The 115,343-nt window shown below is 57.0% G+C and carries 100 protein-coding genes, 3 tRNA genes and 2 pseudogenes (2 of these 105 cut by a window edge); 55 read left to right on the top strand and 50 right to left on the bottom strand.

Annotation, left to right across the window (positions count from 1 at the left end; all coding sequences use genetic code 11):
• Positions 1–463: the end of an SMI1/KNR4 family protein gene (locus tag ACQZ5M_RS08705; RefSeq protein ID WP_449079492.1), read on the top strand. The gene continues 989 nt to the left of window position 1, outside the view; only the last 463 of its 1,452 coding nucleotides appear in the window; its start codon lies off the left edge, out of view; the stop codon is at positions 461–463.
• Between the two features lie 255 nt (positions 464–718).
• Here ACQZ5M_RS08705 and ACQZ5M_RS08700 read toward each other — a convergent pair whose 3' ends face one another.
• Positions 719–4,522 carry a vitamin B12-dependent ribonucleotide reductase gene (locus ACQZ5M_RS08700; RefSeq protein ID WP_449079491.1) on the bottom strand — a complete coding sequence of 1,268 codons (3,804 nt, stop codon included), beginning with the start codon at positions 4,520–4,522 and terminating at the stop codon, positions 719–721.
• Positions 4,523–5,298: 776 nt separating this feature from the next.
• On the opposite strand from ACQZ5M_RS08700, the gene soxR reads away from it, so the two are divergent.
• On the top strand, positions 5,299–5,772 hold the full coding sequence (gene soxR, locus ACQZ5M_RS08695) for a redox-sensitive transcriptional activator SoxR (RefSeq protein WP_449079490.1): 474 nt from the start codon (positions 5,299–5,301) through the stop codon (positions 5,770–5,772).
• Positions 5,773–5,856: 84 nt separating this feature from the next.
• Here the strand turns inward: soxR and gpt are convergent, their stop codons facing one another.
• From gpt to purC, 5 genes are all read right to left on the bottom strand, one after another.
• The gene (gene gpt, locus ACQZ5M_RS08690) at positions 5,857–6,354 is read right to left on the bottom strand and encodes a xanthine phosphoribosyltransferase (RefSeq protein ID WP_296021871.1); all 498 of its coding nucleotides are present in this window, start codon (positions 6,352–6,354) and stop codon (positions 5,857–5,859) included.
• Between the two features lie 185 nt (positions 6,355–6,539).
• Entirely contained in the window at positions 6,540–6,944 is a 405-nt protein-coding gene (locus tag ACQZ5M_RS08685; RefSeq protein ID WP_449079489.1) for a hypothetical protein, read from the bottom strand.
• A gap of 66 nt (positions 6,945–7,010) precedes the next feature.
• Complete coding sequence (gene purQ, locus ACQZ5M_RS08680) at positions 7,011–7,682, bottom strand: phosphoribosylformylglycinamidine synthase subunit PurQ (protein WP_449079488.1); 672 nt, start codon at positions 7,680–7,682, stop codon at positions 7,011–7,013.
• A gap of 119 nt (positions 7,683–7,801) precedes the next feature.
• Entirely contained in the window at positions 7,802–8,044 is a 243-nt protein-coding gene (purS, locus tag ACQZ5M_RS08675; protein ID WP_296021878.1) for a phosphoribosylformylglycinamidine synthase subunit PurS, read from the bottom strand.
• 17 nt (positions 8,045–8,061) lie between these two features.
• Positions 8,062–8,826 (bottom strand): phosphoribosylaminoimidazolesuccinocarboxamide synthase, encoded by a 765-nt coding sequence (purC, locus tag ACQZ5M_RS08670; protein ID WP_296021880.1) that lies wholly within the window; start codon positions 8,824–8,826, stop codon positions 8,062–8,064.
• Between the two features lie 248 nt (positions 8,827–9,074).
• On the opposite strand from purC, the gene ACQZ5M_RS08665 reads away from it, so the two are divergent.
• Positions 9,075–9,416 (top strand): DUF1476 domain-containing protein, encoded by a 342-nt coding sequence (locus ACQZ5M_RS08665; protein WP_296039434.1) that lies wholly within the window; start codon positions 9,075–9,077, stop codon positions 9,414–9,416.
• A gap of 123 nt (positions 9,417–9,539) precedes the next feature.
• Here ACQZ5M_RS08665 and ACQZ5M_RS08660 read toward each other — a convergent pair whose 3' ends face one another.
• From ACQZ5M_RS08660 to bcp, 9 genes are all read right to left on the bottom strand, one after another.
• Positions 9,540–10,118 carry an RBBP9/YdeN family alpha/beta hydrolase gene (locus ACQZ5M_RS08660; RefSeq protein ID WP_296021884.1) on the bottom strand — a complete coding sequence of 193 codons (579 nt, stop codon included), beginning with the start codon at positions 10,116–10,118 and terminating at the stop codon, positions 9,540–9,542.
• A 161-nt stretch (positions 10,119–10,279) separates the two neighbouring features.
• The gene (gene purB, locus ACQZ5M_RS08655; protein ID WP_449079487.1) at positions 10,280–11,587 is read right to left on the bottom strand and encodes an adenylosuccinate lyase; all 1,308 of its coding nucleotides are present in this window, start codon (positions 11,585–11,587) and stop codon (positions 10,280–10,282) included.
• Positions 11,588–11,696: 109 nt separating this feature from the next.
• Positions 11,697–12,374: a ribulose-phosphate 3-epimerase gene (rpe, locus tag ACQZ5M_RS08650; RefSeq protein WP_296039436.1), complete on the bottom strand. Its 678-nt coding sequence runs from the start codon at positions 12,372–12,374 to the stop codon at positions 11,697–11,699.
• 153 nt (positions 12,375–12,527) lie between these two features.
• Positions 12,528–13,601 carry a branched-chain amino acid ABC transporter substrate-binding protein gene (locus ACQZ5M_RS08645; protein ID WP_449079486.1) on the bottom strand — a complete coding sequence of 358 codons (1,074 nt, stop codon included), beginning with the start codon at positions 13,599–13,601 and terminating at the stop codon, positions 12,528–12,530.
• A 134-nt stretch (positions 13,602–13,735) separates the two neighbouring features.
• The gene (locus ACQZ5M_RS08640; protein ID WP_449079485.1) at positions 13,736–14,161 is read right to left on the bottom strand and encodes an NUDIX domain-containing protein; all 426 of its coding nucleotides are present in this window, start codon (positions 14,159–14,161) and stop codon (positions 13,736–13,738) included.
• A complete protein-coding gene (locus ACQZ5M_RS08635) occupies positions 14,161–15,663 on the bottom strand; it encodes a DEAD/DEAH box helicase (RefSeq protein ID WP_296098314.1) in 1,503 nt (500 codons plus the stop codon). Before ACQZ5M_RS08635 ends, ACQZ5M_RS08640 begins: the two co-directional genes overlap by 1 nt.
• A gap of 189 nt (positions 15,664–15,852) precedes the next feature.
• The gene (locus ACQZ5M_RS08630; RefSeq protein WP_449079484.1) at positions 15,853–17,115 is read right to left on the bottom strand and encodes a peptidoglycan DD-metalloendopeptidase family protein; all 1,263 of its coding nucleotides are present in this window, start codon (positions 17,113–17,115) and stop codon (positions 15,853–15,855) included.
• Between the two features lie 175 nt (positions 17,116–17,290).
• Positions 17,291–18,112, bottom strand: coding sequence for a ferritin-like domain-containing protein (locus ACQZ5M_RS08625; protein ID WP_449079483.1), 822 nt, complete (start codon positions 18,110–18,112; stop codon positions 17,291–17,293).
• Positions 18,113–18,137: 25 nt separating this feature from the next.
• Positions 18,138–18,605 (bottom strand): thioredoxin-dependent thiol peroxidase, encoded by a 468-nt coding sequence (bcp, locus tag ACQZ5M_RS08620; RefSeq protein WP_296077484.1) that lies wholly within the window; start codon positions 18,603–18,605, stop codon positions 18,138–18,140.
• A 338-nt stretch (positions 18,606–18,943) separates the two neighbouring features.
• On the opposite strand from bcp, the gene ACQZ5M_RS08615 reads away from it, so the two are divergent.
• From ACQZ5M_RS08615 to exoR, 5 genes are all read left to right on the top strand, one after another.
• Complete coding sequence (locus ACQZ5M_RS08615) at positions 18,944–22,345, top strand: YhdP family protein (RefSeq protein ID WP_449079482.1); 3,402 nt, start codon at positions 18,944–18,946, stop codon at positions 22,343–22,345.
• A gap of 106 nt (positions 22,346–22,451) precedes the next feature.
• Entirely contained in the window at positions 22,452–25,379 is a 2,928-nt protein-coding gene (locus ACQZ5M_RS08610; RefSeq protein WP_449079481.1) for a valine--tRNA ligase, read from the top strand.
• Between the two features lie 404 nt (positions 25,380–25,783).
• Positions 25,784–27,019: an OmpP1/FadL family transporter gene (locus ACQZ5M_RS08605; protein ID WP_296106354.1), complete on the top strand. Its 1,236-nt coding sequence runs from the start codon at positions 25,784–25,786 to the stop codon at positions 27,017–27,019.
• A gap of 179 nt (positions 27,020–27,198) precedes the next feature.
• A complete protein-coding gene (locus ACQZ5M_RS08600) occupies positions 27,199–27,504 on the top strand; it encodes a hypothetical protein (protein WP_449079480.1) in 306 nt (101 codons plus the stop codon).
• A 1-nt stretch (position 27,505) separates the two neighbouring features.
• Complete coding sequence (exoR, locus tag ACQZ5M_RS08595) at positions 27,506–28,300, top strand: exopolysaccharide production regulator ExoR (RefSeq protein WP_296021916.1); 795 nt, start codon at positions 27,506–27,508, stop codon at positions 28,298–28,300.
• Between the two features lie 241 nt (positions 28,301–28,541).
• On the opposite strand, the gene xth is transcribed toward exoR, so the two are convergent.
• Both xth and erpA read right to left on the bottom strand, forming a co-directional pair.
• A complete protein-coding gene (xth, locus tag ACQZ5M_RS08590) occupies positions 28,542–29,336 on the bottom strand; it encodes an exodeoxyribonuclease III (protein ID WP_296021918.1) in 795 nt (264 codons plus the stop codon).
• Between the two features lie 80 nt (positions 29,337–29,416).
• A complete protein-coding gene (erpA, locus tag ACQZ5M_RS08585; protein ID WP_449079479.1) occupies positions 29,417–29,746 on the bottom strand; it encodes an iron-sulfur cluster insertion protein ErpA in 330 nt (109 codons plus the stop codon).
• 175 nt (positions 29,747–29,921) lie between these two features.
• Between erpA and ACQZ5M_RS08580 the strand changes: the two genes are divergently transcribed.
• The 12 genes from ACQZ5M_RS08580 to ACQZ5M_RS08525 all read left to right on the top strand — a co-directional run bounded on the left by ACQZ5M_RS08580 (position 29,922) and on the right by ACQZ5M_RS08525 (position 43,833).
• On the top strand, positions 29,922–31,139 hold the full coding sequence (locus tag ACQZ5M_RS08580; RefSeq protein WP_449079478.1) for a deoxyguanosinetriphosphate triphosphohydrolase: 1,218 nt from the start codon (positions 29,922–29,924) through the stop codon (positions 31,137–31,139).
• Positions 31,140–31,202: 63 nt separating this feature from the next.
• Complete coding sequence (gene argS, locus ACQZ5M_RS08575; protein WP_449079477.1) at positions 31,203–32,960, top strand: arginine--tRNA ligase; 1,758 nt, start codon at positions 31,203–31,205, stop codon at positions 32,958–32,960.
• Between the two features lie 67 nt (positions 32,961–33,027).
• Positions 33,028–36,063: an SPOR domain-containing protein gene (locus ACQZ5M_RS08570; protein ID WP_449079476.1), complete on the top strand. Its 3,036-nt coding sequence runs from the start codon at positions 33,028–33,030 to the stop codon at positions 36,061–36,063.
• Positions 36,064–36,167: 104 nt separating this feature from the next.
• Positions 36,168–37,184: a beta-N-acetylhexosaminidase gene (gene nagZ / locus ACQZ5M_RS08565; protein WP_449079475.1), complete on the top strand. Its 1,017-nt coding sequence runs from the start codon at positions 36,168–36,170 to the stop codon at positions 37,182–37,184.
• Positions 37,185–37,230: 46 nt separating this feature from the next.
• Positions 37,231–38,076, top strand: coding sequence for a segregation and condensation protein A (locus ACQZ5M_RS08560; RefSeq protein ID WP_449079474.1), 846 nt, complete (start codon positions 37,231–37,233; stop codon positions 38,074–38,076).
• Positions 38,063–38,797 (top strand): SMC-Scp complex subunit ScpB, encoded by a 735-nt coding sequence (gene scpB, locus ACQZ5M_RS08555; RefSeq protein ID WP_449079473.1) that lies wholly within the window; start codon positions 38,063–38,065, stop codon positions 38,795–38,797. Before ACQZ5M_RS08560 ends, scpB begins: the two co-directional genes overlap by 14 nt.
• A 159-nt stretch (positions 38,798–38,956) precedes the next feature.
• Entirely contained in the window at positions 38,957–39,169 is a 213-nt protein-coding gene (locus tag ACQZ5M_RS08550; RefSeq protein WP_296021926.1) for a twin-arginine translocase TatA/TatE family subunit, read from the top strand.
• A gap of 89 nt (positions 39,170–39,258) precedes the next feature.
• Positions 39,259–40,080 (top strand): Sec-independent protein translocase protein TatB, encoded by an 822-nt coding sequence (tatB, locus tag ACQZ5M_RS08545; RefSeq protein ID WP_449079472.1) that lies wholly within the window; start codon positions 39,259–39,261, stop codon positions 40,078–40,080.
• The gene (tatC, locus tag ACQZ5M_RS08540) at positions 40,077–40,889 is read left to right on the top strand and encodes a twin-arginine translocase subunit TatC (RefSeq protein ID WP_296021930.1); all 813 of its coding nucleotides are present in this window, start codon (positions 40,077–40,079) and stop codon (positions 40,887–40,889) included. The genes tatB and tatC overlap by 4 nt, the downstream gene beginning before the upstream one ends.
• A 96-nt stretch (positions 40,890–40,985) precedes the next feature.
• Complete coding sequence (serS, locus tag ACQZ5M_RS08535; RefSeq protein ID WP_449079471.1) at positions 40,986–42,269, top strand: serine--tRNA ligase; 1,284 nt, start codon at positions 40,986–40,988, stop codon at positions 42,267–42,269.
• A 137-nt stretch (positions 42,270–42,406) separates the two neighbouring features.
• Positions 42,407–43,183, top strand: a complete 777-nt coding sequence (surE, locus tag ACQZ5M_RS08530; RefSeq protein WP_449079470.1) for a 5'/3'-nucleotidase SurE — start codon at positions 42,407–42,409, stop codon at positions 43,181–43,183.
• Complete coding sequence (locus tag ACQZ5M_RS08525) at positions 43,180–43,833, top strand: protein-L-isoaspartate(D-aspartate) O-methyltransferase (protein WP_296098357.1); 654 nt, start codon at positions 43,180–43,182, stop codon at positions 43,831–43,833. Before surE ends, ACQZ5M_RS08525 begins: the two co-directional genes overlap by 4 nt.
• 162 nt (positions 43,834–43,995) lie before the next feature.
• Here the strand turns inward: ACQZ5M_RS08525 and ACQZ5M_RS08520 are convergent, their stop codons facing one another.
• The 7 genes from ACQZ5M_RS08520 to ACQZ5M_RS08490 form a co-directional block, all read right to left on the bottom strand.
• On the bottom strand, positions 43,996–45,648 hold the full coding sequence (locus ACQZ5M_RS08520; RefSeq protein ID WP_449079469.1) for an OFA family MFS transporter: 1,653 nt from the start codon (positions 45,646–45,648) through the stop codon (positions 43,996–43,998).
• A gap of 173 nt (positions 45,649–45,821) precedes the next feature.
• Positions 45,822–46,166: a formate dehydrogenase subunit delta gene (locus ACQZ5M_RS08515; RefSeq protein ID WP_449079468.1), complete on the bottom strand. Its 345-nt coding sequence runs from the start codon at positions 46,164–46,166 to the stop codon at positions 45,822–45,824.
• Positions 46,156–46,980, bottom strand: a complete 825-nt coding sequence (fdhD, locus tag ACQZ5M_RS08510; RefSeq protein ID WP_449079467.1) for a formate dehydrogenase accessory sulfurtransferase FdhD — start codon at positions 46,978–46,980, stop codon at positions 46,156–46,158. Before fdhD ends, ACQZ5M_RS08515 begins: the two co-directional genes overlap by 11 nt.
• A gap of 8 nt (positions 46,981–46,988) precedes the next feature.
• Positions 46,989–49,871 (bottom strand): formate dehydrogenase subunit alpha, encoded by a 2,883-nt coding sequence (gene fdhF, locus ACQZ5M_RS08505; protein WP_296021946.1) that lies wholly within the window; start codon positions 49,869–49,871, stop codon positions 46,989–46,991.
• Positions 49,872–49,875: 4 nt separating this feature from the next.
• Positions 49,876–51,432 (bottom strand): formate dehydrogenase beta subunit, encoded by a 1,557-nt coding sequence (locus tag ACQZ5M_RS08500; RefSeq protein WP_449079466.1) that lies wholly within the window; start codon positions 51,430–51,432, stop codon positions 49,876–49,878.
• On the bottom strand, positions 51,429–51,908 hold the full coding sequence (locus ACQZ5M_RS08495) for a formate dehydrogenase subunit gamma (RefSeq protein WP_449079465.1): 480 nt from the start codon (positions 51,906–51,908) through the stop codon (positions 51,429–51,431). The genes ACQZ5M_RS08500 and ACQZ5M_RS08495 overlap by 4 nt, the downstream gene beginning before the upstream one ends.
• A 136-nt stretch (positions 51,909–52,044) precedes the next feature.
• Positions 52,045–52,980 (bottom strand): LysR family transcriptional regulator, encoded by a 936-nt coding sequence (locus tag ACQZ5M_RS08490; protein WP_296021953.1) that lies wholly within the window; start codon positions 52,978–52,980, stop codon positions 52,045–52,047.
• Between the two features lie 324 nt (positions 52,981–53,304).
• Here ACQZ5M_RS08490 and ACQZ5M_RS08485 point away from each other — a divergent pair, with 324 nt between their 5' ends.
• Positions 53,305–54,903 carry a peptidoglycan DD-metalloendopeptidase family protein gene (locus tag ACQZ5M_RS08485; protein ID WP_449079464.1) on the top strand — a complete coding sequence of 533 codons (1,599 nt, stop codon included), beginning with the start codon at positions 53,305–53,307 and terminating at the stop codon, positions 54,901–54,903.
• A gap of 88 nt (positions 54,904–54,991) precedes the next feature.
• On the opposite strand, the gene mobB is transcribed toward ACQZ5M_RS08485, so the two are convergent.
• From mobB to moaA, 5 genes are all read right to left on the bottom strand, one after another.
• The gene (gene mobB, locus ACQZ5M_RS08480) at positions 54,992–55,513 is read right to left on the bottom strand and encodes a molybdopterin-guanine dinucleotide biosynthesis protein B (protein ID WP_296085485.1); all 522 of its coding nucleotides are present in this window, start codon (positions 55,511–55,513) and stop codon (positions 54,992–54,994) included.
• Complete coding sequence (mobA, locus tag ACQZ5M_RS08475; protein ID WP_449079463.1) at positions 55,510–56,142, bottom strand: molybdenum cofactor guanylyltransferase MobA; 633 nt, start codon at positions 56,140–56,142, stop codon at positions 55,510–55,512. The genes mobB and mobA overlap by 4 nt, the downstream gene beginning before the upstream one ends.
• Complete coding sequence (locus ACQZ5M_RS08470; protein WP_449079462.1) at positions 56,139–57,365, bottom strand: multidrug effflux MFS transporter; 1,227 nt, start codon at positions 57,363–57,365, stop codon at positions 56,139–56,141. Before ACQZ5M_RS08470 ends, mobA begins: the two co-directional genes overlap by 4 nt.
• A complete protein-coding gene (locus tag ACQZ5M_RS08465; RefSeq protein WP_449079461.1) occupies positions 57,362–58,264 on the bottom strand; it encodes a DMT family transporter in 903 nt (300 codons plus the stop codon). Before ACQZ5M_RS08465 ends, ACQZ5M_RS08470 begins: the two co-directional genes overlap by 4 nt.
• 255 nt (positions 58,265–58,519) lie before the next feature.
• Positions 58,520–59,569, bottom strand: coding sequence for a GTP 3',8-cyclase MoaA (moaA, locus tag ACQZ5M_RS08460; RefSeq protein WP_449079460.1), 1,050 nt, complete (start codon positions 59,567–59,569; stop codon positions 58,520–58,522).
• A 133-nt stretch (positions 59,570–59,702) separates the two neighbouring features.
• Here moaA and ACQZ5M_RS08455 point away from each other — a divergent pair, with 133 nt between their 5' ends.
• Positions 59,703–60,230, top strand: a complete 528-nt coding sequence (locus tag ACQZ5M_RS08455) for an AAA family ATPase (RefSeq protein WP_449079459.1) — start codon at positions 59,703–59,705, stop codon at positions 60,228–60,230.
• Between the two features lie 88 nt (positions 60,231–60,318).
• Here the strand turns inward: ACQZ5M_RS08455 and ACQZ5M_RS08450 are convergent, their stop codons facing one another.
• The gene (locus ACQZ5M_RS08450) at positions 60,319–61,308 is read right to left on the bottom strand and encodes a carbon-nitrogen hydrolase family protein (protein WP_449079458.1); all 990 of its coding nucleotides are present in this window, start codon (positions 61,306–61,308) and stop codon (positions 60,319–60,321) included.
• A gap of 177 nt (positions 61,309–61,485) precedes the next feature.
• Positions 61,486–61,698 carry an alpha/beta fold hydrolase gene (locus tag ACQZ5M_RS08445; RefSeq protein WP_449079457.1) on the bottom strand — a complete coding sequence of 71 codons (213 nt, stop codon included), beginning with the start codon at positions 61,696–61,698 and terminating at the stop codon, positions 61,486–61,488.
• Positions 61,699–62,275: 577 nt separating this feature from the next.
• Between ACQZ5M_RS08445 and ACQZ5M_RS08440 the strand changes: the two genes are divergently transcribed.
• The 3 genes from ACQZ5M_RS08440 to ACQZ5M_RS08430 all read left to right on the top strand — a co-directional run bounded on the left by ACQZ5M_RS08440 (position 62,276) and on the right by ACQZ5M_RS08430 (position 65,256).
• Entirely contained in the window at positions 62,276–62,656 is a 381-nt protein-coding gene (locus tag ACQZ5M_RS08440) for a gamma-butyrobetaine hydroxylase-like domain-containing protein (protein WP_449079456.1), read from the top strand.
• 35 nt (positions 62,657–62,691) lie between these two features.
• On the top strand, positions 62,692–64,509 hold the full coding sequence (locus ACQZ5M_RS08435; protein WP_449079455.1) for a monovalent cation:proton antiporter-2 (CPA2) family protein: 1,818 nt from the start codon (positions 62,692–62,694) through the stop codon (positions 64,507–64,509).
• A 138-nt stretch (positions 64,510–64,647) separates the two neighbouring features.
• Positions 64,648–65,256, top strand: a complete 609-nt coding sequence (locus ACQZ5M_RS08430; protein WP_449079454.1) for a pyridoxamine 5'-phosphate oxidase family protein — start codon at positions 64,648–64,650, stop codon at positions 65,254–65,256.
• Between the two features lie 19 nt (positions 65,257–65,275).
• Here the strand turns inward: ACQZ5M_RS08430 and ACQZ5M_RS08425 are convergent, their stop codons facing one another.
• Together ACQZ5M_RS08425 and fumC are read right to left on the bottom strand one after the other, a co-directional pair.
• Positions 65,276–66,346, bottom strand: a complete 1,071-nt coding sequence (locus ACQZ5M_RS08425; protein ID WP_296041539.1) for a GGDEF domain-containing protein — start codon at positions 66,344–66,346, stop codon at positions 65,276–65,278.
• A gap of 262 nt (positions 66,347–66,608) precedes the next feature.
• On the bottom strand, positions 66,609–68,000 hold the full coding sequence (gene fumC / locus ACQZ5M_RS08420; RefSeq protein WP_296021973.1) for a class II fumarate hydratase: 1,392 nt from the start codon (positions 67,998–68,000) through the stop codon (positions 66,609–66,611).
• 419 nt (positions 68,001–68,419) lie between these two features.
• Between fumC and ACQZ5M_RS08415 the strand changes: the two genes are divergently transcribed.
• The 5 genes from ACQZ5M_RS08415 to ACQZ5M_RS08395 all read left to right on the top strand — a co-directional run bounded on the left by ACQZ5M_RS08415 (position 68,420) and on the right by ACQZ5M_RS08395 (position 73,963).
• Entirely contained in the window at positions 68,420–70,306 is a 1,887-nt protein-coding gene (locus ACQZ5M_RS08415) for a L,D-transpeptidase family protein (protein ID WP_449079453.1), read from the top strand.
• A 59-nt stretch (positions 70,307–70,365) separates the two neighbouring features.
• Positions 70,366–71,295 (top strand): glutaminase, encoded by a 930-nt coding sequence (locus ACQZ5M_RS08410; protein WP_296041534.1) that lies wholly within the window; start codon positions 70,366–70,368, stop codon positions 71,293–71,295.
• 68 nt (positions 71,296–71,363) lie between these two features.
• On the top strand, positions 71,364–72,242 hold the full coding sequence (ttcA, locus tag ACQZ5M_RS08405) for a tRNA 2-thiocytidine(32) synthetase TtcA (protein ID WP_449079605.1): 879 nt from the start codon (positions 71,364–71,366) through the stop codon (positions 72,240–72,242).
• A 44-nt stretch (positions 72,243–72,286) separates the two neighbouring features.
• On the top strand, positions 72,287–73,114 hold the full coding sequence (locus ACQZ5M_RS08400) for an inositol monophosphatase family protein (protein WP_296098381.1): 828 nt from the start codon (positions 72,287–72,289) through the stop codon (positions 73,112–73,114).
• Between the two features lie 24 nt (positions 73,115–73,138).
• Entirely contained in the window at positions 73,139–73,963 is an 825-nt protein-coding gene (locus ACQZ5M_RS08395) for an inositol monophosphatase family protein (RefSeq protein ID WP_296085472.1), read from the top strand.
• 72 nt (positions 73,964–74,035) lie between these two features.
• Here ACQZ5M_RS08395 and ACQZ5M_RS08390 read toward each other — a convergent pair whose 3' ends face one another.
• Both ACQZ5M_RS08390 and grxD read right to left on the bottom strand, forming a co-directional pair.
• The gene (locus tag ACQZ5M_RS08390; RefSeq protein ID WP_449079604.1) at positions 74,036–75,244 is read right to left on the bottom strand and encodes a multidrug effflux MFS transporter; all 1,209 of its coding nucleotides are present in this window, start codon (positions 75,242–75,244) and stop codon (positions 74,036–74,038) included.
• 136 nt (positions 75,245–75,380) lie between these two features.
• A complete protein-coding gene (gene grxD, locus ACQZ5M_RS08385) occupies positions 75,381–75,716 on the bottom strand; it encodes a Grx4 family monothiol glutaredoxin (RefSeq protein WP_296021984.1) in 336 nt (111 codons plus the stop codon).
• Positions 75,717–75,903: 187 nt separating this feature from the next.
• Between grxD and ACQZ5M_RS08380 the strand changes: the two are divergent.
• Positions 75,904–76,619 (top strand): annotated as a pseudogene (locus tag ACQZ5M_RS08380) (polysaccharide deacetylase family protein).
• A gap of 15 nt (positions 76,620–76,634) precedes the next feature.
• Here the strand turns inward: ACQZ5M_RS08380 and ACQZ5M_RS08375 are convergent.
• Complete coding sequence (locus ACQZ5M_RS08375; protein WP_449079452.1) at positions 76,635–76,898, bottom strand: hypothetical protein; 264 nt, start codon at positions 76,896–76,898, stop codon at positions 76,635–76,637.
• Between the two features lie 153 nt (positions 76,899–77,051).
• On the opposite strand from ACQZ5M_RS08375, the gene ACQZ5M_RS08370 reads away from it, so the two are divergent.
• Positions 77,052–78,206 carry a hypothetical protein gene (locus ACQZ5M_RS08370; RefSeq protein ID WP_449079451.1) on the top strand — a complete coding sequence of 385 codons (1,155 nt, stop codon included), beginning with the start codon at positions 77,052–77,054 and terminating at the stop codon, positions 78,204–78,206.
• 70 nt (positions 78,207–78,276) lie between these two features.
• Here ACQZ5M_RS08370 and ACQZ5M_RS08365 read toward each other — a convergent pair whose 3' ends face one another.
• The 3 genes from ACQZ5M_RS08365 to ACQZ5M_RS08355 all read right to left on the bottom strand — a co-directional run bounded on the left by ACQZ5M_RS08365 (position 78,277) and on the right by ACQZ5M_RS08355 (position 82,291).
• Entirely contained in the window at positions 78,277–78,510 is a 234-nt protein-coding gene (locus ACQZ5M_RS08365; RefSeq protein WP_003516012.1) for a BolA family protein, read from the bottom strand.
• A 19-nt stretch (positions 78,511–78,529) separates the two neighbouring features.
• On the bottom strand, positions 78,530–80,764 hold the full coding sequence (purL, locus tag ACQZ5M_RS08360) for a phosphoribosylformylglycinamidine synthase subunit PurL (RefSeq protein WP_449079450.1): 2,235 nt from the start codon (positions 80,762–80,764) through the stop codon (positions 78,530–78,532).
• A 114-nt stretch (positions 80,765–80,878) separates the two neighbouring features.
• On the bottom strand, positions 80,879–82,291 hold the full coding sequence (locus ACQZ5M_RS08355) for an aminotransferase-like domain-containing protein (protein WP_296085466.1): 1,413 nt from the start codon (positions 82,289–82,291) through the stop codon (positions 80,879–80,881).
• Between the two features lie 94 nt (positions 82,292–82,385).
• Between ACQZ5M_RS08355 and ACQZ5M_RS08350 the strand changes: the two genes are divergently transcribed.
• The 5 genes from ACQZ5M_RS08350 (at position 82,386) to ACQZ5M_RS08330 (ending at position 84,781) form a co-directional block, all read left to right on the top strand.
• A complete protein-coding gene (locus ACQZ5M_RS08350; protein WP_296085462.1) occupies positions 82,386–82,679 on the top strand; it encodes a DUF1127 domain-containing protein in 294 nt (97 codons plus the stop codon).
• A 224-nt stretch (positions 82,680–82,903) separates the two neighbouring features.
• Positions 82,904–82,978, top strand: a tRNA-Glu gene (locus ACQZ5M_RS08345).
• An 89-nt stretch (positions 82,979–83,067) separates the two neighbouring features.
• Complete coding sequence (locus tag ACQZ5M_RS08340; protein ID WP_449079449.1) at positions 83,068–83,652, top strand: hypothetical protein; 585 nt, start codon at positions 83,068–83,070, stop codon at positions 83,650–83,652.
• Between the two features lie 66 nt (positions 83,653–83,718).
• Entirely contained in the window at positions 83,719–84,162 is a 444-nt protein-coding gene (locus ACQZ5M_RS08335; protein WP_449079448.1) for a VOC family protein, read from the top strand.
• Positions 84,163–84,238: 76 nt separating this feature from the next.
• A complete protein-coding gene (locus ACQZ5M_RS08330) occupies positions 84,239–84,781 on the top strand; it encodes a lipocalin family protein (RefSeq protein WP_449079447.1) in 543 nt (180 codons plus the stop codon).
• Positions 84,782–84,864: 83 nt separating this feature from the next.
• Here ACQZ5M_RS08330 and tyrS read toward each other — a convergent pair whose 3' ends face one another.
• Positions 84,865–86,118, bottom strand: coding sequence for a tyrosine--tRNA ligase (gene tyrS, locus ACQZ5M_RS08325; protein WP_449079446.1), 1,254 nt, complete (start codon positions 86,116–86,118; stop codon positions 84,865–84,867).
• 172 nt (positions 86,119–86,290) lie between these two features.
• Between tyrS and ACQZ5M_RS08320 the strand changes: the two genes are divergently transcribed.
• Positions 86,291–86,836 (top strand): GNAT family N-acetyltransferase, encoded by a 546-nt coding sequence (locus tag ACQZ5M_RS08320; RefSeq protein WP_449079445.1) that lies wholly within the window; start codon positions 86,291–86,293, stop codon positions 86,834–86,836.
• Between the two features lie 100 nt (positions 86,837–86,936).
• On the opposite strand, the gene ACQZ5M_RS08315 is transcribed toward ACQZ5M_RS08320, so the two are convergent.
• Entirely contained in the window at positions 86,937–87,614 is a 678-nt protein-coding gene (locus tag ACQZ5M_RS08315) for an alpha/beta hydrolase (protein WP_062441481.1), read from the bottom strand.
• 210 nt (positions 87,615–87,824) lie between these two features.
• Between ACQZ5M_RS08315 and ACQZ5M_RS08310 the strand changes: the two genes are divergently transcribed.
• From ACQZ5M_RS08310 to sufA, 8 genes are all read left to right on the top strand, one after another.
• The gene (locus ACQZ5M_RS08310; protein WP_449079444.1) at positions 87,825–88,994 is read left to right on the top strand and encodes a cysteine desulfurase family protein; all 1,170 of its coding nucleotides are present in this window, start codon (positions 87,825–87,827) and stop codon (positions 88,992–88,994) included.
• A gap of 201 nt (positions 88,995–89,195) precedes the next feature.
• On the top strand, positions 89,196–90,665 hold the full coding sequence (gene sufB, locus ACQZ5M_RS08305; RefSeq protein ID WP_296022017.1) for a Fe-S cluster assembly protein SufB: 1,470 nt from the start codon (positions 89,196–89,198) through the stop codon (positions 90,663–90,665).
• 14 nt (positions 90,666–90,679) lie between these two features.
• Complete coding sequence (locus ACQZ5M_RS08300) at positions 90,680–90,886, top strand: hypothetical protein (protein WP_449079443.1); 207 nt, start codon at positions 90,680–90,682, stop codon at positions 90,884–90,886.
• An 11-nt stretch (positions 90,887–90,897) separates the two neighbouring features.
• Positions 90,898–91,653: a Fe-S cluster assembly ATPase SufC gene (gene sufC, locus ACQZ5M_RS08295; protein ID WP_449079442.1), complete on the top strand. Its 756-nt coding sequence runs from the start codon at positions 90,898–90,900 to the stop codon at positions 91,651–91,653.
• Between the two features lie 24 nt (positions 91,654–91,677).
• On the top strand, positions 91,678–92,949 hold the full coding sequence (gene sufD / locus ACQZ5M_RS08290) for a Fe-S cluster assembly protein SufD (RefSeq protein ID WP_449079441.1): 1,272 nt from the start codon (positions 91,678–91,680) through the stop codon (positions 92,947–92,949).
• Positions 92,942–94,195 carry a cysteine desulfurase gene (locus ACQZ5M_RS08285; protein ID WP_449079440.1) on the top strand — a complete coding sequence of 418 codons (1,254 nt, stop codon included), beginning with the start codon at positions 92,942–92,944 and terminating at the stop codon, positions 94,193–94,195. The genes sufD and ACQZ5M_RS08285 overlap by 8 nt, the downstream gene beginning before the upstream one ends.
• Positions 94,196–94,217: 22 nt before the next feature.
• Positions 94,218–94,625 (top strand): SUF system Fe-S cluster assembly protein, encoded by a 408-nt coding sequence (locus tag ACQZ5M_RS08280; protein WP_296022030.1) that lies wholly within the window; start codon positions 94,218–94,220, stop codon positions 94,623–94,625.
• 110 nt (positions 94,626–94,735) lie between these two features.
• Positions 94,736–95,125 (top strand): Fe-S cluster assembly scaffold SufA, encoded by a 390-nt coding sequence (sufA, locus tag ACQZ5M_RS08275; protein ID WP_296022032.1) that lies wholly within the window; start codon positions 94,736–94,738, stop codon positions 95,123–95,125.
• 64 nt (positions 95,126–95,189) lie between these two features.
• On the opposite strand, the gene ACQZ5M_RS08270 is transcribed toward sufA, so the two are convergent.
• The 5 genes and pseudogenes from ACQZ5M_RS08270 to ACQZ5M_RS08250 form a co-directional block, all read right to left on the bottom strand.
• Positions 95,190–96,125: an MYG1 family protein gene (locus tag ACQZ5M_RS08270; protein WP_449079438.1), complete on the bottom strand. Its 936-nt coding sequence runs from the start codon at positions 96,123–96,125 to the stop codon at positions 95,190–95,192.
• A gap of 74 nt (positions 96,126–96,199) precedes the next feature.
• Entirely contained in the window at positions 96,200–96,682 is a 483-nt protein-coding gene (greA, locus tag ACQZ5M_RS08265) for a transcription elongation factor GreA (protein ID WP_449079437.1), read from the bottom strand.
• Between the two features lie 125 nt (positions 96,683–96,807).
• A pseudogene (locus ACQZ5M_RS08260) lies at positions 96,808–97,544 on the bottom strand (bile acid:sodium symporter family protein); the annotation flags it as partial.
• Between the two features lie 227 nt (positions 97,545–97,771).
• Positions 97,772–97,848 (bottom strand) — tRNA-Arg (locus ACQZ5M_RS08255).
• A gap of 31 nt (positions 97,849–97,879) precedes the next feature.
• Positions 97,880–98,185: an ETC complex I subunit gene (locus tag ACQZ5M_RS08250; RefSeq protein WP_296022042.1), complete on the bottom strand. Its 306-nt coding sequence runs from the start codon at positions 98,183–98,185 to the stop codon at positions 97,880–97,882.
• Positions 98,186–98,508: 323 nt separating this feature from the next.
• Between ACQZ5M_RS08250 and ACQZ5M_RS08245 the strand changes: the two genes are divergently transcribed.
• A complete protein-coding gene (locus ACQZ5M_RS08245; RefSeq protein WP_296036837.1) occupies positions 98,509–98,652 on the top strand; it encodes a hypothetical protein in 144 nt (47 codons plus the stop codon).
• Between the two features lie 235 nt (positions 98,653–98,887).
• Here the strand turns inward: ACQZ5M_RS08245 and ACQZ5M_RS08240 are convergent.
• Positions 98,888–98,964 (bottom strand) — tRNA-Pro (locus ACQZ5M_RS08240).
• Between the two features lie 263 nt (positions 98,965–99,227).
• Here ACQZ5M_RS08240 and ACQZ5M_RS08235 point away from each other — a divergent pair.
• The 5 genes from ACQZ5M_RS08235 to ACQZ5M_RS08215 all read left to right on the top strand — a co-directional run bounded on the left by ACQZ5M_RS08235 (position 99,228) and on the right by ACQZ5M_RS08215 (position 105,545).
• The gene (locus ACQZ5M_RS08235; RefSeq protein WP_449079436.1) at positions 99,228–100,526 is read left to right on the top strand and encodes an efflux RND transporter periplasmic adaptor subunit; all 1,299 of its coding nucleotides are present in this window, start codon (positions 99,228–99,230) and stop codon (positions 100,524–100,526) included.
• A gap of 14 nt (positions 100,527–100,540) precedes the next feature.
• Entirely contained in the window at positions 100,541–101,263 is a 723-nt protein-coding gene (locus ACQZ5M_RS08230; RefSeq protein ID WP_296098423.1) for an ABC transporter ATP-binding protein, read from the top strand.
• Positions 101,253–102,461, top strand: a complete 1,209-nt coding sequence (locus tag ACQZ5M_RS08225) for an ABC transporter permease (protein ID WP_296022050.1) — start codon at positions 101,253–101,255, stop codon at positions 102,459–102,461. Before ACQZ5M_RS08230 ends, ACQZ5M_RS08225 begins: the two co-directional genes overlap by 11 nt.
• A gap of 227 nt (positions 102,462–102,688) precedes the next feature.
• Positions 102,689–103,462 (top strand): potassium channel family protein, encoded by a 774-nt coding sequence (locus ACQZ5M_RS08220; protein ID WP_449079603.1) that lies wholly within the window; start codon positions 102,689–102,691, stop codon positions 103,460–103,462.
• Between the two features lie 457 nt (positions 103,463–103,919).
• Complete coding sequence (locus tag ACQZ5M_RS08215) at positions 103,920–105,545, top strand: GMC family oxidoreductase (RefSeq protein ID WP_449079435.1); 1,626 nt, start codon at positions 103,920–103,922, stop codon at positions 105,543–105,545.
• Between the two features lie 643 nt (positions 105,546–106,188).
• On the opposite strand, the gene ACQZ5M_RS08210 is transcribed toward ACQZ5M_RS08215, so the two are convergent.
• Complete coding sequence (locus ACQZ5M_RS08210; protein WP_449079434.1) at positions 106,189–107,352, bottom strand: M20 aminoacylase family protein; 1,164 nt, start codon at positions 107,350–107,352, stop codon at positions 106,189–106,191.
• A 242-nt stretch (positions 107,353–107,594) separates the two neighbouring features.
• Here ACQZ5M_RS08210 and ACQZ5M_RS08205 point away from each other — a divergent pair, with 242 nt between their 5' ends.
• The 3 genes from ACQZ5M_RS08205 to ACQZ5M_RS08195 all read left to right on the top strand — a co-directional run bounded on the left by ACQZ5M_RS08205 (position 107,595) and on the right by ACQZ5M_RS08195 (position 111,304).
• Positions 107,595–108,629 carry a D-alanyl-D-alanine carboxypeptidase family protein gene (locus ACQZ5M_RS08205; protein WP_296022173.1) on the top strand — a complete coding sequence of 345 codons (1,035 nt, stop codon included), beginning with the start codon at positions 107,595–107,597 and terminating at the stop codon, positions 108,627–108,629.
• A 116-nt stretch (positions 108,630–108,745) separates the two neighbouring features.
• Positions 108,746–109,870, top strand: a complete 1,125-nt coding sequence (locus tag ACQZ5M_RS08200; RefSeq protein WP_296036823.1) for a CobW family GTP-binding protein — start codon at positions 108,746–108,748, stop codon at positions 109,868–109,870.
• Between the two features lie 159 nt (positions 109,871–110,029).
• On the top strand, positions 110,030–111,304 hold the full coding sequence (locus ACQZ5M_RS08195; protein ID WP_296036819.1) for a GGDEF domain-containing protein: 1,275 nt from the start codon (positions 110,030–110,032) through the stop codon (positions 111,302–111,304).
• A gap of 120 nt (positions 111,305–111,424) precedes the next feature.
• Here the strand turns inward: ACQZ5M_RS08195 and ACQZ5M_RS08190 are convergent, their stop codons facing one another.
• Together ACQZ5M_RS08190 and ACQZ5M_RS08185 are read right to left on the bottom strand one after the other, a co-directional pair.
• On the bottom strand, positions 111,425–113,425 hold the full coding sequence (locus ACQZ5M_RS08190; RefSeq protein WP_296098436.1) for a hypothetical protein: 2,001 nt from the start codon (positions 113,423–113,425) through the stop codon (positions 111,425–111,427).
• Between the two features lie 152 nt (positions 113,426–113,577).
• On the bottom strand, positions 113,578–115,343 hold the 3' portion of the coding sequence (locus tag ACQZ5M_RS08185) for a sensor histidine kinase (protein ID WP_449079433.1). It continues 343 nt past the right edge of the window; 1,766 of the gene's 2,109 nt are visible here — the last part of the coding sequence; the start codon falls outside the window, past its right edge — the gene reads right to left on this strand; it ends in the stop codon at positions 113,578–113,580.

Genomic DNA, 115,343 nt, shown 5'->3' with positions numbered 1-115,343 from the left:
TCTTGAGGGAACGATTAAGGATGTGCGTGTGAATGGCGTCGGCACCTTCGGTTTCGACACAACGTATAAATGGCACCTCAAGAAGAAGGTCGCTCCAGTCTGGGCAGAGTTCAAATGTGAGCTTCACGTCGGTGGTGAAGAGGATGCGCTGACTGCTGAAGTGATAGAATTGATAACGGAAATCCTCAATAAGGCATCCTTCCGAAAAATTTTCGAGGATCACGTCTTTCATATTTACAGAGAACGATATTATCCCGAGTTTGAGGCCATGGATGCGGAGGAAAAGAAGGACTGGATCAAGGACTTTCCGCAGATCAGCTCAAGCCAAGAAATTTGGCCGTTACTTGGGCGAAAGGCATCAATCCAGGTTTATGGAGGAAGGTCGTTTACGATACAGGTCGAGGCCGGATTTGATCCGGAGCATGGACTCAATATTAGAGTTGAGAACTGGAAGATCGTGTAACTCACGTTTTCCGGTGCATTCTGCGACCCGCTTTGCTCTGCTTCCTCTGATCTGCCTTGAGGATTCGAGAGGTACGACCTCCCAAGACATCAAAGGAACAGGCCGTTACGTTCATTCGAGCGTAACGGCCTAAAAAGAAGCGTTAGTTCTGAAGCGAGGTCACGTTTGAATCTCGTGAATAAACGGACGCAACACCAGGGCTTCTCTGGACTTTGGTGCCCCACTTTATGACGTTTAAGTGGGGCAATTCAGTCATCAGCTGCAGCCGCTGGTCGCACCGCACGTGTCGCACTTCTCGCACGTCCCGTTCCGGACCATCGTGAAGTTCTGGCACTCGGAGCACATGTTGCCCGTATAACCTTGAGCGATCGAGCGCATGCGGCGTTCGTTTTCCACCTTCTTGGCGTCGGCCTTGGCAGAGGCTGCATCGGCAGCGGCCTTGTCCGAGAAGAGGGCGGTTGCACTCTGTTCGGTTTCGGTGACTTCTTCTGCAATCTCTTCGGCCAGTTCGCGGGCGCGCTCCTCATAGTCACGCTTGAAGGCGACGACTTCCGAGGTGGCGACTGAGACTGTTGCTTCCAGCTTGCGGGCTGCGTTGCCGGAAATTGCCGTCACATTGGCCGAGGCGCGGGCAGGGGCGGCCGTTGCCGAGCCCTTGATTTCCGCCGAGCCGCGTTCGCTTCCATTGTTGGAGACGAGTGTTGGCTTGTAGCCGCGGGTCAGGCCCTTGGAGACGACATCTGCCTTGCCTTCGGACACGCCGCGACCAAGTGCGGTGTTGGAGAAGTCCGACGTATCGACATGCGCCAGATCGTGGCGGCCGAGATAGGAGATGGCGAGTTCGCGGAACACGTAGTCGAGGATCGAAGTGGCGTTCTTGATCGCGTCATTGCCCGTCACCATGCCGGCAGGCTCGAACTTGGTGAAGGTGAAGGCATCGACATATTCTTCCAGCGGCACGCCATATTGCAGGCCGAGCGACACGGAAATCGCGAAGTTGTTGATGAAGGCGCGCAGTGCCGAGCCTTCCTTGTTCATATCAAGGAAGATTTCGCCAAGACGGCCATCGTCATATTCGCCGGTGCGAAGGAAGATGGTGTGACCACCGATCTTGGCCTTCTGGGTGTAGCCCTTGCGGCGGGTCGGCAGCTTTTCCTGGCTGCGAACGACGCGCTCGATGATGCGCTCGACGATCTTTTCGGTGATGGTGACGGCCTGCGCTGCCTGTGGCTGAGCCAGCAGCTCTTCCATGGCGTCCTCGTCATCCTCATCTTCCACCAGCGAAGCGTTGAGCGGCTGGGAAAGCTTGGAGCCATCGCGGTAAAGGGCGTTGGCCTTGAGCGCCAGCTTCCAGGACAGCATATAGGCTGCGCCGCAATCTTCCACCGTCGCATCGTTCGGCATGTTGATGGTCTTGGAGATCGCGCCTGAGATGAAGGGCTGTGCCGCCGCCATCATGCGGATGTGGGATTCGACCGAGAGATAACGCTTGCCGATCTTGCCGCAGGGATTGGCGCAATCGAAGACCGAGAGATGCTCGTCCTTGAGGAACGGCGCGCCTTCCAGCGTCATCGCACCGCAGACGTGTACGTTTGCCGCTTCGATGTCCTTCTTCGCAAAGCCGAGATGTTCCAGAAGGTTGAAGCTCATGTCCGTGAGCTGCTCGTCGGAAACCTTCAGCGTGTTCTTGAGGAAGTCGGCGCCGAGCGTCCATTGGTTGAAGACGAACTTGATGTCGAAGGCGCTCTTCAGCGCGCCGTTGACGGCTTCAATCTTCTCATCGGTGAAGCCCTTGGCCTTCAGCGAGCCGGGGTTGATGCCGGGCGCCTGGTTCAGGTTGCCGTGGCCGACAGCATAGGCTTCGATCTCGGCGATCTGGCTTTCGGAGTAGCCGAGCGAACGCAGCGATTCCGGAACCGCACGGTTGATGATCTTGAAGTAGCCGCCGCCTGCGAGCTTCTTGAACTTTACGAGAGCAAAGTCAGGCTCGATACCGGTCGTGTCGCAATCCATGACGAGGCCGATCGTACCAGTTGGCGCGATAACGGTGGTCTGGGCGTTGCGGTAACCGTTCTGCTCGCCAAGTTCCAGCGCCTTGTCCCAGGCAGCAACGGCGTGCTTGATCAGCTCCTGATCGGTGCAATCGGCATGGATCAGCGGAACCGGGTTTACCGACAGGCCTTCATAGCCATAGGCGAGGCCCTGGGCTGCACGGCGGTGGTTGCGGATGACGCGCAGCATGTTGTCGCGGTTCGGCGCAAAGCCTGGGAATGGGCCAAGCTCGCCTGCCATTTCGGCAGAGGTCGCGTAGGACACGCCGGTCATGATGGCGGTCAGGGCGCCTGCAATCGCACGGCCTTCGTCGCTGTCATAAGGAATGCCCGACGACATCAGCAGTCCGCCGATGTTAGCGTAGCCAAGACCGAGCGTGCGGTATTCGTAAGAGCGTTCGGCAATCTGACGCGATGGGAACTGCGCCATCATTACCGAGACCTCGAGAACGACGGTCCACAGGCGAACGGCGTGCTCGTAATCGGCAATGTTGATCTTCTTGGTAGCGGCGTCCTTGAACTGAAGGAGGTTCAGCGAAGCAAGGTTGCAGGCCGTATCGTCCAGGAACATGTATTCCGAGCATGGGTTGGATGCACGGATGGAACCGGCGGCAGGCGAGGTGTGCCAGTCGTTCATGGTGGTGTTGAAGTGCAGGCCCGGATCGGCAGAGGCCCAGGCGGCATGCGAGATCTTTTCCCACAGGTCGCGTGCCTTCAGCGTCTTCATCACCTTGCCGTCGCGGCGGGCGGTGAGGTTCCAGTCGCCGTCGCTTTCGACAGCGCGCAGGAAATCGTCCTTCAACGAAACGGAGTTGTTGGAGTTCTGGCCAGACACAGTCAGGTAGGCTTCCGAATCCCAGTCCGTATCATAGGTCTTGAATTCGATATCCTTATAACCCTGCTGGGCGAACTGGATGACGCGCTTGATGTAGTTTTCCGGAACCTGATCCTTCTTGGCAGCGCGGATTTCGCGCTTCAGGGCAGGGTTCTTGGCAGGATCGAAGCAATCGCCGTTATCGCCTTCGCAGTTGATGCAGGCCTTCATGATGGCCTTTAGGTGCTTGGCGACGATCTTGGAGCCGGTGACGAGGGCAGCAACCTTCTGCTCTTCGTTCACCTTCCAGTCGATATAGGCTTCGATATCCGGGTGATCGGCATCGACGACGACCATCTTGGCCGCACGACGGGTGGTGCCGCCGGACTTGATGGCGCCAGCTGCGCGGTCGCCGATCTTGAGGAAGCTCATCAGGCCGGAGGACTTGCCGCCGCCGGAAAGCTTTTCGCCTTCGCCACGCAGATAGGAGAAGTTGGAGCCCGTGCCGGAGCCGTATTTGAACAGACGAGCTTCGCGAACCCAAAGGTCCATGATGCCGCCTTCGTTGACGAGATCGTCTTCAACGGACTGGATGAAGCAGGCATGCGGCTGGGGATGCTCGTAAGCAGACTTGGACTTGGTCAGCTTGCCGGTGAAAGGGTCGACATAGAAGTGGCCCTGGCCCGGACCGTCGATACCATAGGCCCAATGCAGGCCAGTGTTGAACCACTGCGGCGAGTTCGGCGCAACGCGCTGGGTGGCGAGCATGTAGGCGAGCTCGTCGCGGAAGGCGAGAGCATCTTCTTCGGATGAGAAATACTTGCCCTTCCAGCCCCAATAGGCCCAAGTGCCGGCGAGGCGATCGAAAACCTGACGCGCGTCGATTTCCGAGCCGTAGCGCTCGGCTTCAGGCAGATCCTTCATGGCAGCCGTATCGGCAACGGAACGCCACAGGAAGGATGGAACGTCGTTCTCTTCGACCTTCTTCAGGACCTTGGGAACGCCAGCCTTGCGGAAATACTTCTGCGCCAGAACGTCGGTCGCCACCTGGCTGAACTGAGCCGGCACATCAATATCCGCAAGACGGAACACGACGGAACCGTCCGGATTCTTGATTTCGCTGATGGCCTTGCGGAATTCGATTTCCGCGTAAGGCGACTGGCCGGGCTTCGTAAAGCGGCGTTCGATGCGCATCGTTGGTGTCCTTGTCCGTTGGCGCCTGGTCGGGCGCAAAATATCGTTCCGGTGTCGCATGGGCCATGCGCCACCAGTTGTTCGCCGATGAGTTGGAAACGTTCATCTTTGGATGTCGTTCCCTTATGTCGTGGTTATTATGGCCGCAAGCATACTATATGTAGTATTAACAGTTTCTTGTTGCCAGACCCCGCCGCACGTTTTGGCAGCATCCCCGACACATGGACACGCCCTCACGTTCCTCACCCCTCATGGTTGGAACGCAAGACAACGCGTGAACAGATACAGGAAAGAACCGCAGATGAACCTGCCGATTCCGTTGCCGCCGCAACGTGGGGCTACTTTTAGAAAACGAGCCGATTCCGTCAAGTGCTAGTTTGTAAGTGTTTATTTACTACAAGATATGGTGTGGATAGGTTGTGGAAAACGGGGAAAGAAAAACCCTCTATAGATTTCAGTGACTTGCGCAGAATGAGAGCTTTGCCCTTACCTTGCGTGAAGCTTGCCTGTCGCAGCGCAGGGCATGAAATCGAGCATTTCCGGGAAGATTCTCGATGTTGCCAAGCGGCAACATGAGATGTCCTTCTACAGCCAATTGTAGCGTGAGCGGCCTTTATGCACAGGCCTACGACTACATCTAGCGGTCTGTGCAGCTCTTTCCTCAAAGCATTTAAGTCGATGGCACCTTACGGTCGCAGGCGCGACGGCATGTAGGTTCTCCTTGGACGGTTGATCGCCATATGGTAATTCCTCAAGTAAAGTTGAGGTCAGCAAACATGACGAGAAAACTTCAGCAGATTCCGCTGGTGCACGATCTATCTGTCGGGGACGTTGCCGAGCGGGCTGGGGTGGCGGTTTCGACGCTTCACTTTTACGAGGCCGAAGGGCTGATAAAAGGCTGGCGCAACAGCTCCAATCACCGTCGCTATGGGCGCGATGTGCTGAGACGCATCGCCATCATCAAGGTGGCCCAGAGGGCGGGGATTCCGCTCAAGGAAATTCAGCAGGCCTTGAACACTCTGCCGGATGGACGCACGCCAACGGGAAAGGACTGGCAGAGGCTTGCCACCCATTGGCAGGCCGGACTGGACGACCGTATTGCGCATCTTACACGGCTGCGCAATCATCTGACCGGCTGCATCGGCTGTGGCTGTCTTTCGACGGATGAGTGTCCGCTGCGCAATCCGGCAGATATACTGGGTAATAAGGGTGCCGGGCCGGTGCTGCTGGAGCCGGAGCCGGGGCCGTAAGGGGAGATGCGCTCTGACAGCGCGATGAGACCATATCGCGCCAAACCTCACAGGATTCGACGCGACATGATTTATCTGGGGTGATCAGCCGGGCGCGCCCTTGGCGATTGGCTCCTGATAGGTGAAGCCCATGTCCCATGGGAAGTAGATCCAGGTATCCTGGCTGACCTCGGTCACAAAGGTGTCGATGGTGGGAACGCCGGTTGGCTTGGCATAGACGCAGGCAAAATGTGCCTTTGGCAGCATCTCGCGCACTTCCAATGCTGTCTTGCCCGTATCTGTCAGATCGTCGACGACCAGAATGCCCTCGCCGGACTTTTCCAACAGTTCGGGGGAGATGCCCTTTAGCAGAACGGTATCGCCCTGGTTCAAGTAGTCGTGACGGGTGGCGATGCAGACCGTGTCGATGAGGCGGATGTTAAGCTCGCGGGAGATGATCGCCGCTGGAACGAGGCCGCCGCGGGTGATGCAGACGATGGCCTTGAACTCCTGGTTCAGGCCGGCAAGACGCCACGCCAGCGCGCGGGCATCGCGGTGAAACTGATCCCAGGACACTGGGAAGGCTTTATCGGGAAGGGACATGGGTGTCTGCCATCTCATTCAATTGCTGATGGCTTTGGCTAATAGCGGCAAGAAACGGCAAAAAGCAAGTCTGTGCGTTTGCGGCGATCGTGATCTTGCTCAAGCTGCCTGTGGAGAGGCGGAAATAGAATTTCCGACCTGCTCCCTATCAACGTTACAAGAGGCCGTATCCAGCCTATGGAAGATCAGCAGCCCTTGCCACCATTGGCCCATCGCTTGATGTCTGCGGAGATGCGCGGTGCGTGACCGTCATTCATCACCGGACCGAAAGCCTGAAGATTGGCCGGATTGCCTTCGGCTTGTACCACCAGCATTGGACGCGATTCAGGGCTGTTGCGTGGAACCAGCAGAATGCGAGGACGGCCAGAGAAAGAGTTGAGTTCCGGTGCAAGGCGGTAGGCCTTGAAAGCTGGATCGCCGGACTTGAACCAGCAGGCATTGGCGCCAAGCGCGATGCGCTCCATCACAGGAAGGGCAGCCTGCGACGCAGCCTTCGGTGGCTCAGGCTTCGGCTGGCATGCAGCAAGTGCGATTGCTGCGAAGCCAAGAGCGACAATGCCGACGGAACGTGTGGGAGCGGTGCGGTTCATTCTTCAATCCAGCATGAGCGGCAAAAAGAAAGCCGGGCTGATCCGCCCGGCTCGATGCTTGCGATATCAGGCGGCAATAACGCCAAGCGCCGAGGCAAATATGCCGCGCCCATCCTTGCCGCCATGGGCAGCTTCGATGAGGTTTTCCGGATGCGGCATCATGCCGAGAACATTGCCCTTGGCGTTGATGACGCCGGCAATATCGTTCAGCGAGCCGTTCGGGTTAGTGCCTTCAGCGTAACGGAAGACGACCTGGCCATTGTCTTCCATCGCCTTCAATTCGTCAGCTTCGACGAAATAGTTGCCGTCGTGATGAGCAACGGGCGAGCGGATGATCTGGCCCTTGTCATAGGTGCGGGTGAACTCGGTATCGTTGTTGACGACCTCGAGCTTGACTTCGCGGCAGACGAATTTGAGCGAGGCGTTGCGTATCAAGGCGCCTGGCAGCATCCCGGCTTCGACCAGAATCTGGAAGCCGTTGCAAACACCCAGAACTTTCACACCCTGTTCTGCCTTCTCGCGGATCGCCTGCATGACCGGCATGCGGGCGGCGATCGCGCCGCAACGCAGATAATCGCCATAGGAGAAGCCGCCGGGGATCACGATCAGATCGACATCCGGAATTTGCGTTTCCGTCTGCCAGATGGTGACGGGCGCCTGACCCGAAATCTTCGTCAAGGCCGCGATCATGTCACGGTCGCGATTGAGGCCAGGAAGCTGGACGACTGCGGATTTCATGGGCCTTGGCTCCGAAATTCAGAGCATTTCCAGCAGAAGCGCCTGCGATCTTGCATGTGGAAATGCGTCAAACAAAGAGTTGAGAGCTATAAAGGTGAACACTGTTCACGCAAATTGCTCTAGAGGATGGCGATCGCGTAGTTTTCGATGACGGTGTTGGCGAGAAGCTTCTCGCACATCGCCTTCAGGTTTTCTTCGGCCTTCGCCTTGTCGGTGGCGTCCAGTTCAAGATCGAAGACCTTGCCCTGACGGACCTGACCGACGCCATCGAAACCGAGGCTGCCCAGCGCGCCTTCGATTGCTTTACCCTGCGGATCGAGAACGCCGTTCTTCAGCGTAACAGTCACCCGTGCCTTGATCACCTGATGGTCTCCTGATGTTACTTGACGAGAACCGGGCCCGTGCCGCGGATCGGTTCATTTTCATTGATGATGCCGAGACGCCGCGCGACTTCCGAGTAGGCTTCCAGCAGTCCACCCATATCGCGGCGAAAGCGATCCTTGTCCATCTTTTCCTGCGTCTCGATATCCCACAGGCGGCAGCTATCCGGAGAAATTTCGTCCGCAAGGATAATGCGCATCATATCGCCTTCAAACAGGCGTCCGCATTCGATCTTGAAATCGACGAGCTGAATGCCAACCCCGAGGAAAAGGCCGGAGAGGAAGTCGTTGACGCGAATGGCGAGCGCCATGATGTCGTCAAGTTCGGCAGGGTTGGCCCAGCCGAACGCCGTGATGTGCTCTTCCGAGACCATAGGGTCTTCCAGCGCATCCGACTTGTAATAGAACTCGATGATCGAGCGTGGCAGCACGACGCCTTCGTCGATGCCGAGGCGCTTCGAAAGCGAGCCGGCGGCGACGTTGCGCACGACGACCTCAAGGGGGATCATCTCGACTTCCTTGATCAACTGCTCGCGCATATTCAGCCGACGGATGAAGTGTGTCGGAATGCCGATCTTGTTCAGATGCGTGAAGACATATTCCGAGATGCGATTGTTCAGAACGCCCTTGCCGTCGATGACTTCATGCTTCTTCTTGTTGAAAGCGGTCGCGTCGTCCTTGAAGAACTGGATGAGCGTTCCCGGCTCCGGACCTTCATAAAGGATCTTGGCCTTGCCTTCATAGATTCGGCGGCGACGGTTCATAGCGACATATCTCTTGTTTTAGCGCCGGTGCGGGTGGCGGTCGTTTCGTTTCTTGAAGCGGTCCCATAACGGAAAAGAAGCGACTTCACAATGCGACGGCACGCGGTTGTTTGCAATTCTTCAACCCTGTTTTTGGCTCTTCCAAGGCATCATTCCAAAGTTACGCTTTTTCAACAGTTGTATTGTAGAACAGTGTTGTCCCGACCAAGAGGACGCAAATAACGATACAAGTAAAACGGGGTATAGTCATGGGTCTGAGAACGCGCGGTAAAGCACTTGAGAATCTTTATTTTCACGAAGAAGAACTAAGCTTCCGCCTTCACGGGCTGCGCAGCAGGTTGATGGGGCTGTGGGCCGCCTCCCTGATGCACAAGGAAGACGCGAACTCCTATGCAACAGAGATCGTTGCCACTTCCATCGGTAGCGAAGGTGATGAAGCTGTGTTCAACAAGCTGCATGACGATTTCATCGCAGCCGGTGTCGGCGTTACCGACGACGCGATCCATGACCAGATGAGTAGCCTGCTACGCTGTGCCGCCGATGAGTTGCGTGATGGGATCTCGCAATTCGGCAACAAGCGCGTTGCCTGACGTTATCGGTCTTGATCACACATATCGACAGATTAAATCCGCGCGAGATTTGCTTGCGCGGATTTTTCGTTTTACTCTCAATCCATGAAATTTCTGGGTAAAAACAGGTGATTTCGTTCACTGTTACTCAGCGGTGACGAAGCCAGGAGGCGGTTTGAGCCTGCTCAGAAACTGGGCGAAAACCATGGTGCCTTCAGGCCATGGGCCATGGCCCGATTCCGTATTGATATGTCCCGACATGCCGGCATCGATCAGAAGCGAGCCCCAGGCTGCGGCGATGTCGTCGGCATGCTCATATGTTCCGAACGGATCATTGCGGCTGGCGATCGTGATTGCCGGAAAGGGAAGCGGATCGCGCGGATAAGGTCCGAACGTCATCAGATGCTTTGGCCGAATGTCCGGATTCGCGACGTCTGGCGGTGCCACGAGCATCGCACCCGCCACTTTCGAGCCGATGTTTGGCAGCGCATGGATCACCGTGGGCACGCCGAGCGAGTGCGCGACGAGGACCACTGGCTTCGTCGAGGCGTTCACTTCCTCCACGAGGCGGGCCACCCAGTCTTCACGCACCGGCTTCGACCACTCCGCCTGCTCAACGCGGCGCGCCGTCGACAGCTTCTCCTGCCAGCGACTTTGCCAGTGATCAGGACCGGAATTGGTATATCCGGGAACGATGAGGATATCTGCTTCTGATGCTTTCATACCGCTTATCTTGGTGTGTTGGCTGGCGTTATCAAGATGCTGAGACCCGGAAATGCCCATAGGACGAACTCTTGCACGCCTGACGCTCACCTCGGTCCTGGCCGAAGTGAGCGATGATCTTTAAGTGACGCGAAGCGCCGATTTTGTCTTCGGCTTGAGGATCAAGCCTCGCCGAACACCCGCTTGAAGATCGTATCGACGTGCTTGGTGTGGTAGCCTAGGTCAAACTTTTCGCGGATCGTCTCTTCCGGAAGCGCTGCGCGCACTTCCTCATCCGCCAGCAGTTCTTCGAGGAAGTCCTTGCCTTCCTCCCAGACCTTCATCGCATTACGCTGAACGAGACGGTAGGAATCTTCGCGCGAAACGCCGGCCTGCGTCAGAGCCAGCAGCACACGCTGCGAATGGACGAGGCCACGGAATTTGTTCATGTTCTTCAACATGTTTTCCGGATAGATCACCAGCTTCTCGATCACGCCGGCAAGGCGGTTGAGAGCGAAATCCAGCGTGATGGTCGTATCCGGGCCAATGCCGCGCTCGACGGATGAGTGGCTGATATCGCGCTCATGCCACAGAGCGACGTTTTCCAGGGCGGGAACCACAGCCATGCGCACCAGACGGGCAAGACCGGTCAGGTTTTCGGTCAGAACAGGGTTGCGCTTGTGCGGCATGGCCGACGAGCCCTTCTGGCCGGGGGAGAAGAACTCTTCCGCTTCCAGAACTTCGGTGCGCTGCATATGACGGATTTCGATGGCAACGTTCTCGATCGACGAGGCGATGACGCCGAGTGTAGCAAAGAACATGGCGTGGCGGTCACGCGGGATGACCTGAGTGGAAACGGGCTCCGGCGACAGGCCAAGCGCCTTGCAAACACGCTCTTCAACCGACGGATCGATATTGGCGAAGGTGCCGACAGCGCCGGAGATCGCACCAGTTGCGATTTCCGCACGGGCATTGACGAGGCGGTTGCGGTTGCGGTCCATCTCGGCATAGAAACGGGCAAATGTCAGGCCCATCGTGGTCGGCTCGGCATGAATGCCATGGCTTCTGCCGATGCGAACGGTGTTCTTGTGCTCGAAAGCGCGGGTCTTCAGTGCGGTCAAAACGCGGTCCATGCCGGCGATCAGCAGGTCGGCGGCGCGGACCAACTGAATGTTCAGCGTGGTATCGAGCACGTCGGACGAGGTCATGCCCTGGTGGATGAAGCGCGAGTCAGGACCGACGAACTCCGCAAGATGGGTCAGGAAGGCGATGACGTCATGTTTGGTGACGGCTTCGATCTCATCGATGCGGGCAACATCGAACTCTGCAGCGCCGCCCTTTTCCCAGATGGTCTTTGCCGATTCCTTGGGGATCACCCCGATCTCGGCCAGCGCGTCGCACGCATGCGCCTCGATTTCGAACCAGATGCGAAACTTGGTTTCCGGCGACCAGATAGCGACCATTTCCGGCCGGGAATAACGAGGGATCATGGCAAAGCCTTTTTGAACTGAGAAATCTGATGCCGTTTAGCAAAGTGTTCCGGCAATCTCAACGCATTCGGCGCGGCAGGGTAAATCCCGACGCGTGGAGTGATCACACTCAGGTCCTGCCACTTTCGGCGGATGCCCGCAGCGCCGAAACGGTTTTCCTGTAGTCATCTACGCCATCGCCCTTGAAGATGGCAGAACCAGCGACGAGTGCATTGGCGCCAGCGGCAATGGCGCTGCCTGCTGTTTCGATGGTGATCCCGCCATCAACTTCGAGTTCGATCGGCCGGTCGCCGATAAGCGACTTTGCAGCGCGAATTTTGTCCAGCATCGCCGGAATGAACTTCTGGCCGCCAAAGCCCGGGTTGACGCTCATGATGAGGATGAGGTCGACATCGTCCAGCACGTTTTCGAGCACCGAAAGCGGTGTCGCGGGATTAAGCGTGACGCCAACCTTTTTGCCAAGCGAACGGATGGTTTGCAGAGAGCGATGCAGGTGAGGTCCGGCTTCCGCGTGAACCGTGATGCCGTCGCAGCCAGCCTTGGCGAAAGCCTCAAGATAAGGATCGGCTGGCGCAATCATCAAATGGCAGTCGAAAAAGGCGTTGCTGTGCGGGCGTAGCGCCTTGATGACATCCGGTCCGAACGAGATATTCGGCACGAAATGACCATCCATGACGTCCAGGTGGATCCAGTCGGCTCCAGCCGCCGTTACGTCGGCAACCTCTTGCCCGAGCTTTGCGAAATTTGCGGCGAGAATGGAGGGGGCGATCCTGACGGGCAGTGTCATTGGCAAATGCTCCTGAGTGGCAAGGCGTTGCTGCCCCTTATCATCGGATGTCCGGCACAACAAGATTGGCTAAGGATAGGACCAGTCTCCAGTCGATTGGGTCGGAAGACAATCAAGCATGACGGTAACGTTTCCATACGGCTGGCAAACGCTTTAATTTATCGCCTTATCGACAGGCGTAAACTCAGTCCCTGTCCAGCGTTGTAACCGATAGGGATTATCCTGCAACTCGTGGCGATCAGTGAAGGTGATGGGGCCGATCACCGTAGTGAAGGTGTTTCCGATCATGATCGCAGGCGTTGGCTTCGATTGTTCCGCAGCCATTTCGAGCGCTTCGGCGGAGAGTTGCGTCGCTGCATAGGCTGGCAGGACATAACCGTCTGGCTCGATATGGGCGGTGCGCAATTGTTGTACGGCTTCGTTTGCGGATGGCAGTGTCGCATAATCCGGTAGCGCCATAGCCAGAACGCCTGACTGAAGCGGAACGGGTGTGTTTGCCGCTCGCAGTGCATCGCCTCCCAACAGCACCAGCGATATTTTTTCTGCCGTTGCATCCCGCGCGATAATCGATACGTCATTTCGTTCGGCAGCAGCAAAGACATGTGTCACACCCGTACGGCTGAGACGTCGAACAAGAGAGATTTGTTGTTCCTGCGACGGGCGCAGCGTATCGGTGAATGTCGGTTTCAGCCCGGCTTCTTCCAGCCGCGCACGAACCCGATCCACCAGCTCGCGGCTATAGATCGTGCCGTCATCGAGAAGGGCGAAGGACAGGCCTTTCCAGTCGCGCAACATGACATCAGCGATGGCAGATGATTCTGCGGTCTCCGAAGCGGCCATACGGAACAGAGGCCAGCCACGCTTCAACGAATCTTCCATGACGATCGGTGCCCGGCTGGACAGCGTGATTGCTGGAATGGCTGCGCCCTTCAGGGTTGGCAAGGCATCCGCAAGCGTTTCTGTGCAGAGGAAGCCAACCACGACAGAGACTTTGGATGCGACAAGGCCATCAGCTATCGCGCCGCCGCTACCATCTTCGCAGCTTTCATGGATCTCCATCACATCGAGCCCGACCTTCGCCGCTGCCGCCTTCACACCCTGCCGGATTTGTGAACCCAATATCTCGTACGGGCCGCTTTGCGGCGCAACAACGGCTATAGTCGCCGAATGTGCGACGCTGGCCACGCTGAGGCTAAAGGCAAAACTGAGCAGGCGGAGTGAATTCATGGACGGCATTATCCTGTGCGATTGTCCAATGTTATCGAGGCTGAGCAGGATGCAAAAGGCTAAATGCCGAGAAAAAACGTCTTATGGCTAAGAATGATTGCTTAGCGCGCGATGGGTATAGCGCCGCGGATCGTTCAGTCTTGACCCTGCCAGGATCCAAGATGACGAAACGCGTCCTGAGCGAAAAGGGAAAGCGGGGAGGGTGGGTCGTTTATATCGAACCAGCCCATTTCTGAAAGCTTATCCGGCTCCGTCAATTGCGCCGTTCCCGTCGCATCGTCGGTTACGTAGATGAGCGAGAGCCAATGTTGACCGTCCGCAGGAATGATTTGCTCACTGATGCACAAGAAGCGGACGTTACCGATCGTCAGCCCGCTTTCTTCTTCAGCCTCCCGCCGGGCAGCATCGAGAGCGTGCTCCATATGGTCGACTTTACCGCCCACTATGCTCCAGTGACCGGCTTCAGGTGGCTTCACGCGCTTATATAGAAGAACTGTGCCGGCTCGTCTAATGACGAGCCCGCATCCTACACCGGGAAAATCGATGCCCGGTCGTGCCATCAGCCTTTGGCGTTTGCGACGATCAGCATAAAGGCCGGAATGTCATCTCCGAATCCGACAGGTGTCGGGCCGTCGTCATGGTCGCGATAGTGGCGGCGACGGTCACGGTTGTCGTCATTGGCGTGGGAAGCACCGTGGCTCCGCTCAAAATTGCGAGGTGCCTTCTCGTGCTTGCGCTCTGCCTTCACCTTGTCGCCTCCATTTGCCGCAACATGCGTGTTGTCAGCCGGTTTTACATTCGGGATTTCTGCCTCGACCTGCTGCGGCGCGTCGCGGCGGTTCCGGTCGCGACCACGGCCACGATCCTTGTCTTTGTCCTTGCCACGGCGCGGACGGTCGGTAGCAAAACTTTCCATGGGGGCGGGAAGTTCCGAAAGGTCGCCGTTCAGCCACTCGATTTTCTCGCCGATCAACTTTTCGATGGCGTCGAGATACTTGGTGTCGCGGCGATTGACGAGCGTGAAGGCGGCACCCGAACGGCCAGCGCGACCGGTACGGCCGATGCGATGAACATAATCTTCCGCATGGATCGGAACGTCGAAGTTGAAGACGTGGCTGACATCTGGAATGTCGAGACCGCGCGCGGCAACGTCGGACGCGACCAGCAGCGTGATCTGATTGTCCTTGAAGCCGGCAAGCATCTTGGTGCGTGAGGTCTGGTCCATGTCGCCATGCAGAGCACCGACGGAGAAGCCGTGACGTTCAAGCGAACGATAGAGATCGGCGACATCCTTCTTGCGGTTGCAGAAAATAATCGCGTTCTTGAGCTCGGTCTGCGCCTTGATGAGATCACGAAGCACGGCGCGCTTCTCATAATCCTTATCATGCGTTGCGACGATGCGCTGCGTGACCGTCTTTGCCGTCGAAGAAGGCTTTGCAACCTCAATGCGGACCGGGTTCTGCAGGAAGCGATCGGCGAGCTTCTGAATTTCCGGCGGCATGGTGGCCGAGAAGAACAGTGTCTGGCGCGTGAAGGGGATCATCTTCGCGATGCGTTCGATATCGGGGATGAAGCCCATGTCGAGCATGCGGTCGGCTTCGTCAATGACAAGGATTTCCACGCCCGTCATCAAAAGCTTGCCGCGCTCGCAATGGTCGAGCAGGCGACCGGGGGTGCAGATCAGGACATCCGCGCCACGCTCCAGCTTGCGATCCTGCTCTTCGAACGAAACGCCGCCGATGAGCAGCGCGACATTGAGCTTGTGATTCTTGCCATACTTCTCGAAATTCTCGGCAACCTGGGCGGCGAGTTCGCGCGTCGGTTCCAGAATGAGTGTCCGGGGCATTCGTGCGCGCGCTCGACCCTTTTCCAGCAGGGTGAGCATCGGCAGCACGAAGGAGGCGGTCTTACCGGTTCCCGTCTGTGCAATGCCGCAAATGTCGCGTCTTTCCAGCGCCGGGGGAATGGCGCCCGCCTGGATAGGTGTCGGCGTGTTGTAGCCGGCATCGGCAATAGCGGAAAGGACTTTTTGGCTCAGGCCAAGATCAGAGAATGTTGTCAAAGGAAAAACTGTTTCCGTTCTGGTTCGAAGAACAAACGACTGTCGTAGCGTTAGTGCCGCAGATCGTGGTCCGCGACTTAGGCTTAAATCGTCGAAAAGTCAAGGAAACAGGGATTTGTGCCAAAACGACACATGAAATCGTAGCCGGGGAAGAAAAACCGGTCTGAATTCTGCCGAGGGGCGTCTGCGTTACTGTAGATAGGTCTTCAATTCCGTGCCCGCCACGAGAAACCGCATCGGATCGACAGCCTCGTCGTGCAGCCGCACTTCGTAATGGACATGCGGACCGGTTGAGCGGCCCGTGCTGCCTGCCTTGCCGATGACGTCGGAAAGTTCGATTTTCTCACCGGTTCTAACCAGAATCTGGGAAAGGTGGCCGTAGCGGGTGCTCACACCCTTGCCGTGATCGATTTCCACCATATTGCCATAACCGCCCGAATAACCTGCAAAAGAAACGGTGCCCGCACCGGTGGCGCGCACATCCGCGCCTGTTTCCGCACGAAAATCTATGCCGGTATGTAATGCAAGCCGACCTAAAAAGGGGTCCATGCGGTTGCCGAAGCGGCTGGTGATATCGCGACCCGGTGCCGGATTGCCAAGCGGCAAACGCTCGGCGGCGCCACGGACGGTTTCCAGCCGGTCCAGCGCATTGTCGAGATCGGCAAGTGAGGACTGGAAAGGATTGGTGGAGACTTCGACATAGGGGCCGCCAATTGCATCGTCCGCTTTGTCATCGATCTTGATGCCGGTGCTGCGAATGATATCGGCCATGGCGTCTGCGCGGTTGTTTGCGCCTATCGTTAGCGAAGCGATTCGCCCGAGCTGTTCCGATTCGATTCGATTGAGCGATGCCAGCATACGGGTCAGCGCCCGGCCGGAAATAGCATCCTTGTTATCAAGGTATGTCAGGCTTCCCTTAAGGCCCGGTCCCTTTCCCGGCCCGCGGAGCGCGTGATCGATGGCGGACGCAGCTCCCGAAAGGCTTGCCCTCTTCTGAGGCGCAAATGCATTTGCCGATGGAGCAACGCTTTCCTGTTCGCGTGAGGCGGGTTCATCGTTCTCATTCAAAAGATCGTTCACCCGACCATGACGCGAGGAAAGGGCGTTCTGTTGAGCCAGAAGCTTTTCTACCTTCTTTTCAACCGCTTGCTGATCGAGAAGCTGACGCGAGGTGATCTGGTCTACTTGTGAACGTAACGCGGCGATGCGGTCCTCGTAGTCCTTCTGCATACGAGACTGGCGCGCGATCATCGCTCCAAGCATATCATCGCGGAATATCAGGTAGGCGGTGGAGCCGACAAAGCCGAGTGTCATGACCAGGATAATGACAAGAGTGGGGACGACCAGCAGAGGCCGGATCGTGACATGGCGAACTCTTTCGCCGCTCGCCAGAATGAGGACGTGCTGTTTGCGCTTCTTGCCAAAGGCCAGGTTTGTCCTCGCTTCCGTCATTGCAGCTCCAGCGGCTTCTGAAGCATGTCGTGCAAAGACGTGAAGCGGTCTTGCAATGACGACATGCGATCAACATCAAGTCCGAGCGTGAGGCACGAATCCGGGCGATCGCGGCACGCTTCAGCTCGCTGAAAAACATACTTTGTTAAGGTTAACGAAGCTTTTACAAACGCAGTCAGCTCTGGCTGACGGCGGTAAGCGACCGATAGAACGAGGGCGTCAGACCAGCCTCCGCGCGCGCAAGGTCATTGAAGGGGGGCTTCAAAGGGCCACGGAAGTTGACGCGGACAAGATGCTTGAAGGTTTCCGCTGGATCCTTCTTTTCTCGAGCACACAGAAATCGAAACCATTTCGCGCCGATGGCAACGTGGCCCTTTTCGTCATTATAGATCACATCGAGGACGGACGCACTTTCCAGGTCTCCTGTCTCTCGCATCTTCGCCTGAAGCTGGGGCGTGACATCGAGACCGCGCGCTTCGAGAATCAGGGGAACGACGGCAAGCCGCGCCGTTAGATCGTTGCGGGTGGCGTGCGCTGCCTGCCACAGACCGTCATGGGCGGGGAGGTCGCCATAATCGGCACCTAAGGCGCGCAACCTGTCCCGCACCAGCTTGAAGTGCTTCGCCTCTTCGAAGGCCACCTGCATCCAGCCATCGAAAAACGAGTGCGGGACGGGCTCGCTGGCATATCGGGCAACGATGTCGAGAGCGAGATCGACCGCGTTGAGTTCAATATGCGCGATGGCGTGCAAAAGGGCTATGCGTCCCTTCACGCTGTGAAGCGAACGCCGCTTCACAGCGGTGGGTGGAACGAGTTCCGGTTTCTCAGGGCGTCCAGGACGTTCGGGCAATTTTGGATCGAGCGGCGAGCGTAAAGAAAGACGCCGCTCGAGCCAGCGCGTTGCCGTCTCCTGCGTAAGCGCGGTTTTTCGATCGAGATCGGCTGAGGCAATGGCGTCAATTGCCCCGCCGCGTAGCGATGTCACGGTAAATGTCATGGTTCCGCGATCAGCTTTTTGCCGGTCAAAGGGCCTTCACTTCGTCGAGGACCGCTTGTGCGTGACCTTGAACCTTCACTTTGTTCCAGATTTTCGCGATCTTGCCCTGCGGAGAAATCAGATAGGTCGTGCGCTCGACGCCCATGTATTTCTTTCCGTACATGCTCTTCTCTTTCCAGACCCCGTAGGCTTCCAGGGCGGTCTTATCCTCATCGGCGGCCAACATGACGCTCAGTGAATGTTTCGCAGCGAACTTGTCATGGCTTTTCACCGAATCAGGCGATATGCCGATGACGACGCTATTGGCCTTCTCGAATTCTCCACCCAGCGCACTGAAATCGATAGCTTCTGCCGTGCAACCGGATGTGTCGTCCTTGGGGTAGAAATAAAGGACGACCGCTTTGCCCCTCAAATCGGAGAGAGAAATGTCACCACCGCCATTTCTGGGAAGACGGAAATCGGGTGCTTCGTCGCCAATCGTCAATTCTGCCATGGTTCACCTTTCTTTTGCCCGGATTGTTGAGCATGGGGGCTGCTACTCGATATAGTGCGAATAACAGCTTCGTCCAGTCTTGTTGCGTTTGAAGCGGAATGGCAGGGTGACACCGCCAAACTGATGTAGTGCTAGTGGTCTGATTTTGACGCTTGTTGCCGCCTGCGAAGGCCTCAAGAGCAAACGTCAAGATTATGAAAGTCGCTAGTAAGTTTTTGTTTCCAGTGGAATTTTCGAAGCAGACATTTGATCTTCAAGATGGCCGTGTATGGGTATCAAATGTCAAATTCATTCCATTGGCTTTGGGTTCATGATGTTTCCGGGAGCGGGCAGGACGGATGGCGGAAATTCGAGGGGAGAAGGTCAATTTCAGCAAGCGAGACATCGTGCCCCTTCACGATTTGCCGTCTGCGCAAGCCGAAGACCCGATCATCGTCCACTGCCCTCCGCCGCGCTCCATGCTGCGCGCTTTCACCCAGGTTTTCTTCGCTCTCTTCATCCTCGCTTTCCTGTCCATTGGCGGCATCATACTATCGGTGGAAACCGGCTCTGTGGACAACGCCCTGTCCAGCCAGGCTCAGCAGGCGCTTGAGAGGGCGCTCGGTTCTCGGTACGAGGCCCGCATAGGCTCCACGGCTATTCGCTTTTCTTCCGGGCTGAAGCTGGCGCTCGTGGCGCAGGATGTTGACATCATCGATAGCGAGTCGGGTCAGCATCTCAGTCGGGCGCGTTCCATCGGGATGGCGCTCGATCCTTTGGCGCTGCTGACAGGTCGTGTATCGATCGCCGCCCTTGAAGCCAACGGAATGGAACTCGATACGTCCCTCTTGCCGAAGGGGGAGGGCTTCGACTTCTCGCAGCTACGTGTCGATACCCTGCCGGGTCTTCTGGAAAATGCGTTCGCCCATCTCGACCGGCTGTCACAGACTTTCCAGCGCAGTGGTACGGAGGAAATTGATCTTTCAGATATCGCAATCCGTTTGCCGCCGCGCGAGGACGGCAAGCCGCGCACAATCAACTTAAGCGAACTGTCGCTCGTTCCTGATGGCGATGGCGGTTACAAGCTGGATGGCGACGTGGCTTTCAACGGGCAGATTGCGGAACTGGCGCTTGCTGCCACCGCCAGCGGTGGCGGCATCGATAAGTTTTCCGCACGGCTGGACGGCTTCGATATCGGTCCGCTTGTGGAGCAATATGATGGCGATGGCCTCATGCATCAGGGACTCAACGTTAAGGCAGGTGTGATTATCGACGCAAGCCGTGGCGCAAACGATCAAAAACCCATGCTCGACCTCTCGTTTGCGCTCGGTAATGGTGAACTTTACATCGGCGGCGAGGCGCAGCCAGTGTCCAGCGGCGTGATCAACGCCCGCTATGATTTTGATGACAAGGCCATCGTGATAGGCAATTCAAGCCTCGTATTGGGGCGCACAACGCTTCCGATCCAAGGCAAGATCAGCGACAACGACAAAGGTTTCAATATTGCTCTGCGCCTCCCACAAGGCGTTGCCGTGGCTGATGCCGGTGGCGAAGAGCCAGTGACGTTCGACCTCACGGCAGATGGGACCTATGACCGGGCAACACGCGAGATCAATGTGCCTACGCTTTACGTCGCAAGTCAGCATGGGGATATGGCGGGGTCGCTGAAAGTTCGCTTTGGAGAGGGTTCACCTGAGATCAGTTTTGGCGGGCAAATTCCCAAAATGGAAACGACCGCCGTCAAGCAGCTCTGGCCCTTCTGGATGGCGCGCAAGGCGCGGCCTTGGGTAATCGCCAATCTTTTCGGCGGGACGGTGCGCAACGGCTCCATAGCCGTCTTCATTCCCGCGGGCAGAATGTGCGGGCCGGACTGCTCGCTGGAACTTGCAGCGAGCGAGTTGCAGATCAGGTTCGATGTCGACAATACGCGGCTTAACGTTGCCGGTGACATCCCGCCGCTTCGCGACGTCTATGCCCGTTTTGAACTGGTGGGCGAAAAGATCGACGTCAATGTCTCCAAAGCGACGTCCTACTTCCCATCCAACCGCAATCTTGAGCTGGAAAATAGCCGTTTTTCAATTGTCGACGTCTATGACAAACCGCTGATGGCGGACCTCGATCTCAACGTCAGCGGATCGGCCGACAGCGTCGCGGAGCTTGCCTCCTTCCAGCCGCTCAACGCGCTGAAAGACACCGAATTCAAGCCGGATGATTTTTCCGGAACCGTAACGGCCCACGCAAAGCTGCGCGTCGGTTTGCTGAAAAGCCAGTCTCCGCCAGAGCCTGTTTGGTCGGCTGATCTGTCGCTGAATGACGTGTCGTTATCTCGCCCCATCTCCAATCGGAAGGTATCGTCTGTCAACGGAAGCCTGAAGCTCAACAATGATACGCTTCACCTGCTGGGCAAGGGGCGGATCGACGACGTTGCGATGAATATCAACCTGACCCAGCCCATCCGAAAAAGCAGTACGACAGGCCGAAAGCTGGTGCTGAATGCCGTCCTGGAACCAGGCCAGATTGCCAAGCTTGCACCGGAGCTCTCCAGCGTGCTCGGTGGAACCACCTTGCTCGAAATCGACAGCATCGATCCCGACCGACAGGATGTAAAACTCGATCTCTCCAATGCTTCCATGGTGTTGCCGGGTATTGGCTGGACAAAGGGTGTGGGCGTAAAGGCGAATGCGTCCTTCAACATGGAGACGGTCAATGGCCGTACGAACATTCATGATCTGGCGCTCAAAGGCGATGGTTTCGGTGTGGCTGGCGACCTTGCTTTTGACAAGGGCGGTTTGATCTCCGCCAACTTCTCCCGTTTCCAGTTGTCGCCACAGGATGACTATGCGGTTTCCGTTTCTGCCGCGAAAAGAAGCTACTCCGTTAGTATAAACGGCAAGTCGGCAGATCTCAGGCCTATCATCGCCAAGCTGCGCAGTTCCGATAGCGGGCAGTCCGGAGCATCAGCCGGTGTGGTACCGAGTGGAGATCTCGGCTCGCTCAACATCAAGGCGGATCTCGACCGCGTCTATGGCTTCAACGACGAGGCACTTTCCAATGTGACCGCCAGCATCGGCGTCAGGGACGGCAAGGTGCGCACCGTTGATTTCAAGGGCGTGTCCGGTCGTGGGCAGGCCGTGGTCGCACAGACGACAAACCAGGGGGATGGCGGTACGATCAATCTGACCAGCAGCGACGCGGGCGCGTTTGCACGTTTCACCAATCTCTACACCCGTATCCGGGGTGGCCTGTTAAATCTGGTTCTGACCACGTCCAACGGGACGTCGTGGAGCGGCTCTCTCGATCTGCGAAATTTCGCCGTTCTCAATGAAGCCAAGCTTCAGGACATTGTTGCGACCCCTTCCGGCCAGGATGGCCGCAGCCTGAACGCGGCTGTTCGGCGCAACATCGATGTCAGTTCGGAAAAGTTCCAGCGAGGCTTTGCGCGTGTCGTCTACGTCAACGGCGTCGTGGCACTGGAGAACGGTGTGGTGCGTGGGGAGCAGATCGGAGCTACCTTCCAGGGCGTTTTGAAAGACCAGAACGGCAACATCGATATGACCGGAACCTTCATGCCGGCCTACGGTCTCAATCGCCTGTTTGGCGAGTTGCCGTTTATCGGCATCTTCCTGGGCAATGGTCGTGATCGTGGCCTTCTCGGCATTACCTTCAAATTGACGGGCCCGACAGCGACACCGCGGTTGCAGATCAATCCTCTGTCGCTGATTGCTCCTGGCGTTTTCCGGCAGATATTCGAGTTCCAGTGACAACGCGGTGACGCATGAGCCCGATGCCTTTTCGGTTGCTGTTGACTCTCAACCGCCCATCCTTATTTACAAACCAAAAATAGAACTCCAGATTTCAGGTCAGAACATGCTCGACAAGACCTACGATTTCGCATCCGTAGAACCCAAAATTGCCAAAGCCTGGGATGAGGCAGACGCCTTTCGCGCTGGCGCGAACGCCAAGCCGGATGCCGAAAGCTTCACCATCGTCATCCCGCCGCCAAACGTCACCGGCTCTCTGCATATGGGACACGCGCTCAACAATACGCTTCAGGACATTCTGGTGCGTTTCGAGCGCATGCGCGGCAAGGATGTTCTTTGGCAGCCGGGCATGGACCATGCGGGCATTGCAACCCAGATGGTTGTCGAGCGCAAGCTGATGGAAAACCAGCTGCCTGGCCGTCGCGCCATGGGCCGCGAAGCCTTCATCGACAAGGTCTGGGAGTGGAAGGGTGAGTCGGGTGGCTTGATCTTCAACCAGTTGAAGCGCCTTGGCGCATCCTGTGACTGGTCGCGCGAACGTTTCACCATGGATGAAGGCTTGTCCAAGGCGGTTCTTGAAGTCTTCGTCACGCTTTACAAGCAGGACCTGATTTACCGCGGCAAGCGTCTGGTCAACTGGGACCCGCATTTCGAGACCGCGATTTCCGATATTGAGGTCGAAAACCGCGAAACCGACGGCCATATGTGGCATTTCAAATATCCACTCGCCGGTGGTGAGACCTATACCTATGTCGAGAAGGATGCCGACGGCAACATCGTCTTCCAGGAAGAGCGCGACTATATCGCGATCGCGACCACTCGCCCGGAAACTATGTTGGGCGACGGCGCTGTTGCCGTTCATCCGTCGGACGAACGCTATGCGCCAATCGTTGGTAAGCTTTGCGAAATTCCTGTCGGTCCGAAGGAAAGCCGCCGCCTGATCCCGATCATCACCGATGAGTATCCGGACCCGACCTTCGGTTCCGGGGCCGTCAAGATCACGGGCGCGCATGACTTTAACGACTATCAGGTCGCCCGCCGCAACAATATTCCTCTCTATCGCCTGATGGATACGCAGGCACAGATGCGCGACGATGGCGAGCCCTATGCGCGCTGCGCGGAACTCGCGGGCGAAATTACTCGCTCCGGCAAACTGCCGTCCGAAGCGGATGTCGATGCCATCAACCTCGTGCCCGACGAGTATCGCGGTCTTGACCGCTACGAGGCTCGCAAGCGTGTCGTCGCGGCGATTAATGCCGATGGTCTTGCCGTCACGACCAAGGACGCTGAAGGCAACGACACGCCTTACATCGAGAACAAGAAGATCATGCAGCCCTTTGGCGACCGTTCCAACGTCGTCATCGAGCCGATGCTAACCGACCAGTGGTTCGTCGATGCCAAGACGTTGGCCGAGCCTGCGATGGCATCGGTGCGCGAAGGTCGCACGAACTTCGTTCCGAAGAACTGGGATAAGACCTATTTCGAATGGATGGAGAACATCCAGCCATGGTGCATTTCGCGTCAGCTCTGGTGGGGTCACCAGATCCCTGCTTGGTATGGTCCGGATGGTCAGGTCTTCGTTGAGAAGACGGAGGAAGAAGCACTCGACGCTGCCGTCCAGCACTATCTTGCCCATGAAGGCCCGTGGAAGGCGTGGGTTCAGGAGAAGCTTGAAAACTTCAAGCCGGGCGAAATCCTGACACGCGACGAAGATGTTCTGGACACGTGGTTCTCATCTGCGCTTTGGCCTTTCTCGACGCTCGGCTGGCCGGACAAGACGCCGGAGCTCGCGCGTTATTATCCGACGAACGTTCTCGTCACCGGCTTCGACATCATCTTCTTCTGGGTCGCCCGGATGATGATGATGGGTATTCATTTCATGAAGGATGATGCCGGTCACGCGGTCGAGCCTTTCAATACGGTCTATGTCCATGCGCTGGTTCGCGACAAGAACGGCCAGAAGATGTCGAAGTCCAAGGGCAACGTCATCGACCCGCTGGAACTGATCGATCAATATGGTGCGGACGCGCTGCGCTTTACGCTGGCCATCATGGCGGCGCAGGGCCGCGACGTGAAGCTCGATCCGGCACGTATTGCGGGTTATCGCAACTTCGGTACCAAACTCTGGAACGCCACGCGCTTTGCCGAAATGAACGGCGTCAAACGCGATCCGCGCTTTAAACCCGAGGCGGCCACACAGACGATCAACCGCTGGATCCTGACTGAACTTGCCAATACGGCCAAGGACGTCACCGCTTCGATCGAGAGCTATCGCTTCAATGATGCGTCTACCACGCTCTATCGCTTCGTCTGGAACCAGTTCTGTGACTGGTATCTCGAACTCTTGAAGCCGGTGTTCAACGGCGAGGATGAGGCGGCCAAGAAAGAGGCGCAAGCCTGTGCGGCTTACGTACTCGAAGAGATCTACAAGCTTCTGCATCCGTTCATGCCATTCATGACGGAAGAACTGTGGGCGCACACGGCTGGTGAAGGCGCAAGCCGCGACCAACTGCTTTGCCATGCCGACTGGCCTGCCCCGGAGTTTACCGACGAAGCGGCGGCGGCTGAAATCAACTGGTTGATCGATCTTGTTTCGGGCATCCGTTCAACCCGCTCGGAAATGAACGTACCACCTGGTGCCATGGCACCACTGGTTGTCGTTGCCGCAAATCCGACCACCGAACTGCGTCTTGACCGCCACTCTGCAGCGATCCGTCGTCTAGCCCGTGCCGATGAAATTCTTGCTGCGGATGCGGCACCAAAGGGTTCGGCACAGATCGTTGTCGGTGAAGCAACCGTGTGCATTCCACTCGGCAATCTCATTGATGTCTCGGCTGAACGGAGCCGTCTCGAGAAGGCAATCGGCAAGTCGGAGGCCGAACTGGAGCGTATCGACAAGAAGCTCTCGAATGAGAAGTTCGTGGCCAATGCTGATCCAGAGGTGGTCGCAGCGGACCGTGAGCGTAAGGCGGAGCTTGAGCTTCAGATCAAGAGCCTGAAAGTTGCCTTGCAACGGGTTAACGAGGCCGGGTAATCAGATATCAAAACGATCATGAGAGCGCCTTCACAACGGAGGCGCTTTTTTTGTTGGCGTCGAAAATCTTCTTGCCGACGAGTCGCCTTCAAACGATCAAGCTGCCGGAAAACCACGCAAGTGCCTCAAAACATGACAGAACGTTGACTTTTTTGAGTGAAAACAGTGAATGTTGTCTTGTAGACACACACGAAGCCTTGGGCGCAAAAAAAGTCTACAAGAGCAAGATTGAAAGTCATTTATAAAGTTTTTTTTTCTAATTTTTTTGCGAATCCATTAGTGCGTGGATTTCTCACGTAAAATATCGACTAACTAATCGAGCTCTGTTTCGCAAAGTGCCGATTGTCATTTCCTCGAAAGCATTTCAATTTCCAAACATCACATTGCCTTGATTGGGGAGAGAGATGGCAAAGCGAATTTCAATCATAAATGGTGCGGTATGCCTTGCTGTCGGCATCACTTCGGTTACGCCTGCATTTGCGGGCGGCCTCGAGCGTGGCGGTTATAACATCGACCAGTTGTTTGACGCCTCGCCCTTCACGTTCCAGTCTGGCGTTACATATGTTGCGCCTCAGCGAAAGCTGAAGAACGCCAAAGACGGACCCGGTGGTAACACGTTCGTTGGCGGCACAACTACTGCAGATGATACTGAGAATTTCGCCATCCCTTATGTCGGGTTCAAGGGGAGTTACGGCGATGTCGATTGCTTGGTCGACTATTCTCAGCCATTTGGGGCCCATCTCAATCCAGGCGCAAATTGGGCGGGTGCGCAGAGCAATATTGAGACCAAACTGCGGACAGATAATTACGGGCTGACGTGTTCGTATAAGTTTGATGCAGGTCCAGGTCAGTTTCGAATTATTGGTGGCGGCTTCTATCAAGAGATAGAGGGTTTCAAGACCCGGAATGTCCTATACGTTCCGCCTGGCGCGCCCATAAATGGTAATGGAAGACTTGACCTTGCGGACGAGGCTTTTGGTTGGCGAGCTGGCGTAGCTTATGAAATCCCTGAGTACGCGCTTCGAACAAGCTTAGTGTACAATAGTCGGGTGAAATATGATCTTACCGGCACACTCGATCTTACACAGCTTCCGACGATTCCTGGCAATCCGTACGCGGGAAGGCGCTTCAACGTTTTTGGCTCTGCTGAAGCCCCGGACTCGATTGAGTTGAAAGTTCAGAGCGGTATCGCTCCTGACTGGCTGGCGTTTGGTTCGGTGAAATGGACGAACTGGAGCTTGATCCAGTCTATTCGCTTCTGTGAAGAGAATGGCGCCTTTGGCTGCCCCGCTACGGGTGTGACGTCGCTCGATCTGCTATATAGAGACGGCTGGACCGTCAGCGGCGGTATCGGGCACAAGTTCAACGATAAGCTTTCAGGTGCCGTTAGCGTGACCTGGGACCGTGGTACGAGCACTGGTATTGGCGCATCGACTGACACATGGACACTTGGTGCAGGGGTTCAGTATGCCGTTACCGATAATATTGAATGGCGTCTGGGCGCGGCTGTCGGTCTGCTAACTAGCGGTAGTTCAGGTCAGGTCACGCGCGGCGGTGTGACTTACGGTACTGACGCCACGTACGACTTCGGCAATGACGTCGTTGCTGCGATTAACACCTCGGTAAAGGTGAAGTTCTAACTTTCGGAAAACAATCAATCCAAACCCGGCCTCATCGGCCGGGTTTTTTGTTGCCAATCCGCAATATTGTGACGATTTGGCAACAAATTTCTGCAACCTTCACGTAGCGTAAGAATGTGGGCAGATTTGTCCATTTCCCGCCACAAAGCATGTGCTTGAATGCTGGCGACGGTGCGGGAATGGAAGAATATGCAGACATCAAAACTGGTTCTGCGGAAGTGGTGGAAGTGAAAACAGGTGAGGATTCAGGCTCTAAGCAAGTAAACACGGGTTTTGTCCGTAACGGCTTGCTTGGAAGAATCCATACGGCGGTGAAACGCCGCGATGTTGCCGGAAACGGTACTTATATCTGTGCTCATGAGATTACCAGTTTACGACCGCTCAAGATCACCGGCGGCAGCATGAAAGCTGTTGTCGGGCGGGTGCAGTTTGTTCAAAAGATCGCATCTCGGCTTTCGCCGGGAAGAGTGAGAGAAGTTCGTTGAAATGCTGAAATGTGACATCAACGTTTTGAAACCGCTATGTCTGGGACTGCTGCTTGCGTCACTGTCCGTGCCGGTTCTGGCATTCGATATCAATTCCGGCGTCACTAAAGAATCTGGGCCTTTCGATCTCTTTAAGTTCGGCTTCAAATCCTACAAGGACGGCAAGAAAGAAGATGCCGTTGAGGCTTATCGCTACGCTGCAGAAAAAGGTCACACTGGATCGCGTTGGGCGCTTGCCAATATGTATGCCTATGGCGACGGTGTAGCGAAAAACGACTTCGAGGCCTTCAAGATTTACAGCGAGATTGCCAGCCAGGGCGTGGAGCCGGGGTCGGAGGATACGGGCTTCTTCGTCAACGCACTCCTGTCTCTCGCAGATTATTATCGCCACGGCATTCCTGGCAGTCCGGTCAAGATGGATTTGGGACAGGCCCGCCAACTCTATTTTCAGGTCGCATCGACCTTCGGCGTAGCGGAGGCGCAGTTCCAGCTTGCGCAGATGATCCTCGCGGGTGAGGGTGGCCGCGCGGATACGCAGCAGGCCAAAAAGTGGCTTAATCAGGCTCGCAAGCATGGTCATGCCGGTGCCATGTCGATCTTCGGAAATCTTCTCTTCCAGGAAGGACAGACAGTTCGCGGACTGGCATTCATGACCGCAGCTCTCGACAAATGCGCCGCAGCCAATTGCATCTGGATACAGAACCTCCAGGAACAGGCTTTTTCCGTGGCAGCGGAAAATGATCGCCGCGTTGCTATTCAGCTGGCCCGCAACATCGCTTCCAGCGATGCTGATTGATCAGAAAAAGCGCCGCTTCGTTTAGTATATTGGTTTGTCACGATAACGTTGAAGCGCGAAAGTAGGCCGCAGGTTGCCCTTGTGTCTCCGGACTACTTTCTGGCCGACGCAATTGTCCCGGTGATGCTCCACAAAAAATGAGACAACGGACAGGCGCTGCCACGGCCAACGCGTTACATGCACTCGTGGGGCTTTCTTACCAAGCTTATGTGTTAGCCGCGGATTCCTGGGTCGTCAGCCTTCAGGCTGGCTGAAAGTCGAAATAACCTGAGACTGGCACATGGTCGGATGGTTTTTCCCAGGCGCGGACATGTTTCTCAATCGAGACCGATTGAAGCCTGTCTGCCGCTTCCGATGACAACATCAAATGATCGATGCGGATGCCATTGTTCTTCTGCCAAGCGCCCGCTTGGTAATCCCAGAATGTGTAGAGACCGGCCTCGTCGGATGTGGCGCGGGTGGCATCGGTGAGGCCGAGGTTTTCCAGACTTCTGAAAGCCGCGCGAGTCTGCGGCAGGAATAGTGCATCACCTTCCCAAGCTCGTGGGTCATAACAATCGAAAGGCTCGGGGATAACGTTGTAGTCACCTGCAAGGATCAACGGTTCTTCCAATTGCAGACGTTTTTCGGCAAAGCGGCGAAGCCGTTCCATCCATGCCAGCTTGTAAGGATATTTCACCGGGTCGTCAGGCGGGTTGCCATTCGGCAGATAGAGCGAGCAGACCCTGATTACGCCGCCTTGTATGGAGAACACCCCTTCGATGAAGCGCGCCTGTTCATCGCCATCGTCGCCTGGCAAACCGCGATTGACCTCATCCGGGCGCATCTTCGATAGAAGGGCAACGCCGTTAAAACCTTTCTGGCCGTGCGTTTCCACATGGTATCCAAGTGCTTCGATCTCCAAACGAGGGAAGTTTTCGTCGACCGATTTGATTTCCTGGAGGCAGGCAATATCGGGCGACGAATCCTTCAGCCATTCGCAGAGGTTTTCGATGCGCGCCTTGACGCCGTTGATGTTCCAGGTGGCAATCTTCATCGCAGGCTCCATTTTCTTTGGACCTGTTTTACCCGATGAGACGGCGAATGCCATCGGTTTTCACTGTTTCAACAGCAAGCTTAGATCGAGAAACTTGTGCCGCAGCCACAGCTGGCAACCGCGTTGGGGTTCTTGATCTGGAAGGACTGGCCCAGCAGATTGTCGACGAAATCGATTTCCGAACCTGCCATGTAGACGAGCGACATACTGTCGATCAGGACCTTCGCATCCCCGCGCGAGATAACGATGTCATCTTCGGTCGGCGCGCCATCCAGGTCAAACTTATAGGAAAAGCCGGAACAGCCGCCGCCTTCGACGGAAACGCGAAGCGCCTGTTTTCCCGCTTCATCCGAAACGATCTGGGCGATTCGTTTTGCGGCGGATTCAGAGAGTGTAACGTCTGTGGTCATGTCGTTTCTCCAACCGGGGTCAAGAACCGGCGAGCAAAGTCCTGTGTAAGACCGATTATAAACCAGTCAAATTTGCCGTCTATAGACTTAACGGTCGCAAACCCGCTTTGCGGCAACCTCCGCGATAGGTATGAAGAGCAAAGTAAAAGGTCAATGGGCCGATGGCAGGACAGAGATGATTATCGATCAGCGTGCGTTGGGTTTTGGGAGCGGAGAAAGAGCGGTTTATGCCGCCGATCCATGGACGACGCGCGGACGCCTGTTTGCCGAAACATCCAGTTTGACACGCTCGGAATTCCAGCGCGATCGCGACCGCATCGTTCACACCACCGCTTTTCGACGACTGAAACACAAGACGCAGGTGTTCATAAGTCCCGATGGCGATCATTATCGCACACGTCTGACCCACACGATTGAAGTGGCGCAGATCGCCCGCGCGCTTGCTCGCGCACTGAAACTGGATGAGGATCTGGCTGAAGGCGTGGCGCTGGTGCATGACTTCGGGCACACGCCATTTGGCCATACCGGGGAAGATGCGCTGGATGCAGTTCTGAAGCCATATGGCGGCTTCGATCACAACGCCCAGTCGCTGCGCATCGTCACCAAGCTTGAGCGGCGCTATGCCGAGTATGACGGTATCAATCTGACCTGGGAAACGCTCGAAGGTCTGGTGAAGCACAATGGTCCTCTGTTGAATGCGGCGGGTGAGGGCACGCATGGTCCGGTGCCATTGCCGATCCTCGAATATTGCCAGCTCCAGGATCTGGAGATCGGCACCTTCGCCAGCCTGGAAGCCCAGGTCGCCGCCATCGCCGATGACATCGCCTATAATACACATGATATCGACGATGGTCTGCGCGCAGGTTATCTGACCTTTGATATGCTGGAGGAAGTGCCGTTCCTCTCGAGCCTGATGGCCGAGGTTCGTGCAAAGTATCCGTCGCTCGATGATGATCGTTTCGCGCATGAAATCATGCGCCGCCAGATCACGCGGATGGTGGAAGATGTGATTGGTGTGGCGCAGCACAACCTCGATCTCCTGAAACCGAAGAGTGCTGCCGATATTCGCGCCGCCGACCGCACCGTCGCGACGTTTTCGCCGGCCATGGCCGAGACCGACAAGCAGATCAAGAAGCTGCTCTTCGGGCATATCTATCGCCACCCGGATATCATGCGTATTCGCGCAGGCGCGACACAGATCGTTACCGACCTTTTCCATCGCTATATGGAAACGCCGGCCGAGATGCAGAGTCACTACTGGGTGGACAGCATTCCCGGCATGACGGAAGCCGCAAGGGCGCGCCATGTGGGCGATTATCTGGCAGGCATGACCGATAGCTATGCGCTCAGGACGCATCAGCGGCTGTTTGACCATACACCCGATTTGCGATAGGCAGCGCGCGATTGCGAAGCCGATACCCGGATGACTGAAAGCCCTTCGCGAAGGTAGATGACCATGAACCTTTTTGCCGATTTTGACGCACGAATCAAAAAAGCTCTCGAGACGATCGATCTCGTCAAAGCCAATCGCGATGCTGTCGATTTTGGCCGTATCACCGTGGAATCTCCACGCGATCCAAGCCATGGCGATGTCGCGACCAACGCGGCAATGGTGCTGGCCAAGCCGCTTGGTACGAACCCGCGTGCGCTGGCTGAGCTGATCGTGCCGGCGCTTGAACAGGATGCCGATGTCGATAGCGTCAATGTGGCGGGCCCCGGCTTCATCAATATCCGCGTTTCGGTTGGCTACTGGCAGCGCCTCTTGGCTGGCATGATCTCGCAAGGCCTGGATTTTGGCCGGTCCACAGTCGGTGCGGGCAAGAAAATAAACGTTGAATATGTATCCGCCAATCCAACAGGTCCGATGCATGTCGGTCACTGCCGTGGTGCTGTGGTTGGCGATACGCTTGCAAATGTGCTTGCATTCGCGGGCTATGACGTCATCAAGGAATACTACATCAACGACGCCGGTTCGCAGATCGATGTTCTGGCGAAGTCAGTCTTCTTGCGTTACCGCGAAGCGCTCGGTGAGGATGTTGGCACCATCCCGCCAGGTCTTTATCCGGGCGATTATCTCGTTCCCGTCGGTCAGGCGCTTGCCAATGAGTTCGGTATCAAGCTGCGCGCCATGCCTGAGGAGCAGTGGTTGCCGATCGTCAAGGAAAAGGCGATCGATGCTATGATGGCGATGATCCGTGAGGATCTGGCAGCTCTCAACGTCAAGCACGACGTCTTCTATTCCGAGCGGACCCTGCATGCTGGCAATGCCGGTCCCATTCTGTCTGCGATCAACGACCTCACCTTCAAGGGCCATGTCTACAAGGGCACGCTGCCGCCGCCGAAGGGCGAGGTTTCGGAAGATTGGGAAGACCGCGAGCAGACGCTTTTCCGCTCCACCGAAGTTGGTGACGACATGGACCGTCCGCTGATGAAGTCGGACGGCACCTACACCTATTTTGCAGCCGATGTGGCGTACTTCAAGGATAAGTACGATCGCGGCTTCTCCGAGATGATCTACGTTCTGGGCGCAGACCATGGTGGTTACGTCAAGCGTCTGGAAGCCGTGGCGCGGGCGGTGTCGGAAGGCAAAGCGAAACTGACCGTTTTGCTGTGCCAGTTGGTCAAGCTTTTCCGTGATGGCGAGCCGGTGAAGATGTCGAAGCGCTCGGGCGATTTCGTCACATTGCGGGACGTTGTGGACGAAGTCGGACGCGATCCGGTGCGATTCATGATGCTTTATCGGAAGAATTCTGAGCCTTTGGACTTCGATTTTGCCAAGGTGACGGAGCAATCTAAAGACAATCCGGTATTTTATGTGCAATATGCTCATGCCCGGTGCAAGTCGGTTTTTCGGCAGGCACACGAGGCATTTCCGGAGCTTGATGTAGATACTTTAACTCTCTCGTCGGGATCGGTTTTGATTAACGATGTCAATGAGTTGCAGCTTATTGCGAAACTGGCGGAGTATCCGCGTCTGATCGAGTCCGCGGCACAGAATCATGAGCCGCATCGCCTGGCATTTTACCTCTATGATCTGGCTAGCTCCTTCCACGGACACTGGAACAAGGGTAAAGATCAGCCGGAATTACGTTTTGTTAACGATAAAAACCGAGAATTGAGCGTTGCCAGACTAGGGCTGGTGAGTGCTGTCGCGAATGTGCTGAAGTCCGGATTGACGCTTTTGGGAGCGGACGCGCCTGACGAGATGCGATGACATCCTCACCATTATTTGCTCACAATACGCTGGCAAGTGCTGTGATGCGTAGATGGTGGAACACGTAATGGTCGAAAAAAATGTCGCGTTTAACCGAGACTCTCGGTCGCAGGAATTCGCTGACAACGATCCTCTGGCCCAATTGGCGCGCCTTGGTGCGCAAGAGGATCGTTCTTCCCATGTCGCGCCGCCGGCCGCGCGGAGCGCTGCCGCGTCGTCTGTGCGTCGGGAACCCGAATTCAACCTGGAAGATGAGCTGCTTCGTGAGTTTGCCGTCTACGATGCGCCGCGTCATGAGCCCATCGCACTGGATGCTGCCAACGATGTTCACTCACCCGTTCCAGCCAGCGAATTCATGCAGCGTGTGGAATCGGTTTTTTCCCGCCGCGAGCCGGAGCTAGAGCCGGTCGCGCAGCAGCTTCCCGTCGATCGCGAAGACTATCTTATTGCCGAGCATCACGCGTCCGCACCGCATTCAGATCTGAGAGACGATTTTAGCGACGATCCGCATTCGGTTGCTGCAGTTTTTGATGTTACGCGCCGCGATACGGTTACGCAGGTTGAAGAGCTTTCCCATGTGGCGCAAGCAGAGATCGCGGCGGCACCCATCGCCGCTGCGCCCGAGCCTCGTGCGTACGAACAGCCGGCTCAGCTACAGCAGCCTAATTGGGAGCTGATGGCCGAGACGTCCGGTGAAACTGCGATCGATCTCGCAAGCGAACTGGAGCTCTCCGTTTCGGACGACGTTTCTACGCCAGTTCAGCCAGCAGCTCCATCGTTGCGCAAATCTTCGCTCGACTTCTCGAGCCTGCGCCTTCCGCTGGCGAACTTCGGCGCTCCACGCGCAACCCCTGTTGCAGCCAAGCCTGCTACCGCTACTGCACCTGTCCTTGAATCTGCCAAGCCTGTTGCCGATGATGTTGTGATGGCTTCTCCTGCCGGACAGAAGCTGTCGGCAATGGATGAACTCATTTCCGACGTGGCGCGCTATGAGATCAGCAATAAGAGCGTGAATGCTGCCGCACCTGTTGCGAGGATGGAACCGGTTGCGACAGCAACGCCTGTATTGTCGTCTGTCGCGCCTGTCTTGAAAGCGCAGCCTGACGCACCGCCCGTTGCGCCGGTCCGTGCGGAACCTGTCTTCGAAACGCCCGTTGCAGCACCCAAGCCGGTCGCTTCACAGCAGGGTGTTGTTGCGACGCCTGCGTCTGTTGCACGCGCTGCTACTGCGCAGGTCGTCAAGCCGCCTGTTGCGCCAGCTGTAGAGACGCCGGTGGCCGATGAATTCGATGCCTTCAATGATGCCGATTTCGAGCTCGCGCTTGAGGATATCGATTTCGATATCGACCTCTCCGAAATCAGCAATATAGATGTTGCACCCGCACCTGTTGCCAAGCCAGTGGTCGCCAAGCCAGCGGTCGCTAAGCCGGCTGCCGTCCAGGCTGCACCAGTCGCTCAGACGGCGCCTGTCATGCAGGCTGCCGTGGCACCTAAGCCGGTCGCGGCACCGAGCGTCACGACACCCGTTGCTACCCGTTCGCAGCCGCAACCCGTGGCTGAACAGACGCGCTACGAGGAGCGCCGACCTCCGGCTCCGGCCGCTGTCGTTCCCGCCGCGTCTCTGGAAGGACTTCCTTTCGATCCGACGCAGATCGGTGAGACGGAGGATGCGCCTGAAACCATTACGGAGATGGACGTTCCCGAACTTCCCGTCGGCGTTTTCGAACCAAAACCTGTTGCCCGCCGTCATGAAGAGGATCTCGATCTCGACACCGAGCTTGCATCGCTCTTTGCAACGCCAACTTCAGGCGGTCTTGATCGCCACAAGAATGGCGCGCCTCGTCAGGTGCAGCAGGCTCAGCCAACGCCTGAAGAGGTGGATGAGTTCGAGCGTGCGTTGGAAGAAGATTTTCGCCGAAGCATGCAGGAAGCGGCGGAAGGCCGCGCCGGCTCGCAGTCTAGAGACGATGCGTCTCCCGCCGAGGTTCGCTATTCGGATGACAGCCGCGAGGGTGGCGCACGCCGCTGGTTCGTACCGGTGGCTGCTGCCGTCGGTCTTATCCTCATCGGTGGCGGCACTTACGCCTTGATCGGTGGTGGTGCGTCGCACTCCGGTTCAAATGGCGCGCCGGTGATCATCTCCGCCGATAGCGAGCCGACCAAGGTGGTTCCTGAAAATCCTGGTGGCCGTGTGGTCCCGAACCAGGACAAGGCGGTCTATGATCGCGTCGCCGGTGCTGCACCATCAGATCCCAAGCAGCCATCGCTGATTTCGACCAACGAAGAACCTGTGGATGTCGTTCAGCGCACGCTGATCCCCGAACTTCCGATGGAAGACGAGGCCGACCAGCTGCAGGGTGGTACATCCACGCCCGTCGGCGAAACCGAAGATCCGCGTCTGCTGTCTCGCAACGATAATGCGCAGGCTGCCGATAACGCCGGTCATGGCGGTGTGAATGTGTCTCCGCGCAAGGTGCGCACCATGATCGTCAAGCCGGACGGTACTCTTGTTGCTCAGGAAGTGCCTGCTCCAGCGACCGCAGCGCCGCAGCAGGACAAGGTTGAGCAGCTGGCGGCGCCAACTGCCGAACAGGCTGCGGAAGACGCACCTGCGGTGGTTTCCGCATCGCGCGTTCCGGTTACGCCGGAGCAGCCCGCTTCGACGCAAACGACAGCACGCCCTGCCACTGCCCAGCCGTCGCAAACTGCGGCACCGCTGCCTGGCTCCCGCCCGGCCAGCCAGCCAGCCAACGTTGTCGCGACCGTGACGAACCAGGGCAATGTTCGTCCGGCGTCTCAGCCGCAGGCTGCGCCGCAGGCGGCATCTACGCCAGCTGCCGCGACCACCACGCCGTCTTCGGGTGGCTACTACATCCAGATCGCATCGCTGCCGAGCCAGGCAGAGGCGCAGAAGTCCTATCAGAACATGTCTGCGAAGTTCGGCTCCGTGATCGGTGGACGAGGTGTGGACATCAAGGCCGCAGAAATCGCCGGAAAGGGAACATTCTACCGCGTTCGTATTCCCGCTGGTGACAAGAACGAAGCTGCTGCATTGTGCGAACGCTTCCGCTCTGCTGGCGGCAGCTGCCTCATCGCGCGGTGAGAGCGACGCTTTAGTACTCGAAAGCCGGGACGGTCTTGCCGTCCCGGCTTTTTTTATACGAATATCCCACGCTCCAACTCGACCTCATGCACAGGACCGACATCATGACCCAATCGAAAGCTATGATCCTTGGCTGTAGCGGCCTGACGCTGACCGCGGAGGAAATCGCCCTGTACAAGGCAGAGCAACCTTGGGGCTTCATTCTTTTTGGTCGCAATATTGATGATGCGCAGCAGATCACCGATCTGGTTGCCTCCATGCGTGATGCAGTGGGACGGCCCGACGCGCCCGTGCTGATAGATCAGGAGGGGGGACGCGTTCAGCGCATTCGTCCACCAATTCTCCAGTCTTATCCCAATGCACAGGCGCTCGGCGAGATCTACGCGCGCGATCGGGATAAAGGTCTACGTGCAGCATGGCTGATGTCGCGCCTGCATGCTTTCGACCTGACGCGCTTCGGCATTACCATCGATTGCTTGCCCGTTCTCGATGTGCCGGTGGAAGGCGCGAGCAATGTTATCGGTAACCGTGCATACGGTTTCGATCCAACGATGGTAACCGAAATGGGACAGGCGGCCGCCGATGGTTTGAAAGCAGGTGGAATGCTGCCGGTCATGAAGCATATGCCAGGTCATGGACGAGGTATGGTAGATTCCCATCACGAACTGCCGGTCGTTGACGTTGCTCTCGACGATCTCGACAACCATGATTTCGTACCCTTCCGTGCTCTCAATCAGGAGCTGATGGGTATGAGCGCGCATCTCGTGTTCAAGGCAGTCGACCCCGAACGACCCGCAACCACGTCAAAGAAAGTCATCCAGGAAATCATTCGTGGGCGTATCGGCTTTGACGGACTGCTGATGTCCGACGACAGTTCGATGAATGCACTCAAAGGTACGCTCGGCGAACGTGCCGCCAATATTATTTCCGGCGGTTGCGATATGGTCTTGCATTGCAACGGCGTGATGAGTGAAATGCTGCAGGTCGTGAAGGAAGTTCCTGTCCTTTCGGGCCGGTCTCTCGAGCGTGCCAAAGCTGTGGAAATGGGCTTCCCGAAGCCGGATGATGCCGATGAGACAAGCTTGAGAGAAGAGTTCAACGCGATGCTTGCAGTTGCCTGATGCACCGCCGGCCGGAGCGTCAGCGAAAGGTCCGGCGAAGAGAACCATGGCAGCAGAAAAATCGCGCGGCAATACGCCGATGGACAAGCTCTGGCAGGATGTGAAGCCTGAGCGCGCAACAGGCGAGGCGGCATTGATGATCGATGTGGCGGGCTTTGAAGGCCCGCTCGATCTGCTTCTGCATCTTGCCCGCGTCCAGAAGGTCGATCTCTCCCGCATCTCGGTTCTGGCGCTGGCGGAGCAATATCTGCAATTTGTCGAAAGCGCCCGGCGGGTGCGTATCGAGCTTGCAGCCGATTATCTGGTCATGGCGGCGTGGCTCGCTTTTCTCAAGTCCAAGCTGCTCATCCCCCAGCAAAGCAAGGATGAAGGGCCGAGCGGCGAAGAAATGGCCGCGACCCTTGCTTTTAGGCTCAAGCGACTGGAGGCCATGCGCGACGCTGCCGAGAGGCTGGTGAGCCGAGATCAGCTTGGGCGCGATATCTTCGCTCGTGGTGCGCCCGAGCATATCCCCCACCGTAGCCGCTCTGCGTTTGAGGCGAGCCTCTATGACCTCTTGAGCGCCTATGCAACGCTTCGCCAACGTCAGGCCATCACCCAGGTCACGATCGAGAAACGCCAAGTCTGGTCGCTTGTCGAGGCCCGTGAGTTGCTGACCTCGATGTTGGGTGAGATCGGAGAATGGACGGAACTTGATCGGTATCTCCTGCAATATGTGCCCGATCCCTCTATGCGCGCCACCGCCATTGCAAGCGCATTCGCAGCGTCGTTGGAACTTGTGCGGGACGGGTCACTGGAAATTCGCCAGGATGGCGCGTTTCAACCGATTTTCATGCGTAAAGGCTCGGTTAGAGCGAAGGAACGTTCTGAAAGGGCCGATGATGCCGAATGAAGCCGACCAAGAAAACGACGTCGCCGAAGACACAGCAGAGATTAGGGGCGGCTCGGTCTCGCAGCGTCTTGAAGCAGAGGCGGAACGCATTGCCGAAGCCTTGGTGTTCGCCTCGGCGCAACCCGTGTCGGAAGCGTTCATCGCTGAGCGTATCCCGCGCGGTGTCGATGTGCCACCTCTGATGAACCGGTTGAAGCAGGTTTACGCAACACGCGGCGTCAATCTTGTGCAGGTGGGCGGCAACTGGGCGTTTCGCACGGCTGGTGATCTCTCCTTCGTCATACATGTCGATGAGAAGGAGCCGAAGAAGCTATCCCGGGCTGCTTTGGAAGTGCTTGCGATCATCGCTTATCATCAGCCTGTCACGCGCGCTGAAATCGAAGATATCCGCGGTGTCCAAACATCGCGTGGAACGCTGGACGTTTTGATGGAAGCAGGTTGGGTGCGTTTTCGCGGCCGTCGCCGCACGCCTGGGCGTCCGGTTACGATGGGAACGACCGTCGAATTTCTCGATCATTTCGGCCTCGAGGAGTTGCGAGACCTTCCGGGTCTCGATGAACTGAAGGGCGCAGGCCTCTTGTCCGGTCGCGTTCCTCCGAATTTCGGCATTCCGATTCCCTCCATGAGCGATGAACTGACCGAGGACGAAGACCCGATCACGCAGCTTGATCTAGAGGAGCTTGGCCTGCTTGCACCGAGTGGCGGCGATCCAGATGATTGATTTTGTTGCAACAGCATAGTGATCACGCAGATGTGTCGGCGTGCTGCGGCATCACAGCATTTGCGGTTCGCTTACTTTGTTGAATAGCCATTTTGTCGTTTGAAAAAGCCCTGCAAACGTCTTACATCGTTGCAAAGCAAAATTCAGGGAGTTTGCGTCATGGGTTCTTTTAGTGTTTGGCACTGGCTGATCGTTCTGGTGATTGTGCTAGTGCTTTTCGGCCGGGGCAAAATTCCCGAATTGATGGGTGACGTCGCCAAAGGCATCAAGAGCTTCAAGAAAGGCATGGCCGATGACGATGCCACGCCTCCGCCTTCCGATACCAACGTCAATGCCAAGACGGTTGATCATAAGGCTGACGAGATCAAGTAATTGACGCGGGGTGGGACGGAAACGTCGTCACCCTGGTCTTCGCGCCTTGAGGATCATGGCGCGTCGGTGCGCGTGTCGGGAGCTTTTTGATGTTTGATATCGGCTGGAGCGAGTTACTGGTGATCGCGATCGTCCTGATCGTGGTTGTTGGCCCGAAAGACTTGCCACCCATGATCCGTGCCTTTGGCAAGACGATGGCCGGTTTCCGCAAGATGGCGGGGGATTTCCGCGCTCAGTTCGATGAGGCCATGAAAGAGGCCGACATGGACGATGTGCGCCAGACGATCGCCGATGTCCGCAATCTCAACCCGACCAATTCTCTGCGCGATGCGATGAACCCGCTGCGCCAGCTCGGCAATGACATCCGCTCCGACCTGCAGAATGCTGCAACGCCACCATCTGGACCTGCAACCAGCGCTCCGGCCGATGCACCTGCGGTTACGCTGTCCGAGCCCGAAATGAGGTTACCGGATACGCCGCCTTCCGCCCTGTATCCTGCGACAGCACCCGGCACTACCAGTTCGATCGCCACAGATGCAACGGTGACGGCGAATTCCATCGCCGAGAAGCCCAAGCGCAATCGGAAGGCATCCGCCAAGTCTGCTCAGGAAGTCGAGGCGGAAACGGTTGCCGCAAAACCGAAACGTGCGTCTCGCACCATAGCCGCCAAGGCTGATGCAAAGAAGCCGAAGGTTGCCTCCATCGCTGACATGGAAGCCGAACCCGCCATTACACCTGCACTTACAGAGATGGCTGCAACGGCGGCAAAATCGAAAACGACGAGCACCGTAACGCCGAAGAAGCAGAGCGTCACAAAGGCGAAAACCGAAAGCGCCAGATCCGATGACGTCGCCGCAGAAACGCCGCTGAAAAAGACCCGGACCGCCAAGGCCAAGAAGGATGAAGCATGAGTGAGGATACCGAGGATAAGCCGCAGCCGCTTATCGAACACCTCATGGAACTGCGCACCCGGCTCATATGGTCGCTCGGCGCGTTTTTCATCGCTTTCCTCGCATGCTTCGCCATTGCCAAGCATCTCTTCAATCTACTCGTTATTCCGTACAAGTGGGCGGTCATCTGGGCCGGTCTGGATGTTGCGAAATCCTCGCTGATCTACACGGCTCCGCAGGAATTTTTCTTCACCCAGATCAAGGTCGCCATGTTCGGAGCCATGGTGATTTCTTTCCCGGTGGTTGCGTCACAGCTCTACAAGTTCGTGGCACCCGGCCTCTACAAGAATGAGCGCGCGGCCTTTTTGCCGTTCCTTATCGCTTCTCCACTGCTGTTCCTCCTCGGCGCCGCTCTCGTTTATTTCTTCTTCACGCCTATGGTGATGTGGTTCTTCCTTGCCATGCAGCAATTGCCGCAAGATGGCGAGGTAGCTATTTCGCTGATGCCGAAGGTGTCTGAGTATCTGAGCCTCATCATGACGCTCGTTCTCTCCTTTGGGCTTGTGTTCCAGTTACCGGTCGTCACCACGCTTCTGGCACGCGTTGGATTGCTGACCAGCGACTGGCTGAGAGAAAAGCGCAAGTTTGCGATCGTCGCCGCCTTCATCGTCGCTGCCGTTCTGACCCCGCCCGATCCCATGTCCCAGATCGGTCTTGCCTTGCCGGCGATCCTTCTCTACGAGGTTTCAATCTATATGGCTCGACTCGTGGAGAAGAAGCGCGCTGCCGAAGTTGCTGGACGGGAGCTTGAAGGCCCCGAAGAGGTCTAACGGTTCTCGAACGCTTTTCTCCAGACGCCGGGTCATTTGTCCCGGCGTTTTGTTTTCCAACAAGCCAAGACGCAAAAACCACGGTCTGGAACGACGATGCACGATATTAAATGGATACGCGAAAACCCTGAAGCCTTCGATGCTGCGCTTGCCAAGCGCGGAGCCGAACCTCAGTCCGCGGGCCTGATTGCGCTCGACGAGAAGCGCCGCTCCGTCATCCAGACCTTGCAGGACATGCAGTCTCGCCGAAATGCCGCCTCGAAGGAGATCGGCGCTGCCATGGCGCAGAAGAACGCTGAATTGGCTGAGAAGCTGAAGGCCGAGGTCGCTGACATCAAGGACAGCATGCCGAAGCTGGAAGAGGAAGACCGTCAGGTTACCGGTCAGCTCAACGATGCCCTCTCGCGCATTCCCAATATTCCGCTGGACGGTGTACCGGTCGGCAAGGATGAGAACGACAATGTCGTGACGCGCGTCGTTGGCCAGAAACCCGGTTGGAACCACCCGGCGAGGGAGCATTTCGAGATCGGTGAAGCCCTGGGCTACATGGATTTCGATCGTGCTGCCAAGCTTTCGGGCTCGCGCTTTACCGTGCTAACTAGCCAGATTGCCCGGCTGGAGCGTGCGCTCGGTCAATTCATGATTGACCTGCACACCAGCGAACACGGTTATACGGAAGTCTCGTCGCCGCTTATGGTGCGTGCTGAAACGCTGTATGGAACGGGCAATCTGCCCAAGTTCGAGGAAGACCTGTTCAAGACGACGGACGGGCGATACCTCATTCCGACCGCGGAAGTGACGCTGACCAATTTGGTTGCCGGTGAAATTCTCGAACAGGAAAAGCTACCGCTTCGTTTCACGGCGTTGACGCCTTCTTTCCGCTCGGAGGCAGGTTCCGCCGGTCGCGACACCCGCGGCATGCTGCGCCAGCACCAGTTCTGGAAGTGCGAACTTGTGTCGATTACCGATGCTGAAAGCTCGATTGAAGAGCATGAGCGCATGACGGCATGTGCCGAAGAAGTGCTGAAGCGTCTGGGCCTGCATTTCCGCACGATGACGCTCTGCACCGGTGATATGGGCTTTGGCGCGCGCAAGACCTACGATCTCGAGGTCTGGCTGCCCGGCCAGAACACATATCGCGAAATCTCGTCCTGCTCCGTCTGCGGCGATTTCCAGGCACGACGCATGGATGCGCGCTATCGCGGCAAGGGCGACAAGGCCACGACGTTCGTTCACACATTGAACGGCTCGGGTACCGCCGTCGGACGTTGCCTGATCGCGGTTCTGGAAAACTATCTGAACGAAGATGGCTCGGTCACCATTCCGGACGTTTTGCTGCCTTACATGGGCGGTTTGAAGCGAATCGAGAAGGCTGCCTGAGTTCTGAAGTCTGGTCTCCGCGTCACCGGCGCGGAAAGTCACCTCTGCCATGAGGAGTGTACCCGCTCGGCCTGCCTTCCGGTTGCGCGGTTGCGGGCGCGGTGGTGGCACGGGACGAAGCGATGAGGGAGAAGATCATGCGGATTTTACTGACGAATGATGATGGCATCCACGCGGAGGGTCTGGCCGCGCTGGAGCGCATCGCCCGCACGCTGTCTGACGATGTGTGGATCGTTGCGCCGGAAACCGATCAGAGCGGTCTTGCCCATTCCCTGACGCTCTCCGAGCCGCTTCGCTTGCGCAAGATATCGGACAAGCATTACGCGGTACGCGGCACGCCGACCGATTGCGTTATCATGGGCATCCGTGAAGTTCTTCCCGGTAAGCCAGATCTGGTTCTCTCCGGTGTCAATTCCGGCGCCAATATGGCCGACGACGTGACCTATTCGGGAACGATCGCGGGTGCGATCGAAGGCACGCTTCAGGGTGTCCGCTCTTTCGCGCTGAGCCAAGCCTACGCCTATACGGGTACAGCCGAGCGGGTCGTTCCCTGGGAGGTTGCCGAATCCTACGCGCCGGATCTCATTCGCAAGTTGAGCCAGGTCGATCTACCGGATGGTACCTTTCTCAATCTCAACTTCCCAAACTGCGGACCCGAAGACGTCCAAGGTGTCAGCGTAACGGGACAAGGCAAGCTCGACTTTGGCTTGATGGTGGAAGAGCGCCAGGATGGCCGCGGTCTACCCTATTACTGGCTGCGTTTCGGCGAACGCCTCGGTACCTTCATGGAGGGCACCGATATCCATGCCGTCAAGCACAACAAGATTTCGGTAACACCCCTCAAGCTTGACCTTACCGACTACTCGGTCAAGGATCGGATCGCCAAGGCACTTGGATTCGGAGCAAACGATTGAAATCGCCCATGGTGGAGAAAGAAGGCTTCGCTGCGCTTGTCCTCAGACTGCGGGCCGCGGGCATTTCCGACCTCGATCTTCTGACGGCGGTCGAGCAGACGCCACGCTCTCTCTTCGTTCCGGCGCCTCTCGCCGCAGACGCCTATTGCAGCCGCACAATCCCCATCGACTGCGGAGCCTTCATGGAAGGCGCCGATATGGCGGTGAAGATCATCGCCCGGCTCCAGGTGAAGCCCGGCCAGCGTGTGCTTGAAATCGGCACGGGTAGCGGCTTCATGACCGCGGTCCTTGGGCGACGTGCGGAACGTGTACTCTCCGTGGAGCGATACAAAACGCTGGTTCAAGCGGCACAGAATCGGATGGACGATCTCAGCATCCGCAATGTGGTCATCCGTCAGGCCGATGGTTCGAACGGTCTTGTGGGTGAGGGAACCTTTGACCGCATCGTTTCCACCGCCGCCTTTTCCGCCATGCCGCGCTTCTTCACTGAGCAGATCGTGTCCGGCGGTATGATGATTGCCCCGATCATACTTGAAGATGGGCGCTGCGTGATGACCCGCTTTTCAAAGACCGGCAGTCGCTTCGAGCGCGAAGAGCTTTTTGAAACACCCTTCCTGCCAATCGAATCCCACATCGCAACCTATCTTTAGAGCCTGTCGCGTCGGACTGTGCAGCGGTTTTGTGGTCACGTCATGCTATAAAGACATATGAGCGAAGCTCAAGATCGCGACACGCCTAGATCACTTCAGAGTGGCTAAAAAAAGAGCCGGCTTACACCGGCTCCCGATGATCTTTGACCTGTCTTGCTGCACTTACCCGAAGAGCGCGAAGCTGCTCTTCAGGGTAACCCATACACCCCACAGGAGCGGGAGGCCGACTGCGGCCCAGGCGAGAGCCGCCTTACCATCGAAACCGCCTTTGCCGATGCCGAAGGAGCCTGTCGGGCCGGCATTGGCCGCCGCGGTCTTTGCCTGAAGCGAGGCAACTTCCTCGTCTGACATGAACCACTTGTCGGAGAGTGGCTTGACGAAGGCGTTGGCGATGAGGCCGAGCGCCAGCATGCCGGCTAGGATGTACATCGTGCTAGTATAGAGAGCCGGGCCCGGTGCGACACCAGCGGCGATTTGTGCCTCACGGATGTAGTTGACCACGACAGGACCAACGATACCAGCCGTTGCCCAAGCCGTCAGGAGGCGACCATGGATGGCGCCGACAAACTGTGTGCCGAAGATATCCGCGAGATAGGCCGGGATGGTGGCGAAACCACCGCCATACATGGACAGGATGATGCCGAAGGCAAGGACGAAGAGAGCCTTAGAGCCCATCAGCGCAAGCGTCGGTGCAAGCGCATAAAGCACGATGCCAAGAATGAAGAAGCAGAAGTAAGTGTTCTTTCTGCCGATCTTGTCTGACATCGAGGCCCAGAAGAAGCGGCCGCCAATGTTGAAGAGCGATAAAAGCCCGGTGAAGCCTGCTGCGATCGCCGCAATCTGTGCCTTTTGCGCTGCATCGAGGTCTGAGAAGGCGACACCTGGCGCTCCGATGAGAGAACCGGCGAAGATTTCCTGCAGCATGGGAGAAGCCATGCCAATCACGCCAATGCCAGCAGAGACGTTGAGGCAAAGAACCGCCCAGATCAGCCAGAACTGCTTGGTTTTGTGGGCGTCACGCAGATGCACGTGGCGCGTGGTGATCATCGCGCTTTTGGAAGCAGGGGGCGTCCAGCCTTCCGGGCGCCAGCCAGCGGGTGGGATGCGGTATCCAAAAGCACCGGCCATCATGAAGACGAAGTAGATCAGCGCCATGACGACGAACGTCTGCCAGACGCCAACGGTCGTATCGGTCTTGAAATGGCCCATCAGCAGGTTGGCGAGTGGAGCGCCGATCATCGCGCCGCCGCCAAATCCCATGATGGCCATGCCCGTCGCCATGCCGCGCCTGTCCGGGAACCACTTGATCAGCGTCGATACGGGCGAAATATAGCCAAGCCCGAGGCCCACGCCACCGATGACACCTGCACCGAGCCACATCAACCACAACTGATGGGTCATGACACCGATCGCCGCGACGAGAATACCGCCGCACCAGCAGCACGCGGAAACGAAGCCGGCTTTGCGCGGGCCGACACGCTCCAGCCAACCGCCCCAGATGGCCGCAGAGCAGCCCAAGAGAACGAAGAACAGAGTGTAAATCCACCCAAGATCTGCCACGCGCCAGTTACAGGCAGTCGTGAAGAGGGCACCGATCAGCGTCAAGTTCGAGCAGCTCGGATCTGTGGCGGGAAGAGCCTTCGACAAAGGGAGCCAGAATACGCTGAAGCCGTAGGCCATACCGATGCACAGGTGAATGGCCAGTGCGGCGGGCGGAACCAGCCAACGATTGAATCCGGGTTTGGCGATGATTCGCTCTCGATCGAGAAGACCGGTCCCCGCCATGCCTCCTCCGCTTACGCCTGTAACTGCCATCGACAATACCTCCCTCTTGGAATGTCAGGACTACTCTAATGATGGTCGCTCAAATGCAATGAGCGACAATCAATGAATTGAAAATCTGTGAGAAATCGGAGAGCCGGTGGTCTCCATTTGTTTTTCAACGGCATCGTGACAGTAGGTGGACCCGGTGACGATGCCCTTCACTCTCATGCTCCAGTTGGTGGAATGCTGGGCTCCGACAGCGACTCTCCCGCCACTACTCCCTTTCCGCCCGGCGCGCCCTTTGCAGCATCTGAACCAAGTCCGACTGCCTGCGACGTCGGATCTTCCGGACGCTTGATCTGTTTGGCTGCGGTCAAAACCAGCGGCAGAAATCCTTCGTGGCTGCCATCGATCATCTCGAAGAAACGCCGCCGCATGCGCGGCTCCCAGAATTTGTTGATATGAGTGGCGACACCGTCCACCTGCACGTCCTGTGGCTGCGAGAGGAAGAAGGTGGCAATCTGGTTCGCCATACGAACGAGTTTTTCATCTGTGTGACTAAGCGACATGACTGGTCTCCCCCGATGCCAGACGATCGGGTCTGGTAAACACTTCAAATTCATCGCCGCGTGCAATGCCAATGAGGCTGATCCCGGATTCGTCTGCTGTCTCAATGGCGAGCGCCGTCGGCGCCGAAATCGCGACCAGAACAGGGCAGCCGAGGAGAGCCGTTTTCTGAACCATCTCCACGGAAAGACGACTTGTAACCACTACAATCCCTTCGAGTGGAGACAGCCCCGATCGAAGGATCGCGCCAGACAGCTTGTCCAGAGCATTGTGCCGCCCGACATCCTCACGAATGGCGACAATGCCGCTTTCCGGTCGGTAAAAACCCGCGCCGTGGACGGCGCGAGTCTCGCGATTGAGGCTCTGCCCGTCTGCCAGCATGCGGATGGCCTCGCTGACCTGTCGCGGCTGCCAGCGCGATGCTGGGTCGTTTACCGTTCTGACAGAGCGGGTTGCCTGGTCGATCGACTCAATGCCGCACAAGCCACAGCCGACTGGTCCCGCCATACGCCTACGGCGCGCTACAAGCGCATCGGCAGTCGCGTCCCGCAACGTGATCTGCACGTCGATCCCGCGCCCCGCCTCGACTAGCTCCACCTCCAGAATATCCTGCGCCGTGGTTATGATCTCTTCGGCCAGCGAGAAGCCATATGCGAAGTCGACAAGATCCGCAGGCGTTGCCATCATCACGGCGTGCGTGGAGCCGCCGTAGGAAAAAGCGATCGGCACTTCTTCCGGAACGATGCGGTGACCCGCCTCGATCCGTCCCTGCCGGAAGCGCCACTCTTCGATCGTTCTGCTGGGGGTTCGCTGCATCCCCCGTCCTACTCCGCAGCGTCCAGTTTCGCAACGATACGGCGGGACTGGCGGGACAGCTCTTCATATTCCTCCTGCCATTGCGTCGGACCGTTAGAGGGCGAGACCTGGACCGCCGTTACCTTGTATTCCGGACAGTTGGTTGCCCAGTCGGAGAAGTCGGTGGTGATGACATTAGCCTGAGTGTCGGGGTGATGGAACGTCGTATAGACCACACCCGGCGACACACGATCGGTGATCAGCGCGCGCAGCGTCGTATCGCCCGACCGGCTTGCAAGCTTGATCCAGTCACCATCGTTGATGCCGCGCTGCTCCGCATCGTGCGGGTGGATTTCCAGCCGGTCTTCTTCGTGCCAGACGACGTTCTCGGTCCGCCGTGTCTGCGCACCGACATTGTACTGCGACAGGATGCGGCCCGTTGTCAGCAGCAGCGGGAAGCGTGGCCCCGTGCGCTCGTCGGTCGCCACATATTCCGTGCGGATGAACTTGCCTTTACCGCGCACGAAGCCATCGATGTGCATGATGGGCGAGCCGAGCGGGAATTTTTCGTTGCAAGGCCACTGAACGGAGCCGTGCTTCTCCAGATAATCGTAGGAAACGCTCGCAAAGCTTGGCGTCGTCGCCGCGATTTCATCCATGATCTGAGACGGATGAGTATAATTCCAGTCCAGCCCCATCGCCTGCGCGAGTTTCTGCGTCACTTCCCAGTCCGAATAGCCGTTCTTCGGGCTCATGACCTTGCGCACGCGGTTGATGCGGCGTTCGGCATTGGTGAAGGTGCCGTCTTTTTCAAGGAACGTCGATCCCGGCAGGAAGACATGCGCGTAGTTGGCGGTTTCGTTCAGAAACAGATCATGCACCACAACGCATTCCATGGCAGCCAGTCCCGCGGATACGTGCTTGGTATCCGGGTCCGACTGGAGGATGTCTTCGCCCTGCACATAGAGGCCCTTGAAGGTGCCTTCGACAGCGGCATCCAGCATGTTTGGAATACGCAGACCGGGTTCGTTATTGAGTGTGACACCCCATAGTTTCTCGAAGATTTCGCGCGTCGCGTCATCAGAAATGTGCCGATAGCCCGGCAGCTCATGCGGGAAGGAGCCCATATCGCACGAACCTTGGACGTTGTTTTGACCGCGTAGCGGGTTCACGCCAACGCCCGGACGACCGATGTTGCCGGTCGCCATTGCAAGGTTTGCAATCGCCATGACAGTGGTGGAGCCTTGGCTGTGCTCGGTTACGCCCAGGCCGTAATAGATTGCGCCGTTGCCGCCGCGCGCATAAAGCCGTGCGGCGCCGCGCAGGTCCGCCGCCGGAACGCCGGTGAACTTTTCGGTCTCTTCCGGGCTGTGCTCCTCTTCCGACACAAAGGCTGCCCAGTCCTCGAATTCAGACCAGTCGCAGCGTTCGCGAATGAAGGATTCGTCGAAAAGCCCTTCGGTAATGATGACATGCGCAAGCGACGTCAGCACCGCAACGTTCGTGCCGGGCTTGAGGGGAAGGTGGAAGGCAGCTTCCACATGCGGCGTGCGCACAAGGTCGATGCGGCGTGGATCGATGACGATCAGCTTGGCGCCCTGGCGCAACCGCTTCTTCAGCCGAGAGCCGAATACCGGGTGTCCATCCGTGGGGTTCGCGCCGATGACGAGCACCACGTCGGAATGCTCGACGCTGTCGAAATTCTGCGTGCCAGCAGAGGTGCCAAAGGCCTGACCGAGGCCGTAACCGGTTGGCGAATGGCAGACGCGGGCACAGGTATCGACGTTGTTGTTGCCGAAGCCAGCGCGGATCAGCTTCTGAACCAGATAAGTTTCTTCATTGGTGCAGCGAGAAGAGGTGATGCCGCCAATCGATTCCTTGCCATACTGGTTTTGGATCCGACGGAATTCGGATGCGACATGCGCATACGCCTCTTCCCAGGTGACTTCGCGCCAGGGATCGGAGATTTTCTCGCGGATCATGGGATTAAGGATGCGATCCTTATGGCTGGCGTAACCATAGGCAAATCGACCCTTGACGCAGGAATGGCCACGGTTTGCCTGGCCATCCTTCCACGGCACCATGCGGACGAGCTCTTCGCCGCGCATTTCTGCCTTGAAGGAGCAGCCGACGCCACAATAGGCGCAGGTGGTGACCACGGAATGTTCCGGCTGACCGATGGCGATCACCGACTTTTCGGTTAGTGTCGCGGTCGGACAGGCCTGCACGCAGGCACCGCAAGACACGCAGTCGGAATCGAGGAAGGCTTCATGCGCGCCGGCAGAAACGCGGCTGTCGAAGCCGCGGCCCTCAATGGTCAGCGCGAAGGTTCCCTGCACGTCTTCGCAGGCGCGAACGCACCGCGAGCAGACGATACATTTCGACGGATCGTAGGTGAAGTAGGGGTTCGACTCGTCCTTCGGCATCCATTGCGCGTTGATCGCGCCATCGGTCGAACGGGCCTTGACGTGGTTGTCGCCCTCATAGCCGTAGCGCACATCGCGAAGGCCGACAGCACCTGCCATATCCTGCAATTCGCAATCGCCATTGGCAGCGCAGGTGAGACAGTCCAGCGGGTGGTCGGAGATGTAAAGCTCCATCACTCCCTTGCGGATCTGCTTCAGCCGCTCCGTCTGCGTGTGGACGACGAGGCCTGGCGCAACCGGCGTGGTGCAGGAGGCGGGGGTGCCGTTTCGACCCTCCACCTCGATCAGACAGAGACGGCAGGAGCCGAAAGCATCCACCATATCTGTGGCGCAGAGTTTGGGCACCTGAATGCCTGCTTCCATGGAAGCGCGCATGATGGAGGTGCCAGCGGGCACAGTAATGTCTCGGCCATCGATGGTGAGCGTCACCATGTCGGTGGATTTGGAAGCCGGTGTGCCGTAGTCGATTTCTGGAACGAGGGTCATGGTATCACTCCGCCGCTTCAACAAGTGGGGTGGGTGCGAAATCCTCCGGGAAGTGCGTCATCGCACTCATCACCGGATATGGGGTGAAGCCGCCCAGCGCACAAAGCGAGCCGAACTTCATGGTGTTGCAGAGATCCGCCAGAAGCTGGCGGTTCTTTTCGGGCTCGATCCCTCGCGCGATCTTATCGGCCGTTTCGACACCGCGTGTCGAGCCTATGCGACAAGGCGTGCATTTCCCGCAACTCTCGACCGCGCAGAATTCCATCGCGAACCGCGCTTGGTTGAGCATGTCGACACTTTCGTCGAAAACGACGATCCCCGCGTGCCCGATCAGGCCGCCAGCGGCGGTGAAGGCCTCGTAGTCAAAGACCGTGTCGAAAAGCGATGGCGGAAAATAAGCCCCGAGCGGGCCGCCCACCTGGACTGCCTTGACCGGACGACCGGAGAGAGTTCCGCCACCGATATCGTTGACGAGCTGGCCGAGCGTCATGCCAAAGGCGGTTTCGTAGAGGCCGCCATGTTTCAGGTTTCCGGCAAGCTGGATCGGGATTGTGCCATGAGACCGGCCAACGCCGTAATCGCGGTAGAACTGTGCACCGCGATCCATGATCACCGGAATGGACGCCAGCGACATGACGTTGTTGACGACGGTGGGTTTGCCGAACAGTCCTTGAAGCGCAGGCAGCGGCGGCTTGGCACGGACGATGCCGCGCTTTCCTTCCAGACTGTTCAGAAGCGAGGTTTCCTCGCCGCAGACATAGGCACCCGCACCCATGCGAACTTCAAGGTCGAACGCATAGGTCGAGCCCATCACGCAAGCGCCGAGAATACCGGCATTACGGGCGATGCGGATCGCCTCTTCCATGGCAGCGATTGCATGCGGATATTCCGAGCGCGTGTAGATATAGCCTTTGGTGGCACCCACCGCGATACCGGCGATCACCATGCCCTCGATGAGAACGAAGGGATCGCCTTCCATAATCATCCGGTCGGCGAAGGTGCCGCTATCGCCCTCATCCGCGTTGCAGACGATGTATTTTTGATCGGCAGCGGCGTCCGCGACCGTTTTCCATTTGATGCCTGTCGGAAAGCCAGCGCCACCGCGTCCGCGCAAACCGCTGTCAGTGACCTGCCGGACGATATCCGCAGGCGCCATCGCAACGGCCTTTTCCAGTCCCTGAAGGCCGCCATGCTGGCGATAATCATCCAGAGACAAAGGATCGGTGATGCCGCAACGGGCGAAGGTCAGCCTCGTCTGGCTTTTCAGAAAGGGCATTTCTTCTGTGAGGCCGTGGCAAAGTGCATGCGCACCTCCCGCCAGGAAGCCCGCTTCGAACAGAGAAGGAACGTCGGATGCCTTGATTGGCCCATAGGCCACGCGGCCCTGGTCGGTCTCCACCTCGACAAGTACTTCCAGCCAGAGCATGCCGCGTGAGCCATTACGCACGACGCGGATCGAAGTGCCACGGGAGGCTGCTTCACGCTCGATGGCTGCTGCGACCTTGTCGGCGCCGACGGCGAGAGCCGCTGCATCGCGGGGAACGAAAACGGTGATGGTCATTTGCTCACCTCCGCCACGATGTCGTCCAGACAGTGTTCGTCCAATCGCCCATGAAGTTCTCCATCCAGCATGGCTGCGGGAGCAGAGGCGCAGAGCCCTAAACAGAAGACCGGTTCCAGCGTGACCGAGCCGTCAGGTGCAGTCTCATGCCAGTCGAGGCCGAGCTTTGCCTTCGCCCGTTCGGCTAGCCGATCGCCGCCCATGGACTGACAGGCTTCGGCGCGACAGAGCTTCAAGCTGTGACGTCCTGCCGGTTGATCGCGGAAATCGTGGTAGAAGGTAACGACGCCATGGACCTCGGCGCGCGACAAGTTCAGCGCGGAAGCGATCAACTGCTTGGCGCTTTCTGGAATATAGCCGAACTCCGCCTGCACATGATGCAGGATAGGCAGCATGGGCCCTTCCAAGTGACGACAGTGATCGATGATCTCTGATATCCGGCTTGCCTCAGTGGTGGCAACCGCTCGAATGTTCATGGTCAGTCCTCCCAAACCGACGCAAGATTGGCGAAACCTCAAATTCTGCCAACCCACGCTTTCGGTAAACGACGACCGAAAGCAAATGCGCAAGCCGTTAAATTGGCTCTTGTCAAAGATGACGAAATTGACTGGATCAGGTCAATAACGCCTTCGCGTCGATCGATAGAAAATTTCTATCAAAGGCGGATGCCGCAGCGCGCGACCTTGCTTCGTGCAGGAGCGCTGAGACAAGGGGGGTGTGTGGTTCCCGATGGGTCGCGACGAGGCCCACCAGGTGCTCCGCATCCGGCTCGGAAATCGGAATCATTCTGATTTGTTCAGGAAAGCCGAATGATTCCGCTACGTTACGTGGCATGATCGAGGCCCATTTGCCTGTTCGTATGTGAGAAAAGAGGACGATCATTGAATTGGATTCGAGCGTTGGCTTCACCGGAGCGCCGGCTTCCGCCATGTGCTGATTGATAATGCGGCGGTTCTGCATGTCAGAGGTCAATAGGCAAAGCCGAAGGTCCGATACCTCTTTCCAGGTCACGACTTCGCGATCCGCCAAGGGTGTGCCAGCAGCGGTGATCAGGTGATAGCGTTCTGAATAGAGAGGAACCGTCGTCACGCGACCGAGTGGCTCATTATCGAGATAGGTGATTCCCGCATCTATATCGAGATTTTCAAGCTGGCTGAGAACCTGCAAGGAGGTACGGGACGTTACCGAGAAGGTGACGTCGGGATGCCGCGCTTGAAAAGGTTCCGTCAACCTCGGCACCATGGCCAGCGCGGTAGGGATGACGGCAATCCTAATATGTCCAGCAAGACCTTTTCTTGCTGCGCGCATTTCTTCACGCATGGTGCGTGTATCGCCAACGATCCTTCGCGCCCACTCGAGAACGCGCTGGCCCTCCGGTGTCAGGCCTTGGTAGCGCGACCCGCGTACGACGAGAACGACGCCAAGATGATCCTCAAGCTGTCGGATCGCTGCTGAAAGCGTCGGCTGCGAAATCCCGCATTCTTCCGCGGCCCGTCCGAAGTGCCCGGCTCGGGCAAGCGCGATGAAAAATTCCAGCTTGTCGATCATGATCGCTCCTCCTTCAACCGCGCTGCGGGGATTTGGCGTGGACGATGGCCCGTCGTCAACTGGCGATGGGTGGAGGAACCCGCCTTGTCGTCACCGGTATCATTGGCGGAAGCAAGGCCGTGTTTTTGATGCGCCCATTCCGTCATGGTTATCGAAATGTCAAAAAATATGCGAAGTGCTTAACGTTTTAACGGCGTGGTAACACTAACGCGCTTTAATCATCTCCATCGACGCATGGTTTTTCCGTTTCGGAAGAGGGGCCTTGCAGAGTTTGTTGAGCCGGATCGATTCCGATGCGGCGTTTGCGTCAGTGTAGATCGAGTCATGCGTATGAGTCATTCGCCTAAAATCGGAAAATCAATCGCAAAGATGTTCGCAGCGGCATTGCTGGCAAGCGTCGCAACGGGTTGCAGCTCGGATGCGACACGCTTCTCCGGACTCTTTTCCAGCAACAATACGGACCAGATGACGACCGCGTCCATTCCCCAGCGAAACGGTGCCGGTGCCTATGGCCAAGCCCCCGTTCCACAGGGCGATATGAATGGCGGTGGTTATGCAACCGCACCGCAGGGCGGTTATGGAAGCCAGAACGCAGCCACCAATCAGCCCTATCCGGCTGCCAATGGCGGTTACGGTTCGGTTCAGCCATCGGTGGCCCGCGCAGCATCGTCCGCCGCGCCGGTTCAGCGCGCTGAGCTTTCAGCCCCATCTTCAGCAGCAGGCCGTGATCCGGCCACGAGAACCGAAGCCATGGCGCAGCCATTGCCATCTGCGACCGCAAACCGTGCGCCATCCATGGCATCGGCACGCGTACCGGCCAATAATGGCGCCGACACGCTTTCGACAGGAACCGTCAAGCGCGATAGCAACGGCTGGCATACCGAGGGAGCATCTTCCGTCACGCTCAACTCCGGTGAAACCATCGCCACGCTTTCCAGACGCTATGGCGTTCCGGAAAAGGCGCTACTCGACGCAAACGGTCTTAAGACGGCATCGGCCGCACGTCCCGGTCAGTCGATTGTCATTCCACGCTTCGGTCAGCCACGCAACGCTGCGCGCGCTGCGTCCGACAACATTGATCTGAGCAAGAACAACGCACCGGCTCCGGCTCGTGGTCCTGAGCAGAATGTTGCGGTTCTGCCGGCGCAGACGGCGGCGCGCGACAAGGCTTCGGCTGAAAGCGGCAAGCTGACACCTCCAGGCGGCAAGGGACTGCCGCCAACCGGTGGCTATAAGGTCAAGCCGGGCGACAGCATTGCCAAGATTGCCCGCGAAAACGGCGTCTCCGTTGCCGATCTGAAGGCTGCCAACAACATGGCAGACGGCAATATCCGCATCGGTCAGACACTGACGATTCCAGCTGCCGGAACGGATGGCATCAAAACCGCTTCGGTCAAGCCACATGAAACTGCGCCTGCAGCGGTTGCAAAGGCTGTCGAAACGCCAGTTGCCAAGACAGAAGCGCCAAAGGCGCCGGCTGCCGAAGCAAGTGTCAGCGATGTCGAGAAGAAGTCCGATGTCGCTTCGATTGCACCGGAGTCTACAGGCATTGGCAAGTACCGCTGGCCGGTTCGCGGTGCCGTCATCTCCGGCTTCGGCGAAAATGTCGATGGCAATCGCAATGACGGCATCAACATCTCCGTGCCTGAAGGTACGCCGATCAAGGCTGCCGAAAACGGTGTGGTCATCTATGCCGGCAACGGACTGAAGCAGCTCGGCAACACGGTTCTGGTTCGCCACGACGACGGCAAGGTGACGGTGTACGGCAACGCCGCAAACCTCGACGTTCAGCGCGGCCAGAAGGTCCAGCGTGGCCAGACCATCGCGACGTCGGGCATGACTGGCAGCGCCAAGCGTCCACAGGTTCACTTCGAAGTCCGCAAGGATGCGACGCCGGTGAACCCGTCCTCTTTCCTTGAATAGTGTAATGTGCGTATCAAGGTAACAGGAAAAGCCGGGTCGTGAGGCCCGGCTTTTTCATTTCGGTCAGGTTTTTATTTCGCCGGTTTCTTCATGTCGATGGACGCTCAAGTCCGACGGTTGCCTCGATAAAGTCGGCGATCCGGACAGTGTCATCGAGGTCGAAGACCGGAAGTGTGCTCTGCGGGATCAAGTGGTCGGCAGCGATTGCAATGATATGCGGATCGTGCGGCGCCAGCGGTTCTGTTTTTGCCGCGTCTGTTCGGCGGGCCTCGATTTTGGGTACGGGCTCGTATTTGTACCCTTCGATCAAAACCAGATCGCAGGGTGCAATCCGGGACAGAATTTCTTCGAAGGAAGGTTCAGGCGCGCCGCGAAGCTCATGCATGATGGCAAATCGGGTGCCGGAAACGATCGTCACCTCATGCGCGCCAGCCTGCCTATGCCGCCAGCTATCCGCGCCCACCTTATCGATATCGAAATCATGGTGTGCGTGTTTGATAGTGGAGACCCGGTAGCCGCGCGCAGTCAGCTCAGAGACGATGCGAACGGCGAGCCCTGTCTTACCCGAGTTCTTCCAACCGGAAATACCGAATACTTTTTGACGCGTCATGCAGACAGGCTCCGAAGGAAAGTCTCAGCCTGCGCCAGTTCTTCGGGCGTATTGACGTTGAAGAACGGATCGATGGAACTCGTGGCGCTTTCGACTGGCGGGAAAGAAACGGCTATCGTGGGGTGGCGCGCCAGGAAGCTTCGGATGCGCCGGTTATTGTCGTTTGCGAGCCATTGCTGCAGATCCTCCATAAGAGCAAGGGGCCAGAGAGCAAAGACCGGGTGGACCTGTCCTTTGGAGGCCGCGATGACAATGGAGTTCTCGTCAGGCAAATGATCCAAGAGCTTCGAAGCAAGATCATCTGGAAAAAACGGGCTGTCTGAAGGCACCGTCAACATGTGGCTTGCGCTGGAAGGGTGATCTCTAAAATGCTCCAAGCCAGCGAGAATACCGGCGAGGGGGCCTGCGTGACCGATCTTTGTGTCTGGCACGAGAGGCAGGTCAAAGCCTTTTCCCCATTCGCCGACGGCGTTAAGCGCCAGTGTCGAAACCTGCGGCGCAATCTTGTCGATGACGTGGTGCAGAAGTTGTTGTTCGCCTAGGGGGCAGAGAGCCTTGTTGGAGCCCATACGCCGGGAGAGACCGCCCGCCAGTATGAGGCCGGGGAAAGCGCGCACCGTGCTCGTCATGCCTCACCTCTCGGTATATGCTGTGTGTGGCGACGTTCCTGTCTGCCCGCATAAGCGCTCGTCGCAACGGCAAGCACGCCATTCACCAGCATGACGAGGAGGAGATGTGTCGTACCGGCTTCTTCCGATAGGAGGGAAGAGGCGATAACCGACAGCATTGCTCCACCACCAATTGTCAGCGCTCCGCCAAGCCCGGAGGCGGAGCCTGCCAGATGAGGTTGGACACTCACCATGCCTGCATTGGCGCTGGGCAGTGTCACGCCGTTACCGACGCCGATCAGGGCCAGCGGAATGAAGAACTCATAGTGACTGTCGAGCTCAAGATGAAGCAGAAGATATGCGATGGCGATACCGCCAAGCGCTATCACATTGCCGGTCAGCATCATCACCGGGATACCGATTCGGCTGGCATAGCGGCCGGAGACGAAGTTGCCCAGCATGTATCCTGTCGCCATGAAGAAGAATTGCATGCCCAGCACCGCAGGCGTCAGCCCGTAGAGCACGCTGCCGACAAAAGGTGCGCCACCGAGGAACGAGAAGAACAGGCCGGAGGAGAGCGTGCAGGTTAGCGCATAACCCCAGAAACGAGTGGAGCGAAGAAGTTGCGGCCATGCTTTGAACTGCGCTGCGAAACTTGCTGACTTTTGCCGGTTGGTTTCGCCCATGTCGAAAAAGACGAGCAGCAGAACCGCAACGGCGGAGAGGCCGACAAAGGCGAAGCTTGCTTGCCAGCCAGCGAGATCATTGAGAAAGCCGCCGACGGTGGGCCCGACCATCGGAACCACCGACATTCCCATGGTGACGTAACCGATCATCGAGGCGGCCTGCTCGGCTGGTACCATGTCGCGGACGATGGCCCTCGCCAGCACGAAGCCCGACGCGATCGCCGCCTGCAGAACGCGGCCGATCATGAAGACGGTGATATTCGGCGCAAAGGTACAGATGAGTGTGGCAACAATCATCAGCAGGATACTGACGAGCATCACGGGCCTGCGCCCGAAGAGATCGGAAAGCGGTCCGATCACAAGCTGGAGCACTGCCGTTGCGGCAAGATAGCCTGAGACGGCGAATTGCATCACGGCGTAGTCGGTGCCGAAATAGTTCGACATTGCCGCAAGCGACGGCAGGAAGACATTCATGCTGAGCGCTGCGACACCCGCCACGAGGACGAGCGTGATCACATGCGGTGGGGTGGAGCGATCGAGAAAACGCGTCTTCGTCATTCGATACCCACAGCCTGTTTGGCGATCGGCGCACGGTGACGTCTTCTTTCGCGATAGAATGTGTAGAGACCGGAGGCGACGATGATGGCTGTGCCGGACAGCGTCCAGACGTCCAGATGCTCGCCGAAGAAGAAAAGACCGATGGAGAAGGCCCAGATCATGCTGGTGTAACGGAAAGGTGCAACGAACGAAATATCGCCGCTGCGCATTGCAGTAATCACCGCCTGATAACCGATGACGACCAGAAAAGCGGCTGCGATAAGGTGCGACCAGACGTAGGCGTTCATCGGCTGCCATCCACCGAAGGGCATGATCAGTGCGGCCCCAAATAACGTGTTCACGACAGTCGTCGTCATCGTCACGGCCATGGATGGAACATCGGTATACATGCGCCGGGTCAAAAGGTCGCGTCCGGCGGTCACGAACATCGCAGCCACCACAAGCAGTGCGCCCGAGGTGAAGCCCTCTGGACCAGGCCTCAGAATAACCAGAACACCAAGGAAGCCGACGAGGATGGCGGTCCAGCGCCGCCAGCCCACAGGCTCTTTCAAGAAAAGCGCTGCACCAAGCGTCACAGCGAGAGGAAGCGACTGCATGATAGCCGCCACATTGGCAAACTCCATCAAGCTGAGTGCCTTGAGATAAAGAATGGAGGCCGCAACCTCGCAAAGGCAACGCAGCAGAATGATGGGCCGTAGCATGGTTTTCAGAGGGCGCAGCGCCCCCATGTGGCGCGCGATTACGTATACTAGCACGCAGGTCATCACGCCACGAACGAAGAGGATCTGTCCGGTATTGATGTAGGGCGTGACGGACTTGGTGAAAGCGTCGTTGATCGTGAAGCTTGCCATCGCCAGAGCCATGAGCAGCGCTCCGCGCGTATTGTCCGTCAATGCCATGATGTGATCCCAAGAACGACGTTGCGATGCTTTCTTCCGCAGCAGCAGCGCGAGTCCGTTCACTCCTCCAGTTTCAGAGTCGTGACATGGCGGGCGGTCGAATTCAATCCATTTAATGTAAGGGTATCAAATAATAAGCGAGCACTTCATTTTGCGCTCTTGGACGCATCAAGGATAGTCGTTCTTCGGCGGCTCCTCGCGTCAGGCTGTTCCAAGATCGGTTCCGATTTTCGGCCCGACGCTAGAGTGGAGACATCAGCCGCCGGTAACGCTCATGTGGCGAGCGACAGCGGGACGCTTGCGATCCCGGTCGATGATGAAGTCGTGGCCCTTGGGTTTACGGAGAATGGCGTCGTCGATTGCCTGTGACAAAAGCACGTCGCCATCTGAGGCGCGTAGCGGCGCTCTCAGATCCGCCGCATCGTCTTGGCCAAGGCACATATAGAGTGTGCCGGTGCAGGTAATGCGCACTCGATTGCAACTCTCGCAGAAATTGTGTGTCATCGGCGTAATGAAGCCAAGACGTCCACCGGTTTCCCTGACCTCGACATAACGGGCCGGGCCGCCCGTCTTGTAAGGAATATCGGTAAGTGTGAACCGTTCTTCGAGCGATGCGCGAACTTGCGAAAGCGGCAGGTAACGATCCGTGCGGTCTTCTTCGATCTCGCCCATCGGCATGGTTTCAATGACCGTGAGATCCATGCCACGCGCGTGGGCAAAACGCATGAGTTCGGGAATTTCGTGCTCGTTGAAGTCTTTCAGCGCCACTGCATTGAGCTTGATCTTGATGCCTGACGCGAGAGCCGCGTCAATGCCGGCCATCACCTTGGAGAAATCACCCCAACGGGTGATCTGTCGGAACTTCTCCGCATCAAGCGTATCCAGCGACACGTTGATCCGGCGCACGCCGCAATCATAAAGCTCGGCGGCATGGCCACCAAGTTGTGAGCCGTTGGTGGTTAGCGTCAGCTCTTCCAGTCGGCCGGTTTCAAGATGGCGACCGAGATTGCGGATGAGATGCATGATGTTCTTGCGCACCAGGGGTTCACCGCCTGTCAGGCGCAGCTTGCGCACGCCCTTGGCGATGAAGGCGGAACAGAGCCGGTCGAGTTCTTCGAGCGTCAGCAGATCCTTCTTCGGCAGGAAGGTCATGTGCTCCGACATGCAATAGGTACAGCGGAAATCACACCGGTCCGTGACCGAAACACGCAGGTACGTTACGGCCCGGCCGAAGGGGTCGATCATGGGAGCCCTGACTTCGGAGAGCGGACTTGCCGTTGAGGGAAAACCGGTGACGCTGTTCATATCCAGAGTCTGGGGATGCGACTGGCTAACGTCAAGTCGAAACTCCGTAATTGCGCTTCGAGTGGCTATTCTTGTGTCACAATCCATCGCTATCGATCAGGGCAAAGCATTTCATTCACATTAGAGACCTCCAATGCAGCTTTCAGAGCTTGGCGACCGCATTTGTATCCTTGGTCCTTCAAACAGCGGAAAATCCACGCTTGCAGATGCGATCTCGCGTCAATGTGGTCTTCCCGCAGTCCATCTCGATCAGTATTATCATCTTCCAAATACGGATTGGATGCCACGTCCGTTTGATGAGTTTCGTTATCTTCATGATAAAGCCATCCAGGGAGATCAATGGGTCATGGATGGCAACTACTCCAAGCTCACGCCGCAGCGCTTCGCGCGTGCGACCGGCCTGATCGTTCTCGAGGTTTCGACGCTGGTTAGCTTAACGCGGTATGTTCGCCGGTCTCTCTTCGAGGCTGATCGGCAGGGCGCGCTGGAAGGCGGCCGCGATAGCGTCAAATGGAACATGATCCGCCACATCGTCATCACTACTCCCAGCAATCGGCGTCGCTACGCCGAGCTTTTCGAGCAATCGACGCTACCCAAAATTAGGTTGGCGTCGCTCTTTGCAGTCAATCAAGCCTACAAGGATTGGGCGCTACTGACGTGATGGAAGTACCTCGAGAAAAACCTTCTGGCCTCGACAGTGCTGCGGCTTGGATTGCGGGGCCGGTGACCGGCCCCGATCTCGCGTTCAATCAAAACAAGCTTCGCTCATCGCTCCTTAGATCACCTTCAATGTGGTGGGGCGCGTAAAGGTTGTTGCGAACCTGGTTCCGCCATGACCGCGCAAGACCTTCAGGGTTCGTCTGGATTTCTGTGACCGCAATGGCAGGTTGACCATCCATGGGGCATTGAATGGCCCATTGCCCTTCCGGCGAAGCGATACCGGAGGGAGCACCGGGACTCTGAGGCGCGAGCGTAGAGAAGCTGATCCAGTAGCTATTGCTCGCAGCATGGCCGAGCGCCTCTGCCGCGAAGGCGGGAGCTCCGGAGGGTGTTCCTCCTGCGGTGGAGAACAGGACGCAACCGACTCCAAGGGTTTCGTACTCAACGAAGATTTCCGGGTAATGCACCTCCATGCCCAGCGCGCACCCGATGCGCAGGCCATCGACCTCAAACGTCACGGGGTTCCTGCCGGGTGAATACATGAAGGAGATTTTCGTGTTCGAGAGAAGGCGCTCGTCGTAGCGCGTCACCAACTCTCCACGATCGGAAACGACATACAGACTGTTGTATGGTCGGTGCGGCGGAGTCAGGCGATGAACGGACCCGAACACGATCCAAAGCTTGAGTGCGCCGGCCAGTCTCCTCGTTTCCTCCAACTCCTCGCGCAGCACGTCCCATTGGAAGCGTGTCCAATCGGAAGGCCCGATGGAGCGCGGCCCCGTTTCGGACATGATGCGCTTGCCGGGCCAGCAGGTTGTGCCCTCCGGAAAATGGAGCAGGCGAGACCCCGCTTGATGGGCATCACGCATGAGGCGACGCATCTCCGCTCCACTGGCGCGAAGTGCCGACACATCGCGAGGATCGTCGAAGAGAGACGTTTGCGCCACAGCCAACCGCAGCGACCGGAGTTCGGGACGGCCTGGCTGCTGGCGGATATTACGAAGTGCGGCGGTGTAGGATTCGCCGGTCTTGGCGGCACGGGCACGCACGCGGCGTTTGAAATTTCCATTCTGGGTCATGATCTAGCCTTTCACGTCCCGGACAGGGTTCCCCAGCAACCATCCGGCACGATCGGACCAAGATGAGCGACCCGAGACAAAAGTCCCTTTGCCTCGGTTGAAGACCATGCTGGGGAAGGTCTGAGAGGTTGGGCGCAGGCCACGCCGAGATCAAGATGTCCAGTGACCCTCGATTCGTCAAGCTGTCTCAAGGGTCCGGCAGATAATGGAGTTGAGCACTTCCGGCTGCTCGATCGGCACATAATGCCCGCACTCGGGTACTACATACACAAGACCATTTCGAGCCATGATAGCTTGCTTCTGGCTGATCTCAATCCCTGGTGCAGTGTCCTCTCGATCGTCTCCGGCGAAGCTACGCGGGAAAGCAAAGGACTCCAGGATTTCTGCCATGCGAATTCCAGCCCTTCCTCGTTCAGCATCCTGAGAACGGAAGAATGATAGGCAAGGTCTCGCCTTCGCCACGCCTTGGTTCCTATGAGGATAAGGGCTCGGACCCGCTCAGGCGCCAAAGCGGTGACCTCAAGTGCACATGATCCAACGACTGAGCAACCAACAACGACGAGCCGTTTGGCCGTTGTGAGCGACAGTGCGTTTTCTGCCCATGATCCGAAATTGTCTCCAAAGTCATATAGCGTTGGAGCATGGGTCGCTCCGGGGAGTAGGTCCATTTGCTTGGTCCACATTGTCCCGTCCAACGGCAGCGCTTGTAACAGCAGCAGTTCCATTCCAATGCCTATCTTGGCCCCACCATGGCCGTAAAAAATTGTGGCACATTGTGAGCAGGAGTGTGAGTAGGTTTTGCAATCTTCTCGAACTATAGGCCTGCAAGCAAGATCGCGTGGACCTGCACTTCAAACCGATGGCCTCGCGCGATAGCCATTGTTGCCACAGGCTGCTATGACGAACCAACGGTCGGTTAACGTGCCGGGCGTCAAATCTTCACACCTCGATAGAACGATCAGAAATCATGAGCAGCAGCGACAATCAAGCATGGCCCACCGAATTGCGGGTTTCCAAAGACCGCAAACACCTGACCGTGGTGTTCGATAAAGGTGTCTCTCACACGCTCCCCGCCGAGATGCTGCGCGTTCTATCCCCTTCGGCGGAAGTTCAGGGACATGGTCCCGGCCAGAATGTCACTGTGCCGGGCAAGCGCGATGTGGCGATCCGCAACGTGGTCGCCACCGGCAATTATGCCGTGCGCATCGCATTCGATGACGGGCATGACAGCGGCATCTTTACCTGGCGCTATCTCCAGGAACTGGGCGAAAAAGGAGACGCACTGTTCCAGGCTTACGAACAGGAACTGGCGGAAAAGGGCTTGAGTAGGGAGCCGCGGTTCCGTTAGGGAAGTTGCATATGATTTCAACGTAGAGGTGACACTTGGCCGTCGAGGGAAATGCGAATGATCTGGCCCAAGTGGTCGTCCTGCTCGCCGCCGGTGTGGTGGCGGCCCCCATTTTCAAGCGCATTGGTCTCGGCTCGGTTCTTGGGTATCTCGTAGCGGGCCTCGTTATCGGCCCTTTCGGACTAGGCGCATTTTCCGATCCGCAGGCCATTATCCATATAGCCGAACTCGGCGTAGTCATGTTCCTTTTCATCATCGGTCTCGAGATGCAGCCGTCAAGGCTGTGGTCCATGCGAAAAGACATTTTTGGTCTAGGCGCCCTTCAGGTCATAATCTGTATCGGCGGTCTGACGATGATCGGCGTGGTTTTCGGATATCCGGTCATTTTCTCCTTTGTAGCGGGAACTGGATTTGTACTCACATCGACGGCCATCGTCATGCAGATGCTGCAGGAGCGCGGCAGCCTTTCGACGCTGAAGGGACAGCGCATCATCGCCATTCTGCTCTTCGAGGATCTGGCGATCGTGCCACTATTGGTGCTGGTCACGTTTCTGGGCGCAGGCGGCGAAGAAGTCGCGATGAGCGAGCGGCTCCTGTCTTTCGGCATCGCGCTTGCCGCGACGGTTGCTCTGGTTTTCGCCGGGCGTTATCTGCTCAATCCTCTTTTTCGTCTGTTGGCCGCCTCCGGTGCGCGTGAGGTAATGACGGCTGCGGCGCTGCTTGTCGTGCTTGGATCAGCGCTTCTCATGCAGGTCAGCGGGCTTTCCATGGCGATGGGAGCGTTTCTTGCCGGCGTTCTTCTATCGGAATCGGCTTTCCGTCACCAGTTGGAAGCCGATATCGAGCCGTTCCGTGGCATTCTGCTTGGCCTGTTCTTTCTCGGTGTGGGCATGGCGATCGATCTTTCGGTCATTGCGACGAACTGGAAGATCGTAGTCGTCGGCGTCATCGCGTACATGCTCGTCAAAGCGCTGTTGATTTACAGTGTCGCAAGGCTTGTGGGTACCTGCCAGCGTGAAGCCATCGAGCGTGCCGCACTGATGGCGCAGGGCGGTGAATTTGCCTTCGTTCTTTATTCCGCCGCAGCGACCGCCGGTATTCTGAACGCAGAAGCAAACGCGGTGCTGACTGCGATGATCATCATTTCGATGATACTGACGCCGTTGATGGTGATCGTCCACGATCGTGTCATGCCGGCTGCAAAGCCCAATACGGACGGCCTTGAACTTCCTGAAAATGTCGAAGGCAGTATTCTCATCATCGGCTTCGGCCGTTTTGGCCAGATCGTCAGTCAGCCGCTTTTGGCACGTGGCTACATGTTGTCGCTGATTGATAAGGATGCGGACTTCGTCCGCGATGCGGCTGATTTTGGTTTCAAAGTCTATTATGGCGATGGTGCGCGCTCGGAAATTCTCCATGCAGCGGGGGCTGCTACGGCGCGTGCCGTTTTGATCTGCGTCGATGACAAAGAGGCGGCGGTTCGCATCGCGGAGATCGTCAAGCATGAGTTTCCGCTGGTGCCAGTGCTGGCGCGCGCTTTCGATCGCGGTCATGCCATCGACCTGGTCAAAGCAGGCGTCGATTATCAAATCCGCGAGACCTACGAATCGGCACTCGATTTCAGTGAGAAGGTTTTGGCCTCCGTCGGCGAGAGGCAGGAGATTGCCGAAAGTCTGGTCGAAGAGTTTCGCGATGTCGACGCGGAGCGTTTCGCCATGGAAGTTGTCGGCGGCATTTACGCGGGTCGCTCGCTCGTGCGCGGCAATGCGTCACCTGCCGATCTCGTAGCGGCAAGGACGGCGCGTGAGCGCGCTGAACGTGAAGCACGCGAAGAAGCAGAGCAAAATGGCTGACTTCAGTCCAAAAATGGCGTTGCTTAACATGGTCGTCGCGAAAGTTTGCCGTAGTTCAGACGCCGACATGCTATCGAACACAGCAGGATGGGGAGCGCCGCGAGAGATCGCAGAGTGCTCTGAAAAGGAGTAAGAAAAATGGCAGTTATTCGCTCCGTCGAGGAACTGAAGGCCATCTATGACGGCTGTTCCGAGGCATCTTTGATCAAGGTGACGTCGCATCTCACCCCCGAATATCGCCAGATGATCGAAGCAGCGCCGTTTTTGGCGCTTGCGACGGTTGGACCGGAGGGAATGGACTGCTCCCCACGTGGAGACAAGGGTGGCGTCGTTCGGGTTCAGGATGACAAGACCGTTCTACTTCCGGACTGGCGGGGCAATAATCGAGTGGATTCGCTGATGAATATCGTACGTGACCCGAGAGTTGCGCTGATGTTCCTCGTGCCTGGTTCCACCACGACCATGCGCATCAATGGAAGTGCCGTTGTCTCGGCAGAGCCCGCTCTCCTCGAAAGCTTTACGATGGATGGAAAACATCCACGCACCGTTACGGTGGTGACGATCAATGAAGTCTACTTTCAATGTGCCCGCGCCCTGATCCGTTCGGAGCTCTGGCATCCGCAAAACTTCATCGATCCGGCGTCGCTTCCGACGCCCGGTGCATTGCTCAAGGCAGCCAAGGCGGATTTCGATCAGGACAGCTACGATAAGGAATGGCCGGAAAGGGCTGCAAAAACAATGTGGTAGGGCGCCCGGATCACGCAGTTCAGGTCCGGTAGATCAGCCAGCCTTTACCGGTGTAATTCTTCTGCATGCCTTCTTCGAACAGGATCGTGCGGTTGCGGCCGCTGCTTTTCGCATTATAAAGCGCAACATCGGAATTGGTGTAGAGATCGACAGGGTTTTGGGCCTGTGTTGCTATTGCATAGCCGATTGAAATGGTGATCTGACCGTAATCGATACCAGTCTTCGAGTTTCTGAACGGGGTTTTTTCAAGCGCCACTCGGATACGCTCGCACATTTCCCTGACTTCATCGGCATTCATCTTCTCAGCTATGATCGCGAATTCCTCGCCGCCTGTGCGTGCAACGAAGAGTTCGCCTCGAACGGACTTGCGAATGACGGAGGCGACGCTTGCGAGGATTTTATCGCCGACGGGATGACCATAGGTGTCGTTGATGCGCTTGAAGTTGTCCACGTCCAGCAGCACGAGGGAGGAAAGGTGAAGGCCGATGCTCGTATCATACACACCCGCAAGCTTCTCATCGAAGGCTCTGCGATTGGAGAGCCGGGTCAGAGAATCGGTATTGGCGATGCGCTTGTATTCATCCAGTTCGAGACGTACCTGCTGCATCTCTTCAGCATGCCGGTTCAAGTCTTTGGAACGTGTCTCTCCCTGGGAAATCTTGTTGCCCGTGGCTTCTGCAAGAATGGATATCGCTGCGCTGACGATAGAGGTGCTCGTGGCGCTCTTGACCGAGATGCGTTCACGGGTTTCGTCCAGAACACGATTATATTTTTCCAGGCTCGATTGTTCCTGTTTCAGGACCGTCAGCAAAGCTTCCAGTTCTAGATGAAGCCTCTCGTGGACGTTTTCGATAATCCTGCTGTGGCCTTGGTTGAAAAAGCGAGCACCAAGTTCATCCAGCTCTTCCTGAGTTGCCGTACTGCCAAATCGAAGCAGTTCTTTCGAAAGCGCAGGGTTTGAGCCGATGAACGCCTCGTAGAAAAGATTGTAGTTACGGGGAATTGGTGCAACGCCCATGTTGCGCATGGCAAGAAGAATCTGACTGGCAACATCAGCGCCGGGCATGGTCAGTGTCGATCCCGTACTCATCAGGCGTCCCCATGTAATCTTGTTGTAACCGGCGCATCCTCAACGACAGTTCTCCCAAACTTACCGTTGATGCTGCATTGACAGGCCGGCCCGTTCTCAAGTTCAGCCTCTTGCGGGAGTCGCTGGAGAACATAGTATTGCTTTATAAGCTCACCAAGATTTTATCTACGAAAATTATTGTCTCTAAACAAGCATTTCGTTGGGCAGTAGACAGCACGAGTAGGTCAGACAACGGGACAGGCCCGTTGTCTGACCATGGTCGTTATTTGGGGCCGATCATGTTCTCGGGACGAACATACTGATCGAACTCCTCGTTCGTAAGATATCCACCGCCGACAGCCTCTTCACGCAACGTCGTGCCGTTCTTGTGAGCAGTCTTGGCGATCTTGGCGCACGCGTCGTAGCCGAGTTTGGTGTTGAGTGCTGTGACCAGCATCAGCGAGTTTTCCACGCCCTTGCGAATGTTGTCTTCGCGTGCTTCGATGCCCACAACGCAATTGTCGGTGAAAGACACCGCTGCATCGCCCAGGAGCTGAACGGACTGCAGGAAGTTGTAGGCCATCATTGGATTATAGACGTTGAGCTCGAAATGGCCCTGCGATCCAGCAAAGGTAATGGCAGCCTGGTTTCCGAAGACGTGAGCACAAACCTGCGTCAGCGCTTCGGACTGGGTGGGGTTGACCTTGCCCGGCATAATCGATGAACCCGGTTCGTTCTCCGGCAGCGACAGTTCGCCAAGACCTGCGCGCGGGCCGGAACCAAGGAAGCGGATATCGTTGGCGATCTTGAAGAGTGCCGCAGCCGCAGCGGCGATTGCGCCGTGCGAGAAGACCATTGCATCATGCGCAGCGAGCGCCTCGAACTTGTTCGGTGCGGTGACGAAGGGCAGGCCTGTAATGGCCGCAATTTCCTCGGCGACTTTCTCCGCGAAGCCGATGGGTGCGTTCAGCCCGGTGCCAACGGCGGTTCCACCTTGGGCGAGTTCGCAAAGGCCCGGCAGCGTCAATTCGATGCGCTTGATCGACGAGGCGACCTGCGCTGCGTATCCGGAAAACTCCTGACCAAGCGTCAACGGCGTCGCGTCCTGTGTGTGGGTGCGCCCGATCTTGATGATGTGGGCGAAATCCTTCGCCTTCTTGTCGAGAGCAGCATGAAGATGCTTCAGTCCGGGCAGGAGATGATGGACGATTTGTTCGGCGCATGCGATGTGCATGGCCGTCGGATAGGTATCGTTGGACGACTGGCTCATGTTGACATGATCGTTGGGGTGGACGGGCTTCTTGGAACCCATCACGCCGCCGAGCATCTCGATTGCCCGGTTGGAGATCACCTCATTGGCATTCATATTGGACTGCGTGCCCGAGCCCGTCTGCCAGACGACGAGCGGGAAGTGCTCGTTCAGTTTGCCATCGATGACTTCCTGAGCGGCCTTGATGATAGTGTCGCCGAGCTTCGCATCCAGACCGCCCAGCGCCATGTTGGCGCGCGCTGCGGCCTGTTTGACGATGCCAAGGGCACGGATGACGGATGTGGGCTGCTTTTCCCAGCCGATCTTGAAATTGCCGAGCGACCGCTGGGCCTGCGCGCCCCAATAGCGATCGCTGGCGACTTCGATCGGCCCAAATGTATCGGTTTCGGTGCGTGTGGCTGTCATCGGTCCTGCCTCTCCATTGTGTTCCTTCAGCAGGACGCTATCTCCGCTCGCCCTGCGCGAGCAGACATATAGAGCTATCACGCAACTGTGGAAAGCCTCAGTCGCAGCCGGGCGTCAGATTCCATCGCAGATTCGAAAGTTGATCGGCGTGACTTTTGGGTGACGTTGTCGAGGCGGTCAATCTAGCGATTTGGATCCTACGCCTAGTGAAAAAACATCTTGCTGCAATGCTGCGAAATTAAAGAGAAATTTAACTATTCCTGCCAAAAATTAAGGAGATTGCCGGAGATTTTTTTGACGAACGGCAGAACGATTCTGGCACGAGATCGGACTTTGCGCGTTTTCTTTTCAAGCGAAGCTCAATCCGCTAGACAGACAATGTTTTATTCGCGCTTCGATGGATGCGGGCGCTGGACGCAATGAGGAACAAATTGCAGATCACTTCAGGAAAAAAATCGGCGGCGTTCATACTGGCTCTCGGTGTTTCCGTCTCTGCGGGCATTCCCGCTCCCGCCAGCGCAATCACTCTCATGGATCTGCTTCGCGGCGGACCCGGTAAAGTGGAGCGCGAACGTCAGGACCGCGGTCTCCCTGGCGTCGTGCAGCAAAGCGCGCCCGCCGGGCGCGATATGGATCCTGAGCCTGCACCGCGTATCTCCGGTCCGCGCTATTACACGTATAAGGCCGACGGCACGCTTGCGGTCGACACCTCTAAATTCGGACCTGATTACGCAGGCGTAAAGCTGTCGGCGACACCGGAAATCGCAAAGGCCTTGGAGGCCTATTATGCAGGCGGCGCAAAGCCGATCTGGGTGTCCAATGGGGATATCAACGAGCGGGCTTCTGCCGTGCTCGCTTTCTTTGAAACCGTAGGCGAAAGTGGTCTGGATCCAGCGGATTACGGCATCTCCGCGCCATCTTCCGACGTGACCGCCAGCATCGGCGACGAACCACAGGCAGCCGTGCAGACGGTTAGCGTTGCCGAAACCGAAACCAAGCCAATCAACCGTTCGATGATGCAATTCGAGCTGGCGCTTTCGGCAAAAGTTCTCGGCTATGTTCAGGACACCACAAGGGGCAGGGTCGATCCGAACAAGCTGTCCGGCTACCATGATTTTAAGCGCAAGACCGTCAATCTGGCGCCGGTTTTGAAGCTTGCTGCTTTGAGCCCAGACGTGACGGCCTATTTGCGGTCTCGCGAACCGTCCAACCCGGAATACAAGGCCCTGAAGGCTGAGCTGGTAAAGCTTCTGGATGAAGACAAGTCTGGTGAGGGCAAGATTGCTGTTCCCGCCGATCTGGTTCTGAAACCCGGCGAGGATAATCCCGAAGTGGCGAATGTGGTGAAAGCCATTCAGCATCGCTCTTCCGAGGCGTTGAAGAGCGAGCATGCTGCCGCACTTTCCGCCTCGCAGCAGTCCACACAATACACGCCGGAACTGGTGGAGTTGGTCAAGGCATTCCAGAGTGAAAACGGTCTTAAGGCCGACGGTGTGATCGGCCGCGCAACTGTTAGGGCGATGACCGGCGACAGCAACGAGGCCAAGATCGCCAAGCTTCAAGTGGCGATGGAGCAGGTCCGCTGGCTGCCTGCCGATCTTGGTGACCGCTATGTGCTCATCAACCAGCCCGCCTTCATGGCTTACTACCATGATCAGGGCAAAGAGCAGTTCGGTATGAAGGTGGTCATCGGCTCAAAGACCAACCAGACTTACTTCTTCCAGGATGAAATCCAGACGGTAGAATTCAACCCCTATTGGGGCGTTCCACAGTCGATCATCGTCAACGAAATGCTGCCGAAGCTTCGCAACGATCCGTCCTATCTCGATCGTCTTGGCTATGAAGTTACGGTCAATGGCCGTGCCGTGTCATCGTCAAGCATCAACTGGTACGGCTCGACCAAAGCAATCTCGGTTCGTCAGCCTCCGAGCAGCGACAATGCGCTGGGCGATCTCAAGATCCTCTTCCCCAATAGCCATGCCATCTACATGCATGACACGCCATCGAAGAGCTTCTTCAACCGCGATATGCGCGCTCTGAGCCATGGCTGTATCCGCCTTGTTGACCCACGTCGCATGGCGGCAGCGGTTCTCGGCACGACGATCGACAACGTCAACAAGCAGATTGCTGGTGGCGAAAACCGTGCCGTGTCAGTGCCTGTCAAAATTCCGGTCTATGTCGCCTATTTTACCGCATGGCCCGACAAGGATGGCAAGGTGCAGTATTTCGACGACGTTTACGATCGTGACAGCTACGTGATGAAGGCGTTCGCCATCACCACAAAGGCACGTTCAACCTCCATCTAAGGCGGTCATACATCTAGCAAAAGCGCCCCACGGGCGCTTTTTCTGTATCGGGGCAGGGTATGCAGAATATTCAGACGGTCATCGATTCCATCTATGACGAGATGAAAAACCATCTCGGTGAAGGGAAGGTCGCGGATTATATTCCCGAACTCGCCAAGGTTGATCCGAAGCAGTTCGGCATTGCCGTCACCACAGTCGAAGGCGAGACCTTCGTTGCAGGTGACGCCATCGTGCCTTTCTCGATCCAGAGTATCTCCAAAGTCTTCATGCTGACTCTTGCGCTCGGCAAGGCCGGTGAGTCCGTCTGGAAGCGCGTTGGCCGAGAGCCTTCCGGCTCATCGTTCAATTCTATCGTTCAGCTGGAACATGAACACGGCATTCCCCGCAACCCGTTCGTCAATGCAGGCGCGATCGTGGTCACCGACATGGTACTTGCTGGACATCAGCCGCGAGAAGCTATTGGTGAACTCCTGCGCTTCGTTCGCTATCTCGCCAATGACGATACGATCTCGATCGATAACACCGTCGCCAAATCCGAGCAGGCAACCGGCTTTCGCAACTTTGCGCTCGCAAACTTCATGCGCAGTTTTGGCAATATCCATCATCCGGTGGACCATACGCTCGGCGTCTACTTTCACCAGTGCGCGCTGTCCATGAACTGCGTGCAGTTGGCGCGGGCAGGGCTCTTCCTGGCCAATCGCGGACGCAATCCACTGACGGGGCACTCTGTGGTTTCTGATCGCAGGGCGCGCCGTATCAATGCCCTGATGCTCACCTGCGGCCATTATGATGGATCGGGCGACTTTGCTTACCACGTCGGTCTTCCCGGCAAGAGCGGTGTCGGCGGCGGTATTCTGGCGGTGGCACCCGGCAAGGCGTCAATAGCCGTCTGGTCGCCGGGTCTCAATAAGGTCGGCAACTCCGCGCTCGGCTCGGATGCGCTTGAAATGCTGGCGAACCGAATGGGCTGGTCGGTATTCGGGGCTTGATCTTGCGTCTGTATGAGGGCATTCCCTGTCCCTAGCCGCTTCAATGCGGATAGGACAGCGAGATGACCATGACCATTGCCGCCAATATCGATGACATTCAGGAAGCCGGCGAGGTCGAAGAGGCTGGTGGTGCCCATCCGCTCTTTGCCGATGCGCCGCGTTCGGTCTCCTTTAACAAGCTGCGCAAGCGGTTGTTGCGAAACGTGCGACAGGCTTTCGATGATTTCGGCATGTTGAACGGGCAAAAGCGCTGGCTGGTTGGTCTTTCCGGCGGCAAGGACAGCTATGGTCTTCTCGCGCTCCTGCTCGATCTCAAGTGGCGCGGTCTTTTGCCGGTTGAGTTGATCGCCTGCAATCTCGACCAAGGGCAGCCGAACTTCCCAAAACATATCCTGCCCGACTATCTGACGAAGATCGGGATGCCGCATCGCATCGAATATCGCGATACCTACACTATCGTGAAGGAAAAGGTCCCGGAAGGAGCCACCTACTGCTCCCTCTGTTCGCGTCTTCGTCGTGGCAATCTTTACCGCATCGCACGGGAAGAGGGCTGCGACGCGCTGCTGCTCGGTCACCACCGCGAAGACATTCTGGAAACCTTCTTCATGAATTTCTTCCATGGTGGCCGGCTTGCCGGCATGCCGGCGAAGCTGATGAATGATGAGGGTGACTTGATGGTGCTGCGCCCGCTCGCCTATTGCGCCGAGGACGATCTGGCGAAGTTTGCCGCTGCGATGGAGTTTCCCATCATACCCTGCGACCTCTGCGGCTCTCAGGACGGTTTGCAGCGAAATGCCATGAAGGACATGCTAGCCGATATCGAGCGCCGCATGCCGGGCCGCAAGGACGTGATGTTGCGCGCTCTCGCCCACGTCAATCCTTCGCATTTGCTTGATACGAAACTCTTTGACTTTTCCGGTCTAACTGTCACCGATCCGTCATCCTAGAGAGGTAGGTGAGGCACATTCCTCACCTTTTCAGATTGCCTTCGATGACCCTTTCCGATTCAGATATTGATTTCCTCGTCGCGACTGTCGCCGATGCTGGCGCGAGTGAAATCATGCCACGCTTTCGCAATCTCAGCGCTTCTGCCATTTCCGAGAAGACGTCGGCTGTAGATTTGGTTACGGAAGCCGATATCCTTGCTGAAAAGCGCATCACTGCAGCTTTGTTACAGCGATTTCCCTCTGCTCATATTGTTGGGGAAGAAGCCTATGATGCGGATCGTTCCGTCATCCCCGCTCTGCGTGATGCGCCGCTTGCCTTTGTGATCGACCCGGTCGACGGTACGTTCAACTTTGCGTCCGGCTTTCCAGCCTTCGGAACGCTTCTTGCCGTGACCGTCAAAGGTGAAACGGTCGCTGGCATCATTCATGATCCAGTGATGGGCGACAGCATCGTCTCGGTCAAAGGCGCCGGTGCCGTGCTGAAGCGCGAAAACGGCAGCGAAGCGAAAATGCGAGTCGCCGAGGCGGTCGGTCTGACGGATATGGTCGGTATTTTTTCTTGGGGGCACAGCCATCCGGACCGCCGGCCGATGATCGCGGCCAACATGGCGAAGACGAAAATGGCGCTGTCGTTGAATTGCTCGGCGCACGAATACTGGTTGGTGGCAGCCGGCAAGCTGCATTTCATCGGTCATGAGAAGCTTATGCCTTGGGACCATCTGGCAGGCGTGCTAACCCATCAGGAAGCAGGCGGCCACACGGCAAAGCTCGATGGCACGCCCTATCGTCCGGGAGATATCGAGGGCGGCATCCTCTCTGCACCCGACAGGGAAAGCTGGAAGATGCTGCGCCGAGAAATTCTCGGTCTTTGATCTGAACATGTAAAGGAACCGTCCATGTCCGTGGAACTCGACATCGCCTCGCTGGCCAATGCCCTTCAGGAAGCCGCAGCGGTGGAAATCCTGCCGCGATTTCGCAATCTCGGAGAGGGTGACGTGCGGGTAAAAACCGAAGCGATCGATCTGGTCACGGAGGCCGACGAGGCGGCGGAGCGTTTGATCCGCGCCCGTGTTGCCGAGTTCATGCCCGATGCTCTTTTCGTCGGCGAGGAAGCGGTTGCGGCAGATCCATCGCTGCTGGACAAACTCGGCGACGCTGACCTTGCCGTGGTCGTCGACCCCATCGACGGAACCTATAACTTCGCTGCCGGATTGCCGCTGTTCGGTGTGATGCTGAGCGTCGTCTCGAAGGGTGAGACGGTTGCGGGTATCATCTTCGATCCGATGGGCAATGACTGGGTGATAGCGGAAAAAGGCTCTGGAGCCTGGCTTTGCAGTGCGGATGGCTCCCAGACCCAGTTGCAGGTGGTTCCTTCGCCGGAACTGTCGCAGATGGTCGGTATTGCCAATACAGGCTACTTCGACGTCGAGACGCGCCGTCGCATCTTAAACAATCTCGCCGATGTCCGGCTCTTCACCAGTTATCGCTGCGCAGCGCATGAATACCGCATCTTCTGCGGCGGCCACATGCACTTCCTGATGTACAACAAGCTGATGCCTTGGGATCATCTGGCTGGCACACTGATTTCGCAGGAAGCGGGTGCTTACGCTGCCCGCTTCGACGGTTCTCCTTATCTGCCAAACCATGCGAGTGGCGGCTTGCTGCTGGCTCCGGATAAAGAGACGTGGACAGTTCTGCGCGAGCGGATTTTTACAGTGTGATCTGCCGACATATTGCACAAGGATGGGCGCGGTTGTTGTGACAACCGCGCCCTTTTTCGTTTAATATTCAACTCAGTGCGTTGGCTTGTTATGAGCCTGGAACAGCTTGCCTTTTTCACCGATCAGCACGAAGACCAAGCCTATCACGGAGACGATGAAGAAGCCGCTGACCATGGGTAGTGCGGTGCCGTTGAAAGCCTGCCCGATACTTGCACCAATCAGCGAGCCGCCTACCGTTCCCAAAAAGCCAATGACGGAAGACGCCGTTCCCGCCACATGGCCAAGTGGCTCCATGGCGAGCGAGTTGAAGTTCGAACCGATCAGGCCGAACTGGAACATCGACAGACCGAACATCACGATAAACAGCGCGAAGGGCAATGGATGGGGCCCGAAGACCATCATCATCAACCAGATGAAGTTGATGGTGATGAAGCCGAGCAACGAACCATGCGACAGCTTGCGCATGCCGTAGCGCCCAACCAATTTCGAGTTCAGGAAGGACGACAGCGACATGAACAGTGCGACCGCGGCAAAGGCTGCGGCAAACCACGCACCGAGATCGTAGATGCCCTTATAGACCTGTTCGGCGGAATTGATGAAACCGAACAGCGCGCCGAAGATGATCATGCTGGCGATGGTGTAACAGAGCGCCACCCGATTGGTCAGGACGATCTTGAAGCCCGCCAGTACGGATGAAACCGTCAGGGGGCGCATGTCTTCCGGACGCAGCGTTTCGGGAAGACGCGTATACATCCAGATCGTTACGATGGCCGCGATTGCTGCCATGAAACCAAATATCAGGTGCCAGTCTCCGAAGAACAGGACGATCTGGCCTGTCCCCGGTGCAATGACCGGCACTACCATGAATACCATCATGATCAGCGACATGACTTCGGCCATCTGACGCCCGCCATAGATGTCGCGAACGATAGAGACGGTGATGACGCGTGTTGCGGCTGAACCGATACCCTGGATGAAACGCAGCGCCAGGAGGCCGGCAAAACTCGGCACAAAGATCACTGCGATAGATGACACGATATAAATACCTAGGCCGAACAGCATCGGTTTGCGGCGACCAAAGCGATCCGCCAGCGGGCCGTAAAAAAGCTGGGCGATGCCGAAGCCGAGCAGGTAGGCCGAGACGACATACTGGCGATGGTTCTCATTATCGACGCCGAGTGAAGCGCCGATCTCCTGGAGGCCCGGGAGCATGATGTCGATGGCAAGAGCATTGAGCGCCATCAGCATGGCGGCTAGGCCAATGAATTCCGTGCGCCCCATAGTGCCTGCGGGCGAAGCGGTCGTTTGTGGAGGATTTGTCAATGGATTGCCTCAAAAGAACGGCAAAGGCGTTGCATGACGCAACGCCTGGCATAGTTTTCTGACAATCAGGGTGGGCCGGATGAACCGGCCGAAATCAGGCCGCGCCGCGGACGCTGATACCCTGTTCTTGAAGGTGGCTTTGAAGTTCGCCGGATTGGAACATTTCTCTTACGATGTCGCAACCGCCAATGAACTCGCCCTTGACGTAAAGCTGCGGGATCGTCGGCCAGTTGGAATAGTCCTTGATGCCCTGTCGAATTTCAGCATCAGCCAGAACGTTGACACCCTTATAATCAACGCCAAGGTAATCCATAATCTGGACCACCTGTCCGGAGAAACCGCACTGCGGAAACTGGGGCGTACCCTTCATGAAAAGAACGATATCGTTGCTCTTCACTTCGTTGTCGATCATGTCGTGAATGCCGCTCATGGCTGAATTCCTTTCACATGCGGGTCAAGGCCGCTGCTTCGTTCGCTCTTAAATAACATGGAATGTCGTTATTTCCAGTCGCAAAGGCGAAAAAACGGCGAGCGTTCGGAATTGAAACAAGCAGTCATGGTGCTGCCCTGAAAATGTGGTGCGCTGATGCTCCATTCAACCAAAGCCGGGACAAGACATGCGAAAATTTGGTGTGTGGATTATCGCAGCGCTGGTGGTGCTGCTCTCGGTTTTCGGGTCATTCCAGCTGAGCAAGGCGCGTGGCTATCAACTCTTCGGAACGATCGTTTCACGCGTGGAGACAAGCGAGCCGCTTGTGGCTTTGACGCTCGATGATGGTCCCACGCTCCGGTATACGCGCGATGTGTTGAACCTTTTGGATGAGAAGAACGTCAAGGCGACTTTCTTTCTCACAGGCAAAGAGATTGAGGAACGCCAGCGCTTGCAGCCGACATCGTCCGTCGCGGACACGAGGTCGCCAATCACTCCTTCTCGCACTCCAACATGAGCCTGATGGGCCTCGCCAAGGTGCGCGACGAAATCGAGACAACGGATCGCGCCATTCGCGCGGCGGGATATCAGGGCGAAATCTACTTCCGCCCGCCCTATGGCAAGAAGCTTTTTACCTTGCCGTGGTATTTGTCGCAAACCGCGCGCACCTCGATCACCTGGGATGTAGAGCCGGAATCCTACCCGGATATTGCAGAGGACGCTGATGCGATCGCTGAGTATGTGATCCAGAACGCGAGGAGCGGCTCAATCATTCTGCTGCATGTCATGTATCGAAGCCGCGAAGCATCGCGCCAGGCTCTACCCAAGATCATCGACGGTTTGCGTTCGCGTGGCTTTCAATTCGTCACAGTGTCTGAACTGATGAAGCACCAGCAGACGTAATGAGGGACTACAGGCCTACCGCGCCCTCTGCTTGCTGCGAGCGGCGGCTGTCCGGCGTTTGCTGACTTGTTTCTTCGCAGGCGCTCGTCTTGTCTTTCGTGCGGGCTTCTCGCCGAGTGCCGCCTCCAAAATCCCGCCAAGGATGCCACCCCCGAGGGATGTGCCAGATTTTGCCTTGCCCCGCGCGCGTCGCGTTTTGCGTACACCTGTCTTGGACAGGATTTCCGACATGGCACCCTTCACCACATTTGCGATGATCTGATCAACGATTTTCGACAAGATCTTCTCCGCTCCGCAACAAAATCCACCAGCTCGCTTATGATATAAAACATAATTAAGCCACGGTCTTTACTATATGGGCGACACCCATTGTATCAAGCGATCCTTTTGGGCTCTTCGCAACCTTCAGGTTTTGAACCCTTGGCTCGTTTTATGGCGTCTGTCTCTTCACGTCTCGTTTTCTACTTCCCCGGCTTCGATCCCCTGGATGCGGCGGCCCATCACCGGCGCTATGAGCGCAGTGCTGCTCAATCCGGCAAGACCTTTGGTCTCGATTATGCCGTCGGCCCGGTTCAAGAAGTCGAGGCGGGTAGCCGAATGGAGGTGGTCTCGATCTCCAACGGTCACGAAACGAAGAGCACCATCTATGTGCATGATCACAACAGTATCATTTCAGATCTGAGAGCGCCTCCCATCTGGAAACAGATTGCGCTTGGGTTCAAGGCGGGCGCAGAGATCATCACCAGCGGTGCGGCCTTCAGGTACTTTCGTCACGCCTGGCGGTTCGGCCTCTTCTTCCTCTTCCCCTATCTTCTGATCTTCACGGGTCTCGTCTTTTCGACGTTGATTGCCGTGTCGCCGCTGCTGCTGAATGTTCCACCGTTTCTCTGTCTTTTGAGTGTGCCGGCGGCGTGGCTGTTCTTCTACAAGCTGGTTATCCCGTTTTCTGCCCGGTTCCATACCTTGCATCTCTTTGCCGACTGGCGCTTTGCATTGATGGTGGGCCGCGACGAGCCGGTTGCGCGTGCCTGGATCGAGGACAAGGCGCGCAAAATCCTGCTCGCTCTCGAAACACCGTCGGACGAAGTGCTTTTTGTATCCCACAGCATGGGGGCAAGCCTGGCGCTCGCGGTGGTTGGCCGTGTGCTGGAGTTGAAGCCGGGCGCCTTTGATGGACGCAATATCTCTTTCGTCACCTTGGGCGGTGCAGCACTTCAATGCGCGTTCATTTCAAAAGCGGATCGGTTGCGCCAGAGCATCGGCACACTCGCACGCGATGCACGGATCGTATGGTTTGATATCCAGTGCCTTTCGGACCCGATCCACCTCTATAAATGCAACACGGCGCATCTGACCGGGCATGCGGATGCCGCACAGCCCAAGATCGTGCGTATCAAGTTCAAACACTCGCTGTCGGATGAGCGCTACCGTAAGAACAAGTTCAATTTCTTGCGCATGCATCGTCAATACGTGCTGGGATCGGACCGCAAGTCCGGCTTCGATTTCACGCTGCTGACGGCAGGTCCGCTACCAGCTGCGTCATTTGTAAGCCTGAAGTCCGACGAGCCGCCCCTGACATTTCGGTGAACCGGGAGCCCTAACGAAAAAGGCCTGCGTGATGGGTATCACGCAGGCCTTTTTGCTGAGCGAAAGCAGTTTATTCGGGGGCGGAAGTCTGCAGCGCCAATGCATGCAGCACGCCACCCATATTGCCCTTCAATGCGTCATAGACCATCTGGTGCTGCTGCACGCGCGTCTTGCCCTTGAAGGCGTCTGCCACGACTTCAGCGGCGTAGTGATCGCCATCCCCGGCCAGATCGCGGATGGTGACCTTTGCTCCGGGAATTCCAGCTTTAATCATGTCTTCAATATCGCCGGGCTTCATGGGCATGGTGTCTACTCCTCAATTCTTATTCTGCTGCGACGAGTGTCTCGCCGTCCATGAACTGAGGGAACCATGATTCATGGGCGTTGCGCAATTCTTTAATCTCGACCCCGCGCGCCGTACCCAGCTTTACCGAAGAGCCGCCGGTTTTACCGATAACAGCGAGCGAGACGCCCGCGGAAGCGGCTTGCGCCTTAACGGTTTCGAGATCGGACTGCTTGACGGTCAGCACGTAACGTCCCTGATCTTCGCCATAGAAGGCCAGGATCGGATTGTTACCGGAAACCGCATCGATCGTTGCGCCGATATCGGATGCAATCGCCATTTCTGCAACCGCAAGGGCGAGGCCGCCGGAGGAGCAATCGTGAACTGCGCTCGTCAGGCCTGCTGTGATGATGGTGCGAACGAAGTCGCCGGTCTTCTTTTCATTCTCCAGATCAACATGCGGGGCAGGGCCGTCGATGCGGCCATGAATGTCGCGCATGTAAACCGACTGGGCGATATGGGTTCCCAGACCTGCCGGTGCACCGGCAAGCAGTATGATCTCATCTGCGGCAGCAAAGCGAATGCGAGCCATCTTCGACCAGTCTTTCAACAGGCCGACGCCGCCGATGGTGGGGGTGGGCAGGATCGCTTGGCCGTTGGTCTCGTTGTAGAGCGAGACGTTGCCCGAAACGATTGGGAATTCCAGAACCTTGCAGGCTTCGCCGATGCCCTTGATGGCGTGAACGAGCTGGCTCATGATTTCCGGCTTTTCCGGATTGCCGAAGTTCAGGTTGTCGGTAGCGGCCAGCGGCAGCGCGCCGGTGGCGGTGATGTTGCGCCAGCATTCGGCAACGGCCTGCTTGCCGCCCTCAAAGGGATCGGCCTCGACATAGCGCGGTGTGACGTCGGAGGAGAAGGCCAGCGCCTTCGTCTCATGACCTTCGACGCGCACGACGCCGGCGTCACCGCCCGGCAGCTGAAGCGAATTGCCCTGGATCAGCGTATCATATTGTTCGTACACCCAGCTGCGCGATGAATTGTTGGCCGAACCGACAAGCTTGATGAGCGCATCGGCAATATCGGTCTCCGGAATGTCGTTTTCGGAAAGCGGCGCGGAGACCTTTGCCGGCGTCCACGGACGGTCATATTCCGGTGCCTGATCGCCCAGCTCCTTGATCGGCAGGTTGGCGACTTCCTCGCCATTGTGCAGAACGCGGAAGCGCAGGTCGTCCGTCGTCTTGCCGACGATGGCGAAATCCAGACCCCACTTGACGAAGATCGCCTTGGCGACCTCTTCCTTGGAGGGCTCGAGAACCATGAGCATACGCTCCTGGCTTTCGGACAGCATCATTTCGTAGGCGGTCATACGCTCTTCGCGAACCGGAACCTGATCGAGGTTCAGCTCGATGCCAAGGTCACCCTTTGCGCCCATTTCGACGGCGGAGCAGGTGAGACCGGCGGCACCCATGTCCTGAATGGCGATGACGGCACCCGTCTTCATCAGCTCCAGGCAGGCTTCCAACAGGCACTTCTCGGTGAAGGGATCGCCGACCTGAACGGTGGGACGCTTCTCTTCGATGGATTCGTCAAATTCCGCAGAGGCCATGGTCGCACCACCGACGCCGTCGCGGCCGGTCTTGGCCCCGAGATAGACGACCGGCAGGCCGACACCCTTGGCTTCCGACAGGAAGATCGCGTCGGACTTTGCAAGGCCTGCGGCGAAGGCATTGACGAGGATGTTGCCGTTGTAACGCGGATCGAACTCGACTTCGCCGCCCACAGTCGGAACGCCGAAGGAGTTACCATACCCACCGACACCGGCAACGACGCCTGCCACGAGGTGGCGGGTCTTCGGGTGGTCGGGAGCGCCGAAGCGCAGCGCGTTCATCGCGGCAATCGGGCGCGCACCCATGGTGAAGACGTCACGCAAGATTCCGCCGACGCCGGTCGCTGCACCCTGATAGGGTTCAATATAGGAGGGGTGGTTGTGGCTCTCCATCTTGAAGACGACGCAGTCGCCATCGTCGATGTCGACGACGCCAGCGTTTTCGCCCGGTCCCTGGATGACGCGCGGACCCTTGGTCGGCAGCGTCTTTAGCCACTTCTTCGAGGACTTGTAGGAGCAGTGCTCGTTCCACATGGCCGAGAAGATGCCCAGTTCGGTAAAGCTCGGCTCGCGTCCGATCAGGTCGAGAATGCGCTGATATTCATCGGGCTTCAGCCCGTGGGATGCAACGAGTTCCGGGGTGATCTGAATATGATTTGGAAGTGTCATAGGTCTCACGGGGTTCGAGCCGGTACGGGAATTTCCGGTTCTTTACCCTAAGACATGCTCTCTTGCGATAGGAAAATGCCCTTGCGGGCCTTCAATTCAGCGTCTTGCGCGCCTCTACTCGATGCTGTCGTAGCCCGCGGACCCATTGTCGAGGAGCCTTCTCAAGACACTGAGCCCACGTTTCAGCTCGTCATGGGTCTTGGGTAGCGAAAAGCTGATGCGCACTCGATGAAATATTCGATCGGTTCTGGCGGGTTTGAACTCATCTTCATCGTCAATGAGAACATTCTCGTTCATCGCGGCATTCCGAAACGTACCTGAAAGCCAGGGTTCGGGAAGCTTCACCCAGACGAACGCAATTCCCGGCGCGCTATTGAAATCAACGCCCTTCAAAGTTTCGCTGACGATACCTCGTCGCGTCTCGATTTCACTGATGCATGCCTTGCGGATGGCATCCGCATCGCCGCTGATCACCAGCCTCGCGGAAAGCTCCGCCATCAGGAAAGGAATGCCACCGGTCAGCATCTTGTGCGCCACCCGAATGCGCGTGACGAAGGCTGGCGGGCAGGCGAGCCAGCCGCCGCGCAAGCCGGCGCTGACCGATTTGGAAAGACCGTTCACCAGAAACGTTCTGTCAGGTGCAAGCTCGGCGATCAAAGGCAATTCGTTGCCTGTCATCGCGCCGTAGAGATTGTCTTCGACAATCCAGACATTGTGGCGGTGGGCGATCTCGACGATTGCCTTGCGGCGTTCAAGGGGGAGTGTCGAGCAGGTCGGGTTTTGGCCCGCAGGCATCAAGAAGACGATCTTTGGATGTTGTTGAGCGCAGATGCGTTCGAACTCATCCGGGATGATGCCGTCGGCATCGATGTCCACAACCGAGATTCGGCGGCCGGACAGTGACGCAGCCCTGCTGATCTGCGAATAGGTCACCGGTTCGAAGACGATCCGGTCCCCAGGAGCGGTCATTGCGGTGATGATGCTCATTACGCCCGCATGGGCGCCAAGTGTCGTGACGACATTTTCAGGCTTGGGAGACCAGCCTTGATGCGCAAGCCATCTGGCACCCGCTTCCGTCCAGAATGACGGAAAGGTGCGTGTGTAGTCCATGATCTCCGAAGGCTTGTCCTTGACGATCTCAGTCACATGGGCGGCGATAATGCCTTGTTGGCCGTTGTCCGGTGCAGCGGTGCCGTTGAACGAGATCTGGCCAGGGGCAGCCATCGATACCCGTGTTCCGCCGAACGGACTTTCCATTGCCCTGGATATCGCTTCTACGGGTTTACGATCATTCACATAGGTCCCGCGCCCGACCTCGCCGCTGACGAGGCCACGTTCATGGATCAGGGAGTAGGCACGGCTGATCGTGCCGATCGTCACGCCAAGATCGAAGGCGAGATTACGTTGCGGCGGCAACTTCGTACCTGGTGCCAGCACGCCGTCTGCGATCGCGGCTTCGATATGGTCTGCGAGACGCACATAGATTGGGCCTGAGCCTTCGGTGATGTTCGGAAGCCAATTTGTCATGGTGACAATATATGAATTGTATCCCTATCGATGTCAATTGTATTGATTGTCTCGAGATTGATCGCAAGCGCTGAATTCAAAATAGGGTACAATCATGCGCAAGATGGAAGAATATCTGGCTTCGACGGATCAGAGCAGTGGTGATTCACATCGGGTAATGTCCGTCCGTGACCGGATGACGCCCGCAAGGCCTTTTGCGCCGGAGGAGGCATCAGGCTTTCTGGCACGCATGTTGCGGCGCGTGACGTATTGGCACGCCAAACGCCAGAGCCGCCTTAGCCTTTACGATCTTTCTACCGAACAACTTGCAGATATCGGCCTCTCTCGCGCAGAGGCCTATGAAGAAACAAGCAAGGCTATTCTATCGCGCTGGACACGCTCGCTTTGAGCACCCACGTCTCGACGGTAATCCATCGAGATGAGAAGCCCGCAGCACCCGTCCCAACCGGTGCCGCGGGCTTTTTTGCAATCGAACAAGCTTTTGTTTTGAATAGCCAATCCTTGTTTTTCAGGGCTTTGCGGGCGTGATGTCATTTTTTTGTCAAATCGCGCATTTTACCGCTTGCGGTATCGAAAACCTCTGACTATAAGGGCGCCACAAACCAAGCGCACGCGCCCTTCGTCTATCGGTTAGGACGTCAGATTTTCATTCTGAAAAGAGGGGTTCGACTCCCCTAGGGCGTGCCACTTGGCTTCGTATCCTCCCCTAAAAATGCCTTTGACAGCGTCTACTCTTCACAGTTTCTGCCGCCTGCAGAAATAGTACGAGGGAGCCAATGACTAATCGCTTGTTTCTCATCGGCGGACCATCCCATGCGGGAAAATCGACACTGGCCGCTGCCGTTGCGGAGTGCCTCAATTGTCGCTGCATATCGACCGATAGTCTCGCCAAGCATCCCGGAAGGCCTTGGCGCGATCCGCCCGAGCAACTGCCGCCGCATGTCGTCGAACATTACCGCGATCTGTCGCTGGATGAGATGATGCAGTCGGTACTTACTCATTATCGATCCATGTGGACACCGCTGGTTCTGCCGCTGATCGAGGGAAGAGAACGTCTGGTGCTGGAAGGTTCCGCACTCTTGCCGGAACTGGTTGCGCAGCTGGACACGCAGAATATTAGCGCAACTTGGCTCGTGGCTGCCGAAGGTGTGCTGGGGCGTCGCATCAAGGTAGAAAGTGATTACGAGGCGCGTGATCCTGATAAGAGATTTCTGATCGACAAGTTCGCTCAGCGTGCCCTCGCTTTCAACCGCTTTATCAATGAGGAGGTATCACGCCTGTCTCTGCAAAAGCTGGAGGTAGGTTGCGAGACCTCTGTGGACGAGCTGATGGTGCGACTCGGCGTTGCCGGTTCTCCGTGAGGTTTTGCGGTTGACCCCGCCCGCAATTGCGTGATGGTTGTTGCCGTCAGTTTGGGAGGATCTTTCGTGACATCGCATGTGCCGTTTTCGCTCGTGGGGATCGACCACGTCGTGCTACTGGTAGACGATATGGAAAAAGCGCTCGCCTTTTACCATGATGTTTTGGGCTGCCGACCGGGTTACTCCTACCCGGCACTTGGCATGGAGCAGGTTTGGTGCGGCGCGTCGCTGATCGTTTTGTGGGATATCACTCACCCAGGCGGCCAAAAGGCTGCGCCACCGGTGGCCGGTGGGCGAAATGTCGACCATGTCTGCATAGCGACGGGACCGTTCGAGCATGATGCCTTGCAAGCACATCTGGAGCATCATGGGGTGACCATCGAGCGTGAGGCGATGCATGGCGGCGCCCGTGGCATGGGGCATTCCTTTTATATCCGCGATCCTTTCGACAATTTGTTGGAGGTGAAGGGACCGGCGGAATATCCCGATGGACGCTCCGTGACCTCGTGATCCTCTTCACCATCTTGTTGATGCAACCGCTTTGGCAAGCCGAGCGTTTCCGGCGACACTTTGGCGGAGAACCAGCATGAACACATTGCTTCGATGGGCCAGCGCAGGCCTCGTCTCGTGCGCATTGGGCACCAGCGTCTTTTCCCCAGCGCAGGCAGAGATGGGGAAAGCGCCAGCGGTTGCGCAGACGGACATGTCGCATTATCGCGGGAAGTGGCTTGAAATTGGCAGAACGCCCATGTGGCTGACGGATGGCTGCGTGGCTGGCTATTCGATCTACAAGCCCGGCTCTTCGCCCGGCCAGGTGGTGATTGAGGATGGATGCCGCGAAGGATCGCCGACCGGAAAGCTCAAGACGATCGAGGGAATTGGCACGATAACGGACGCAAAAACGACCATGGCGAAGATGCGGGTTCGCTATCCGCTCTTTATCACCTTCAATTACTGGGTGCTCTACAATTCACCGGACAAGACGTGGTTCATCAGTGCAACGCCGGACATGGAGAATCTGTGGATTTATTCTCGCTCCGTTCCGTCCAAAGCCAAGCTGGCTGCGATGGTCAGGAAGGCAAAGGAACTCGGCTACGATAGCTCGAAGCTCGAATTCCCTGAGTTTTGACGTCGCGATCTTGGGTCGCGTTCAAGTGCTTGATCAGATTGATGTGAGGGCCGCTTTCGCGGCCCTCAGACTTTGGCAATGGATTAGGCTGGTCGCACCAGCATGTGCTTCTTCTTGCCAAGGGAAAGCTTGATGACGCCATCTGCCGTGACTTCGCCCGAGCCGATAAGTTTGCGCTCATCCAAAACGCTCTCGTCGTTGATGCGCACCGCACCGCCCTGAACGTGCCGACGGGCTTCGCCGTTCGACGCGGCGAGACCGGCACGCACGATCAGCGAGAGAAGACCGATGCCTGCTTCCAAGTCTGTCTTCGGCACTTCGATCGACGGCAAGTTGTCGGAAAGCGCCCCTTCCTCAAAAGTCTTGCGAGCGGTTTCGGCAGCCTGTTCTGCGTTTTCCCGACCATGAAGCATGGCGGTGATCTCGGTCGCCAAGATCTTCTTGACCTCGTTGATTTCCGAGCCGCCGAGCGCCGAAAGCCGAGCGATCTCGTCCATCGGCAGCGTGGTGTAGAGCTTTAGGAAGCGGGAGACATCCGCATCTTCCGTGTTTCGCCAGTACTGCCAGAAATCATAGGCCGACAGCATATCGGGGTTGAGCCAGACCGCGCCGTTGGCCGACTTGCCCATCTTTGCACCTGATGAGGTCGTCAGAAGCGGCGAGGTCAATGCGTAAAGCTGCGGCGTTCCCATGCGGTGGCCGAGATCGATCCCGTTGATGATATTGCCCCACTGATCCGAACCACCCATCTGCAAACGGCAGCCAGTGCGCTTGTTCAGTTCCACGAAGTCGTAGGCCTGAAGGATCATGTAATTGAACTCGAGGAACGACAGCGACTGCTCGCGGTCGAGGCGTGTTTTCACGCTTTCGAAGGACAACATGCGGTTGACGGAGAAATGGCGGCCCACGTCGCGCAGGAACTCGAGATAGTTTATCTCGCGCAACCAGTCGGCATTGTTGATCATCAGTGCTGGCTTTTCGGCGCGATCATAGTCGAGGTAGTTCGAAAACACGCGCTTGATCGAAGCGATATTGCTCTCGATCGTGTCAACGGTCATCAATTGACGCGCTTCGTCCTTGAACGACGGGTCGCCGACCATGCCGGTGCCCCCGCCCATCAGCGAAATCGGTTGATGTCCGGTCTTCTGCATCCAGTGCAGCATCATGATCTGGATAAGGCTGCCCGCGTGAAGGCTTGGCGCGGTCGGATCATAGCCGATATAGGCAGTCACGGTTTCCTTGGCGAACAGTTCGTCGAGACCTGCCTCATCGGAGATCTGGTGAATGAAGCCGCGCTCATCGAGCGTGCGGAGGAAATCGGACTTGAACCTGGACATAACCTTTTACTTTCTGGATTGTCGTTACCTTCACTGCATTTCAGTGAATGGCAGCGGCTTTATCATTGTTTTTTGAAAATTACACCCGTTTCGGCCATGAATGTTGGCTTGGTTGTGCTGCGTTTCACGCGGACGGCGGGAGAGAGCGGTGAGGCAAAGGGAAGGCAGAAGAATGTACGAGGAAGTCATATTCGAGACCGAGAGGCTGAAAGTCGCTATGTGGGCGCCTGGCGACGTTGCCCTTGTCCATAAACTGCACTCTACAATCGAAACGACACGGTATCTGACGGGATCGGCACCCTGGAGCCTGGAGAAGTGCGAAGAACGGCTGTCGCGCTGGGTCGAGGATCACCACCGTTATGGCACCACGAAGTACAAGCTTCTTTCGCGTGACGACGATCGTTTTCTCGGGAGGGCCGGTTTTTACTTCTTTGGGGGAGAGAGGCCCGATTTCGAACTAGGCTACTCGCTGTGTCAAACCGACTGGGGGAAGGGCTATGCGACGGAAATTGGAATGGCGTTTAGAGACTGGTTCTTCGACCGGAAAATCGCCAACAAGTTCATTGCTTTTACCCACCCGAACAACGTTGCCTCGCAGAACGTCCTGACCAAGATCGGGATGCGCTTGTGCCAACCCATGACCATTGAGGGGCTTGTGTGTCCGACATTTGAATATACTGCCGTCATGCACGATCAAATCGCAGTACGGTCAAGTTGATGTGAACTGAGCCGGGTCACAGTGACACATTAAAATGGCACATTGCCATAATGAAAAAAGCCGCCGGAGTGACCGGCGGCTTTGAATGTCTTGTCGATCTTCAGCGAATGCGCTTGGCCGCTGGCTCCGGCACCAGTTCGCCGTTCAGGCGGCGGTCGAGATAGTCGCCGCATTCGCTCATCAACTCGTCCACCTTGCCACTGAAGAAGTGGTTAGCACCAGGCACGGTGCGGTGGGTGATGAGAATACCCTTCTGAGTTTTCAGCTTTTCGACCAGGCCGTTGACGTCCTTTTCAGGTGCAACCTTGTCCGCATCGCCGTTGATGATCAGGCCAGAAGACGGGCAGGGGGCAAGGAAGGAGAAGTCGTAGGTGTTCGGCTGCGGCGCAATCGACATGAAGCCTTCGATTTCCGGACGGCGCATCAGAAGCTGCATGCCAATCCAGGAACCGAAAGAGTAACCAGCGACCCAACAGCTCTTGGAATCAGGATGCAGGCTCTGCACCCAGTCGAGTGCAGACGCAGCGTCCGACAGCTCGCCCGCACCGTGGTCGAATTCGCCCTGGCTACGGCCGATGGAGCGGAAGTTGAAGCGCAGCGTCGTGAAGCCGCGCTTCTGGAACATGTAGAAGAGCTGGTAGACGATCTGATTGTTCATCGTGCCGCCGAACTGCGGATGCGGATGAAGAATGATGGCAATCGGGGCGCTTTTTTCCTTGGAGGGCTGGTAGCGGCCTTCGAGACGACCTGCGGGGCCGTTAAAAATGACTTCGGGCATAGATACTCCGGTCGGTTCTTATGTTTCTGACGCTTTCACCGGCAAGAAGACTTGACGTAGATGGTCAGCTTTTCTAAAACCTAGTTTAGAACTGTTCGAAACTTGTGTTCCGTGGCGCTGTTGGTGGTGTCATAAGGCAAGGGTGACGGAAATTTCAAGGAAAATGCGCTTTAACGCGCGAATGATCGGGATAAAGGCACGATTTGCGCCATGGGCACAGCGGAGCGCACATATCTGGACTGGAATGCGACAGCACCTTTGCTGCCCGCCGTCCGTGATGCGCTTGTCTCTGCTCTCGATCTTTCCGGCAACCCATCCTCCGTCCATAAGGAAGGCCGTGGGGTTCGCGCCGCAGTCGAAGCCGCGCGCCGCGATGTCGCCGCTCTGGTCGGTGGGCAAGCCTCGCACGTCGTCTTTACCAGTGGCGCGACCGAAGCTGCCAACCTCGTGCTGTCGCCGCGCTTCAAGATGGGCCGTGCGCCCCTGACGGTAAGTCATCTCTATGTCTCGGCAATCGAACACCCTGCCATTCGAGAAGGCGGGCGGTTCGACAAGTCCGCCATGACCGAAGTTCCGGTGACCGCGCACGGGATGCTCGATATTGAGGCGCTCGGACATCTGCTGTCCCAGCATGATCGAGCATCGGGCCTTCCCATGGTGGCGCTGATGCTAGTGAACAACGAAACCGGTATCGTCCAGCCTGTGAAGGAAACGGCGCAACTGGTTCATGCCGCTGGTGGATTGCTGGTCGTTGATGCCGTTCAGGCTGTCGGGCGGATCGCTGTCGACATCGATGCGCTGGATGCGGATTTCCTGATCGTTTCGTCGCACAAGATCGGCGGCCCGAAAGGCGCGGGCGCGTTGATTTCCCGTGGTGAAGTGATGATGCCGCTGCCGCTCATCCATGGTGGTGGGCAGGAAAAGGGTCATCGTTCGGGCACGGAGAATACGCTTTCCATTATCGGCTTTGGCGTTGCCGCCAAGGAGGCAGCGGTGATGCAGGAAACAGAAAGCGCACGCTTGGCGACGTTGCGGGCGCGGCTTGAAGATGGAATGCGCGCCAACGCTCCGGATGTGATCATTCACGGTGCCGGTGTGACGCGGGTTGGCAACACCACCTTCTTCACGCTTCCCGGGTTGAAGTCGGAAACGGGGCAGATCGCTTTCGATATCGAGGGCATCGCTCTATCAGCTGGCTCTGCGTGCTCTTCTGGCAAGGTCGGGGAGAGCCACGTGCTGACCGCGATGGGGCAGGATCCAAAACTTGGTGCCCTGCGCATCTCGCTGGGGCATGCTACGACGGAAGACGACATTGAGAAGGCCGTTGAGGCCTTCGGCAAGATTGCAGGGCGGCGCAAGCTGTCTGGTCAGGCAGCCTGAGGGCTGGAATAAACTGCGAAATGTCAAAATTTCGCTTGCGGTGCGGTGGGAAAAACGCCAACCCGCTCTTAAATAAACGCATGAAAGCGCTGGCCTCGTAAGGCCCTTGCATTTATGTGAAACGCGCATGAAGGCGGGGTTTCCGTCTTGATACGTTGACAAGCCACCGGACCTTGTATCCGGCGAGATTGGAGAACGACAATGGCAGCGGTTCAGGAAACGATCGATCAGGTTCGCCAGATCGATGTGGACCAGTACAAATACGGTTTCGAAACCGAGATCGAAGTCGACAAGGCGCCGAAAGGCCTGTCAGAAGAGGTGATCCGTTTCATCTCCGCCAAGAAGCAGGAGCCGGAATGGCTGCTTCAATGGCGTCTTGATGCCTATCAGCGCTGGCTGACGATGGAAGAGCCTACCTGGGCGCGCGTCAATTATCCGAAGATCGACTTCAACGATCTCTACTACTATGCCGCGCCGAAGAGCACGCCTGGTCCCAAGTCGCTTGACGAGGTCGATCCTGAGCTCTTGAAGGTTTATGAAAAGCTCGGCATTCCGCTGAAGGAACAGGAAATCCTGGCCGGCGTGGAAAACCGTCGCGTGGCGGTTGATGCCGTGTTTGACTCGGTCTCTGTCGTCACCACCTTCAAGGAAGAGTTGAAGAAGGCGGGCGTGATCTTCATGTCCATCTCGGAAGCCGTCCGCGAGCATCCGGAGCTGGTGAAGAAGTATCTCGGTTCCGTCGTTCCGACGACCGATAACTTCTATGCGACGCTGAACTCCGCGGTGTTTACCGACGGGTCCTTTGTGTTCATTCCGAAGGGCGTGCGCTGCCCAATGGAGCTTTCCACCTATTTCCGCATCAATGAGAAGAACACGGGCCAGTTCGAGCGCACGCTGATCATCGCGGAAGAAGGCGCTTACGTTTCCTATCTGGAAGGCTGCACAGCACCGCAGCGCGACGAGAACCAGCTTCATGCAGCTGTCGTAGAACTCGTTGCACTCGATGATGCAGAGATCAAGTATTCCACCGTCCAGAACTGGTATCCGGGCGATAAGGAAGGCAAAGGCGGGATCTACAACTTCGTGACAAAGCGTGGCGATTGCCGCGGTCATCGCTCGAAGATTTCCTGGACGCAGGTCGAAACCGGCTCGGCGATTACCTGGAAGTACCCATCCTGCATTCTGCGTGGCGACGACAGCCGTGGCGAGTTCTACTCGATTGCTGTCTCCAACGGTTACCAGCAGGTCGATTCCGGCACCAAGATGATTCATCTCGGCAAGAACACGTCGAGCCGCATCATCGCCAAGGGTATCGCGGCAGGCTTTTCTGAAAACGTCTATCGCGGGCAGGTCTCGGCCCATCGCAAGGCGACCAATGCGCGCAATTTCACGCAGTGCGACAGCCTTCTGATTGGCGACAAGTGCGGTGCGCATACCGTGCCTTATATCGAAGCAAAGAATGCCTCTGCGCATTTCGAGCATGAAGCAACGACATCCAAGATTTCCGAGGATCAGCTGTTCTACTGCTTGCAGCGTGGCATTCCGGAAGAAGCCGCGATCGCTCTGATCGTCAACGGCTTCGTCAGGGACGTTATCCAGCAACTGCCGATGGAATTTGCCGTCGAAGCGCAGAAACTGATCGGGATCTCGCTGGAAGGTAGCGTCGGATAATGAAGGTGCCCCGCTTGACGAAAAGCTCACGCTTGATGGTGTTGTGCATTTTCGTTTCAATGGTCGGGGTGTTCATTGAAGTTGGTGGGCTGATGGCGGGCCGTGAGTTCGCCAAGCCAATTTTAATCGCAAGCGCGACCGGGATGATTGCCATCTTTTGGCTCTCCGACGCGCTTCAACCATTTGACCGTTTCTCTTCGCGCAAGAGAAAACTAGATTGAGAGATAACAACATGCTTGAAATCATCGACCTGCACGCAAAGATCGCCGATACCGAAACCGAGATCATTAAGGGTTTGAACCTGAAGGTTGCCGCTGGCGAAGTCGCGGCCATCATGGGTCCTAACGGCTCCGGCAAGTCCACGCTGTCCTACATTCTTTCGGGCCGCGAAGACTATGAAGTGACCTCTGGCGACATTCTCTATAATGGCGAGAGCATTCTGGAGCTGGACGCTGCCGAGCGCGCTGCCAAGGGTATCTTCCTCGCCTTCCAGTATCCGGTCGAAATTCCAGGCGTTGCGACCATGCAGTTCCTGAAGGTTGCGATTAATGAGCAGCGCAAAGCACGCGGCGAAGCTGAACTTACAACGCCTGACTTCATCAAGAAGGTGAAGGAAGCGGCTGGCGACTTGAAGATCGACATGGACATGCTGAAGCGTCCGCTCAATGTCGGCTTCTCCGGCGGTGAGAAGAAGCGTGCCGAGATCCTGCAGATGGCGCTGCTTGAGCCGAAGCTCTGCGTGCTGGATGAAACGGACTCCGGTCTCGACATCGATGCTCTGAAGATCGTTGCTGACGGTGTCAACGCGCTGAAGTCGCCTGATCGCGCCACCGTGGTCATCACCCACTACCAGCGCCTGCTCGATTACATCGTACCAGATAGCGTCCATGTTCTCTACAAGGGCAAGATCATCCGTTCGGGCGACAAGGCACTGGCGCTGGAACTGGAAAACAATGGTTACGCCGACATCATCGGTGAAGCGGCCTGACTAACGGGCCAGGAGACCATGTCCATGAATATTCAAACGACAAACCGGCTGACACCTGCGGAGACCGCACTGGTGGAAGCCTTCACGGCCAAGTTCAGCGAGCTTCCCGGCAATGGAGACGTGGTTGCTGCGCGCGACGTGCTGTTCGACGATCTCAAGACTGCCGGTCTGCCGACCCGCCGCATCGAGGCCTGGCACTATACCGATATGAAGAGCCTGCTGCGCAGCATTCCTGAGGATGCCTCCGCGCCGCTGATCGAGAAGCGTGATCCTGCGGTTGCTGGTTCGCAAGCGATCTATCTGCTACACGGTAAGTCTGTAGACGCCGACATAGCTGGTTTCGAAGTCGAAAGCTATGCAGAAAGCCTGCTGGATGGCACGGCTGCCGCCACACTCGTGGCCGCTGACAAGGACGACATGATCGGTCGCCTCAATGGCAGCTTCGTGCGTGACGGTTATTCCGTTATCGTTCCGGATGAAGCCGACATCGAGCAGCCGCTTGAGCTTCAGGTGATCCACGGCGCCGGGCAGGTTCATAGCCGTTCGCCGGTTCGCTTCGGCAAGGGCTCCAAGGCAACGATCATCGAGCGTCATCTATCTGTTTCGGCGGAAGCTGCTCTCGTCACGCATGTCACCGATCTTGAGGTACATGACGGCGCGGAAGCGACCTATATCCTGCTGCAGCAGCAAGGTGCAGCCGATACGCATCTGGCGCAGTTGCGCATCAAGCTCGGTGCCGAGGCAAATCTTCGTCTCTTCATCATCAATGCCGGCGGCAAACTGGTGCGCCAGGAACTGCGCATCCATGTCGAGGGCGAAGGCACGGATCTGTCCGTTCGAGGCGTCAATCTGCTGGGCGGTGAAACCCATACCGACGTGACGATGGTTCTTGGCCACAACGTGCCGAACACGACGTCAACGGAAATCTTCCGCAATGTCGTCTTCGATCGTGCGAAGGGCATCTTCCAGGGCATGATCCGGGTTGCACCCGATGCTCAGAAGACCGACGCCAAGATGGCCTGCAACACGCTTCTGATGTCCGACGACGGCGAGTTTTCGGCTAAGCCGGAGCTTGAAATCTTCGCAGACGACGTTCAGTGCGGCCACGGCGCAACAGTTGCCGATATCGACGCCAAGCACCTCTATTACCTCATGGCACGTGGTGTGCCGCGGGCGAAGGGGCGCGCGATGCTGGTAAACGCGTTCGTTGCGGAGATTGTCGAAGAACTGGAAGATGACAATCTGGTAGAGGCGCTGGAGGGTATCATTTCCAGCTGGTTGGACGCTCATGCCTGATTTTAGCGAACGCGCCGTTAAAGCGGCCCCCTACGATGTCGAGGCCGTGCGCAAGGATTTTCCAATCCTGTCGCGCGAGGTCCATGGCAAGCCGCTTGTCTATCTGGACAATGGCGCGTCCGCGCAGAAGCCGCAGGTGGTGATCGATGCGGTGTCGCATGCCTATTCCAACGAGTATGCCAATGTGCATCGCGGCCTGCATTTTCTCTCCAATGCGGCAACGGATGCCTATGAAGCATCGCGCGAAAAGGTGCGGCGCTTTTTGAATGCCGGCTCGGTGGACGAGATCGTCTTCACCAAATCCTCTACCGAGGCGATCAACACGGTTGCCTATGGCTATGGAATGTCGAAGATCGGCGAGGGCGATGAGATTGTCCTATCGATCATGGAGCACCATTCCAATATCGTGCCTTGGCATTTTATTCGCGAGCGCCAAGGCGCCAAGCTCGTCTGGGTGCCGGTGGATGACGAGGGCGCGTTTCATATCGAGGCTTTCGAAAAAAGCCTGACGGAGCGCACTAAACTCGTTGCTATTACCCATATGTCGAATGCGCTCGGTACCATCGTACCGGTCAAGGAAATTTGCCGTATGGCGCATGAGCGCGGTATCCCGGTGCTGATCGATGGCAGCCAGGGAGCCGTTCACATGCCGGTCGATGTACGCGATATCGATTGCGACTGGTATGTCATGACCGGGCACAAGCTCTATGGCCCGTCAGGCATCGGCGTTCTTTATGGCAAGGCCGACCGCTTGAAAGAGATGCGTCCCTTCCAGGGTGGCGGGGAAATGATCCTCGATGTCTCCGAAGATGAGATCACCTACAATGAGCCGCCGCATCGTTTCGAAGCCGGGACGCCGCCGATCGTTCAGGCAATCGGACTGGGTTATGCACTGGACTATATGGACAATCTCGGGCGTGCGGCAATTGCCGCGCATGAAGCGGATCTTGCCGCCTATGCGGCAGAGCGGCTGCGGGACATCAATTCGCTCCGCATCATTGGAAATGCACCGGGCAAGGGCGGCATCTTCTCCTTCGAGCTCGAAGGCATCCATGCCCATGACGTCTCGATGGTCATCGACCGGCGAGGTGTTGCCGTGCGTGCCGGTACACATTGCGCCATGCCGCTCTTGAAACGCTTCGGCGTGACCTCCACATGCCGGGCATCATTCGGGCTTTACAATACCCGCGCGGAAGTGGATGCGCTGGCCGAAGCGCTCGATTATGCCCGCAAATTCTTCGCCTGAGATCGGATAGAGGATCAGGACCATGAGCACCGACACGACTGAACAGCCACAGGATCTGGCACAATCGCCCGCGCAAGAGGCTGGACCTGCCCCCGCTAAAACCTCCAGTCTTTCTCCGGATGAGCTGGCGCGCCTCAGTGACGATGTGATCGCAGCGCTGAAGACTGTCTACGACCCTGAAATTCCGGCCGATATCTTCGAATTGGGTCTCGTCTACAAGATCGACATCGAAGACGACCGTATGGTCAAGATCGTCATGACGCTGACAGCACCTGGCTGCCCGGTCGCTGGTGAAATGCCGGGTTGGGTGGAAAACGCGGTCGGCGCTGTCGAGGGCGTATCCGGCGTCACGGTGGAAATGACCTTTGATCCGCCATGGACCCCGGATCGCATGTCGGAAGAAGCGCAGGTTGCAGTTGGCTGGTACTGATCGCCGTCGATTAGACAGCGGGCACGTCTTGATACCATCGCCACGCAGGACTAGATTTGAGTCCATAAACATCGGGCCTTGAACCCGACTGTCGAAGGAGTGAGGAGCCCATGGGCTTTGCAGTGATGACAATGACGGAGGCTGCGGCCTCTCGCGTCAAGGCGATCGTCGATAATTCCGGTGCGGACGCCAAGGGCGTGCGCGTCGGCATCAAAAAAGGCGGCTGCGCCGGGATGGAATATACCATCGATCTGGTCACGGAGCCTGATGCCAAGGATGATCTGATCGAGCACGACGGTGCCAAGGTCTGGGTGCAGCCTTCCGCTGTGCTCTATCTGCTGGGCACGCAGATGGATTTCGAAGTCACCAAGATGCGCTCCGGCTTCACCTTCAACAATCCGAACCAGACATCTGCGTGTGGCTGCGGCGAATCCGTCGAACTGAAGGCGGCAGATCTTGCAGCGCTCGCCAAACAGCGCGAGGCCGAGGCAAGCGTCTGATAGGTGCCTGTGCCATTGCGGTGCTTGTCTTCAAGCGCCGCTTCGGTTCGTTTTCCAGCAGCATTCAGGCAGACTGCCGCTCTAACAGGGCTTCCTTCGTGGCGATTTTCGCCATCATCATTGCGGCTTCTCGCGTCTTTGCTGCTGCAATGAAGCGACCATTGTGGCAGAAGGTTGCGCCTTCGACACCACTTGCCCGCTCCAGATCGCCATTGGTCAAACCCGCCCAGGAAACCGGAAGATCGGCGCGAAGTTCGAAGCCTTCTTCAGCACGGCGGATGCCTGTTACGCACCAGTCCTTATCACGCGGGTGAACGACGAAAAGTAGGTGGTCTGCACCGGCTTTTACGATGGCCGGGCGGAAGGGCATTCCGATCGGCAATTCCAGAATGCGGCTTTCGCCGGTCTGTTCTATGGCTTTTAGAACAAGCGTTTCTGCTCTGAGTTTTGCCGCTTTCTTCTCGATCCCGGCTTCAACAAACGCGCGAGCAATCGTAAGCGCGCCATGAAATGCTGCGTCATCGGCGCCTGGTTCACGGTTGTCGAACGAAGGCTTCAGCGTTTCTAGCAATGACGGCAGGGTAAGGCCCGCGAGTTCTCCGGCAATGGCAGGACTCAGCGCCCCATTGTCTGTGAGGTCGATCGGTAGCACGAAGCTTTTGTCGAAAGACGCGTGGACGTCTTCGATGTCGGCTGCAGGAATGCCAAGCGCGGTGAGATAGTCGCGCCCGTAGTGCTTCCACACAAGGCCGAATGAGCTATAGGGCTGGCCGTTCTCACGCAGCGGCGCGCCGCGCTGATGGTGATCGAAGATCTGCGCCTCTGCATCATAAGCGCCGCCGACATCATAGATGATCCGGTCTTTTGAAGGCGTGATCCATTCCGGCACGCGGCTCCGAACGATTTGCGCCCCTGGATAAAGGCGGGTGAGGATGACGCTGGAAAGCAGTTCATCGGCATGGAAGCCGCCGGAATGAGTGACGAGGAATTCCAACGCCATGCGCAGTAAACCTTTTGCTGAAAGTCAAGTAACAGGGCAGTTACCCGTTATTTCAACCTCCTGCAACTGGTGGCCTAGTGAATGGCGGTTATTTCCAGTTCTTGTCCGCCCACCGTGGCAATATCACCAACAGCCTTGCCATTTAGTGCACGGGCAACGGGTGAAACGTAGGAAATGGATCCCGCCTTCGGATCTGCCTCGTCCTCGCCGACGATACGATAGGTTTGGACGCGACCATCTTCACGAGTGAAGGTGACGGTACTTCCAAAAGAAACAATCTCGGTCGTTTCTGGGGCGGGCATTAACTGGGCGGAGCGCAGCCGCTCCGCAAGATAGCGGATATCTCGGAGGTGCGGCGCAATCTGGCGCCTGCGTTCATTCACATCCTCTACCGCATTGGCAATCTCGTGTGCCGCACGGGCAGCTTTCATCTGTTCTTCGAGGCGCTTGAGACCTTCCTCAGTGACGAGATTGGGATGTTGGGAGATGGGGCGATCCGGCAGTCGGGTTTCCGCTGCAGTCTCTGCACTTTCTTCTTTTACAAAGGCAACGCTCACGGTCCTACTCCCCAATTCGCATCTCATTCATATGGAGAGCGAGAGGCGATTTAGCAAGTTTGAGAGGGAGGCCGACTTTCGCAATCTCGTGCTCAGCTTTCCCGTGTGGCAAACCAGTTCGCCAGTCATGCGCCGATGTTGTGCCCGGCACTGAAAAATCGCGCTCAGGACGTCTGCCGGTGGCGAGAAATACGTGTTGTCCAGCGCAGCGTCGAGCCGCAAATTTTACATGCCGACTTCGATTGTGATCGCTTTGCGTTTAGCAAGCGTCAGCCCGACTGTCTTTGCGGCAAACAAATCAATTGGATCGCCAAGACCCTTATGCAGGATAACCATCCCGGAAATCATGATGCCTCACTGGACAATCGAGGCTTTGGACCCGCCTACCACAGCGGCAGCACCGGAACGGCTGCTCTGATAAAGGATGGAAGCAATTTCTAGAGAAGCGCACCGAACGCCAGTCGTATGACGACCGCTTGATGATGCCCATGAACTTCGCCCAGCCATGGACAGGCTAGTGCTAGCTGGCAAACCCAGACCAGGGGAGGCGTGATGATCGGGGCCGCAGGTGTCGTTACCGATGGGCAGACGACCGAAAGGGCAACATCATCTTTTGAGAGGTAGGTCATGACATTCGAGAACGTGCCGCTGGGGCGGCAACAACAGGTATAACGCTCGCGACAACTTTCCGGGGCGTCGGGATGAGATTTATCGACGAAACTGCGAGAAGCGGCATGATCAAAAACCAGCCCGCCAAGCCGAACGTCACATCGAAAGGCCGTTGCACGACCTCAAGAAAATCATCCAGCGAGATGGTCGCTCCCGTTCCCAACATGATGACCGACAAAAGCGTGACGATCCAATTGATTGAGGCACACGTGCCGCGGATGGAGGCGACGATTAACAAGGGGCCGCGTAGATGATCGATGCATGGATCGCGCCGCATCAGCGTTGATGCTGCTTTTAGGATAGGCGGGGTGGGATCCAACGAGAAGAAAACGTTATCCGAAGATCTCTATCCCCCCACCTGTTTTCTGGTGAGGGATCGTGTGAAATTCACATTGAGAAATCAATTACTTGTAAAGTGTATGGCGACCCCTGCAGGACTCGAACCTGCGACCTACTGCTTAGAAGGCAGTTGCTCTATCCAGTTGAGCTAAGGGGCCACTTACGACGCCGTGAAGGCGCCGGAAACGGTTAGTGCGTCCAAGGCTGCGTGCGGGTGTAGCGGAAATTGTCCGTGTAGGAAACCGTCTGCCGCTCTGCTTCCTTTGGCTGGATCACGCGGTACTCGATGCCCTTGCGCTGCGCGTAGGCTTCTGCCTGTTCCTGCGTCTCGAAGTTGAGCTTGACCTGCTGCTTCATGTCCGAGGAGGACGTGTAGCCCATGATCGGGTCAATCTTGCGCGGAACCTCGGCGTCGAATTCCAGCACCCAGATATTCGTCTTGGCTTTTCCGGACTGCATGGCGGTCTTTGCCGGACGATAAATTTTTGCAGACATTTCAACTGCTCCAGTCGTGCGCTCAAGCGAGATGACGCTCTTTCTACGCGGCCTTCCGTAACCATTGTATTACGGTCGGCATCGGAATTTCACTTGGACCGACTCATGCGCGAAGTCAAGCCGGTAGGTTGGTAGATGCTACAGCATCGGTCTTAAAATCGTAATCGATTTTCTGAAAGAGCGGTGCATGGGTTCAAGGACGATAGAAGCATGGCACCCCACCGAAAGATCGCAGGCTTCGACAGCAGAAAAAAGCCAATGGCACGCTTGAATGAGACACGCGAAGCAGATTGTATCGCGGCGACCAAGAGGAGACACCGATCATGAGCGATAACGTCATCAAGTTCCGCAAGCCGCAGCCGTCGAAAAAACCCCGTCCTCCCGGTCAAGGCAAGGTTTTGGCGGTCGTCATAGGCGGCGTAGCGCTTTGCGTCTTGATCTGGATGCACTCTCAATTTGGAGTATGACGCCTGACATGCTGAATTTGCTGAGCTAAGGGCAAAGCGATCTTGGTCTCCCAACAATAAGCGGTGCCTGACTCGCTCAAGGCTTGAGATCGCGATTCGATGCGTAATGAGTGGCCTTGTGGACTTAATACTTCATAGAGCCGCAAAATCCCGAATATCTGAACCCGCTCAGCTCTCACAAAAAATTTAATTATAGGGAAGCAATAAATTTCAGACAAATCATTGATTTGTCGAATGGTCGGAGTGGAGAGATTCGAACTCCCGACCCTCTGGTCCCAAACCAGATGCGCTACCAGACTGCGCTACACTCCGCCGATGTCGTGAGCGGGGAGATACACGGTTACCGCAGACCCTGCAACAGCTAAAATCACCTTTTCGTTTGTTTTTTCTCGCTCGCCGGTCGGTCACTTCCTTAAAGCGCTGTCGGAAGCCGGGTCAGATTACGAAGTTTTCACTTCACCCATCCTTCTGGCTGTGCCAAGCGATCCGGCAGATGTATTTTAGCAGTTGCGGTAGCGGCCTTCGATAGCCACCTATCAAGCCTTAAGACTTCTGCAATCGCTCATGAAATGGGAATGAACGAGTTGGATGCCAGTAGCGACAATACGAACAGCCAGAATGCGAAGCCCGACCTTCGCGACATCCTGGCGTCTTCGAAAACGGGCAAGAAGAAATCGAGACGTTCGCTCTATATCGTTCTTGCGCTGCTGATGATCGCAGGCGCAACGACCTACTATTTTGCCTTTGCGGGCACGCGGGTGGCCTATAGCTACACGACGCAGGAGGCAAAGCGGGGCGATCTTTCCGTCATTGTCACCTCGACCGGTTCGGTTCAGCCCACCGACCAGGTGGATATATCGAGCGAACTCTCCGGTACCATTCGCAAGGTCAATGTGACCTTCAACAGTTCCGTCAAGGCTGGAGACGTGCTGGCCGAACTCGATACCAACAAACTCGAAGCCGATGTGCAAAGTGCGCGCGCCAAGCTCGCCTCAGCAAGAGCCAGCGTTGCGAAGGCGAGGGCAGATCTCGGTTCGGCCAATACATCGCTGGAGCGGCTTCGATCTCTGGTGCAAAGCCGCGTCTCCAGCCAGCAGGATCTCGATGCGGCACAGTTCAACCGCGATGCAGCGGCTGCAACGTTGGAGGTCAATGAGGCGAGCGTGCTTTCATCCGAGGCGGATTTGCGTCTTGCTGAGGTCAACCTGAGCAAGGCAAAGATCGTTTCCCCTATCGATGGCGTCATCCTCACGCGTGATGTCGATCCCGGCGCAACCGTGGCATCGTCTTTGAACGCGCCGGTGCTGTTCACCATTGCAGGAGATTTGCGCCGCATGGAGCTTCAGGTTTCGATCGATGAAGCGGATGTCGGCAAAGTCGAGGCTGGTCAGGAGGCGACCTTCAATGTGGATGCCTATCCTGAGCGCCGTTTCCCAGCAAAAATCGAAACCGTTCGTTTTGCTTCGGAAACCGTATCCAATGTCGTGACCTACAAGGGTATCCTCACCGTCGATAATGCAGAGCTGTTGCTGCGCCCTGGCATGACGGCGACTGCAAATATCGTGGTCGAGCATGTGAAAGATGCGCTGCTGGTACCCAACGCTGCCTTGCGCTACACACCGCCCCGCGAGAATGCGTCGCGCGGTGGCGGCCTCATGGGCTTGTTCCGGCCTCCGCGTATGAACAGATCGCGCGGAGGCAGCGCCGAGCAGGCTGCAGCGGGCAAGCGTCAGGTGTGGGTATTGCGCGACGGCACGCCAGTGAGCGTCTCTGTCCAGGCTGGCTCTACCGATGGCCAGTTCACCGCCGTGACTTCGGAAGAGTTGAAGCCCGGCGACCAAGTGATCACCGACGCAACCCAACGCAGCAGCTAGGCCGGAGTGAAAGCATGAGCGCGCCGCCTCTGATCGAATTCCGCGATGTGGTGAAACAATATGGCAAAGGCGAAGCGGCCATCCGGGCGCTGGACGGCGTCAGCCTGTCGATCAAGGAACACGAATTCGTCGCCATAATGGGGCCGTCCGGCTCCGGAAAATCCACGTCGATGAACATTATCGGCTGTCTGGATACTCCGACCGCAGGGGAATATCTGTTTCAGGGTGTGCCGACCAGCGGCTTTGACAATGAGCATTTGACGCTGCTTCGCCGCCATATGCTGGGCTTTGTGTTTCAAGGCTTCAACCTGCTGTCACGCACCTCGGCTGTCGAGAATGTCGAACTCCCCCTGATCTATCGCGGCATGAAATCCGGGGAGCGGCGCGCACTTGCCATGGAGGCCTTAGCGCAGGTGGGGCTTAAGGGGCGTGAGCACCACACCACTCAGGAGCTTTCCGGCGGTCAGCAGCAGCGTGTGGCGATCGCGCGCGCCATCGTTACCAAGCCGGCACTGCTTCTTGCAGACGAGCCGACGGGCAATCTCGACACGAAAACCAGTATCGAGATCATGGAGTTGATAACTTCGCTTAATCGCGATCGCGGCATTACCGTCGTAATGGTGACCCACGAAGAGGACATCGCTGCGCACGCCAAACGTCTGCTGCGTTTCGTCGATGGGCATCTGGATTCAGACAGCGCCGCCGAGCCGATGAGGGAGGACGCGGATGTTCTTTGAAACCGTCAGGCTTGCCATGCGTGCCATCAGCCGCAATATGCTTCGGTCATTCCTCACCGTGCTTGGTGTTGTTATCGGTGTTGCAGCAGTCATCGCCATGGTCACAATCGGTAACGGCACGACCGCGCAGGTTAAATCGGAGCTTTCGCGCCTCGGCACCAACATGCTCTTCCTCAGGCCCGGACAATTCGGCCCGGGTCGCGCCAGTGTCGACGCGAAACGTTTTACAGATAGCGATGTGCAGGCCATCCGTGAACAGATCAGCGGCGTAAGGGCCGTCGCGCCTTTGAACAGGTCATCCGCGGCAACGGTCATCTATGGCGGAAAGAATCATCAGACAAGCGTCGTGGGAACCACCAACGACTATCTGATTGCCCAGGACTGGACGATAGCGCTGGGCCGCGAGTTTCTGCCTGCTGAAGATCGCGGTGGGCAGATCGGCTGCATCATTGGTGAAACTGTTCGCCAGGAACTGTTCGGTTCATCCGATCCCGTGGGTCAGACGATCCGCGTCAGTAATATCTCCTGCCCGGTCATCGCGGTTTTGGGGCGCAAAGGGCAGTCCGGGCTTGGCGATGACCAAGATGACACCGTGATCATGCCGCTGAAAATCCATCAGCGCCGCATCGGTGGCACGACGACCATTTCCTCCATCATGGTCTCGGCGCAGGATGGGGTGTCGACGGCCAAGGTGCAATCCGACCTGGAAAACCTGTTGCGTGAGCGCCGGCGCATCGGACTTGGCCGCCAGGACGATTTCACCGTCAATGACATGGCTCAGATCGCGTCCGCGATGACCGGAACCACGACGCTGCTGACGGGCTTGCTCGGTGCTGTTGCCGCCGTCAGTCTTCTGGTCGGCGGCATCGGTATCATGAACATCATGCTGGTTTCGGTGACTGAACGAACACGCGAAATCGGCATACGGCTTGCTATCGGCGCCTTGGAAAAACAGGTGCTGACGCAGTTCCTCGTCGAGGCCGTCATGCTCTCGGCCTTCGGTGGCATTGCGGGAATTTTGACAGGCCTTGCACTGGCCTATTCGGTTGTGAGCTTCCTCGGGGTCCCTTTCGTCACGAGCCCGACGATCATTGCCATCGCGTTTGCTTTTTCGGCCGCCATCGGCGTGGTGTTCGGCTATTTCCCTGCGCGACGCGCCGCAAGCCTTAGCCCGATCGAAGCTCTGCGCCACGAGTAGCCGTCGGTCAGCTGCCCCCACCGACAATATTGAGATCAGCTTGCTTTTGCCGAGGCGCGAACAAGTTCGACGATAGGTTTGAGCGGCGATTTCGCTCCATTCGCTTGGTCATCTCATTGGCCAGAATCCGGAGCCTCTTACATGCGGCCGTCGCTCTTGCCGTTGACCCGATGACATCCCGCGCTTATCCGTGACAAATGGCCTCACCGACAAGAACCAGAAGATCCATGCCGTCTCGTTTAGAGATTTTGCAGATGAAGTTGCGCCGCGTCGAGCGCGGAGGCGATAGGTGGGCGCTGCGCTGGCAAGCGGCGCTCGCCGTGATCGATGTGACGATCATTTCGTTTTTCATCTTCGGACCGTTCTTGCGAAGCGGACCTTCCTATCTGATCATCGACTACATGATCGCGGTTTGGATTTTTGCCGAATTGCTGGCGCGGATCTTTGCTGCTGGTTCGCTGCGCGCCATTCTCAAAAGACCGATGACCTGGATCGATCTTGTCATTCTTGGAACGCTTCTTTATCCCAACGCTCTTTTCAACTTCGCCTTCCTCAGAGCGATGCGCCTCTGGGCCATAGGTGAGAGTCCGCTCTTCGCTGTCATTTTGAAACGGTTGGGCTGCCATTCCTACAGGGATGTGGTGCGGGCATCCCTCAACTTTCTGGTGTTCCTGTTTATGGTGACGGGGTTCGTGTACACGACGTTTTTCTATCACCAGAGCGGCCTTGTCGGGTTTATCGACGCTCTTTACTTCACTGTCGCGACCATGACCACGACAGGGTTCGGGGACATAACGCTTCCTGGTCCGTTGGGCAAACTTACATCTGTCGTAACCATGATCGTTGGCATTTCACTGTTTGTCAGGTTGGCCCAATCTATCGTCCGTCCGTACAAAGTGCTCTACCCCTGCGAGGCTTGTGGGCTTCAGCGCCACGAGGTGGACGCCGTCCACTGCAAGGCGTGTGGACACTTGCTGAACATTCCCAACGATAACGACTGATTAAAGCGCTTTCTCAGCGCACTGGGGTTTCTGGTAAAAGTGATCGATAAAACGCTGTCTATGCTGTTGGACCGGATGAATGCGCAGCGAAAACTTTGATGCTTTCATCGAATCTACTGTTCTTACTCTCAGGGATCGTACGCGGAAAACTCCAGGCCAAAATGGCCTGATTTTTTTGGGGGAGGAACGTCAGCAGCCGCCACGGACGCAAGCTGCCGATTGGCCGAGCTTTGATGGCGTAAGCGGATTGTATTTTACTCGACTATATCATTGGACCGGCAAAAAGCATTCAATCGTGAGGTCTAGTTCTGTTGCGCTGTCTTTAAATGCGGCGAGATGGCTCGATGCGCGAGATCTCAGCAGGCAGATGCGCAACCTCTGGAACGCATCGAAAAATTAGGGTGAGATGGTTCGTGGGACTTCATCGCGATCACCGGCACCAGAAAGGACATGAACAATGGCGGGAACGATAAGCCTGGATGGCCAGTATGATTACGTGATCGTCGGTGCCGGAACGGCAGGCTGCGTGCTGGCTGCCCGCCTGAGCGAAGATCCATCTGTGCGTGTCCTGCTGCTGGAAGCAGGGGGCTCCGAGCGCTATCATTGGGTGCAGATCCCCGTTGGCTATCTCTATTGCATTGGAAATCCGCGGACCGACTGGATGATGCGCACAGCACCCGAAGCGGGCCTCAATGGGCGCAGCCTTGCTTACCCACGCGGCAAGGTGCTGGGTGGGTGCACATCGGTCAATGGCATGATCTACATGCGCGGACAGGCAGCCGATTATGACGGCTGGCGTGAGCTCGGCAATGAGGGCTGGGGATGGTCAGATGTTCTACCTTTTTTCAAGCGATCAGAGGATTATCATGGTCCGCAAGGTGAGATGCACTCGACCGGTGGTCCATGGAAGGTCAATCGCCAGCGGCTGAAGTGGAAAATCCTCGAGGCAGTGCAGGCGGGCGCAGGCGAACTGGGCATCAAGCCACGCGCAGATTTCAATGATGGTGACAATGAGGGGTCAGGTTTCTTCGATGTGAACCAACACAAAGGCGTGCGCTGGAACACGGCACGCGGCTTCTTGCGTCCTGCACTCAAGCGCCCCAATCTTCGTGTGATCAAGCATGCGCTGGTGGAGCGACTGACCATGGATGGAAACCGCGTCACAGGTGTTGAGTATCGCGCATCCGCAGGTTTTTTCCATGTAAAAGCCAGCAGCGAGGTGATCCTGGCAGCCGGCGCCATCAACTCACCGAAGCTTTTGGAGCTTTCCGGTATCGGCGATCCGGAGCGTCTTCGTTCGCTCGGAATCGAGGTCAACCTGGCAAGACCGGCTGTGGGCGAGAACCTACAGGATCATCTGCAAATTCGCACCGTCTTCAAGGTGAAGAACACCGTTACGCTCAACCAGCTGGCCAACTCCTGGCGAGGCAAGATCAAGATCGCAGCGGAATATGCGCTGATGCGCTCGGGGCCAATGTCGATGGCGCCGAGCCAGTTCGGCATGTTTACGCGGTCCACTCCGGGCGCGAACCGTCCGGACATTGAGTACCATGTGCAACCTCTGTCTACCGAAAAGCTTGGCGATCCTTTGCATTCTTTTCCGGCCATTACCGTGTCGGTCTGCCAGTTGCGGCCGAGCAGTGTCGGGACATGCCACATCACCTCGACCGATCCTGACCGGCAACCCGAGATTAGGCCGAATTATCTGTCGACAGACCACGATCGTTCGGTTGCTATCGCGGCAATCCGTCAGGCCCGGCAAGTAATGGCGACCGATGCCCTGCGGCCCTATGAGCCAAATGAACTCCTTCCCGGCACTCAATTCCAGGACGATGATGAGCTCTTGAAAAAGACAGGCGATATCGCCACCACCATATTTCACCCCGTCGGTACCTGCCGTATGGGAGTGGACGCTGACGCCGTGGTTGATCCAGCGCTACGTGTAAAAGGTGTTCAGGGGCTGCGCATTGTTGATGCTTCGATCATGCCGCGGATCGTCTCCGGCAACACCGCCTCACCGGTGGTGATGATTGCGGAAAAAGCAGCGGCTATGATGCGCATGGAACGGAAGAGTGGCCACTAGACTGCCCACAGTCGGGCTCGACGCTGTCACTCCTTGCCGGGTCGCACCTTTTCAAAATCCGAGACGCCTCGGAAGTCGCATTGATATTGGCGACTTAAGTTTCGGTATCTGGACGGAGCTTTCGGCGCGATACGCGCATCCCAGATGAGCGGTGACAGTTAGGATGATCGATAGAATGGTAACATTGACAATTCCACGCGTCACCGACGCGGCAATGCATTAAGTTTTTGATTCATAGAAAAATTGGTGTCCACGAGAGGATTCGAACCTCCGACCCCAGGATTCATACCACTTCGGCTTTCGCCGCCGTCCCGCCTTTTTGGGTGGGAGCGTTCGTGGTCTGGACTGTCCCTTCACCATGGGCTTTGAAGCCTTTAGGTGCTGCCCATCCAGTCTCTACACCTTCAACGGATTTCTCCGAAGCTTGGCTCGGGATTGGCATGCTGAAAGCACAGCGAAGCGTTCCCCGACTTTGAGCAGATCGATCGCGTCGTTTCCGGTCGCGACCCCCAATTTCTCTAGGAATCCTGTGCTCTATCCTGCTGAGCTACGTGGACACACAGTGGTGCTTTTAGCCCACCGCGCTTTAAGGATCAACCGCGTTCTAGCGGCATGCAGTCGCTGTGCCCAGAAATTTGCTGTCTCAGTCCTGCAAGCGTTGCTCCGCGAGTTTTACCCAATAGGAAATGCCGTAGGCGATTGCTTCGTCATTGAAGTCGTAGCTTGGGTTATGAAGACCGGCTGTGTCGCCGTTACCGATAAAGATGAAAGCGCCGGGGCGCTCATTCAGCATATAGGAGAAATCTTCCCCCGCCATGGATGGATCGACATCCGCATCGACGTTGGTTGCCCCAACGACATCGCGGGCGATCTGAGCGGCGTAGTCCGTTTCTGCCGGATGATTGAACGTCACTGGACAATAACGGTGATACTCGGCTTGCGCTTGGGCGCCGTTGGCGAGAGCAATACCCTCGGCGATCTGGCGAATTCGCGCTTCAGCCATGTCGCGGACCCCCTCATCGAGAGTGCGCACCGTGCCGGCGATCATCGCCTCGTTGGGAATGATGTTGTGGCTGGTCCCTGCCTGGAAGCGCGTCACCGACACGACAACCGAGCGTACCGGATCGACATTGCGAGACGCGATCAACTGCAGATTGGTAACGATCTGTGCGCCAATGGCGATAGGGTCGGCGGTGCGATGTGGCTGAGCAGCATGGCCGCCTTGCCCCTTGACGATGATAGTGAACTTGTCCGGTGCGGCCATGATGCCACCTTTGCGAATGGCGAACTGGCCAAGCGGAATACCCGGCATATTGTGCATGCCATAGACTTCGTCCACGCCGAAGCGGTCCATCAGCCCGTCTTCCACCATCGCAAGCGCGCCCGCACCCCCTTCTTCCGCAGGCTGGAAGATCACCACGACGGAGCCATCGAAATTGCGGGTTTCGCAAAGATATTTCGCAGCGCCGAGCAGCATGGCCATATGCCCGTCATGGCCGCAGGCATGCATATTTCCGGGCGTGGTCGATGCCCAGGGCTTGCCGCTTTCCTCAAGTATCGGAAGCGCATCCATATCGGAGCGCAGAGCGACGGTTCGGCCCGTCTTGCTACGGCCATGAATGACGCCGACGACGCCTGTGCGGCCGATTCCATTGACGACTTCATCCACGCCGAAGGCGGTCAACTGCTCGGTAATGAAGCGGGCGGTCTCATGCACATCGTAGAGAATTTCCGGGTTCTGATGAAGGTGACGCCGCCACTGCTTCGCTTCTTGCTGTAGCTCGGCGGCTCTATTCAAAATCGGCATTCTCTCGGTCCTGACTTCCAAATCGGCATGCGTGAATCGTGCTGGTTCTGTCTTGATATTGCGCCGCATAATTGACGCAATCAATGGAGTTTGCCATTGCTAGGCCATATATGGTGAATATTGCCAATCCCGCCAAGAAGACGGGAATTTGAGGATACGCCTTGCAAGACGATCGCAGAACACGCCGCGCCGCCGGACGACTTTCAAAAACAGTTGCCGCTGTGGCTGCCAGCATATTGGCGATGACATCGCTGGCTCATGCCAATCCCAAGATGGTGGTGGATGTCAAAACCGGCAGGGTGATCGCGCATCAGGAAGCTTTTCGGAAATGGTATCCGGCTTCGCTGACCAAGCTGATGACGGCCTATATCGCGTTCAGTGGGATGAAATCCGGCAAGCTCAGCCCCGACACGCCCGTCGTCTTCAGCAAGCATGCGTCCGATCAACCTGCCAGCAAGATGTATTTCAAGCCCGGTTCGAAGCTTACTCTCGATAGCGCGCTGAAGCTATTGCTGATCAAGTCGGCCAATGATGTCGCTGTGGCGATTGCCGAAACTATCGGTGGCACCGAAGGAAATTTCGTCGCTCAGATGAATGCGCAAGCTGCGCGCCTCGGCATGTCGTCGACGCATTACATCAATCCGAATGGTCTTCCAGGTGCCGGGCAATATACCACGGCGCGCGATCTCGCCCTTCTGGCGCTCATCATCAAGCGGGAGTTTCCAGAATATTCGGGTTACTTCTCTCTGGAAGGTGTGACCACGGGTAAGAAGAATTACGCCAACTACAACATGCTGGTCGGCCGTTTCGATGGGGCGGACGGCATGAAAACCGGCTTCATCTGCGCTTCCGGTTTCAATCAGGTTTCCTCTGCCAAGCGCGACGGACGGCAGGTCATTTCCGTGGTTCTTGGTTCCGACAGCCTCGCCGGGCGGACCGATGAATCTGCCGAATTGCTGCAGCTCGGCTTGACTTCGCCTGCGGGGCAGGGGGTATCGCTTGCCTCTCTCGCACCCTATGGCGATACGGTTGCGGTGAACGATATCAGCAAGGATATCTGCAATCCGAAAGCCGCAAAGGTACGCAGCGAAAGCCGCGACGAGGCAGGGCGCATGATCATCAAGTCGCCCTATGTTCGCGAGATGACACGTCCGCCTGTCTATTCCTTTGCGGGCCTTATTCCGGGCACCGAGCCGGTCGTAGCAGCCGAGCCCAAAGGTAATGGTGGCAAGGAAATGGCAAATGTGCCGGTGCCGATACCGCGCCCTGCATTTTAAGCGTCTAACGAGCTCACAACGGCCCGCGCCACCGAACGACGATCGTAGGCTTTCTTTCTTGGCTGACACTGTGATACATCGGGCAGAGTTGTAATATTATAACGAAAAGGTGCCTCATGGCATTCGAACGCATACCGGTTTCCATTCTCACTGGCTTCCTCGGCGCGGGCAAGTCAACGCTGTTGAACCGGCTTCTCAAAGATCCTGAAATGGCTGATGCGGCCATCATTATCAACGAGTTCGGCGATGTCAGCATCGACCATCTGCTGGTGGAGCGTTCGGGCGATGGTATCATCGAGCTTGCCGAAGGCTGCCTTTGCTGTACGGTTCGCGGTGAACTGGTAGATACACTTGCCGAATTGATGGACGGCATTCAAACCGGGCGCCTGAAGCCGGTCAAACGTGTCGTCATCGAGACCACCGGGCTTGCCGACCCCGCGCCAGTGATGCAATCGATCATGGGAAATCCGGTCATCGCGCAGAATTTCATGCTGAATGGCGTGATCACCGTCATGGACGCCGTCCACGGCGCGTCGACGCTCGATCACCATGAAGAAGCCATCAAGCAGGTGGCGGTTGCCGATCGGCTGGTGTTAACGAAGCGCAAGCTCGCCGCTTCAGACGCAGTCGCGCTGCTTACCGAAAGGCTGAAGGGACTCAATCCGCGAGCTGATATCGAGGATGGAGATCAGGAGATGTGGAGCGCGACCGCGTTACTGGATAACGGTCTTTACGATGCCACTCGTAAGACTGCGGATGTGGGACGCTGGCTGGGGCAGGAGGCTACCGATCACGAGCACCATCATGGTCACGAGCATCATGAACATCATCACGGACATCACCATCACGATGTAAACCGGCACAATGCATCGATCCGATCTTTCTCAATTCTGCACGATCGCCCCATCGATCCGATGGCCATAGAGATGTTCGTGGATTTGCTGCGCTCCGCCCATGGGGAAAAGCTTCTGCGTATGAAGGCGATCGTGGCGCTTTCAGACAATACGGAAAGGCCGCTTGTTTTGCATGGCGTGCAGTCTATCTTTCATCCGCCGCAGCGTTTGCACGGCTGGCCCGATCCGGAGGATCGCCGCACGCGCATGGTGCTGATCACAAAGGATTTGAGCGAGGATTTCGTGAAAGATCTCTTCGCGGCGTTTACCGGAACGGCGACGATCGACAGGCCGGATCGTCAGGCAATGACAGACAATCCATTGGCTGTGCCGGGCCTGACATTTTAACGCTAGCCAGGACGTTGCCGCCAATATTGTAGGCACAGCCCGTCGTTTCGTCGTCCGGTCAAGACGGTGACGAGACTCGACGATGATTTCTTGTGCTTGAATCAAATACATTCGCGCCTACTAATAAATAGGCACTTCATTTGGTTCGAGGAGAGAATTTTGCACAAAGGGGAGCAGTGGCTGAGAGAAAATGCACAAGCTCGCTTGGCGCTCTTCGATTTCGCTTTCGAACATGCTCCGGTCGGCATTGTATTTCATGATGTTGATGGTCGCATCCGTCGAGCCAACACGGCCTATTCCCGACTCGTCGGCATACCTCTCGATACGCTTCAGTGTATGTCATTTTCAGATTTCGCCCATCCAGACGATATCGACCGTGACAAGACAATGTTCAATTCGGTCATCGCCGGAACCCGCGATGGCTATTCCATCGAGAAGCGCTACGTCAAAAAAGACGGAGCCGTCGTCTATGTGGTGATCCATCTGACGGCAATGCGGGACTCCACCGGAAATGTCGTGCAGTTGCTGTCGCAGGTTCAGGATATCTCCACCCAGAAGGAGAGCGAACGTCAACTGGCGGAAAAGGCGGCACAGCTTGAGCTTGCTATGGAGGCGGTGCGCGGCGGCTTTTGGCATATGGATGTGGCAAGAGGTCACTTCGAAACGTCAGATCGCCTGGCCCAGTTCATAGAGGGGCCTCAAGCCGCACGGCTCGATCTCGAGCGCTACCTCGCCAGGGTCAACCCAAGCGACATGGCCTCTGCCGATCTGACGCCTCTTCTGACCGGTGAGGTGGACCACTCCTGCGCCGAATATCGTCTCAACACCGTCTCGGGGGAGCGTTGGATTCGTTGCGACCGCCGTCTTTTACGCAATCCCGACGGCACGCCGCGCCGTATCGTGGGCGTGGCCATCGACTTTACCGATGAGCATCTGCGCCTGAAGGAATTCGAGCGTCGCTCCGAGACGGATGCTCTTACAGGTCTGCTCAACAGACGCGGTTTGATCATGCATTATCCGCTGCTCTCTTTTGGGGGAGAATTGTCGGTTCTGCTGATGGACCTGGATGGCTTCAAGATCGTCAACGACGTTCATGGTCACTCGGCAGGCGACAAGGTGCTGCTGGAAATCGCTAGACGCCTCGAGCTGAATGTTCGGTCCGAAGACCTCGTCTGTCGCACGGGTGGCGATGAATTCGTAATCGTGCTCGCCGGTGATCTCGGTATTGCCGAGCAGATTGCCGCCAGGGTCGTGGAGAGCATGCGCGCGCCGGTTGATATAGGCGGATCCATGGTCGAGGTTCGCGCCACCATCGGCGGCATTTGGACCGATACGAAAACGCCGCTCGATGAGCTTGTGGCCGGTGCGGATGGATTGCTTTATCAGGCAAAAGCGGCCGGAAAGGATCGATGGTTGCTTGCAAGCTGTGCCTGAAGCGCGGCGACCAAGTCTGGTTCTCAGAGCCGCCGCACCCCGGGATATCGAACAAATTTTAGAAGAAGGACGGTGGAGCGCGCTCTTGATGCGCGCTCCATCTAACGTAATACCAGTGGCTTACTGCGCCGCTGCCTGGATATCGACCTTGTCAAGCAGAAGCATTGGGTCCTGGGATGCGGCCATCAGATCGAATACGCCCAGACCGTTGGGTGCGTTCGATTTGGCAGTGACGGTGAGTGTTCCCGGTTTGGATACGAAGGCTGCGAGCGCATCAACGACGCTCTTGAGCTTTGGCCGCTCCTCTGCAACCTGCTGCAGTATGACGGTCGTTCCAAGTGACAGTGTGGCGCGCGCCTCCGCCTCACTGACGTTATTTTCAAGAGCGTAGGCCTTCATCATCAGGTCCATGGCGCCTTCATCCTTAACCGTCAGCTTCAGTTCACGGGCCGTCAAACCCAGAAGCGCAGCTTGAGCGTTGGTTGCGTCCAACGAGAAGAATTGTCTGGTAACGCCGCTCAACAGGCCAGACATCTCGATGCTGCCCATGTCCTTGCCGCTGAAGTACATCTTTCGAATGACAAGATCATTTTTCGGCTCGTCCCAGAAGGTGGAAAGAGCATAGGAGGAGGTGAATGACTTCAAGCCGAGGGAGCGCGCCATGGCGAACTCCTCAGAATTTTCAGCGAAGGGGATGGTAAGGTCTTCCAGCGTGGTTTCGACGTCGGTCGGTATGCCGTTGATGGGCTTTAACATCACCGACTCGAATTTTCCGAGCGTGAACTTGATCCGCTCAGGAGCGCCCGCCTCTGCGTCCTCGGAGGATTCGGGTGCAGATGTATCGAAATCCAAACCGCCGAACCGCATGCGGCCGAATGCCGGCATCAGTCGCTTGTATTCGAAGGTTGCTATTTCTTGGTCGCCCAATCCAGCGAACTCGCGAATCCCTTCGGCAGTGGAACTCCAATCGAAGTCATTGATCGCGATCTCACCGACCACGACTTTATCGCCACCATTGAGTACCGACAAACCATTGATACCGAAATCGATCTTATAGCCGTCGATTTTCATATCCATGTTTTCTATGACGAAATCGGAATCTTTGCCCTCAGAGCCCGATGCTTTATCGACATCGTGAGCTTTCAGGCCTTTCATCCGAATGTCGCTCGTGCCCATCATGTCGAAAATCGAGAGGGCTTTGGAGAAGAAAGCTTTGCGTTCCGCCGGTTCAAGCGCGCTTGGATCTTTCACCTCCGTCAATGATGCCAACGTTTCCACAAGTGGCTCGGTCGGCATCTTTGCGCTGAATCCAGTGCTGCTAAGCTCGTCGTAGCTTATCCGTGCCTTTTGATCGAAAATCGATACGTTTACGGCCGACATTGGGCCATAGACCTGCTTTGCCTGCTTGTCATCGGGACCGGCCCGTTCGGTATAGAGCCTTGCGATATAGGGGACATCGACATCTTGACCTTTGATCTCACCGGTCGACATCTTCATTTGCGTGGCTTGACCCGCCCCATCTGCGTCAGGTGATTTCATCGAGAAATCCATATTGGTCTTCTCGATCGAATATCGCGCTATCCGGCCATCGACGATGTCCGAAAACGTTGTGTTAGAATAAACGATCTTTTGCTCGCCACCGGCCATTGCCGGCTGGGTAAGTGTCAATTCCGGCATGGAAACGCTGCGGGCCGAAAGGCGTTCAAGGCGCTGGGACAGCGTTTTCGCACCTTCGACCTGTTGGCCGGAAGACTTGATTTCTCCATTATCGATGCGAGCGCTTGGAACAACGACCTTTGTTTTGGCGATATCGAAAGAAATATTGCTGAGTTCCAACGCGCCATCAAAGAATGGCAGCTTCGGGCGTCCATCAATTGCTGCGATGCGCAACGTTTCGTCTTCCTGGATCGGCAAGGTCAGATCACGAATATGGACTCGCCCCTGAAAATCGACATCGACCGAAGCCGCTGTGGCTCCACTTTGAGCGATGAGTTCATTGACTTTTGCTTTATAGAACGCCTTACCGCCTACCGCGCCTGCTGCAACAATGGCAATCACTGCCGCTGCTGCCCATAGAGCCTTGTTTCGACGCTTGCCGGTTTTGGTGTCTGCCTGCTCCAAGATGCCTGTCCTCTCATGGAAAAATTCGATCAGGCACGTTTTAGGCACGCCAAGGTTGCCGCGCAAGCCAGCATAGCTAGCTTGCCGTGACTTTTGGCGTTGTTTTTCAACATCCAATCGGCAATTCTTGTCCGGCTCCCAGGTCACATGTCTCAAACCCGATCGGGAACAGGAAATGTCAGCGACACTCGTACGCCGTCGCCTGGTTTTGAGGCGATACTTGCATCGCCGCCGCTCTGGCGCATGAAGCCATAGACCATGGCAAGGCCTAGGCCCGTTCCTCCCTGCTGAGAACGGGTCGTGAAGTAAGGTTCGAAAGCCCTGTCCACGGCATCCTGATCCATTCCCTGTCCATCGTCTTGGACGGAGACGTCTAGAAGATCGTCGCGCATTCTTGCAGAAATGGAGATGGATCCGCCGTCTGGCATGGCGGCAGCTGAATTCAGGCAGAGGTTCAAAATCGACTGTTCGAAAAGCGCCGCATCCAATGCGAGTTTCGGTAGACCATCTTCGATGTCGAGGCTGATCTGATTGCGCGGACCTACGGCGATTTCCAGAACATCCACCATCCCTTTCAGCAGAGCTCCGATGTCCGCGCGGGCTGGGTGGATGGGGTGCTGGCTGCCAATGGAAAGCATACTGCTGGCAAGTGCCCGACCTCGATCCGCCGCTTTTCGAATGCGATTGATGTTGCGCTGTTGGCGCTCGCTGAAGCCCGTCTCGCGTTCCAGAAGCCCGAGGCTTCCTGTAATGATGCCGATCATATTGCCGACTTCGTGGCTCAACTGATGGGTCATGCGCATGATACCGTCCAGGCGCTGGACTTTTGCAGCCTCCGCCTCCTGCCGGTCAAGCGACGTGACATCCCGCGCGAGAACAACGATGCCGCCATCCGGCTGACGGGAAAGCGCTATTTCTGTGACCTGCTGATCCTGGGTTCGGTGGCGCAGGGTAAGTCGCGTGGCAAGCTTGCCGCGGTCTCCGTCACACGGCAAAAGGGCCGGGTCGATTTCAGGGATCGTTTCTATGAAGTTGCGCAACGGGAGCTTGCGCGACGATCCGCCACGTCTGCCGACAAGCTCGATGACGCGTCTATTCATGGTGATCGGCTGGCCCGAAACATCGAAAAGGGCGATGCCCTCATTCATCGTCCGGAAAGTGGAGCGGATCGTCCGCGCCGCAGCTTCCGCTGTGCGGCGAAGGCGAGACACGCGGTCGACGCTGTCCTTGAAAGCATGGAAGGCGTCCGATAGGCGGATGAGCTCTGTTTCCGATCCGCGATAGGCTGGGAGCGTGACCTCCTGCTCGCCTTTGGCCAGGGAATTCATGCCTCCTGATAGCGCGGTGATGCCGTTTGACACCCGCATGACGGAACGGATCGACAAAGTCGAAAGAATGACGAGAATCACGAAGGCAATGGCGACCATGACAATCAGCCGGGTTAGTGCCGCAGATGCCGAGGCGAGGCCATCGGTCAATCGGCGTGCAACGGCTTGGCTTTGCGTTTCAGTGGCGTGGGACAGGCCGCGGGATACGGCATGAAGTTTTGATGCCGACGACTGGATGGCAAACATTTCCAGCAGATACTTGGTCTGGGCATCGAAAACGCTTCTGTAAAGTGTGAGCGCTTTGTTGCTCAGATCTCCCGATCTCGTCGCGTCTTCTGCACCGTATCCCGTCTCGGCCGTGAAGCGCCGCTGAAGTTCGCCCAACTGGAACAGACTGGCAGAATTGGCGGCAGCCTGGGCGAGGGCGTTAAGCCGACGACGAAGCGCGTCGTCTTTTACGGTCTGCTCAGCGCTGATTTTTCCTAATGTTGCGGCGGCCTCGGCCTTGTGTTGCTGGGCCGCGTCTGCGTCCGCGGCGAGTGAGAGGGTCTGCTGGCGAATGGTTTGCAGCAGGCTGACGATATCATCGT

It is taken from the genome of Rhizobium sp. 22-785-1 (assembly GCF_053521965.1).
The sequence above is the reverse complement of the archived record's forward strand: the minus strand, read 5'-3'. Positions and strand labels throughout refer to the sequence as shown.

Bases quoted from the DNA above. Each gene is read 5' to 3' on its own strand.
- moaA (WP_449079460.1), bottom strand. From the start codon at position 59,569: ATGAACAGCGTCACCGGTTTTCCCTCAACGGCAAGTCCGCTCTCCGAA.
- ACQZ5M_RS08315 (WP_062441481.1), bottom strand. From the start codon at position 87,614: ATGCCCGAAGTCATTTTTAACGGCCCCGCAGGTCGTCTCGAAGGCCGC.
- erpA (WP_449079479.1), bottom strand. From the start codon at position 29,746: ATGACCACAGACGTTACACTCTCTGAATCCGCCGCAAAACGAATCGCC.
- ACQZ5M_RS08395 (WP_296085472.1), top strand. From the start codon at position 73,139: ATGTCCGTGGAACTCGACATCGCCTCGCTGGCCAATGCCCTTCAGGAA.
- ACQZ5M_RS08235 (WP_449079436.1), top strand. From the start codon at position 99,228: ATGAACGAGTTGGATGCCAGTAGCGACAATACGAACAGCCAGAATGCG.
- ACQZ5M_RS08215 (WP_449079435.1), top strand. From the start codon at position 103,920: ATGGCGGGAACGATAAGCCTGGATGGCCAGTATGATTACGTGATCGTC.
- ACQZ5M_RS08205 (WP_296022173.1), top strand. From the start codon at position 107,595: ATGACATCGCTGGCTCATGCCAATCCCAAGATGGTGGTGGATGTCAAA.
- ACQZ5M_RS08245 (WP_296036837.1), top strand. From the start codon at position 98,509: ATGAGCGATAACGTCATCAAGTTCCGCAAGCCGCAGCCGTCGAAAAAA.
- tatB (WP_449079472.1), top strand. From the start codon at position 39,259: ATGTTTGATATCGGCTGGAGCGAGTTACTGGTGATCGCGATCGTCCTG.
- ACQZ5M_RS08465 (WP_449079461.1), bottom strand. From the start codon at position 58,264: ATGGCATTGACGGACAATACGCGCGGAGCGCTGCTCATGGCTCTGGCG.
- soxR (WP_449079490.1), top strand. From the start codon at position 5,299: ATGACGAGAAAACTTCAGCAGATTCCGCTGGTGCACGATCTATCTGTC.
- ACQZ5M_RS08520 (WP_449079469.1), bottom strand. From the start codon at position 45,648: ATGGCAGTTACAGGCGTAAGCGGAGGAGGCATGGCGGGGACCGGTCTT.
- ACQZ5M_RS08250 (WP_296022042.1), bottom strand. From the start codon at position 98,185: ATGTCTGCAAAAATTTATCGTCCGGCAAAGACCGCCATGCAGTCCGGA.
- grxD (WP_296021984.1), bottom strand. From the start codon at position 75,716: ATGAGCGGCATTCACGACATGATCGACAACGAAGTGAAGAGCAACGAT.
- ACQZ5M_RS08645 (WP_449079486.1), bottom strand. From the start codon at position 13,601: ATGAATTCACTCCGCCTGCTCAGTTTTGCCTTTAGCCTCAGCGTGGCC.
- ACQZ5M_RS08615 (WP_449079482.1), top strand. From the start codon at position 18,944: ATGGCGGAAATTCGAGGGGAGAAGGTCAATTTCAGCAAGCGAGACATC.
- ACQZ5M_RS08390 (WP_449079604.1), bottom strand. From the start codon at position 75,244: ATGGGGCGCACGGAATTCATTGGCCTAGCCGCCATGCTGATGGCGCTC.
- ACQZ5M_RS08600 (WP_449079480.1), top strand. From the start codon at position 27,199: ATGGAAGAATATGCAGACATCAAAACTGGTTCTGCGGAAGTGGTGGAA.
- ACQZ5M_RS08455 (WP_449079459.1), top strand. From the start codon at position 59,703: ATGCAGCTTTCAGAGCTTGGCGACCGCATTTGTATCCTTGGTCCTTCA.
- purQ (WP_449079488.1), bottom strand. From the start codon at position 7,682: ATGAAATCCGCAGTCGTCCAGCTTCCTGGCCTCAATCGCGACCGTGAC.
- tyrS (WP_449079446.1), bottom strand. From the start codon at position 86,118: ATGTCCAGGTTCAAGTCCGATTTCCTCCGCACGCTCGATGAGCGCGGC.
- sufC (WP_449079442.1), top strand. From the start codon at position 90,898: ATGCTTGAAATCATCGACCTGCACGCAAAGATCGCCGATACCGAAACC.
- ACQZ5M_RS08515 (WP_449079468.1), bottom strand. From the start codon at position 46,166: ATGTCGCTTAGTCACACAGATGAAAAACTCGTTCGTATGGCGAACCAG.
- ACQZ5M_RS08570 (WP_449079476.1), top strand. From the start codon at position 33,028: ATGGTCGAAAAAAATGTCGCGTTTAACCGAGACTCTCGGTCGCAGGAA.
- ACQZ5M_RS08660 (WP_296021884.1), bottom strand. From the start codon at position 10,118: ATGAAAGCATCAGAAGCAGATATCCTCATCGTTCCCGGATATACCAAT.
- nagZ (WP_449079475.1), top strand. From the start codon at position 36,168: ATGACCCAATCGAAAGCTATGATCCTTGGCTGTAGCGGCCTGACGCTG.
- mobB (WP_296085485.1), bottom strand. From the start codon at position 55,513: ATGACGCGTCAAAAAGTATTCGGTATTTCCGGTTGGAAGAACTCGGGT.
- ACQZ5M_RS08560 (WP_449079474.1), top strand. From the start codon at position 37,231: ATGGCAGCAGAAAAATCGCGCGGCAATACGCCGATGGACAAGCTCTGG.
- surE (WP_449079470.1), top strand. From the start codon at position 42,407: ATGCGGATTTTACTGACGAATGATGATGGCATCCACGCGGAGGGTCTG.
- sufD (WP_449079441.1), top strand. From the start codon at position 91,678: ATGAATATTCAAACGACAAACCGGCTGACACCTGCGGAGACCGCACTG.
- ACQZ5M_RS08550 (WP_296021926.1), top strand. From the start codon at position 38,957: ATGGGTTCTTTTAGTGTTTGGCACTGGCTGATCGTTCTGGTGATTGTG.
- mobA (WP_449079463.1), bottom strand. From the start codon at position 56,142: ATGACGAGCACGGTGCGCGCTTTCCCCGGCCTCATACTGGCGGGCGGT.
- rpe (WP_296039436.1), bottom strand. From the start codon at position 12,374: ATGACACTGCCCGTCAGGATCGCCCCCTCCATTCTCGCCGCAAATTTC.
- ACQZ5M_RS08665 (WP_296039434.1), top strand. From the start codon at position 9,075: ATGGGTCTGAGAACGCGCGGTAAAGCACTTGAGAATCTTTATTTTCAC.
- purL (WP_449079450.1), bottom strand. From the start codon at position 80,764: ATGACACTTCCAAATCATATTCAGATCACCCCGGAACTCGTTGCATCC.
- scpB (WP_449079473.1), top strand. From the start codon at position 38,063: ATGATGCCGAATGAAGCCGACCAAGAAAACGACGTCGCCGAAGACACA.
- exoR (WP_296021916.1), top strand. From the start codon at position 27,506: ATGCTGAAATGTGACATCAACGTTTTGAAACCGCTATGTCTGGGACTG.
- ACQZ5M_RS08685 (WP_449079489.1), bottom strand. From the start codon at position 6,944: ATGAACCGCACCGCTCCCACACGTTCCGTCGGCATTGTCGCTCTTGGC.
- ACQZ5M_RS08410 (WP_296041534.1), top strand. From the start codon at position 70,366: ATGCAGAATATTCAGACGGTCATCGATTCCATCTATGACGAGATGAAA.
- gpt (WP_296021871.1), bottom strand. From the start codon at position 6,354: ATGTCCCTTCCCGATAAAGCCTTCCCAGTGTCCTGGGATCAGTTTCAC.
- ACQZ5M_RS08350 (WP_296085462.1), top strand. From the start codon at position 82,386: ATGCGCAAGATGGAAGAATATCTGGCTTCGACGGATCAGAGCAGTGGT.
- ACQZ5M_RS08500 (WP_449079466.1), bottom strand. From the start codon at position 51,432: ATGACCATCACCGTTTTCGTTCCCCGCGATGCAGCGGCTCTCGCCGTC.
- ACQZ5M_RS08370 (WP_449079451.1), top strand. From the start codon at position 77,052: ATGGCGTCTGTCTCTTCACGTCTCGTTTTCTACTTCCCCGGCTTCGAT.
- ACQZ5M_RS08400 (WP_296098381.1), top strand. From the start codon at position 72,287: ATGACCCTTTCCGATTCAGATATTGATTTCCTCGTCGCGACTGTCGCC.
- ACQZ5M_RS08490 (WP_296021953.1), bottom strand. From the start codon at position 52,980: ATGATCGACAAGCTGGAATTTTTCATCGCGCTTGCCCGAGCCGGGCAC.
- ACQZ5M_RS08425 (WP_296041539.1), bottom strand. From the start codon at position 66,346: ATGAGTACGGGATCGACACTGACCATGCCCGGCGCTGATGTTGCCAGT.
- ACQZ5M_RS08430 (WP_449079454.1), top strand. From the start codon at position 64,648: ATGGCAGTTATTCGCTCCGTCGAGGAACTGAAGGCCATCTATGACGGC.
- ACQZ5M_RS08270 (WP_449079438.1), bottom strand. From the start codon at position 96,125: ATGGCGTTGGAATTCCTCGTCACTCATTCCGGCGGCTTCCATGCCGAT.
- ACQZ5M_RS08225 (WP_296022050.1), top strand. From the start codon at position 101,253: ATGTTCTTTGAAACCGTCAGGCTTGCCATGCGTGCCATCAGCCGCAAT.
- purC (WP_296021880.1), bottom strand. From the start codon at position 8,826: ATGAACCGTCGCCGCCGAATCTATGAAGGCAAGGCCAAGATCCTTTAT.
- serS (WP_449079471.1), top strand. From the start codon at position 40,986: ATGCACGATATTAAATGGATACGCGAAAACCCTGAAGCCTTCGATGCT.
- ACQZ5M_RS08640 (WP_449079485.1), bottom strand. From the start codon at position 14,161: ATGGCACGACCGGGCATCGATTTTCCCGGTGTAGGATGCGGGCTCGTC.
- purB (WP_449079487.1), bottom strand. From the start codon at position 11,587: ATGATCCCTCGTTATTCCCGGCCGGAAATGGTCGCTATCTGGTCGCCG.
- ACQZ5M_RS08310 (WP_449079444.1), top strand. From the start codon at position 87,825: ATGGGCACAGCGGAGCGCACATATCTGGACTGGAATGCGACAGCACCT.
- ACQZ5M_RS08470 (WP_449079462.1), bottom strand. From the start codon at position 57,365: ATGACGAAGACGCGTTTTCTCGATCGCTCCACCCCACCGCATGTGATC.
- ACQZ5M_RS08450 (WP_449079458.1), bottom strand. From the start codon at position 61,308: ATGACCCAGAATGGAAATTTCAAACGCCGCGTGCGTGCCCGTGCCGCC.
- ACQZ5M_RS08440 (WP_449079456.1), top strand. From the start codon at position 62,276: ATGAGCAGCAGCGACAATCAAGCATGGCCCACCGAATTGCGGGTTTCC.
- sufB (WP_296022017.1), top strand. From the start codon at position 89,196: ATGGCAGCGGTTCAGGAAACGATCGATCAGGTTCGCCAGATCGATGTG.
- ACQZ5M_RS08330 (WP_449079447.1), top strand. From the start codon at position 84,239: ATGAACACATTGCTTCGATGGGCCAGCGCAGGCCTCGTCTCGTGCGCA.
- ACQZ5M_RS08200 (WP_296036823.1), top strand. From the start codon at position 108,746: ATGGCATTCGAACGCATACCGGTTTCCATTCTCACTGGCTTCCTCGGC.
- bcp (WP_296077484.1), bottom strand. From the start codon at position 18,605: ATGGCAGAATTGACGATTGGCGACGAAGCACCCGATTTCCGTCTTCCC.
- fdhF (WP_296021946.1), bottom strand. From the start codon at position 49,871: ATGACCCTCGTTCCAGAAATCGACTACGGCACACCGGCTTCCAAATCC.
- fdhD (WP_449079467.1), bottom strand. From the start codon at position 46,980: ATGCAGCGAACCCCCAGCAGAACGATCGAAGAGTGGCGCTTCCGGCAG.
- ACQZ5M_RS08630 (WP_449079484.1), bottom strand. From the start codon at position 17,115: ATGACGGAAGCGAGGACAAACCTGGCCTTTGGCAAGAAGCGCAAACAG.
- tatC (WP_296021930.1), top strand. From the start codon at position 40,077: ATGAGTGAGGATACCGAGGATAAGCCGCAGCCGCTTATCGAACACCTC.
- ACQZ5M_RS08415 (WP_449079453.1), top strand. From the start codon at position 68,420: ATGAGGAACAAATTGCAGATCACTTCAGGAAAAAAATCGGCGGCGTTC.
- ACQZ5M_RS08625 (WP_449079483.1), bottom strand. From the start codon at position 18,112: ATGACATTTACCGTGACATCGCTACGCGGCGGGGCAATTGACGCCATT.
- fumC (WP_296021973.1), bottom strand. From the start codon at position 68,000: ATGACAGCCACACGCACCGAAACCGATACATTTGGGCCGATCGAAGTC.
- ACQZ5M_RS08355 (WP_296085466.1), bottom strand. From the start codon at position 82,291: ATGACAAATTGGCTTCCGAACATCACCGAAGGCTCAGGCCCAATCTAT.
- ACQZ5M_RS08280 (WP_296022030.1), top strand. From the start codon at position 94,218: ATGAGCACCGACACGACTGAACAGCCACAGGATCTGGCACAATCGCCC.
- ACQZ5M_RS08610 (WP_449079481.1), top strand. From the start codon at position 22,452: ATGCTCGACAAGACCTACGATTTCGCATCCGTAGAACCCAAAATTGCC.
- ACQZ5M_RS08700 (WP_449079491.1), bottom strand. From the start codon at position 4,522: ATGCGCATCGAACGCCGCTTTACGAAGCCCGGCCAGTCGCCTTACGCG.
- ACQZ5M_RS08285 (WP_449079440.1), top strand. From the start codon at position 92,942: ATGCCTGATTTTAGCGAACGCGCCGTTAAAGCGGCCCCCTACGATGTC.
- ACQZ5M_RS08485 (WP_449079464.1), top strand. From the start codon at position 53,305: ATGCGTATGAGTCATTCGCCTAAAATCGGAAAATCAATCGCAAAGATG.
- xth (WP_296021918.1), bottom strand. From the start codon at position 29,336: ATGAAGATTGCCACCTGGAACATCAACGGCGTCAAGGCGCGCATCGAA.
- ACQZ5M_RS08580 (WP_449079478.1), top strand. From the start codon at position 29,922: ATGATTATCGATCAGCGTGCGTTGGGTTTTGGGAGCGGAGAAAGAGCG.
- ACQZ5M_RS08230 (WP_296098423.1), top strand. From the start codon at position 100,541: ATGAGCGCGCCGCCTCTGATCGAATTCCGCGATGTGGTGAAACAATAT.
- ACQZ5M_RS08445 (WP_449079457.1), bottom strand. From the start codon at position 61,698: ATGGCAGAAATCCTGGAGTCCTTTGCTTTCCCGCGTAGCTTCGCCGGA.
- ttcA (WP_449079605.1), top strand. From the start codon at position 71,364: ATGACCATTGCCGCCAATATCGATGACATTCAGGAAGCCGGCGAGGTC.
- ACQZ5M_RS08495 (WP_449079465.1), bottom strand. From the start codon at position 51,908: ATGAACATTCGAGCGGTTGCCACCACTGAGGCAAGCCGGATATCAGAG.
- ACQZ5M_RS08340 (WP_449079449.1), top strand. From the start codon at position 83,068: ATGACTAATCGCTTGTTTCTCATCGGCGGACCATCCCATGCGGGAAAA.
- ACQZ5M_RS08320 (WP_449079445.1), top strand. From the start codon at position 86,291: ATGTACGAGGAAGTCATATTCGAGACCGAGAGGCTGAAAGTCGCTATG.
- sufA (WP_296022032.1), top strand. From the start codon at position 94,736: ATGGGCTTTGCAGTGATGACAATGACGGAGGCTGCGGCCTCTCGCGTC.
- argS (WP_449079477.1), top strand. From the start codon at position 31,203: ATGAACCTTTTTGCCGATTTTGACGCACGAATCAAAAAAGCTCTCGAG.
- ACQZ5M_RS08365 (WP_003516012.1), bottom strand. From the start codon at position 78,510: ATGCCCATGAAGCCCGGCGATATTGAAGACATGATTAAAGCTGGAATT.
- ACQZ5M_RS08605 (WP_296106354.1), top strand. From the start codon at position 25,784: ATGGCAAAGCGAATTTCAATCATAAATGGTGCGGTATGCCTTGCTGTC.
- ACQZ5M_RS08210 (WP_449079434.1), bottom strand. From the start codon at position 107,352: ATGCCGATTTTGAATAGAGCCGCCGAGCTACAGCAAGAAGCGAAGCAG.
- ACQZ5M_RS08220 (WP_449079603.1), top strand. From the start codon at position 102,689: ATGCCGTCTCGTTTAGAGATTTTGCAGATGAAGTTGCGCCGCGTCGAG.